General features: G+C 42.1%; 98 protein-coding genes, 2 tRNA genes and 3 pseudogenes. 51 read left to right on the top strand and 52 right to left on the bottom strand.

Annotated features, from left to right (window positions below; translation table 11 throughout):
- From F8R90_RS10450 to F8R90_RS10440, 3 genes and pseudogenes are all read right to left on the bottom strand, one after another.
- A pseudogene (locus tag F8R90_RS10450) lies at positions 1 to 556 on the bottom strand (hypothetical protein); the annotation flags it as partial.
- Between the two features lie 410 nt (positions 557 to 966).
- Positions 967 to 1,809 carry a sulfotransferase family protein gene (locus F8R90_RS10445; RefSeq protein WP_196510689.1) on the bottom strand — a complete coding sequence of 281 codons (843 nt, stop codon included), beginning with the start codon at positions 1,807 to 1,809 and terminating at the stop codon, positions 967 to 969.
- A 307-nt stretch (positions 1,810 to 2,116) separates the two neighbouring features.
- Positions 2,117 to 2,698, bottom strand: coding sequence for a CAP family protein (locus F8R90_RS10440; RefSeq protein ID WP_196510688.1), 582 nt, complete (start codon positions 2,696 to 2,698; stop codon positions 2,117 to 2,119).
- A gap of 46 nt (positions 2,699 to 2,744) precedes the next feature.
- Here F8R90_RS10440 and F8R90_RS10435 point away from each other — a divergent pair, with 46 nt between their 5' ends.
- A complete protein-coding gene (locus F8R90_RS10435; protein ID WP_196510687.1) occupies positions 2,745 to 2,903 on the top strand; it encodes a hypothetical protein in 159 nt (52 codons plus the stop codon).
- Between the two features lie 552 nt (positions 2,904 to 3,455).
- Here F8R90_RS10435 and F8R90_RS10430 read toward each other — a convergent pair.
- Complete coding sequence (locus F8R90_RS10430; protein ID WP_196510686.1) at positions 3,456 to 3,998, bottom strand: hypothetical protein; 543 nt, start codon at positions 3,996 to 3,998, stop codon at positions 3,456 to 3,458.
- A 419-nt stretch (positions 3,999 to 4,417) separates the two neighbouring features.
- Between F8R90_RS10430 and F8R90_RS10425 the strand changes: the two genes are divergently transcribed.
- The 3 genes from F8R90_RS10425 to F8R90_RS10415 all read left to right on the top strand — a co-directional run bounded on the left by F8R90_RS10425 (position 4,418) and on the right by F8R90_RS10415 (position 7,155).
- Positions 4,418 to 5,797 carry a sensor histidine kinase gene (locus tag F8R90_RS10425; protein ID WP_196510685.1) on the top strand — a complete coding sequence of 460 codons (1,380 nt, stop codon included), beginning with the start codon at positions 4,418 to 4,420 and terminating at the stop codon, positions 5,795 to 5,797.
- A 294-nt stretch (positions 5,798 to 6,091) separates the two neighbouring features.
- Positions 6,092 to 6,739, top strand: a complete 648-nt coding sequence (locus tag F8R90_RS10420) for a response regulator (RefSeq protein ID WP_196510684.1) — start codon at positions 6,092 to 6,094, stop codon at positions 6,737 to 6,739.
- Positions 6,740 to 6,924: 185 nt separating this feature from the next.
- Positions 6,925 to 7,155 carry a hypothetical protein gene (locus F8R90_RS10415; protein ID WP_196510683.1) on the top strand — a complete coding sequence of 77 codons (231 nt, stop codon included), beginning with the start codon at positions 6,925 to 6,927 and terminating at the stop codon, positions 7,153 to 7,155.
- A gap of 33 nt (positions 7,156 to 7,188) precedes the next feature.
- On the opposite strand, the gene F8R90_RS10410 is transcribed toward F8R90_RS10415, so the two are convergent.
- The 7 genes from F8R90_RS10410 to F8R90_RS10380 form a co-directional block, all read right to left on the bottom strand.
- The gene (locus tag F8R90_RS10410; RefSeq protein WP_196510682.1) at positions 7,189 to 8,466 is read right to left on the bottom strand and encodes a glycosyltransferase; all 1,278 of its coding nucleotides are present in this window, start codon (positions 8,464 to 8,466) and stop codon (positions 7,189 to 7,191) included.
- A gap of 410 nt (positions 8,467 to 8,876) precedes the next feature.
- On the bottom strand, positions 8,877 to 10,136 hold the full coding sequence (locus tag F8R90_RS10405; protein WP_196510681.1) for a glycosyltransferase: 1,260 nt from the start codon (positions 10,134 to 10,136) through the stop codon (positions 8,877 to 8,879).
- 142 nt (positions 10,137 to 10,278) lie between these two features.
- Positions 10,279 to 10,746 (bottom strand): DUF2141 domain-containing protein, encoded by a 468-nt coding sequence (locus F8R90_RS10400; RefSeq protein ID WP_196510680.1) that lies wholly within the window; start codon positions 10,744 to 10,746, stop codon positions 10,279 to 10,281.
- Between the two features lie 79 nt (positions 10,747 to 10,825).
- A complete protein-coding gene (locus F8R90_RS10395) occupies positions 10,826 to 11,809 on the bottom strand; it encodes a glycosyltransferase family 2 protein (RefSeq protein ID WP_196510679.1) in 984 nt (327 codons plus the stop codon).
- Between the two features lie 237 nt (positions 11,810 to 12,046).
- The gene (locus tag F8R90_RS10390; RefSeq protein ID WP_196510678.1) at positions 12,047 to 13,051 is read right to left on the bottom strand and encodes an NAD-dependent epimerase/dehydratase family protein; all 1,005 of its coding nucleotides are present in this window, start codon (positions 13,049 to 13,051) and stop codon (positions 12,047 to 12,049) included.
- Between the two features lie 208 nt (positions 13,052 to 13,259).
- Positions 13,260 to 14,438 carry an ABC transporter permease DevC gene (devC, locus tag F8R90_RS10385; protein WP_196510677.1) on the bottom strand — a complete coding sequence of 393 codons (1,179 nt, stop codon included), beginning with the start codon at positions 14,436 to 14,438 and terminating at the stop codon, positions 13,260 to 13,262.
- A 60-nt stretch (positions 14,439 to 14,498) separates the two neighbouring features.
- Positions 14,499 to 15,707 carry an ABC exporter membrane fusion protein gene (locus F8R90_RS10380; protein ID WP_196510676.1) on the bottom strand — a complete coding sequence of 403 codons (1,209 nt, stop codon included), beginning with the start codon at positions 15,705 to 15,707 and terminating at the stop codon, positions 14,499 to 14,501.
- A 1,530-nt stretch (positions 15,708 to 17,237) separates the two neighbouring features.
- Here F8R90_RS10380 and F8R90_RS10375 point away from each other — a divergent pair.
- The 7 genes from F8R90_RS10375 (at position 17,238) to F8R90_RS10345 (ending at position 34,854) form a co-directional block, all read left to right on the top strand.
- Positions 17,238 to 17,516, top strand: a complete 279-nt coding sequence (locus F8R90_RS10375; protein WP_196510675.1) for a hypothetical protein — start codon at positions 17,238 to 17,240, stop codon at positions 17,514 to 17,516.
- Positions 17,517 to 17,738: 222 nt separating this feature from the next.
- The gene (locus F8R90_RS10370; RefSeq protein WP_196510674.1) at positions 17,739 to 23,162 is read left to right on the top strand and encodes a type I polyketide synthase; all 5,424 of its coding nucleotides are present in this window, start codon (positions 17,739 to 17,741) and stop codon (positions 23,160 to 23,162) included.
- A gap of 142 nt (positions 23,163 to 23,304) precedes the next feature.
- On the top strand, positions 23,305 to 25,032 hold the full coding sequence (locus F8R90_RS10365; protein ID WP_196510673.1) for an SDR family NAD(P)-dependent oxidoreductase: 1,728 nt from the start codon (positions 23,305 to 23,307) through the stop codon (positions 25,030 to 25,032).
- A gap of 304 nt (positions 25,033 to 25,336) precedes the next feature.
- Positions 25,337 to 30,085 carry a PfaB family protein gene (locus F8R90_RS10360; protein WP_196510672.1) on the top strand — a complete coding sequence of 1,583 codons (4,749 nt, stop codon included), beginning with the start codon at positions 25,337 to 25,339 and terminating at the stop codon, positions 30,083 to 30,085.
- Between the two features lie 222 nt (positions 30,086 to 30,307).
- A complete protein-coding gene (locus F8R90_RS10355) occupies positions 30,308 to 31,984 on the top strand; it encodes a PfaD family polyunsaturated fatty acid/polyketide biosynthesis protein (RefSeq protein ID WP_196510671.1) in 1,677 nt (558 codons plus the stop codon).
- A gap of 2 nt (positions 31,985 to 31,986) precedes the next feature.
- Entirely contained in the window at positions 31,987 to 33,501 is a 1,515-nt protein-coding gene (locus F8R90_RS10350) for a thioester reductase domain-containing protein (RefSeq protein ID WP_196510670.1), read from the top strand.
- Between the two features lie 549 nt (positions 33,502 to 34,050).
- A complete protein-coding gene (locus F8R90_RS10345) occupies positions 34,051 to 34,854 on the top strand; it encodes an SDR family NAD(P)-dependent oxidoreductase (protein WP_196510669.1) in 804 nt (267 codons plus the stop codon).
- A 97-nt stretch (positions 34,855 to 34,951) separates the two neighbouring features.
- On the opposite strand, the gene hetI is transcribed toward F8R90_RS10345, so the two are convergent.
- Positions 34,952 to 35,671 (bottom strand): 4'-phosphopantetheinyl transferase HetI, encoded by a 720-nt coding sequence (gene hetI, locus F8R90_RS10340; protein ID WP_196510668.1) that lies wholly within the window; start codon positions 35,669 to 35,671, stop codon positions 34,952 to 34,954.
- Positions 35,672 to 36,268: 597 nt separating this feature from the next.
- Between hetI and F8R90_RS10335 the strand changes: the two genes are divergently transcribed.
- Positions 36,269 to 36,436 carry a hypothetical protein gene (locus F8R90_RS10335; protein ID WP_181929464.1) on the top strand — a complete coding sequence of 56 codons (168 nt, stop codon included), beginning with the start codon at positions 36,269 to 36,271 and terminating at the stop codon, positions 36,434 to 36,436.
- A 94-nt stretch (positions 36,437 to 36,530) separates the two neighbouring features.
- Here the strand turns inward: F8R90_RS10335 and F8R90_RS10330 are convergent, their stop codons facing one another.
- Complete coding sequence (locus tag F8R90_RS10330) at positions 36,531 to 37,595, bottom strand: YheT family hydrolase (protein WP_196510667.1); 1,065 nt, start codon at positions 37,593 to 37,595, stop codon at positions 36,531 to 36,533.
- Between the two features lie 157 nt (positions 37,596 to 37,752).
- On the opposite strand from F8R90_RS10330, the gene F8R90_RS10325 reads away from it, so the two are divergent.
- The 11 genes from F8R90_RS10325 (at position 37,753) to F8R90_RS10275 (ending at position 47,574) form a co-directional block, all read left to right on the top strand.
- Positions 37,753 to 38,496, top strand: coding sequence for a response regulator transcription factor (locus F8R90_RS10325; protein WP_190893187.1), 744 nt, complete (start codon positions 37,753 to 37,755; stop codon positions 38,494 to 38,496).
- A gap of 1,152 nt (positions 38,497 to 39,648) precedes the next feature.
- Positions 39,649 to 41,346 (top strand): bicarbonate transporter BicA, encoded by a 1,698-nt coding sequence (gene bicA / locus F8R90_RS10320; protein ID WP_196510666.1) that lies wholly within the window; start codon positions 39,649 to 39,651, stop codon positions 41,344 to 41,346.
- A gap of 100 nt (positions 41,347 to 41,446) precedes the next feature.
- The gene (locus F8R90_RS10315) at positions 41,447 to 42,862 is read left to right on the top strand and encodes a cation:proton antiporter (protein WP_196510665.1); all 1,416 of its coding nucleotides are present in this window, start codon (positions 41,447 to 41,449) and stop codon (positions 42,860 to 42,862) included.
- Positions 42,863 to 43,121: 259 nt separating this feature from the next.
- Complete coding sequence (locus F8R90_RS10310) at positions 43,122 to 43,457, top strand: cation:proton antiporter subunit C (protein ID WP_196510694.1); 336 nt, start codon at positions 43,122 to 43,124, stop codon at positions 43,455 to 43,457.
- Entirely contained in the window at positions 43,454 to 44,893 is a 1,440-nt protein-coding gene (locus F8R90_RS10305) for a cation:proton antiporter (protein ID WP_196510664.1), read from the top strand. Before F8R90_RS10310 ends, F8R90_RS10305 begins: the two co-directional genes overlap by 4 nt.
- Positions 44,878 to 45,267 (top strand): Na+/H+ antiporter subunit E, encoded by a 390-nt coding sequence (locus F8R90_RS10300; protein WP_196510663.1) that lies wholly within the window; start codon positions 44,878 to 44,880, stop codon positions 45,265 to 45,267. The genes F8R90_RS10305 and F8R90_RS10300 overlap by 16 nt, the downstream gene beginning before the upstream one ends.
- Positions 45,264 to 45,530 (top strand): hypothetical protein, encoded by a 267-nt coding sequence (locus F8R90_RS10295; protein WP_181928936.1) that lies wholly within the window; start codon positions 45,264 to 45,266, stop codon positions 45,528 to 45,530. Before F8R90_RS10300 ends, F8R90_RS10295 begins: the two co-directional genes overlap by 4 nt.
- A gap of 3 nt (positions 45,531 to 45,533) precedes the next feature.
- Positions 45,534 to 45,812: a monovalent cation/H(+) antiporter subunit G gene (locus F8R90_RS10290; protein WP_196510662.1), complete on the top strand. Its 279-nt coding sequence runs from the start codon at positions 45,534 to 45,536 to the stop codon at positions 45,810 to 45,812.
- Positions 45,805 to 46,365: a DUF4040 domain-containing protein gene (locus F8R90_RS10285; RefSeq protein WP_196510661.1), complete on the top strand. Its 561-nt coding sequence runs from the start codon at positions 45,805 to 45,807 to the stop codon at positions 46,363 to 46,365. Before F8R90_RS10290 ends, F8R90_RS10285 begins: the two co-directional genes overlap by 8 nt.
- Complete coding sequence (locus F8R90_RS10280) at positions 46,362 to 47,024, top strand: Na(+)/H(+) antiporter subunit B (RefSeq protein ID WP_196510660.1); 663 nt, start codon at positions 46,362 to 46,364, stop codon at positions 47,022 to 47,024. The genes F8R90_RS10285 and F8R90_RS10280 overlap by 4 nt, the downstream gene beginning before the upstream one ends.
- Before the next feature lie 226 nt (positions 47,025 to 47,250).
- The gene (locus F8R90_RS10275) at positions 47,251 to 47,574 is read left to right on the top strand and encodes a thioredoxin family protein (RefSeq protein ID WP_190893174.1); all 324 of its coding nucleotides are present in this window, start codon (positions 47,251 to 47,253) and stop codon (positions 47,572 to 47,574) included.
- Here F8R90_RS10275 and F8R90_RS10270 read toward each other — a convergent pair.
- Together F8R90_RS10270 and F8R90_RS10265 are read right to left on the bottom strand one after the other, a co-directional pair.
- Complete coding sequence (locus F8R90_RS10270; RefSeq protein ID WP_190893172.1) at positions 47,561 to 47,794, bottom strand: hypothetical protein; 234 nt, start codon at positions 47,792 to 47,794, stop codon at positions 47,561 to 47,563. The genes F8R90_RS10275 and F8R90_RS10270 overlap by 14 nt on opposite strands.
- 83 nt (positions 47,795 to 47,877) lie before the next feature.
- Positions 47,878 to 49,728 carry a S8 family peptidase gene (locus tag F8R90_RS10265; RefSeq protein ID WP_196510659.1) on the bottom strand — a complete coding sequence of 617 codons (1,851 nt, stop codon included), beginning with the start codon at positions 49,726 to 49,728 and terminating at the stop codon, positions 47,878 to 47,880.
- A gap of 113 nt (positions 49,729 to 49,841) precedes the next feature.
- Here F8R90_RS10265 and F8R90_RS10260 point away from each other — a divergent pair, with 113 nt between their 5' ends.
- The gene (locus F8R90_RS10260) at positions 49,842 to 50,276 is read left to right on the top strand and encodes a hypothetical protein (RefSeq protein WP_196510658.1); all 435 of its coding nucleotides are present in this window, start codon (positions 49,842 to 49,844) and stop codon (positions 50,274 to 50,276) included.
- A 15-nt stretch (positions 50,277 to 50,291) separates the two neighbouring features.
- On the opposite strand, the gene F8R90_RS10255 is transcribed toward F8R90_RS10260, so the two are convergent.
- From F8R90_RS10255 to F8R90_RS33410, 3 genes are all read right to left on the bottom strand, one after another.
- The gene (locus F8R90_RS10255; RefSeq protein WP_196510657.1) at positions 50,292 to 50,516 is read right to left on the bottom strand and encodes a hypothetical protein; all 225 of its coding nucleotides are present in this window, start codon (positions 50,514 to 50,516) and stop codon (positions 50,292 to 50,294) included.
- Between the two features lie 145 nt (positions 50,517 to 50,661).
- The gene (locus tag F8R90_RS10250) at positions 50,662 to 53,505 is read right to left on the bottom strand and encodes a choice-of-anchor D domain-containing protein (RefSeq protein ID WP_196510656.1); all 2,844 of its coding nucleotides are present in this window, start codon (positions 53,503 to 53,505) and stop codon (positions 50,662 to 50,664) included.
- 345 nt (positions 53,506 to 53,850) lie between these two features.
- Complete coding sequence (locus F8R90_RS33410) at positions 53,851 to 53,976, bottom strand: hypothetical protein (RefSeq protein ID WP_269141752.1); 126 nt, start codon at positions 53,974 to 53,976, stop codon at positions 53,851 to 53,853.
- A gap of 623 nt (positions 53,977 to 54,599) precedes the next feature.
- Here F8R90_RS33410 and thiD point away from each other — a divergent pair.
- From thiD to F8R90_RS10235, 3 genes are all read left to right on the top strand, one after another.
- Complete coding sequence (thiD, locus tag F8R90_RS10245; protein ID WP_196510655.1) at positions 54,600 to 55,421, top strand: bifunctional hydroxymethylpyrimidine kinase/phosphomethylpyrimidine kinase; 822 nt, start codon at positions 54,600 to 54,602, stop codon at positions 55,419 to 55,421.
- Positions 55,422 to 55,612: 191 nt separating this feature from the next.
- A complete protein-coding gene (locus F8R90_RS10240) occupies positions 55,613 to 56,221 on the top strand; it encodes a hypothetical protein (RefSeq protein WP_196510654.1) in 609 nt (202 codons plus the stop codon).
- Positions 56,222 to 56,557: 336 nt separating this feature from the next.
- Positions 56,558 to 56,896, top strand: a complete 339-nt coding sequence (locus tag F8R90_RS10235) for a P-II family nitrogen regulator (RefSeq protein WP_012410794.1) — start codon at positions 56,558 to 56,560, stop codon at positions 56,894 to 56,896.
- Between the two features lie 94 nt (positions 56,897 to 56,990).
- On the opposite strand, the gene rdgB is transcribed toward F8R90_RS10235, so the two are convergent.
- Both rdgB and F8R90_RS10225 read right to left on the bottom strand, forming a co-directional pair.
- Positions 56,991 to 57,566 carry an RdgB/HAM1 family non-canonical purine NTP pyrophosphatase gene (gene rdgB, locus F8R90_RS10230; protein ID WP_196510653.1) on the bottom strand — a complete coding sequence of 192 codons (576 nt, stop codon included), beginning with the start codon at positions 57,564 to 57,566 and terminating at the stop codon, positions 56,991 to 56,993.
- An 84-nt stretch (positions 57,567 to 57,650) separates the two neighbouring features.
- Complete coding sequence (locus F8R90_RS10225) at positions 57,651 to 59,087, bottom strand: phosphoglucomutase/phosphomannomutase family protein (protein ID WP_196510652.1); 1,437 nt, start codon at positions 59,085 to 59,087, stop codon at positions 57,651 to 57,653.
- A 522-nt stretch (positions 59,088 to 59,609) separates the two neighbouring features.
- On the opposite strand from F8R90_RS10225, the gene F8R90_RS10220 reads away from it, so the two are divergent.
- From F8R90_RS10220 to F8R90_RS10210, 3 genes and pseudogenes are all read left to right on the top strand, one after another.
- Positions 59,610 to 60,062 carry a pyridoxamine 5'-phosphate oxidase family protein gene (locus tag F8R90_RS10220; protein ID WP_196510651.1) on the top strand — a complete coding sequence of 151 codons (453 nt, stop codon included), beginning with the start codon at positions 59,610 to 59,612 and terminating at the stop codon, positions 60,060 to 60,062.
- A 63-nt stretch (positions 60,063 to 60,125) separates the two neighbouring features.
- Positions 60,126 to 60,452, top strand: a complete 327-nt coding sequence (locus F8R90_RS10215; RefSeq protein ID WP_196510650.1) for a hypothetical protein — start codon at positions 60,126 to 60,128, stop codon at positions 60,450 to 60,452.
- A gap of 20 nt (positions 60,453 to 60,472) precedes the next feature.
- Positions 60,473 to 60,882: pseudogene (locus tag F8R90_RS10210) on the top strand (transposase); the annotation flags it as partial.
- Positions 60,883 to 61,121: 239 nt separating this feature from the next.
- Here F8R90_RS10210 and F8R90_RS10205 read toward each other — a convergent pair.
- The 4 genes from F8R90_RS10205 to F8R90_RS10190 form a co-directional block, all read right to left on the bottom strand.
- Complete coding sequence (locus F8R90_RS10205) at positions 61,122 to 61,601, bottom strand: plasmid segregation centromere-binding protein ParR (RefSeq protein WP_196510649.1); 480 nt, start codon at positions 61,599 to 61,601, stop codon at positions 61,122 to 61,124.
- A gap of 5 nt (positions 61,602 to 61,606) precedes the next feature.
- Complete coding sequence (locus F8R90_RS10200) at positions 61,607 to 62,758, bottom strand: ParM/StbA family protein (RefSeq protein ID WP_190893146.1); 1,152 nt, start codon at positions 62,756 to 62,758, stop codon at positions 61,607 to 61,609.
- A 239-nt stretch (positions 62,759 to 62,997) separates the two neighbouring features.
- On the bottom strand, positions 62,998 to 63,621 hold the full coding sequence (locus F8R90_RS10195; RefSeq protein WP_190893144.1) for a DedA family protein: 624 nt from the start codon (positions 63,619 to 63,621) through the stop codon (positions 62,998 to 63,000).
- Positions 63,622 to 64,109: 488 nt separating this feature from the next.
- Positions 64,110 to 65,192, bottom strand: coding sequence for a Gfo/Idh/MocA family oxidoreductase (locus tag F8R90_RS10190; protein WP_196510648.1), 1,083 nt, complete (start codon positions 65,190 to 65,192; stop codon positions 64,110 to 64,112).
- 747 nt (positions 65,193 to 65,939) lie between these two features.
- On the opposite strand from F8R90_RS10190, the gene queC reads away from it, so the two are divergent.
- Positions 65,940 to 66,617, top strand: a complete 678-nt coding sequence (gene queC, locus F8R90_RS10185) for a 7-cyano-7-deazaguanine synthase QueC (protein WP_196510647.1) — start codon at positions 65,940 to 65,942, stop codon at positions 66,615 to 66,617.
- Between the two features lie 53 nt (positions 66,618 to 66,670).
- On the opposite strand, the gene F8R90_RS10180 is transcribed toward queC, so the two are convergent.
- Positions 66,671 to 68,065: a hemolysin family protein gene (locus tag F8R90_RS10180; RefSeq protein WP_196510646.1), complete on the bottom strand. Its 1,395-nt coding sequence runs from the start codon at positions 68,063 to 68,065 to the stop codon at positions 66,671 to 66,673.
- Positions 68,066 to 68,105: 40 nt separating this feature from the next.
- Positions 68,106 to 68,807: a hypothetical protein gene (locus F8R90_RS10175; RefSeq protein ID WP_190893135.1), complete on the bottom strand. Its 702-nt coding sequence runs from the start codon at positions 68,805 to 68,807 to the stop codon at positions 68,106 to 68,108.
- Positions 68,808 to 69,102: 295 nt separating this feature from the next.
- Between F8R90_RS10175 and F8R90_RS10170 the strand changes: the two genes are divergently transcribed.
- Positions 69,103 to 69,175: transfer RNA gene (locus tag F8R90_RS10170), tRNA-Ile, on the top strand.
- Positions 69,176 to 69,373: 198 nt separating this feature from the next.
- On the opposite strand, the gene F8R90_RS10165 is transcribed toward F8R90_RS10170, so the two are convergent.
- Positions 69,374 to 69,808: a hypothetical protein gene (locus F8R90_RS10165; protein WP_196510645.1), complete on the bottom strand. Its 435-nt coding sequence runs from the start codon at positions 69,806 to 69,808 to the stop codon at positions 69,374 to 69,376.
- Between the two features lie 100 nt (positions 69,809 to 69,908).
- Between F8R90_RS10165 and pyrE the strand changes: the two genes are divergently transcribed.
- Both pyrE and F8R90_RS10155 read left to right on the top strand, forming a co-directional pair.
- Positions 69,909 to 70,532 (top strand): orotate phosphoribosyltransferase, encoded by a 624-nt coding sequence (gene pyrE, locus F8R90_RS10160; protein WP_196510644.1) that lies wholly within the window; start codon positions 69,909 to 69,911, stop codon positions 70,530 to 70,532.
- A gap of 294 nt (positions 70,533 to 70,826) precedes the next feature.
- Positions 70,827 to 71,540 carry a hypothetical protein gene (locus F8R90_RS10155; RefSeq protein WP_196510643.1) on the top strand — a complete coding sequence of 238 codons (714 nt, stop codon included), beginning with the start codon at positions 70,827 to 70,829 and terminating at the stop codon, positions 71,538 to 71,540.
- 124 nt (positions 71,541 to 71,664) lie between these two features.
- Here the strand turns inward: F8R90_RS10155 and hpsP are convergent, their stop codons facing one another.
- The 7 genes from hpsP to glmM form a co-directional block, all read right to left on the bottom strand.
- On the bottom strand, positions 71,665 to 72,843 hold the full coding sequence (gene hpsP / locus F8R90_RS10150; RefSeq protein ID WP_196510693.1) for a hormogonium polysaccharide biosynthesis glycosyltransferase HpsP: 1,179 nt from the start codon (positions 72,841 to 72,843) through the stop codon (positions 71,665 to 71,667).
- Between the two features lie 94 nt (positions 72,844 to 72,937).
- Positions 72,938 to 74,113: a hormogonium polysaccharide biosynthesis glycosyltransferase HpsO gene (gene hpsO, locus F8R90_RS10145; RefSeq protein ID WP_196510642.1), complete on the bottom strand. Its 1,176-nt coding sequence runs from the start codon at positions 74,111 to 74,113 to the stop codon at positions 72,938 to 72,940.
- Between the two features lie 45 nt (positions 74,114 to 74,158).
- Positions 74,159 to 75,139 carry a hormogonium polysaccharide biosynthesis glycosyltransferase HpsN gene (gene hpsN, locus F8R90_RS10140; RefSeq protein WP_196510641.1) on the bottom strand — a complete coding sequence of 327 codons (981 nt, stop codon included), beginning with the start codon at positions 75,137 to 75,139 and terminating at the stop codon, positions 74,159 to 74,161.
- Between the two features lie 193 nt (positions 75,140 to 75,332).
- Positions 75,333 to 76,484 (bottom strand): glycosyltransferase family 4 protein, encoded by a 1,152-nt coding sequence (locus tag F8R90_RS10135; RefSeq protein WP_196510640.1) that lies wholly within the window; start codon positions 76,482 to 76,484, stop codon positions 75,333 to 75,335.
- An 11-nt stretch (positions 76,485 to 76,495) separates the two neighbouring features.
- A complete protein-coding gene (hpsL, locus tag F8R90_RS10130) occupies positions 76,496 to 78,151 on the bottom strand; it encodes a hormogonium polysaccharide biosynthesis protein HpsL (protein ID WP_196510639.1) in 1,656 nt (551 codons plus the stop codon).
- A gap of 36 nt (positions 78,152 to 78,187) precedes the next feature.
- Positions 78,188 to 78,955, bottom strand: coding sequence for a glycosyltransferase family 2 protein (locus F8R90_RS10125; protein WP_196510638.1), 768 nt, complete (start codon positions 78,953 to 78,955; stop codon positions 78,188 to 78,190).
- A gap of 234 nt (positions 78,956 to 79,189) precedes the next feature.
- The gene (gene glmM, locus F8R90_RS10120) at positions 79,190 to 80,662 is read right to left on the bottom strand and encodes a phosphoglucosamine mutase (protein ID WP_196510637.1); all 1,473 of its coding nucleotides are present in this window, start codon (positions 80,660 to 80,662) and stop codon (positions 79,190 to 79,192) included.
- 567 nt (positions 80,663 to 81,229) lie between these two features.
- Between glmM and F8R90_RS10115 the strand changes: the two genes are divergently transcribed.
- Positions 81,230 to 81,946 carry a biliverdin-producing heme oxygenase gene (locus F8R90_RS10115; protein WP_196510636.1) on the top strand — a complete coding sequence of 239 codons (717 nt, stop codon included), beginning with the start codon at positions 81,230 to 81,232 and terminating at the stop codon, positions 81,944 to 81,946.
- 99 nt (positions 81,947 to 82,045) lie between these two features.
- On the opposite strand, the gene F8R90_RS10110 is transcribed toward F8R90_RS10115, so the two are convergent.
- A complete protein-coding gene (locus tag F8R90_RS10110) occupies positions 82,046 to 82,741 on the bottom strand; it encodes a tetratricopeptide repeat protein (RefSeq protein WP_196510635.1) in 696 nt (231 codons plus the stop codon).
- Positions 82,742 to 82,843: 102 nt separating this feature from the next.
- On the opposite strand from F8R90_RS10110, the gene cobW reads away from it, so the two are divergent.
- Positions 82,844 to 83,884 carry a cobalamin biosynthesis protein CobW gene (gene cobW, locus F8R90_RS10105; RefSeq protein WP_196510634.1) on the top strand — a complete coding sequence of 347 codons (1,041 nt, stop codon included), beginning with the start codon at positions 82,844 to 82,846 and terminating at the stop codon, positions 83,882 to 83,884.
- A gap of 127 nt (positions 83,885 to 84,011) precedes the next feature.
- Positions 84,012 to 84,494, top strand: a complete 483-nt coding sequence (locus F8R90_RS10100; RefSeq protein ID WP_196510633.1) for an ABA4-like family protein — start codon at positions 84,012 to 84,014, stop codon at positions 84,492 to 84,494.
- 108 nt (positions 84,495 to 84,602) lie between these two features.
- Here the strand turns inward: F8R90_RS10100 and F8R90_RS10095 are convergent, their stop codons facing one another.
- The 3 genes from F8R90_RS10095 to F8R90_RS10085 all read right to left on the bottom strand — a co-directional run bounded on the left by F8R90_RS10095 (position 84,603) and on the right by F8R90_RS10085 (position 85,783).
- Positions 84,603 to 84,818: an acetyltransferase gene (locus tag F8R90_RS10095; protein ID WP_190893112.1), complete on the bottom strand. Its 216-nt coding sequence runs from the start codon at positions 84,816 to 84,818 to the stop codon at positions 84,603 to 84,605.
- Positions 84,819 to 85,097: 279 nt separating this feature from the next.
- Positions 85,098 to 85,406: a DUF3181 family protein gene (locus F8R90_RS10090; RefSeq protein WP_190893111.1), complete on the bottom strand. Its 309-nt coding sequence runs from the start codon at positions 85,404 to 85,406 to the stop codon at positions 85,098 to 85,100.
- Positions 85,407 to 85,525: 119 nt separating this feature from the next.
- Positions 85,526 to 85,783 (bottom strand): hypothetical protein, encoded by a 258-nt coding sequence (locus F8R90_RS10085; protein WP_190893110.1) that lies wholly within the window; start codon positions 85,781 to 85,783, stop codon positions 85,526 to 85,528.
- A gap of 227 nt (positions 85,784 to 86,010) precedes the next feature.
- Between F8R90_RS10085 and F8R90_RS10080 the strand changes: the two genes are divergently transcribed.
- Positions 86,011 to 86,208, top strand: a complete 198-nt coding sequence (locus F8R90_RS10080; RefSeq protein WP_190893109.1) for a DUF2795 domain-containing protein — start codon at positions 86,011 to 86,013, stop codon at positions 86,206 to 86,208.
- A 1-nt stretch (position 86,209) separates the two neighbouring features.
- Here F8R90_RS10080 and moaC read toward each other — a convergent pair whose 3' ends face one another.
- Positions 86,210 to 86,719, bottom strand: a complete 510-nt coding sequence (gene moaC, locus F8R90_RS10075; protein ID WP_196510632.1) for a cyclic pyranopterin monophosphate synthase MoaC — start codon at positions 86,717 to 86,719, stop codon at positions 86,210 to 86,212.
- A 33-nt stretch (positions 86,720 to 86,752) separates the two neighbouring features.
- Between moaC and F8R90_RS10070 the strand changes: the two genes are divergently transcribed.
- A tRNA-Arg gene (locus F8R90_RS10070) sits at positions 86,753 to 86,826 on the top strand.
- 38 nt (positions 86,827 to 86,864) lie between these two features.
- On the opposite strand, the gene F8R90_RS10065 is transcribed toward F8R90_RS10070, so the two are convergent.
- The 3 genes from F8R90_RS10065 to F8R90_RS10055 all read right to left on the bottom strand — a co-directional run bounded on the left by F8R90_RS10065 (position 86,865) and on the right by F8R90_RS10055 (position 90,015).
- Positions 86,865 to 88,139, bottom strand: coding sequence for an MFS transporter (locus tag F8R90_RS10065; RefSeq protein ID WP_196510631.1), 1,275 nt, complete (start codon positions 88,137 to 88,139; stop codon positions 86,865 to 86,867).
- A 119-nt stretch (positions 88,140 to 88,258) separates the two neighbouring features.
- Positions 88,259 to 89,272, bottom strand: a complete 1,014-nt coding sequence (locus tag F8R90_RS10060; RefSeq protein ID WP_196510630.1) for a glycosyltransferase family 2 protein — start codon at positions 89,270 to 89,272, stop codon at positions 88,259 to 88,261.
- Positions 89,273 to 89,286: 14 nt separating this feature from the next.
- The gene (locus tag F8R90_RS10055; protein ID WP_196510629.1) at positions 89,287 to 90,015 is read right to left on the bottom strand and encodes a C40 family peptidase; all 729 of its coding nucleotides are present in this window, start codon (positions 90,013 to 90,015) and stop codon (positions 89,287 to 89,289) included.
- Positions 90,016 to 90,025: 10 nt separating this feature from the next.
- Between F8R90_RS10055 and F8R90_RS10050 the strand changes: the two genes are divergently transcribed.
- Both F8R90_RS10050 and F8R90_RS33820 read left to right on the top strand, forming a co-directional pair.
- Positions 90,026 to 90,958, top strand: a complete 933-nt coding sequence (locus F8R90_RS10050; RefSeq protein ID WP_196510628.1) for a serine hydrolase — start codon at positions 90,026 to 90,028, stop codon at positions 90,956 to 90,958.
- 87 nt (positions 90,959 to 91,045) lie between these two features.
- A complete protein-coding gene (locus F8R90_RS33820) occupies positions 91,046 to 91,318 on the top strand; it encodes a pentapeptide repeat-containing protein (protein WP_196510627.1) in 273 nt (90 codons plus the stop codon).
- Positions 91,319 to 91,466: 148 nt separating this feature from the next.
- Here the strand turns inward: F8R90_RS33820 and F8R90_RS10040 are convergent, their stop codons facing one another.
- Positions 91,467 to 91,856 (bottom strand): hypothetical protein, encoded by a 390-nt coding sequence (locus F8R90_RS10040; RefSeq protein ID WP_196510626.1) that lies wholly within the window; start codon positions 91,854 to 91,856, stop codon positions 91,467 to 91,469.
- A gap of 1,130 nt (positions 91,857 to 92,986) precedes the next feature.
- Here F8R90_RS10040 and F8R90_RS10035 point away from each other — a divergent pair.
- Positions 92,987 to 93,787, top strand: coding sequence for a superoxide dismutase (locus tag F8R90_RS10035; protein WP_331000633.1), 801 nt, complete (start codon positions 92,987 to 92,989; stop codon positions 93,785 to 93,787).
- A gap of 209 nt (positions 93,788 to 93,996) precedes the next feature.
- Here the strand turns inward: F8R90_RS10035 and F8R90_RS10030 are convergent, their stop codons facing one another.
- Positions 93,997 to 95,328, bottom strand: a complete 1,332-nt coding sequence (locus F8R90_RS10030) for a hypothetical protein (protein ID WP_230966229.1) — start codon at positions 95,326 to 95,328, stop codon at positions 93,997 to 93,999.
- A 397-nt stretch (positions 95,329 to 95,725) separates the two neighbouring features.
- Entirely contained in the window at positions 95,726 to 96,367 is a 642-nt protein-coding gene (locus tag F8R90_RS10025) for a hypothetical protein (RefSeq protein ID WP_196510625.1), read from the bottom strand.
- Between the two features lie 1,094 nt (positions 96,368 to 97,461).
- Between F8R90_RS10025 and F8R90_RS10020 the strand changes: the two genes are divergently transcribed.
- Complete coding sequence (locus tag F8R90_RS10020) at positions 97,462 to 97,890, top strand: hypothetical protein (RefSeq protein ID WP_196510624.1); 429 nt, start codon at positions 97,462 to 97,464, stop codon at positions 97,888 to 97,890.
- 395 nt (positions 97,891 to 98,285) lie between these two features.
- Here the strand turns inward: F8R90_RS10020 and F8R90_RS10015 are convergent, their stop codons facing one another.
- Positions 98,286 to 98,510, bottom strand: coding sequence for a hypothetical protein (locus tag F8R90_RS10015; protein WP_196510623.1), 225 nt, complete (start codon positions 98,508 to 98,510; stop codon positions 98,286 to 98,288).
- A gap of 105 nt (positions 98,511 to 98,615) precedes the next feature.
- Between F8R90_RS10015 and F8R90_RS10010 the strand changes: the two genes are divergently transcribed.
- The 6 genes from F8R90_RS10010 (at position 98,616) to F8R90_RS09985 (ending at position 104,726) form a co-directional block, all read left to right on the top strand.
- Positions 98,616 to 99,980, top strand: a complete 1,365-nt coding sequence (locus F8R90_RS10010) for an APC family permease (RefSeq protein WP_196510622.1) — start codon at positions 98,616 to 98,618, stop codon at positions 99,978 to 99,980.
- 108 nt (positions 99,981 to 100,088) lie between these two features.
- Complete coding sequence (locus F8R90_RS10005) at positions 100,089 to 100,748, top strand: class I SAM-dependent methyltransferase (protein WP_196510621.1); 660 nt, start codon at positions 100,089 to 100,091, stop codon at positions 100,746 to 100,748.
- 441 nt (positions 100,749 to 101,189) lie between these two features.
- Entirely contained in the window at positions 101,190 to 101,999 is an 810-nt protein-coding gene (locus tag F8R90_RS10000) for a glucose 1-dehydrogenase (protein ID WP_196510620.1), read from the top strand.
- Between the two features lie 197 nt (positions 102,000 to 102,196).
- The gene (locus F8R90_RS09995; RefSeq protein WP_196510619.1) at positions 102,197 to 103,600 is read left to right on the top strand and encodes a glycoside hydrolase 100 family protein; all 1,404 of its coding nucleotides are present in this window, start codon (positions 102,197 to 102,199) and stop codon (positions 103,598 to 103,600) included.
- Positions 103,601 to 103,845: 245 nt separating this feature from the next.
- Entirely contained in the window at positions 103,846 to 104,148 is a 303-nt protein-coding gene (locus F8R90_RS09990) for a hypothetical protein (protein WP_190893083.1), read from the top strand.
- Between the two features lie 104 nt (positions 104,149 to 104,252).
- Positions 104,253 to 104,726, top strand: a complete 474-nt coding sequence (locus tag F8R90_RS09985) for a hypothetical protein (protein WP_196510618.1) — start codon at positions 104,253 to 104,255, stop codon at positions 104,724 to 104,726.
- 57 nt (positions 104,727 to 104,783) lie between these two features.
- On the opposite strand, the gene F8R90_RS09980 is transcribed toward F8R90_RS09985, so the two are convergent.
- The 4 genes from F8R90_RS09980 to F8R90_RS09965 all read right to left on the bottom strand — a co-directional run bounded on the left by F8R90_RS09980 (position 104,784) and on the right by F8R90_RS09965 (position 108,688).
- On the bottom strand, positions 104,784 to 104,966 hold the full coding sequence (locus F8R90_RS09980; protein WP_190893081.1) for a hypothetical protein: 183 nt from the start codon (positions 104,964 to 104,966) through the stop codon (positions 104,784 to 104,786).
- Positions 104,967 to 105,098: 132 nt separating this feature from the next.
- Positions 105,099 to 108,107, bottom strand: coding sequence for a UPF0182 family protein (locus tag F8R90_RS09975; RefSeq protein ID WP_196510617.1), 3,009 nt, complete (start codon positions 108,105 to 108,107; stop codon positions 105,099 to 105,101).
- A gap of 137 nt (positions 108,108 to 108,244) precedes the next feature.
- A complete protein-coding gene (locus F8R90_RS09970) occupies positions 108,245 to 108,442 on the bottom strand; it encodes a type II toxin-antitoxin system HicA family toxin (RefSeq protein WP_196510616.1) in 198 nt (65 codons plus the stop codon).
- The gene (locus F8R90_RS09965) at positions 108,443 to 108,688 is read right to left on the bottom strand and encodes a DUF1902 domain-containing protein (RefSeq protein WP_118166520.1); all 246 of its coding nucleotides are present in this window, start codon (positions 108,686 to 108,688) and stop codon (positions 108,443 to 108,445) included.
- A 173-nt stretch (positions 108,689 to 108,861) separates the two neighbouring features.
- On the opposite strand from F8R90_RS09965, the gene F8R90_RS09960 reads away from it, so the two are divergent.
- Positions 108,862 to 109,107: a type II toxin-antitoxin system Phd/YefM family antitoxin gene (locus F8R90_RS09960; RefSeq protein ID WP_225892282.1), complete on the top strand. Its 246-nt coding sequence runs from the start codon at positions 108,862 to 108,864 to the stop codon at positions 109,105 to 109,107.
- On the top strand, positions 109,104 to 109,412 hold the full coding sequence (locus F8R90_RS09955; protein ID WP_331000632.1) for a Txe/YoeB family addiction module toxin: 309 nt from the start codon (positions 109,104 to 109,106) through the stop codon (positions 109,410 to 109,412). The genes F8R90_RS09960 and F8R90_RS09955 overlap by 4 nt, the downstream gene beginning before the upstream one ends.
- Positions 109,413 to 109,507: 95 nt before the next feature.
- Here F8R90_RS09955 and F8R90_RS09950 read toward each other — a convergent pair whose 3' ends face one another.
- Complete coding sequence (locus tag F8R90_RS09950; protein WP_196510615.1) at positions 109,508 to 109,786, bottom strand: hypothetical protein; 279 nt, start codon at positions 109,784 to 109,786, stop codon at positions 109,508 to 109,510.
- Positions 109,787 to 109,812: 26 nt separating this feature from the next.
- Positions 109,813 to 111,708, bottom strand: a pseudogene (locus F8R90_RS09945) (hypothetical protein); the annotation flags it as partial.

Genomic DNA, 111,708 nt, shown 5'->3' with positions numbered 1-111,708 from the left:
TCAAGAAGTAGCCGCCGCCGTAGCCGCCGCCGCCGCCAAAGTCTCCGTTGCCGCCAGCACCACCAGCACCGTCAGCACCACCAGCACCACCAGAACTGCCAGCACCGCCAGCACCAGCGCCGAAGCTACCCTTGCCGCCTTGGGCTGTGTTATTACTAAAAGCGACATTAGTTAAGGAGACACTGCCATCATAGATAAACAAGCCGCCGCCCATTCCAGCGCCGCCGCCGCTACCATCGCCGCCTTTAGCCCTTCCGTTGGTGATGGTCAGGTCAGAAATCCCGACGGTTCCCGACTGGATGAATAGGGGGCGCACGTCGCCATTGTCGTTGATGCCGTTGTTATTGGCATCGCCGCTGATGCTGTGGCTGTTGCCCACAATAGTAATGTTGCTATTAATTTGGGTTTGCATTACCCCAGTTACACGCACATCATTATTAATGGTAATGGTGTCATCCCCTGCTAGTTGGTTCGCTTGAAGGATTGCATAACTGAAGGTGCCTGCGGTTAAGCCAGTGCCGTCATCAGTGGTTTGATTAACGATGAAGTTTGTCATTTGATTTTTTTCCTTTGTTTTAAGTCGTAGATAAGCAGTTATTTGTAGGACGCGTTATGCTTCTGGCTAATGCACTGTGACAAATGAGATTAAGATGGTGCTGTATCTCCGTAACGCACCCTACAAATTCAGATGTTTTAAAGGTTTGTAGTAAGCACTTTAGTGCTTAGAAAATAAGGACTTTAGTCCTTACTACAAACTTGCTTGTTGCAAGTCGATGCAATAAAGTTGCGGGTCGATGCAATAAAGTTGTAAGCCAATGCATTAAAGGTGCGGGTCGATGCAACTAAGGTGCAGGTTAATGCAACAAAGGTGCAAGCCAGTACAACAAGGGTGTAAGTCAATGCATCAAAAGTGCAGGTCGATGCAAGAACATTGCAGTCTGGTAGGGAAGGGGAAAATTCAAAGCTTCATTTACTCACCGCTTCCATCGGCTGGGCGACAATCACATTCGCTAGACTATTGCTAGGGTTTTTCCAAAAAGACAACCCATCATATTGAGTAAATAAATCTGGCGGTAAAATTGTCAGTCGCGGTTGAAACTCGACTTTGCGACGCACCTGATGTAATCCTTTGGTATTGAGGCGATTATCAAATTCCTCAGCTTCGTATTCCACATTGGCAAAATCATGCTCAAAGGGTTCTTCTGCTAAAAATTGATAAATCAGCGATAGGGTTTTATCAGGTGCTTGGGTTAATAAGTCATAGTCCACCAAAAGCAAAGAGGCGCTGTATTCGCTATAAAATGCTTCCTTAAGGGCGTTATAAGCAAACCCAACTAACCGTCCCCCTTGACTTAAGGCTTCGGTGCGGGTGTAAACTGTCGAGCGTTCGCCAGCATTATTAAACATCCGTGACACATCAAAAGCATTTTTTCTAATCAGCCGTTCGATGCTATCCATAATCCAAGCGACATTCCGCACGCAGCAAATCACCTTTGAGCCAGGAAATAGCTCTTGAATTAAGGACAATTTGCTACACCACAAGCGGTTAGTATCGAAGATGACTTCTTTATCAGCTTGCGGCTGGTAAAATGTGGAAAAGATAGTTAAGGTTAATGCCCGTTTTTGCTCAGGGGTGATAAAGACAGAATATTCGTTGTCTTCGCTCATCGCTTCTAGCATTCGGTTCACCAGACTACCAACAGGGCTAGTCATGCTGGCGTGAAACCGGGGATTTTGCCGCAGTAACGCTCCGAGTAAGGTGGAACCAGAACGAGGTAAGCCGGAGATAAATTGGATTTTGGCAGTCATGACGATTAATTGGCTTTAATTTATTGCTTTGATATAAAAGTTTTTGCACCTGTGTGTTTTGCTCCCACAGGCTTGGCAGTTGTTAAAACTTTGTTGTGGTGAAATGGATTATATAGCGATCGCTTTAATTGCCGCATCGAACAAAGATCCAAGTTTTGACTAGGATCTTTGTCCTATATAATTAATACTTATGTTGAATGATGAGAGTAGCGATACCTACGGTAGGCTACGCCAACGCCTCTACTCCATGAAGACTGAGCAAATATTTGCCCACCTTATTTAGACAAGTTGAGCAAACAGCAGACAACTAGGGTTTCAGCACGTTATCAGGAAACTTCCCTTCCCCATTACCTGCGGGACTATACTGACAAACCACATAGAAAGCGTTATATTTATTACCTTCAATTGTTGCAGTGCCTTGTGCTGCACCACAGCCTAATTTGGTACTGCCCTTCCAGACCACCTGAGTAAAATGCCCGGTGTCGCTAGAAAACCCTGGAGTCTCGTACTTGTAATCTTTAATTTCGCTGTACCAGTCTTCAACTGCTCCATTGCCAAGGGTGGTTGGGTCTACAGTGCTTGCCGAACTGTAAGAGGCGTATATGTTCTCTCCCACATTAGGAGTGTTACTGTGTTCAAAGTTTCCACTACTGGCAATCTTCTCAGCCCAAGCTTGAGCGCTGGTGTTTAAAGAATTATCGCTGGTAATGTTAGGGCTATGATGCGTGGCTCGATAAGTGTTGTGTTTAGACACAGCAGCGCTACGTAGAGCGGCTAAGTCAATAGATGTCTCTCCTAAAACGGAGTTACCGATCATCGCTCCTCCAGTGATTGCAATAGTTAAAGCTGTAGCTGTTGTTAGGGTTAGAGTTGAAAAGAATTTCTTCATGGTTTTGTATCTCTTGAGTTAACTTTTGTAGGTCGATGCAACTAAGGTGCAGGTTGATGCAACTAAGGTGCAGGTTGATGCAACTAAGGTGCAGGTTGATGCAACTAAGGTGCAAGTTGATGCAACTAAGGTGCAGGTTGATGCAACTAAGGTGCAGGTTGATGCATCAAAGGTGCAGGTCGAGACAACTAAGATGCACCTTTGATGCATCAAAGGTGCAGATTGATGCAACAACATTGGAGCCTGGTAGGGAAGGGGAAAAATTCAAAGCTTCATTAGCTCACCGCTTCTATCGGCTGGGCGACAATCTCACTTCCTTAAAAGCTACGGTGTACACACAAGTCTGAAATAGCTGAGAAATAACAGTTTTACCCCACCCTAACCCTCCCCTTGGAAAGGGGAGGGAACTAGATTTTCTTGTTTCCCCCCAATACATCGGGGGGATTAAGGGGGGTAATTCGACTTGTGTGTACGCCGTAGCCCTTAAAAGAGGAGGCTTTGAATTTTCCCTTTTCTAAAAGGATGCCTGAGAAGTATCAAATATTTCTTGATCCCCCCTAACCCCCCTTAAAAAGGGGGGAATAAGAGTTTTAAAGTCCCCCTTTTTTAGGGGGATTTAGGGGGATCTCCAAGGGTTAGGTGTATACAAAAAAACTTTTCAGACATTCTTTAAGAAGAGAGCGTTAGAAAGAGGTGAGAAACTTAGAAGGTTAGGTTTCGCGTTGGATTTTGTACGCAGCTAAAACCCATGCCAAAGTTAATTGGCTTTGATTTGTTGCCCTGAAAAATTGAATGTTCCTACAGGTGAGACATTATCTAATAACGGATTAGCATTGAGGTTGAACAAACGCAGTGTGATAGTCCCTTGTACTGTCTGCGTTTGGGGATTAAAGCTGGCTTGATAGTCAGCTCGGCCAATGCTACCAGTAGATCCTGCGCTTCCTGGATAAGCAAAGGTAATTGATTTGGCGCTGACCCCAGTTTTGCCATCACATTTCCAAGCACCTTGTCCACTGCTAAAGGGATTGAAGACGTTGGTAACACCACCTTGATTAGAATCAATGACAAAAAAGTTACCATCTGCGGTAAGTGTTATGACTCCACGAGATCCGATTGTGCCATCTGAGTTAAAGATTTTTGTCAGATAAGAACCAGTGACATTTAGGCGACAACGTGCTGTATTAGCATTAGTTTCTGGTACGGAGAAGTCGTTACCCCTAACGACATTAGGAGTCGCAAGCAATGTACAAGCCAAAACAGAACTAAACAACAAAGTGTTGCCAGAGCAGATTTTGTTCATTTCGTTTGTTAATTGATTACACAGATTTAGTTAATTTCTAAGTATTATCAACCAAACATTGTGTAGAGATATTGCGATACAACATCTTTACGCAATGCAACGTTTCTACTGAACCGTATTGGCGCATAAACTTCTGCACCTGTGCGCTTTGATCGCAAAGGCAAGGCGATCACCTAAATATTGCTTAAATCTTTGACGTAATGGATTGTACAGCGATCGCCTTGATCAATGCATCGGATACTTGTCCTATTTTTGACTAGGATCAATGACCTATAATGCACTAGGTCATTGATCCTATATATCTATAATTTTGTTCTGTTTTCTGATTTGCAGAATCAACATTCATCTGCGTGAGTAGCAGTAAACTACGGTGAAATTACTGCGTTATCTATAAAACAAGTTTCTTATGAAATCAGGTAATGACTATTATTTCAAGCCTTTTGGGTATATTTGCTGGCATTTGCCTGTATGTTGGTTTATTACACCTGCTAATTGCTTCTGCGCGATTAAAATCTGCGCTGCACTTCTGGTTTGGGTTAACCTGCTTGCTGTGTGCTAGCTATATCTTGGCTCTTATAGCCAAATATAAAGTCACTGATGTAGAAGATTATATAAATGCCAGAAAATTGGCATCTTCCTTAGGTTTTTTTTTCACAATTGCTTGTGTCTGGTTTGTGGCTTTATATACTAAATTTAAGCCAGTACGCCTACTGTTGGCACTGAATAGCCTCTACCTCATCTGCATCTTAATTAACGAAGCTTCACCAACTGGGATTCTCTACTCCCATATCAGCAGACTATCAAGCATCTCTTTGCCTTGGGGCGAACCGATTACCCACCCAGAAGGTACACTCAATCCTCTATTCGGGTTCCAATTCTTAGGTATTATCAGTAATGTAGTTTTCGCTTTTTACGCCTGTTACCGTCAATATCAACGTGGCGAAAAGCAAGCTGCACTGATTTTGGGTTTGAGTTTGGCGATTTTTGTCGGAACTATTCAATACGATCGCCTAATGGATTTGGGAGTGTTCAAATCTCTATACCTCAGCGAATATGGATTTCTGTCCTTCGTGGTGATTATGAGTCTACGCCTGGTCAAAGACTTGATGCAAACGGTGAAGCTACGCGAACAATTGATAGAGAGCGAACGACTACGCAAGATTGCTGTGGAACTGGAGCGAAATCGCCTCGCCCGTGACTTACACGATTCAGTATCGCAGACATTGTTTACTGTGGCGACAATTGCCGAAGCTTTGCCTAGAGTCTGGAAACGCAACCCAGAGACAGCCCAACAGGGATTAGAAGAACTCGCCCAATTGACACAAGGGGCGTTAGCAGAAATGCGGAATTTACTAGTCGAGTTGCGTCCTAATGGTTTGGTAGAAAAACCTTTAGGTGAATTGCTACACCAGTTAACCAAGGGAGTTCAAGGACGGGCAAGTTTACAGGTAATAACAACGGTGTCAGGGGAAGGCGATCGCTCTCTGTCTAATGAGGTGAAACTTGTCTTCTACCGGATTACTCAAGAGGCACTGAATAATATTATTAAATATGCCCAAGCAACGCTTGTATCAGTCAGCCTCCACGGCGATTCACAAAAGATGGTTTTGCGTATCAGCGATAATGGCTGTGGTTTTGACTCCAACAAAATACCATCTGGTCATTTGGGCATAGCAATTATGAAAGAACGGGCTGATTCGATTGGTGCTACTTTCCATTTGTCAAGCTATCCAGGGAAGGGGACTGAGATTGTCCTGAGTTGGTTAACCACTCTAAATAAAATAGGGAGTGGGGAGTAGGGAATTGGGTATTGAGCATTAAGCATAAATAAAGTTAACTACCAAAGGCGTGATTTGTTCTTTTTGATTGATGATTGGTAAAGTTTTTAGGCGTATTTACTTTTTGTAAGATAGTTATGTTTATTTCCATCCACTTACTTATAAAAGACAGGTTTAAATACTATGTTGTCGGATTTTGCGTGATTGACTGGCGGGAAATAACAAATTAAAGATTAAGAATCTGACGTATAAATACTGAAAATGGAACATTAATGTAAATGTATTAACAATAGTTTTAATATCCCGGATTTATATATGGAAAAAGATAAATCATTGAAACCGATTCGGGTGATTACTGTTGACGATCATGAAATCCTGCGGGGAGGTATTAAATTTCTCTTGCTGGCGTTTGATGACATGGAATTAGTGGGTGAAGCGCGTAATGCAGATGAAGCATTACATTTGTGCGAACAGTTGCAGCCAGATGTGGTGCTAATGGATTTGATGATGGTGGGGACGAATGGGGCAGAAGCAACAAAGGCTATTCGCAAAAAATACCCAGAAATTCAAGTTTTAATTTTGACAAGTTTTTTTGCGAATGACTTGGTACAGCAAGCAATGCAAGCCGGAGCTATTGGCTACCTGCTCAAAGGTATCTCGATTGATGAGTTGGCGGATGCCATCCGAGCTGCTGCGATCGGTCGTTCTATGTTGGCAGCAGAGATTATTCAGGCTTTGCTGCAACCGAGCAAACCATCATCTCAACCTGTTTACGAACTGAGCAAGCGACAGGAAGAGGTTTTAGCACTGCTGGCTTTAGGATTAAGTAATGACGCGATCGCTCAACACATGAAACTTAGTCCTTCTACAATTAGGCATCATGTCAGCCAGGTACTAAATAAGTTAGGAGTAAGGAACCGCACTGAGGCTGCAACTACAGCAGTGCGAGTCGGATGTCTTTAGTATTGGTGAATCAACTTAGTTACTTTTGGATATTTGATATTGCAAAGTTTTAAGATAATTGATTTTAACAAGAGTAGTAGCGATACCTACAGTGGGCTACGCCAACGCTACTACTCTTGTCACGCCAATAAGCTGTTTAATTTTTGCAGGTCGATGCATCTAAGTTGTAAGTCGATGCAACTTAGTTGCAGGTCAATGTATCTAAGGTGCAGGTCGATGTATCTAAGTTGCAGACCGATGCAACTAAGGTACAAGTCGATACATCTAAGGTGCAGGTCAATGCATCTAAGTTGCAGGTTGATGCAACTAGGTTGCAGCTTGGTAGAGAAGAGAAAAATTCAAAGTTTTATCAATTCACGGCTTTTGCTAATCCTAAAACCGTTGGTGCAAAAAGTTGCAGTGCTAGCGATCGCTAGTATCTATAGTACTAGCGATCGCGTTTGTTATCGTTATCGTCTTATACTGCCTGTACTTGCCTCCACCTTCTGTGATCCTTCAACGATTTGGTAAAGTTTGTCTTCAAATTTTTGCATACATGCCGACCAATCAAATTCGAGTATAGAAGGGCGAGCGTGTCTAGTCATATCTGCTTTCAAATCGGGATTTTCCAGAATCGTAATTACCCTTTGGGCGAAGTCAATGGGGTTGTTGGGTTGGGCAAGAAAGCCATTACGACCAGGAAACACCTGTTCTGAGGTTGAGGGTGCAATAACGGCAACTAAAGGGGTTCCAGAGGCTAACGCTTCGTTATTTGTAGTGCAGAAGTTTTCGGTCACGGAGGGGTTGACAAAAACATCCGCTCTGGCAAACCAACCTAAAAGTTCTGTACCATGAGACTCACCCCATACAGTAACACCCGATCCAAACTTTTTAGCACGCTCCCGAATTTCCTCATCTAGCGGGCCACTACCAACAATCACCAGATGGACATCAGGGATTTTGGCAGCTATGACTGGAAATATATCAAGCAATTGATTGACATTCTTTTCGGGGGTGATGCGTCCGACAAACAGGAGAGTTGGTCGGTTGTCGTTAGGAATGGGGTTGTAACAAATGTTTCGCGGGTGAAATTTTTCGCAATCGATGCCTTGATAAGCGACGTATTCGGCGCGTTGGCATTTCAGTTCTTCGTATTTAGTGAGTTGTTCTTTAGAAGAAAAGTAATTGAAGTCATAAGACTCACTAAATTGCTTAACTAAAGCAGGAATTATCGGACGAACTAAGCTAAAGAATTTATCCCCAAAGTAATATTTGATATATGCAACGATATCTGTATGGAAGAGTGATATTGTTGGGGTACCTGTTCGTCTTCCGTATTCGGTGCCAATCGGACGACCATAACCTTGCAAGAAAAATGAGTATAAACCTCTCATTTGGGCTGCTTCTTCAACCACGATAATGTCAGGCTGGAATTTCTCCAGCAACTTGGTATCACTCCAATGACGATAGCTCAATGGTTGAGGAAGAGACTTGTAGAATAACAGTGGTTGTGTGGGGAATGCGTAAGCAGAGAAATTAGGGAAAGACTGAATTTCCTCTAAACCGAGCATGGGGCGATCGCCTACATTTTTGGGATAGCGATCGTTAATTTGCGGATGGATTAAAAAAACCTCATGTCCCTGCTCTAGCAACCAGCGAACCCGTTGGTGAACTGCAACAGAAACTCCAGTCAAGAAAGGAGCATACAACCCTGTAAATAATGCAATGCGAAGTGCTTTCTTAGTCATAATAAAGGGGAATATTTCACGAAAATGCTGGTTTTGAATTTAGGATTTACGCAGCAAATGTTTCATGAACATCCTGATTATTTCGCTCAGAAATTCCCATTAATACAGTTAGACTAAGGATTTACGCATTTTCAGCTAGCCGAAATTGTCGATTGTGAAGCGGATGTTTATAAACCGAGATTGAAACTATCAAAACATCCAAAATACTAAGTCAAAATTCCCCTTAATATACTTGTCTAAACCCTTGCCATTAATGCAAATACATTTTGATAATCAACAAGAAAAAGCGTGTATTCTGGCAAGGGTTATAGCTAATATATTTCTACTAAATATAAGATAATATAATTTGAAGACTAGGGAATGTTTAGTGTAATAACTTTCATGCCCTAGTTCATATCTAGCGATTCATTTCAAAGAGAAACCTTGCTATCAATAGGCTGATCTAACCATTGATAAGGGCGATATTCCACTAACCGGACATTCCATGGCCCTTGAACCCGATAGGCGACACCGCGCCAGGTGACTGTTGATATCCACAAGGATGATAGCATCGCTAACCCATAAACCCACTGAGTTAGCGGAATCGCAATCAACATTTTGATGATTGTAGCAGCTGATAATTTTGCGATTGCTTGGTCATTAGAGCGAACCACTCGCTGTATCTCTAATTCCAACACGAGCATTATCAAAAGTAATCCGACAGTATAGACTCCATAGCAGCCTAACAACAGAGCCGCAGCTTCCCATTTTGCCTCTAACAACGACTCAAGAACTAAGATGATGACTGTAGTAGGAAACAAAATGCTAGAAACAGCTTCACTAACTAAAGCTAACCAACGCGGGTGATACAGTCGAGAAAAAAGAATGAGGCGCTTGAGATAGTCTATTAAGTTGAATAAATCAGTCTCTTCACGATTTACTATCAGCAGCGAAGGCACAAACTTTACCTGCAACCCATGTTTTTTGAGGATGTCGTGCATCATAAAATCTTCACCTAAAGCTTGTCCCCACTTATCTAGCAGTTCTGTTTGGCGAAGCACTTCTGTTTTCACAGCTAAAGTCCCACCCCAAGGAATTTGGAAGAGAAACATTTGCACTACTGTGGATACATTACCGGCGTAGCGTACTAACGATCCCCAATACTTACCTGTCGGTACGTACCAACGATTACCTGTTGTCGCCCCCACTTTGGCATCCCTTAGAGGACTGACTAATTCTCGTAGCCAATTCACATGGACTATAGTATCAGCATCTACTAAGGCAACCACCTTGTAAGAATCATCCAACTCACGAACAGCTTGGATTAAAGAACTGCATTTGAGACTACAATTGTTGCGTACTATTCTCAAAGGGCTGATTTGAACATTGGTCGTTTCTTGCTCTGTGATGGTTTCACTGGCAATTTTCCAAGCGGGATCTTCGTGACTATCAACGATCAACTTTAAATCATACTGTGGATAGTTTTGATTTAGGAGCGATCGCAAACATCTAGGCAAAAACGGATCGGCTCCGCGTAGGCAAAGAATCACTGCGGTTTTGGGCAACTGGTCATCTGGCAATAAGTTTTTTTTGGATGAGCGCAGATACCATATAAAAACAAGCGTTAAACACACCTGAATAACCAGCCAACCCATCAAAGACTTAGACAGAAATATCGCCAAATCTTCCATTAAATTTTTAGTCTCCGGTAGAATATTGGCTTGTTTATATGTAGGTGTGATCTAAACCGTAATTCAGAAGAATTGGTCATTAGGGGAGAGGTGACAGGGAACAGGTGACAGGGAATAGTCTGTTACCTGTTCCCTATTTCCTTTACGAATCCAGCGAATATTTCATGATAATGTTGACTGTTGTATTTTTGTTTACAACAAAACTGGCATCACGAAACTTTGGTGTACCTGTTTGTATAGACACAGTTGGATTTTTGGAAACCCCAAAACCTTCTTGAGGAATACCGAAAAAGTCTTTATTGAGTTTGCGATCGCCATTTTGATCGTCAACTACGGCGACAGCATAAGTTCCAGGCTTCAAACCGGAAAATTCTTTTTTTACAGAATTGCCAGTAATCTTAGCACAGCCACTTTGAGCTTCACTAGTATTACTCATCGGAAATCCTTTTTCACTTGCGTAAACTCTGAAGCAAATCTCACCTTTTTGGTGTTGTATTCCATTTACCACAACACTAAGTGTTGCACTTGGCTCTGCATTAACTGTTTTAGCAAAGCTGATGCTTACTAAAGTAGCAAGCAAAACATGAGATATTTGAGAAAGTTTCAGCATAATTTTGTAGTGAAAAATAAGTGATTTTGGGATTGAGAAGAAGCTGGAAAACACAGCTTCTATTTCTGAAGTGATTCGTTCAAAGTGTGAATTGCTGTTTTTTAACTAATGCAACTTGCCAACTTTTCCAAATTAATTGCAGCACTCTCAGCAAATCTTTCAGTAAAAGATATTCTGTCCCTTTTAGCTGCTGTTGGAGACTTATATGGCAACAAAAACGCTCATACAGACTTAGATGACTACGCCATATAGAAAGTAAATACTCCCAGATTATTCTCCAATGTGGTAACAAGATTTGTCCTTTCTTTGCTGAATCAAACCACACTGCATATGCATAAAAATCAGGGAGCATACTCAATAATGGTTTTTGATTTTTGTCAGAAAACAACAAGTAATTTGGAAAGAACATACTCATTGATTGTTGCGGATGACTTCTGGCAAAAAATAGGTATTCAGGGATTTCATAAAACCTACCAAGAAGACCAAGCCTTAACAAGAGAATTCCATCTGCATTACCGTAACCACCCATAGGCGGTACCATTCTCAGGGCACTGGCGCGAATTACTCCGTAACATTGATAACACAAATGTTTGGTCAGCAATTCGTGAAAACGTTTGTGTGGTTTTAGTGCATCTGCCTTGAGTTTGATATCGTAGTTTTGGAGGAAATTCCCCTGTTCATCAATGAAATATGTATGGGAGTGACACAAGATTATGCTAGGGTCTTGATCAAGCACCTCAACACACTTCTTGATAAAATCTGGAGCATGTAGATCATCATAGGCTGCCCACTTAAAGTACTCACCCGAAGACAATTTAAAGACGCGATTAAAGTTACGGGCGCAACCGATATTCTTGTCATTGCGGTAGTAACAGATACGTTGGTCTTGTTCGGCGTATGCTCTACAAATTTCTTCAGTTTTATCTGTAGATGCATTATCTGAAATAATTAGCTCAAAATCTTCAAAGGTCTGAGCCAAGAGTGAATCTATGGCTTCTTTGATAAATTTTTCACCATTATATACAGGTAATCCGATGCTCAATCGTGGCTGATTGCTACTCATATAAAACAAGTACTCGGAAAATCTGTGGATTATTTTATGCTTAATTGCAGATAATTGTTAGGCAGATGCAACGTAATAATTCAGAATCCAGAAGTCAGAATACTTTGATACTTCATATCTAACTCCTAACTCCTAACTCCTAACTCCTAACTCCTAACTCCTAACTCCCAACTCCCAACTCCCAACTCCTAACTCCCAACTCCCAACTCCTAACAATGATTCTAAAAAATCTGTGGACTATTTCATCAAGCTTTGAATATCTGTTTTTTGCAGCCATTCATGTGTTCGCTGCATTCCTTCTTCTAGGTCAATTGTTGGTTTATAATTTAACAGGCTTTGTGCTTTGGCAATGGAACAAGCGTAGGGACGAGTCATAAAATCTATAGACTCTGGTAAAATATCAACTTTTTTCCGAAAAAGTTTTTGTCCCTGAACGCGTAGCTTTAGAAACAACTTGATTTCATCTTTCGATAATGAAAGGGGTGCTTGTAAATCTTCCATTGCTGCTAAACGCATAAAATACTCTCTCCACGAAGTTTCTTGTCCGTCGGTGATATTAAATATTTCACCGGAGGTTTCTTTTTCTATCGCGAGAAAGATGCCATCAATCAGGTTATCTATATATACGTGATTAATCACTCCTTTAGCATCATTGGCACAGGCAAATAATTTTTGACGCATCATCAGAATTGGTCTGACTATCCAGGGCATACTTCCTGGGCCGTAAATATCTCCGGCTCGAATTACGATGATACCAAAATCTGGGGGATTATTCAGTTCTAAAACTGCTGTTTCGGCTTCTATTTTAGTTTGACAGTAGGGATTATTTTCGCCAGAAAGTGGCCCGGATTCTGTAACACCATCAGGATAGTTGAAACCGTAAACCATCACACTGGATAGATGCACAAATGTTTTGACACCAGCTTGTTTAGCAGCTTTAGCCATGTTGACAGTACCGCCAACATTGATATCACGAAAATGCTTAATTGCACCAGCTTCTTCGGCAATTTGCTCTGTATGTAAAACGATATCTACTCCCTGACAAGCCTTTTGAGCAATAGTAGAATCGGTAATACTACCAATAATTACTTCAACACCTAAATTCTGTAATTGTTTGTTCTTTTCCGTAGAACTTTGCAATCCACGAACATTCATTCCTTGAGCTATAGCTAATTCGGCTGTACGCAAACCGACAAGTTGATCAATCCCAGTAATTAGGAGGGTTTTGTTTTTGAGGTTCATAAATTTTGGTTTATTGTTAAATAGGTGAATTTGAGTTGTTAGATCAAAGATTTCAAAGTTATACCAAATTGGAATTTTGGTAAAGACTTTTAATCTAAATCTAAAATGGGTATAAAGAGCAATTTTTCTGTAGAGAGGCTGCACCAATGCTTAGTTATGAATCTATATCAGGGCAAAATAATTTGATTATTTTGCTGGTAAGATATAGCTAGAAAATATCTCCTGGATCTGCGGAGCGGAGTTTGTTAATAGCAAGCGCTCCTGATGTTATACACATTAATACTGTTGAGGTTAAAACAATTAGTGCATTATTAGTGGTCATAACTATTGGTAATTTAGTTGCTTCTGCTGCAAAACTATACAACAAAACAGAAGTTATAAATCCTGGGATATAACCTAAGATTGCTAAAATCAAAGCTTGTTGAAATACCACATTTAACAAATAGCTATTGGCATAACCAATGGCTTTTAAGGTGGCGTAAGCAACGAACTGTGTAGCAATATTGCTGTAAAGAATTTGATAAACAATAACTACTCCAACAACCGCAGCCATTGTCAACATCAAGTTAAGAATAAAACCAATGGGTGTTCTGACAGCCCAGTATTGTTTCTCAAAATCAATAAAGCCTTGGCGGGTAAAAACTTGGACATCATTAGGCAAACTTGCTTGCAAATTTTTCAGTACTGTTTCTGCATCAGTACCAGGTTTGAGGGAAATCAAACCGACATCAATCATATCTGCCGGACGAGTATTAGGATTTATCCTCAAGAAAGTTGAGTCACTGACAAGTAAATTTCCATCTACACCAAAGGAAGGCCCTAATGTGAATAATCCACCGATTCTAACCCGATAACCAATTAATGAATTGAAGGGAAATATTTCAATTGTCTGTGCAGTCTCTCCCGCATTAAATTTTTCAGCTATTGGGCCAAATTCTGGGCGAGAACCCCGGTCAAAAAGCATGACATCGGGAGTTTTGAGTTTATCTAAATTTTTCTCAACTTCTGGGAGATTTATCACAGGTCTGCCTGGATCAAAACCAATAACGTATATTGAATATTTCTCACCAGTTGCCGGATTTTTCAATTTGGCAAATTGCAAATACATGGGGCTAACTGACTCTACGCCATCAAACCCCAGGGATTGGTACAAACGAGTCCGCGAAAAACTTTGATTTGAAGTCAAAGATTTATATTGCGAACTAACTAAAAATAAATCTCCTTTGAGATTTTGATGTACTGCCGTTGCACTTGAATAGAGAGCATCTTGAAAACCAAGTTGCACAAACATTAGCAGCACAATAAAACCAATCCCGGCTACAGCTACTAGTAAACGAACTTTTTGCTGGGCTAGCTGTAGCCATGCTAAAGGAATTTTGAAAATCATGAATTTATTTGTTAGTTGTTATTTGTCATTTGTCATTCACAAATGACTAATGACCAATTACTAAATCTGAATGGCAACATCCACCTGTAAGTTAGTTAAACGAGCCACCCGTTGACTATCTGCGGGATTATCGATGGAGATTTTCACTTCAATTATTCGGCGGTCTGTATCTGAACCAGGGTTGAGGCTGAAGATGCTTTGCTTGTCAACTTGCCAACCAATCTCTTTGACAGTTCCCTGTAATGTTCCAGTAAATGCAGTGCTGTTAATTGTGGCTTTTTGTCCTACACGCACTTTTTGAACATCGGTTTGATACACCTCTGCAATCACATACATTTGAGATGTCTTACCTATCTCAGCAAATCCTGTGCTGGTGCTGATTACTTCTCCGGTTTTGGCATGAATTTTCAAAATTTTGCCATTTATGGGAGATTTGATGTAACTTAAATCTAAATCGGCTTTTGCTTGTTGAACAGAAGTTGTTGCACTGTTGACTTCGGTTTGTGCTACCTGAACATCTACACTACGCACTTCGCTAATACTGGTGAGTTGTGCTTGTGCTTGCTTGCGTTGTTCTTGGAATGTGTCTTGAGTCCGCTTGAGAGTCGCTTGGGCTTCTGTAAGTTGCTGTTGTGTAGTCTTTAGTTGTAAAGCTTTGGTATCTGCTACAGAAGCCGCGATCGCACCTTGTTTATATAATTGCTGATAGCGATCATTTTCGGCTTGAGCATTGTCTACCTCAGCCTGGATGCGGGCTATTGTCGCCTCTTGTGTAGCAACATCCCCTTTATATTGTGGCTCTAAACGTGCGATCGCAGCTTTTTGAGCATCGATATCTCCGGTTTTAGCTCCAGATTTAACCTGCGCTAGTTTAGCTTTGGCAACTTGCAGTTGGTCTAAAGCCTGTTGTAAAGCTGTTCTAGAACGACCATAATTTTCTAGATACGCCAGTAATTGCCCTGCTTTTACCGCATCGCCTTCTTTCACCAACAGTCTTTCTACTCGCACCCCATTATTTGAATTAGGAGCATTCAATGAAGTAACTTCACCTTCTGGCTGCAAACGTCCTAAGGCAGTCACAGCAACTTTCGCAGGAGCGACAGCCTTGGGAGCATTTGCTGGCGGTGTCTCAACTTTAGGTTTAGACCAAAGTGGTACCAAACTATAAAAAGCTATTAATCCCGCCGCCAAAGTGAGAGAAGCTGCTAAAATTACTTGCGATCGCCCTACGGGTTTTGTGAATAATCGGCTTTCTTTATTTACTGCCATATTTTCATTCCAATTCTGTTTTCTAGGGGATAGCCTGGTTATTATTTAGTCGATTAGATATAGACTCATCCGCAAATTACCAAGAGGACTTGCCCTCTTGGGTTTCTACCTTAATAAAGTGGATGCGTCTAAATTGGTTTTATATGAATTGTTGTACGCTTTTGCCGCCCAAACTCACTATTGTGGCGTGAAAATTAATGGTGGTGTTACTTCAAAGCTTCCTAAGTTATATCCTATGTTTACATTTAATCCAGTAGCGTAAAATACAATAGCACTAACCGAAAAACTTAACTTTCAAGAACTATGAAGCGCTAGTAAAAAATAAATCAAACTTGGAAGAAACTTGTTATTAACAATGCCATTAAAATTGATTTTTGTCAACGGATTAACTTTGCATAAGTTCTGATTCTATTACTACAATATTTCATCAAAGTAAGATTAGAGACTGAATAAATTTACTCATCACTAATCACTCATCCGCTAATTAAATTCCAATAGATGGTTAATTATCAAGCAGATTTGATATTACTAACAGATTGTTGCTATTAAGGTTGTGTAGTATAAGACATTCTTATCAGCTTTCTTCATAGTAATTAAAGGGCGGTTAGAAACCACGTTTATACGAGGCTTTACGACCTGCGTCAGACACTTCACTTTAAAAGGCTACCGTGTACATACAAGTCACCAGTTTTATCCCAAGCGTATTGGGATAAGCCAGAAAGCCCTCATGTAGAGACGCGATTTATCGCGTCTAAAAAACTGACACGTTAGAGAGACGTGATAAATCGCCGTCTCTACAAAGAATGGACTCGTCAATTATTCCTTGACAGACTACTATTTCCGACTTGTGTGCCCGTAAACTCCGCGAATTCCATTGCCCTAGCGTACCTAAACGCTCTTTGAAATGATGTAATCATGATTATGTTTATCAAGCAACATACTAAAAATTAATATTTGCTTTATAAATAACCACTTTGCGTTTTAACTTGACTTATATTGAAAAATAACCACAAACTTTGACTCAATTATCATGTTTCTCTGAGAAAACATACTTATGGTTATTCAATTTATTTATGTATTCATGGAATTGTTACTTACTAGACAACACATTTGCATTGATAACTTAATCCAGCACAAATTTTTGGCTAACCCGTAGATAACAAAATATCTCACATATTTATATAGTCATAAATTATACTTTTATGCTGAATTTTATTCAAAATTCACAACAGGAAGAATGGAAGTTTATTTATAAAATAACTTTAAAGGAATGATTTAGTTTCTATAAAGTGTGCTATTGTTTTTATTAATTCAATGCTTAAAAGCAGTTAAGCAACCTAGTTATTTAATTTGAATTTTAAAATTAAAAATAACTAAAGATAACTGCTTATTCCTCACCTTATGATCGTTTAATTACTTTTTAAACTTGCATAAACTCGGATTAAAGGTGGTGTCTCTTCTGTAACGAACTTATCAACTTTCCTGGGTCAAATCCCATAAGATATATTATCCCGGACGTTGAAACTGGCTATGACATTTATCAAGATACATAATTTTGTCATTAACAACAGGTATGTTGCTGTGATCAGGCTAGATAATCAAACGGTTCCGGGTGATAAAAGCGTTTCTGTTCCTTTAGCTACTCCTCAATTTTCATTGTTCCAGTGGGATACCATTGCTCAAAATCTCTACTATTACAAATGCATTGAATTCACTGGTCAAGCAGCTATTACACTCCAAGACTATTTTACCAGTTTTAACAACGTCATCGACCTATTGCCACAATATCAAGAGTCTAGCGTTAGATAACATTTTTTCGCGATGTCTACGACGGGCTACACCTACGCAGTGTGCCGAAGCCGCCTGGAAACATCAGGCTTTACCTTGGCAGTATGTGTCGTGTGGTGTCGATTTGGAAACAAGCATTTAGCGGAGATAGGATAGCTAACTGCTTACAAAACCAGAGTTTTTCATTATTAGTAGGCAACAGAATTACTGTAGCTACACAATTCACAGTACTAACTATGCCCTATGTCTGCTTATTCAATTGATACTGCCTTAGCGGAGTTAGAAAGCCTTGTCAATAATTGTGAACAGGCTGTGATTAAGTCTATCGAGGGAAAAAAAATGAAATCGGATAAATCAGTGTCAATCAACAAAATTAACAGACAATTACAACACAATCCTATCGCCATCGTTGGGATGGCTTCTCTATTGCCTCAAGCCAGAAACCTGCGGGAATATTGGCAAAATATAGTAAACAAAATTGACTGTATTACTGATGTTCCTTCCACACATTGGAGTGTTGAAGATTATTACGATCCAAATCCCAGAACTACTGAAGATAAAACCTATTGTAAAAGAGGTGGGTTTCTTCCAGAAGTAGATTTTAACCCGATGGAATTCGGCATACCACCCAGCATTTTAGAAGTCACAGATGTATCGCAACTATTAAGTTTAGTGGTTGCGAAAGAGGCGATGGAAGATGCAGGTTATGGCGAAAAACGTGATTTTAACCGCGAAATGGTTGGGGTAATCTTAGGCGTGGCTATGGCCAAGCAATTAGGAATGCCACTTTCTGCCAGGTTGGAATATCCGATTTGGGAAAAAGCACTTAAAAGTAGTGGTTTATCCGATGAAGATACCAAAAAAATCGTCGATAAAATCAAAAGCGCTTACGTGAAATGGGATGAGAACGCTTTCCCTGGAATGTTAGCTAACGTAGTCGCGGGTAGAATTGCCAATCGCCTAAATTTTGGCGGGATGAATTGTGTAGTTGATGCTGCTTGCGCTAGTTCCTTTGGTGCTTTAAAGATGGCAATTAGCGAACTAGTTGAGCATCGTTCTGACATGATGCTGACTGGTGGTGTTGATACCGACAACACCATCATGGCTTACATATCCTTCAGCAAAACACCTGCGGTTTCTCCTAGTGAAAATGTCAAACCTTTCGATGCTAAATCTGATGGGATGATGCTGGGTGAAGGTATCGGGATGATTGTCCTCAAACGGTTAGAAGATGCTGAACGGGATAACGATAAAATATATGCCGTAATTAAAGGTATTGGTACTTCCAGCGATGGGCGTTACAAGAGTATTTATGCTCCCCGCAAAGAAGGTCAAGTCAAAGCCTTAGAACGTGCTTATGAAGATGCTGGTTTCTCTCCCGCTACTGTTGGTTTGATGGAAGCACATGGCACTGGCACAATGGCTGGAGATCCGACAGAATTCGGTTCTTTAAAAGACTTCTTTGATGTACATGATGACAAAAAGCAGCACATCGCTTTGGGTAGTGTGAAATCACAAATCGGACACACAAAAGCGGCTGCGGGTGCGGCGAGTTTAATTAAAACTGCTTTGGCTTTACATCACAAGGTATTACCACCGACAATTAACATCACCGAGCCAAACCCCAAACTCAACATTAAAAATTCATCCTTTTATTTGAATACCCAAACCAGACCTTGGATTCGTCCAGAAGGAGAAGCACCAAGACGCGCAGGTGTAAGTTCCTTTGGATTTGGTGGAACCAACTATCACGTCGTTTTAGAAGAATATGAAGCTGACCAAAACGCCGCTTACCGCTTACACAGTGATGCTAGTGAAGTGCTGTTGTTTGCTCCTACAGTAGACCAATTGTTGAGCAAATCGGAAGAGATTTTAGGTAAGTTGCGATCGCCTGAAGGAAAAACACATTACGCACAATTAGTCAATGAGTGCAAATCACAACAAATTCCCCTTTCTGCTGCCAGATTTGGATTTGTAGCTGAGAATCTGGAAGAAGCTTGCAAGTTCTTGCAAACTAGCATTGACTGGCTGAAACACAAAGGAACAGCAGCATCTTGGGAGCATCCCCAAGGGATTTATTACCGCGCCTCTGGTATGGAGTTGGGTGGAAAAGTTGTCTCTCTATTTTCTGGTCAAGGTTCGCAATACTTGGAGATGGGCCGCGAACTGGTAATGAATTTTCCTTTGATGCGCCGTCTTCATGGTTATATGGATAGCCTGTTGCTCAAAGATAATTTGCAGCCGTTGTCAGAAATCGTTTTCCCTCATCCTGTGTTTGGAGAGGCAGAAAAAAATGTCCAAATTGCTGCCTTACAACGCACAGAATACGCTCAACCAGCCATCGGGGTGTTGAGTGCAGGGATGTACAGCATCCTGCAACAAGCTGGATTTAAGTCAGATTTTGTTGCTGGTCATAGCTTTGGTGAATTAACCGCACTATGGGCTGCGGGAGTTTTAAGTACTGAAGATTACTTGTTCTTAGTGAAAGCTAGGGGTCAAGCAATGGCTGCACCCGAAGATCCGGATCATGATGCGGGTAGTATGCTGGCTGTCAAAGAAGATATCAGCAAAGTGGAAGCAGTGCTGAGACATTTTCCGCAAGTTGCGATCGCTAATCAAAATTCTCCGACTCAATTTGTCTTAGCTGGGCCTACCGCAGAAATAGCGAGAATCAAAGAGGCTTTACACGAGAAAGGATATACAGCTGTATTGCTACCTGTATCCGCAGCGTTCCATACACCGTTAATCGCCTTTGCTCAGAAATCATTTGCGATCGCTACGAAGTCTGTCAAATTCCAAAGTCCCAAAATCCCTGTTTACAGCAACGTTACCAGTAAGCAGTATCCCAAGGAAGCTCAAGGTATTCAAAAGATTCTGGAAACGCACCTTTCTAATTCAGTGCTGTTTAAACAGGAAATTGAAAATATCTATGCGGCGGGTGGTACTTGCTTTGTGGAATTTGGGCCGAGGAGAATTCTTAGTAACTTGGTGAAAGAGATTCTTGGCGATCGCCCTCACATCACCGTATCTTTGAACCCTAGCGTTCAAAAGAATAGCGATCGCTCTTTGCGAGAAGCAGTTGTGCAGTTGCGGGTAATTGGTATGGCTTTGAATAACCTCGATCCTTACCAACTTCCCCAAACTATCCCCCCAATTGAGACGAAGAAGACATTAAATGTCCGTTTAAACGGCATCAACTACAGATCCGAAAAAACGAAAAACGCCTTCGCTCTAGCTTTGCAGGATGGGCATAAAGTCACATTACCCACTCCCGAATCTTCTGAAACTGTGGCTCCTTTATTTAGCAGCCCAGGTGTTACTCCACCTGTAGCAGTGATAGAAACTAACGGACATAAAAAACTTACCCCAGCAATGAACGGTGTGACTGCTAGTATCATCACCCAGCCAGAGCAACAGATGAATCCTGTTACCCTGTCACAACCAGTCCAGGAATCTAAGATGCAACCAACACCAGAAAAACTTACAAATTACGAACAACTTTTAGCAAGTTTAGAATATCTCCTGACACAGTTCCAGGAAAATCAAGCCGAGAATTTACAAGTTCACGGTACTTATCTCAACCATCAAATGGAATACGCTAAGGCATTTTTCCAACTGATGCAGCAGCAGAATTCCTTGTTGAGTGAAAGTAAATCAACAGCCGAAACTGCCAAAATGAAGCTAGTTGTCATGGAAAGCTTAGAGCGTAGCATGATGCAGTTTCATTCCCAACAAGGTGAAACTCTACGCATCCATGAGCAATATCTCCAAGAGCAACTGGAATATACTAAGAGCTTTTTCCAACTCATTCAGCAAGAGTATTCTCAAATCATCTCAGGTGAGGGAGCAACTCAACTAACAGAGAAACTCAGCAATTTCACTCCGTTCACCACAGAAGCACCAGTACCCGCCACTACCAAGATAGTAGAAAGCCAGCCTTTGCCTGTAACTGAGCCTGTAGCTAAAAATGGCTTAAATGTTACCCAAGCACCTCTGCCGGCTGCTGTAGAGCCTGTAGTTGAAACTTCTGTATCCCCAGAGACACGAGCGATCGCGTCTCTACTTCCCACTCCCCATTTCGCCACTGTCGAGACAGTAGAGCCTGTAGTCGCGCCACCTGCCCCAGTTGTAGAACCTCAAACCGAGGTTGTAGTTAAAATTAGCTCACCTCCAGTCAAGGAAGTTGTTGCAGAACCAGCACCCACAACTGCTGCACCTGTATCTAACGCAACCATCGATATTGTTGACTTGGATAAAAACTTGTTAGCCATCACCAGCGACAAGACCGGCTACCCAGTCGAGATGCTGGAAATGGACATGGACATGGAGGCTGATTTAGGGATTGACTCTATCAAACGGGTGGAAATCTTAGGGGCGCTACAAGAAATGTACCCCAACCTACCCAAGCCCAATTTAGAAGAACTGTCAGAAAAACGCACCATTGGTCAAGTTGTAGAGTATCTGCAATCCCACGCTTCCAAAGGTGTTTCGGTAGAAATTGCAGTTCACGAAATACAACCAGCAACTGAGATTGCAGTAGAGACTGCACCAGTAGTTGAGGTAGTCGCTGCACCGGAACCCAGCTTAGTTGTCGCATTCACCCCAGAACCAGAAGCCGCTCCCGCTACAAGTGATGAATTTGCAAACTTAGGTGAAACCCTGTTAGCCATCACCAGCGATAAAACCGGTTATCCAGTAGAGATGCTGGAACTGGAAATGGACATGGAAGCCGACTTGGGTATTGACTCCATCAAACGGGTAGAAATCTTAGGGGCGATGCAAGAAACGTACCCCAACTTACCCAAACCAAATATCGAAGAACTCGGAGACCTCCGCACCATCGGTCAAATAGTTGATTACCTACAGCAGTTGGCTGGAGGTGAAAAAAAAAAGTCTGAACCTGAGTTTGTCCAACAGCAGCCACCGGAATTAGAACATGAACTAGAGCATAATATCCAGCGCCATCTCGTCAAACTCAGAAGTCTACCACAGCCCGATTACTTGGATTTCACATTACCAGAGGGACACATCGGTTTAATCACCGATGATGGTTCCCTCACCACCTATAAATTAACCGAATCCCTAATCGAGAAAGGCTGGAAAGTAGTAGTTATCAGCTTCCCCCAATCGCTCATCGCCCAACAAGCGCCCTTACCCACAGGAGTAACCCGCGTCACCTTAGCAAACTTAAGTGAAGAACATCTTCAACAACAATTGCAAGCGATCGCATCTCACTGCGGAGCGATCGGGGCCTTCATCCATCTACATCCAATGTTTGTAGGAAATCACACCGGGAGTATTTCTTATAACGAATCAGAAAAGGCGATCGTCAAGCACGTATTTTTGATGGCGAAACACCTCAAACCCTCCCTAAACGAAGCTGCAAAGCATGGACGTAGTTGTTTCTGCACAGTTGCTCACCTTGATGGAGCCTTCGGTTTAGAGTACAAAGTCAACTTCGGTGCGATCGGCGCTGGTTTGTTCGGATTAACCAAAACTCTGAGATGGGAATGGCCAAAGGTGTTTACTCGTGCGATCGACCTAAGCCCCAGACTTGACGCTAAACAGTCAGTACAAAACATCATCGCCGAACTTCACGACCCCAACCTTTATATAAGTGAAGTTGGGTATGGCTCACAAGGACGAGTCACCATTATCGCCGATTAATCTCCTCCCTCTGCGCTCTCCGCGTCTCTGTGGTTCGTTAAAAAAAACCGCAGAGGCGCAGAGGACACAGAGGAAGAGATAAGAGAGCATCTTTTAATTACAAATTACGAATTACGAATTACGAATTAATCCCAGAGGATTTATGACACAAACAGCCCAGCTTAGTCCATCATCTGTCTTTGTCGTGAGCGGCGGTGCAAAAGGGATTACGGCTGAGTGTACTATCAGATTAGCCCAACAGCAACCCTGTAAATTCATCCTCCTCGGTCGCTCCGAACTATTAGAAACCGAGCCAGATTATGCTCAAAATTCTGATGAATCCGCATTGAAAAAATGCATCATGGAAAACCTTCTTTCTCAAGGAGAGAAGCCCACACCCATGAATGTGCAAAAAATATATAACAAAATTACCTCCAGCCGCGAAATTAAAAAGACTCTAGCAGCAATTGAAAAAACCGGAGCTAAAGCAGAATATATCAGCGTCGATGTTACAGATACGCCAGCTTTACAAGAAAAACTTGCCACTGCTGTGCAACATCTCGGCCCAATTACCGGAATCATCCACGGCGCTGGAAACTTAGCTGATAAGTTAATTGAAAAGAAAACAGAAGAGGATTTTGAAAAAGTTTACACCGCCAAAGTTCAAGGTTTAGAAAACCTGCTAACTTGCGTTAACCCTAATCAACTTCAGCATTTAGTTTTGTTTTCTTCAGTCACAGGCTTTTACGGAAATCCCGGACAATCTGATTATGCGATCGCAAATGAAATTCTGAACAAATCAGCCCATATATTTAAGCAAAGTTATCCCTCATGTCATGTAGTCGCTATCAACTGGGGCGCTTGGGACAGTGGCATGGTGACAGCAGAATTAAAGAAGATTTTTCAAGAGCGGAAAATTGATATAATTCCCATTGCAGTTGGGGCACAAATGCTGGTTAAGGAAATGGATAATGCCAATCATGCAACCTCACAAGTTGTTATTGGTAGTCCATTAGTTCCCCTGGCGGCAGAGTTAGATTCAGAACTACGAACTTATCGTATTCGTCGCCAAATGACATTGGAGGCTAATCCATTTTTGCACGATCATACGATTGCTGGTTCTCCAGTTTTACCAGCAACTTGTGCAATGACCTGGATTATCAATGCTTCTGAACAATTATATCCAGGCTACAGATTGTTTAATTACCAAGATTTTAAAGTTTTGAAGGGGATTACTTTCAATGAGACATTAGCAAAGGAACATCTTTTAGAAATAGAAGAAATTTCTAAAGTTAATCTTGAAAGAATCGAACTTAAAGCCAAAATTTCGAGTAAAAACCCACAAGGTAGAATCCAGTTTCATTTTAGCGCTCAACTCAATCTCCAGCGAGAAATCCCAGATGTACCCACTTATGAATCTCTCAATCTCGAAGAAGATAATATCATCACCGCTACAGGAAAAGCATTTTACCAAAATGGTGGGGCTACATTATTTCACGGCCCCGGTTTTCAAGAAATTAAAAGAGTTTTAAACATCAGTCCTGAAAAAATCACTACAGAATGTCTGTGGCCAGAACTCACTGCACAGGAACAAGGACAATTCCCTGTCCAATGGGTAAATCCTTACACCACTGACTTGAGTATGCACGCCTTATGGGTTTGGACACAACACTTTCATGAAGAAGGTTGTTTACCTGGAAAAGTAGAAAAATTTGAACAATTTGCGATGATACCACATAACGAAACATTTTACGTTTCTTGTGAAGTACTAGCTAAGACACCAAGTAGTGCGATCGCAAACTTCATCATACACGACCGCCAAGGTAAAATCTATTCACGAATGCTCGGCGCTCATGCCATTATTTGGTCAATGAAAATGCTCAGAAGCTAGTAATCTGTGAAATTCAAAGTTTGTAGTAAGGACTTTAGTCCTTGTTTTATAAGTACAGATTTGTGTGAACTTGTGGCGAATTGAGGGTTAAATTTTAAACGCAAAGGGGCGCAAAGGGAAACGCAAAGGTTCGCAGAGAATTCATGAAATGTTGTGCTAAGTACGAAAGTCTTTACTACAAACTATCAAAGCTAGCTTAATCTTAGGATTGCTATAACTTGCCTCGTTTAAAGTTTGGGGAACAGCGTAAATCCTGCCTGTTAATTATCTCTTGCTAAATACCCAAACTCGGAGCATATAAATCGTGGAAAAAATAGCCATCATCGCATTATCATGCCTATTCCCCGATGCAAAGAATCCTGAAGAATACTGGCAAAATATCGTTAATCAAAAAGATTCGACATCCTCTGCAACCGTCGAAGAAATCGGAGTAGATCCGACAATATTTCACAATCCCGTTAAAGGTACACCAGACAAAACCTATTCTCTCAAAGGCGGTTACATTCGTAACTTCCAGTTTAATCCATCTGAATACAATCTACCATCAGAATTTGTTGACAGTTTAGATAATACTTTCAAATGGTCATTGTATGCCGCTAAACAAGCAATTGTACAGAGTGGTTATTGGGGTAATCAAAATGTCCTGGCAAAATGCGGCGTAATTTTAGGTAATTTGTCATTCCCAACAAAATTATCTAATCAGTTATTCTCTCCAATTTACCAGCAAGCTATTACTCCTGCTGTCAGAGAACTTTTGCAGTATGAAGACTTTGATTTAGCTGTACCAAGTGCAACTAAAGCATCTTTATACAATGCGATGATATCTGGTTTACCAGCATCTATCGTTGCTCAAGCTCTCTCTCTATCCCAGATTAATTTATGTCTGGATGCTGCTTGTTCTTCATCATTTTATGCGATTAAATTAGCATCTCATTACTTATGGTCACACAAAGCTGATGTCATGTTAGCTGGAGCCATCAGTTGTGCAGATTCCCTATTCGTGCGGATGTTATTTTCCGGTGTTCAAGGGTATGCAGAAAACGGCATCAGCCGTCCTTTAGATAAGTCCTCTAGAGGGCTAATTCCCGCCGACGGTGTTGGGATGGTGATGCTGAAGAGATATTCTGATGCTGTCAGAGATGGTGATAATATTCTTGCCACTATCTGCGGTAATGGACTATCGAATGATGGCAAAGGTAAACATTTATTGAGTCCGAATCCTAAAGGACAAGTCCTAGCTTTTGAACGAGCCTATAATGAGGCGAATTTTAGTCCCAAAACCATCGATTATCTAGAGTGTCACGCCACTGGCACATTACTAGGAGATACAACCGAATTTAACTCCATAGAAACATTCTTTGGTCAAAATCAAGCTGCACCTCTGGTAGGTTCTGCTAAGGCAAATACTGGTCACTTGTTAACTGCTGCCGGCATGGTTGGCTTGACTAAAGTGATTTTGAGTATGTCGCATGGTGTAATTCCAGCAACCATGAATGTTTCTGAACCTTTAACATCAGAAAAAGCTACAATTTCTGCCGACAAAATCGTTAGAACAGCTACGACATGGCCGAATAATAATTCATCAATTAAACGGGCAGCCATTAGCGCTTTCGGTTTTGGCGGCACTAATTCTCATCTGATTTTAGAACAAGGAAATACAGCAGAATCAGTTGAATCAACTCCACCTGCTCCACCTACCAAAGTCGCCATCGTCGGCATGGATGCCTTTTTTGGTAACTGCAATGGCTTAGATGCTTTTGAACGCAGTATTTATGATGGAACACAGCATTTTACTTCTCTACCGCCTCAAAGATGGCATGGTATAGAAAATCAAGAAAGTGTTTTGAAAGAGTACGGTTTAACAGACGGTAAAGCACCAGTAGGGGCATATATCAAGGATTTTGAAATCGATACTTTATCGTGCAAAATCCCACCGAATGAAATAGACAAATTAAACCCACAACAATTGTTGCTCCTCAAGGTTAGCGATCGCGCCGTCAAAGATGCGAAACTACAGGAGGGTGGCAATGTGGCTGTGATTGTTGCCGCCGAGACAGAATTCTCTGTGCATCAGCTACAGCAAAGATGGAATTTATCTTCGCAAGTTAAGGATGGCTTACTCAACCAAGGAATTTCTCTACCTGCTGAACAACTGGCGCAACTGGAAACCATCGTCAAAGATAGCATTCACCAACCAGTAGAAATCGGCGAATATGTAAGTCACATCGCCAACATCATGGCGAGTCGGATTTCTGCTTTGTGGAATTTCACTGGCCCTGCATTCACCGTTAGCGCTGGCGAAAATTCTGCCCTCAAAGCGTTGGAAATTGCCCAAATGCTACTTGCTACGGGAGAAGTTGATGCAGTGGTTGTTGGTGCGGTAGATTTAGCCGGTGGTGTGGAAAACGTCTTATTCCGCAGCCAATTTGCCCCAATTAATACAGGTGTGAATACCTTGGGTTATGACCAACAAGCAAATGGCTGGATGGTTGGCGAAGGTGCGGGTGCTGTCGTTCTCAAGCGCTACGAAGCTGCTAAAGAAGATAATGAACGCATCTATGCAGTAATTGATGCTATGAGTTTTGCACAAGGTAATTCTACTTTGAGTGACGCTTTGGTAAAACCTGATGCTTCAGCTATCGGCAATGTCTGCAAACAAGCTTTCGAGATGGCGGAGATTCAACCCACAGAGGTTAACTATGTGGAAGTCTTCGGTAGTGGCGTTCCCCAGGAGGATGAAGCCGAAATCACAGGTTTACTCCAAGCTTATCCGAAAGTGGGCAATGGTTTGCACTGTGCATTAGGTAGTGTCAAATCCAATATCGGACACACCTATACAGCATCAGGAATTGCTAGCTTAATCAAAACCGCTCTCTGTCTCTATTACAGGTATATTCCCGCCACCCCAAAATGGTCTGGTGTCAAAACACCGCAAGTATGGGAAGGTAGCCCTTTCTATGTGGCAATGGAATCAAGACCTTGGTTTGTCGATAAAGGCGGCACACGCAGAATAGCAGCAATTAATAGTATGGGTATAGATGGGAGTTACGCCCATTTAATCTTGTCGGAGGAACCCAGCCAAGAGGAGCGCGACAACAGATATTTGCAACAAATGCCTTTTCATCTGTTTCCTATCGCAGTTAGCGATCGCTCCACTATACCCGATATCCTAAACCATCTTCAAAAATGCATTGAAGCTAGTTCTTCTTTATCAGCTACCGCCAGCCAAACATTCGCTACCTTTGAGCAGCAATCTGATGCAAAATACGTCTTATCAATCGCAGGACGTAACACAAAAGAACTACTCAAAGAAATTGAATCTGCTCGTAAAGGTGTAAATAATGCCTTTGAAAATGGTACAGATTGGCAAACACCAATAGGAAGTTATTTCACTGCGAAACCATTGGGTAAAACTGGAGCGGTTGCTTATGTTTACCCCGCAGCAGTCAATTCTTATATTGGCATTGGTCGCACCGTCTTCCGGTTATTTCCTAAAGTCTTCGAGGATTTAAAAAGTAACAATCTCTACAATCGGGCTGCCGATGTTGAAAAGTTAGTTTATCCCAGAAGCTTGCCTAAATTGACAACCAGGCAACTAGAAACACTCGAAAAGCAATTGTTAGATGATTCACTGGCAATGTTTGAAAGTGAAATCGCCTTTGCTAGATACATGACGGCAATTTTCCGAGATGATTTTAAAGTCAAGCCGCAATCTGTATTTGGGTATAGCTTGGGTGAAACTAGTATGATGGTTGCCCAAGGTGTTTGGAGTAATTTTGAGGGTGGAAGTAACACCTTGAACTCATCACCTCTATTTGGTGATAAGTTATCTGGGCCGAAAAATGCTGTACGTGAATATTGGGGATTAACAGATTCACCAAACAACAATTTTTGGAATACCTATGTTCTCATGGCTACTCCATCTCAAGTTAGAGAATGCCTGAAACATGAAAATCACGTCTACTTAACTCAAATAAACACACCAGAAGAAGTATTAATTGCTGGTGAAGATGCAGCCTGTAAGCGAGTGATAGCAACTTTAGGTTGTAATTCTTTCCCCGCTCCCTTCGACCATGTGATACATTGTGAGGCGATGCGATCGCAGTTCGAGGAAATCAAGAAGGTAAACACCTTACCATCACAAAATCTGCCCGGTATTGTGTTTTATTCTGCCGCCGACTATCAACCAATTACACTTGATAGCGATACCATTGCCCACAACATCGCCAAAGGATTGTGCCAAGAACTTGATTTTCCCCAATTAGTTAATCGTGTCTACGGCGATGGAGTCAAAATATTTTTAGAAGCAGGTGCCGGTAGTGTTTGTTCACGATGGATTGATAAAATTCTCGGCAACCAAGAACATATCACAGTTTCTCTAAATCGTAGAGGAATGGATGACCATGCTGCAATGGTCAAAGCATTAGCAAAATTACTCAGTCATCAAGTGAACGTGGATTTATCACCACTGTACAACAAAGCTCAAGGAACCGCTAATCAAAATAAAGCAACATTGAGAACAGTTACCTTGGGTGGAAAAGCAATTGCTGCTACAATTTTGAGCGATGAAAATCGCAAACTTGTTGAAAATTTGGTTGAGGATATTAAGTGCGATCGCTTTAAAATACAGCATCCAACTATACCTAATGTCCAACAATCTGAAATCACAGATTATCTTAACACTTCCAACCAAATAACCCAAGAAGAAAATTACTCCCCTAACATCTTGCCTCAGCCAGAAGAAGTAAAACCGAAAAATATCATTGATAACGTTTTTGAACCGAGAGAACAATTACAATCTTCTGAGTCAAGCGCAATTAGACAGCCAATTCCTGTTTCTTTCCCACCCGTCAGAACTCAAAAAATTAGTAGCATCATCAGCATGTTCGATTTAAATAAGACCCAGTATCAAAAGCTCAATGCTAATAATTCAAAGATAACTAAAACACACACAGCCTTCTTACAAGCTAGACAAGATTACAGTCAACAAATGAGCGAAATCATTCAATTGCAACTAGCTTGCGCCCAAAACTTGCTTAACGAAGAATCTTAATATCTCATACCAATTCTCTCTCAACTTGCACCGCTTAATTCTTAACTTATCTCTTCCTTCGCGCCCTTTGCGTCCTTTGCGGTTCGTTTAAAAATTATTAAGTGCATCTCCGAGAGAATTGGTATTACTCTCTTACTCTGTGCCCTCTGCGCCTCTGCGGTTCGTTAACAGAGTCCACACCCTTCATATCATCCATTGTTTGTAATCCGAGGGATAACTACCGTGACAACCGTAGATACGGTACTAAGTAAACACGATAATGGTCTTAACTTCTCCACTTGGTCGCATAACAAAAACCAGGTTTGGAAAGGTTCTTTAGAAACTGTATCTTTCGAGAAACAAACCATCAAAGATAAATTGATGGTGTTAAATAAACCCTGCTACATCGTGAAAGTTGCCGGAAAAATCGGTGTCACAAATGAGGGGTATTTATGCCCTGGTGATAATGGCACAACAGCACAAGTAGAACTGCTAACATTTGCAGCCCCAATCCGCATTCAACAGTTTGGAGATCCCAATTTCCTCTCCTCTCATGGAGTAAAATATGCTTATGTTACCGGCGCAATGGCTGGCGGAATTGCTTCTGAAGAAATGGTCATTGCACTCGGAAAAGAGCAAATTTTGAGTTCCTTTGGTGCAGGTGGTTTAACTCCAGAACGTTTGGAAGCAGCCATAAATCGCATTCAACAAGCTTTACCTCAAGGGCCTTACGCATTTAATTTAATTCACAGCCCCAATGAACCTGCGATTGAACGCCGCGCTGTAGATTTATACCTCAAATATCAAGTGAGAACAGTAGAAGCATCTGCATTTCTCGACTTAACCCCCAACATTGTTTATTACCGTGTTGCTGGATTGGGGTTGAATAGCGCCAATCAAATTGAAATCAAAAATAAAGTCATTGCCAAAATTTCTCGTCGAGAAGTTGCTACTAAATTTCTGCAACCAGCACCAGCGAGAATACTCAAAGAACTTCTTCAACAAGGATTAATTACTGAGTTACAAGTAACTCTTGCAACTAAAGTTCCGATGGCTGATGATATTACCGTCGAAGCTGATTCTGGAGGTCATACAGATAACCGTCCTCTGGTTTGTTTGCTGCCTTCTATTATTGCCTTGCGGGATGAAATTCAAGCACAATATCATTACCAAACACCAATAAGAATTGGCGTAGCAGGGGGAATTGGGACACCACAATCAGCATTAGCAGCCTTTATGATGGGCGCTGCTTATGTAATGACTGGTTCCATTAATCAATCATGTGTTGAATCTGGGGCTTGTGAACATACCAAAAAGTTATTAGCCCAAGCAGAAATGGCTGATATGATTATGGCGCCAGCAGCAGATATGTTTGAAATGGGAGTCAAATTGCAAGTTCTCAAACGGGGTACAATGTTCCCCATGCGAGCGCAGAAATTATTTGAACTCTATCGCGCTTATGATTCCATTGAAAGCATCCCTCTTGCAGAAAGAGAGAAATTAGAAAAACAAGTTTTTCGTAAAACTATTGCCGAAGTATGGGAAGGAACTGCGGCTTATTTGTCCCAAAAGAATCCTGAAAAACTTGGGAAAGCAGTCAATAATCCTAAACTGAAAATGGCGTTGATTTTCCGATGGTATCTAGGATTATCTTCTCGCTGGTCTAGTTCTGGCGAAAAAGGTAGAGAAGTCGATTATCAAATTTGGTGTGGCCCGGCAATGGGCGGTTTCAATGACTGGGTACGCGGTTCTTACCTTTCTGAACCAAATAATCGTCAGGTAGTTGATGTTGCTAATCAAATTATGACTGGTGCAGCCTTTTTGTATCGTGTCCAAAATTTGAAAATTCAAGGGCTGCAAACTTCCGATTATTACAGTCAATATCACCCTGTTCGTTCTACATCATTGTTGGAGATTTAAAAATGACTATAAAACAGTCTTTCACAGCAGACGATATTCAAGTATTTTTGGTATCTAACTTAGCTAAGTTGTTAGGAGTAGCAACTGATGAAATAGATGTCACAGAACATTTAGAAAACTATGGTTTGGATTCAGCCCAAGCAATGATTCTAGTCAGTAACTTAGAAAAGTTGCTCGGATTTCAACCATCTCCGTTGCTGCTGTGGCATTACCCAAATATTGAGGCTCTTTCACAGCGTTTAGCTGAAGAAGTGCAAGATGGTTCACCGATTCAAGATACAAAGGTAGTAGCCTCTAATGCCAATGCTGCACCCACTGTTCTAGATTTAGGTGCTGAGGCTGTTCTTGACCCTACTATCCATCCTGGTGCTGCATCTAATGTAGCTATAGATGAACCCAAGAACATCTTTTTAACTGGTGGAACTGGCTTTTTAGGAGCCTTTATTATCCGGGAATTGCTACAGGAAACCAATGCGGATATCTATTGCTTAGTCCGTGCTGCTAATGCCGAAGAAGGCAAAAGCAAACTCCAAAAAAATCTGGAACAGTATGCCATTTGGCAGGAAGAATTTAACTCCAGAATTATTCCGATTGTCGGCGATTTATCTCAACCATTGTTAGGTATTGGTTCGGAACAGTTTCAAATTTTAGCTGCCAATATTGATACTATATATCATAGTGCTGCTTTGTTGAATTATGTTTTCCCATACTCTGCACTGAAAGCAGCCAATGTTTTAGGAACTCAAGAAGTTTTGAGATTGGCTTGTCAAATAAAAGTCAAGCCTGTACATTACGTTTCTAGTGTGGCTGTTTTTGAATCGACTGCTTATGCTGGTAAGGTTGTTAAAGAACAGGATGAATTCAATCATTGGGAAGGCATTTATCTTGGTTACTCACAAACTAAATGGGTAGCTGAAAAGTTAGTTAAAATTGCTCGTGATCGTGGGCTTCCTGTAACTATTCACAGACCCCCACTGATTTCAGGTGATAGCAAAACAGGTATTTGTAACACACATGACTTTATCAATTTGATGACCAAGGGCTGTCTACAAATGGGATATTTCCCTGATGTAGATTATATGTTGGATATGTCACCTGTAGACTATGTAAGTAAAGCGATCGTTTATCTATCACGCCAAAAAGAATCCATAGGTAAGGCTTTCAATTTACAACATCCCCAACCCGCAGCGTTGAAAATGCTAGTTGAGTGGATACGCTCTTTTGGTTATTCAGTTGAGATGATTCCTTACGAAAAATGGCAATCAGAGTTAATCAATAATGTGACTTCTGCTGACAATCCTTTGTACACTCTGCGACCATTTTTACTGGAACGTTGGTCTGATGAACAACTGACTATTCCTGATTTGTATTTGCAAGCTAGAAGACCCCATATTAGCTGCCAAGATACTCTCCATGCACTAGCAGGAAGTTCTATTGCTTGTCCTCCCATTGACTCTCAATTGTTTATGACTTATACCGCCTACTTGATTCAAAGCGGCTTCTTGAATCTCGCTTAGGAATTCACAAATTGCGTAGGATGTGTTAGGAACGTAACGCACTATCCCGAACACTTTCGGTGCGTTACGAACCTAAAAAATAAGTTTATTTAGTCCAAGCTTTTTAAAACTCAGTACTGCTAAATAGCCAATATTTCAGATGCCAGCAACAACTAATACACTAACAGCGGCAATATAATTGCCCTGTTTTTTTATGCTCAATCATGTAAATTTTTAGTATTCACCCCTTGACAGAAGCAATTGAGGATAGAATGGTTAATGTCGGGCATAAAAGGTTGATTTTACTCGCTGGCTTTTGTGAGTGATCAAAAGCCAAATGCTAGCAGTCTGAAATAACCGAACTCCTTTAAGGCCTAACTTCTTCGATGCATAAGTCCTAAATTTGCGTTTGGACTGCTACATCTATCCAATGCATCACATAAGCATTTGAAAGGGTAATAACTCAAGATATTTCTTGTAGGTTCAGATATTACGCGTACTTAATTGTAGAACAAGAACCACTGTAAATGCAACGCAGCTTCATCAAATTGAATTCACCAATATTCTTACATGAACACAACACATCAAAGACAGAGCAAAAAAACTGCTCTTATTACTGGGGCAGCCGGTGGAATTGGCTACGAATTAGCATGTATTTTTGCTGCTCATGATTACAATTTGGTATTAGTAGACAGAAATGGTCCAACGCTAGTAGAAATTGCAGCTAAATTCCAAGAAAAATTTGGAATTTTTGTCAAAACTATTGTTAAGGATTTATCTATATCAACGGCTCCTGAAGAAATTTTCACGGAGTTGCAAAAAGCCGATATTAATGTTGATGTGCTGGTAAATAATGCCGGATTTGGTATCTATGGATTATTTCACGAAACAGACCTAGCTACTGAATTGGAAATGCTACAGGTAAATTTGGTGTGTCTCACCCATTTAACTAAGCTATTTGTAAAGCACATGGTCAAGCAAGGTGAAGGTAAAATATTAAACGTCTCCTCGGCTGCTGCTTTTCAACCAGGGCCTTTGATGGCAGTTTATTTTGCTACTAAAGCTTATATCTTATCTTTTTCTGAAGCGATCGCTAATGAATTAGAAGGTACTGGTGTCACTGTGACAGTTCTTTGCCCAGGCTCAACCGCATCTGCCTTTCATGAAAGAACCGGAATGGCTGACTCTAAGTTGCTCAAGGGTAAGAGGATGATGGATGCACGAACAGTAGCTGAAGTTGGTTTTCGTGCCTTAATGAAGGGTCAAACCATTGTCATTCCTGGTTTACTCAATACAATACTTGCAAAAAGCGTCAGATTTGTACCTAGAAACCTGGTAACAAAAATTGTGAGACATATGCAGGAGGATAAGTAAGCTGGTTGTCATTTGTCATTGGTCATTTGTCATTGGTCATTTGTCATTTGTCCACAATATCTCTCTTGTTTCACCCAGGAGATGAGCTTAGTCAACATCAGTATTGCCAACACTTCAAATCCCAGCCAAAATTCTCTACCGCAACAGCAGCAACATAATTGTTTGCAGGTACTAGTTCAAAAAGACTCCAGTCTTCTAATATCTGTAACTTGGCTGGTTCTGTAGGAGTCAACGATACTTCAATTTGCTCTAACTGGGATAGTCCGTCTCCAGTTGCTTTTAAATAAGCTTCCTTACAAGTCCAATAACGGAAAAATATCTCTTGCTGTTGGTTGGGAGATAGCGATCGCAACATATCATATTCTCTCGGCAAAAAGAACCGTTTGGCAAGAGCTTCCAGATCAGACATCGGGCGAATATATTCTAGGTCTACACCAATAGGGCGAGTGCAATTCACCGCACACAAACCCAAACCTTGGGAATGAGACAAGTTAAACGCCAGTCCACTATCGGCAAATTTATCTGCTAATACTGGTTTGCCACGCTGCTGATAATTAAACTGCACTTGTAAAGGCTGGATACCCAAATAGCTACCTAATATAGTTCGCAGAATACCACGACCAGCAATGAAACGCTGTCGATGTTCCTGAAAATAGAACCGTTCAGCACGAGCCGTTTCGTCACTGGAAAGGGTCGCTGCTAAATTTTGTAGTTGTGGTTCCGGTTGCTCAAGATCTATGCGCCAGACATGAATCTCATCCGGTAGCAAAGTGAAATCCGTGGGTGCAGGTAGCCAAATATCATTAGAAGCGGTCATTGAGTCAAAAAGTCAAGGAAGTTGTACTTTAATAGTTTGTTTAATTACGACGATTATTATGGGTGGATCTGATTTGATCTTTAGCATTACTATATACAACTACGCGTGTTTTTCCTAGAATCTGCCATAGGTGTTGTTAGATATTAAGTCTAGCTGTAAACCTAAATATAGGTAGCCGCGATTGCTTTTGCTAGCTAAATATTATAATTTATACCAATTCAATTAATGATTGCAACACATCCTTGGGTAAAGACGCGATGAATCGCGTCTCTACAGATGGTCTATTTGTCACATTCTTTTTTCAAATTGGTATTATTACTCAAGATATACGCTCCTCAACTCCACGTTAAATCCCCTGAGAGAGAATACTTTAAAACTCTTGACAGAGAATCGCAAATTTTATTTTGGCTACAACATTAGCTATTACAGTTTTACTCAAAGGAACTACGAACAATGTCTGCAAGTGTTCTGAAGTAGATATCTCTTCAGTAATAAATAGTTTTTCTCAGAAAATGTTAAATCTGGAACAAAAAAACCTTGCCAAAGCTTGTTAAAAACCTATTACAACTACTTTTTTGTAGAACATAGTGAGGATGAATGATTATAAATTTGGAGTACTTTGCCTTCTTTATACTGCTACTAGCAGCGCTGCTATTAGCAATTAGGCAAATGAGCGTTGCTTTGGATGAGTTAGATATTGCGCGTTTTACTCTTTGGACAGGTATTGCTTCTGTTATTGCTGGTTTACCAATGATATTGTGGTAGCTTTTGGGTCAATGCCATCCTCTCTATTTTGGGCTTCCAAGCAATACGACTCCATCTGTCGAGTGATCCTACAACTAGAATATTATCTTGCCTACTACTCTGTTCGTTGTTGCTCTAACCATTGTAAAACCCGATTCCATGCCCACCAAAGATCAGAATCGTTTACTTGCCGCTGGCACTCTTTGCTACTCAAATAGCCAACATGCCCGCCGTATTGAGTAAGTAACAAATCTATTGCAGAATTGCGATCGCAGGCTTCTTCTAATTCTGGTATGATGGCTGGGTCAAAAAGTGGGTCATCAGCAGCGTATAAAATCAAAGTCGGTTTCGAGATTTGCGGCAATATTTGTAAAGCACTACTAGCTTGGTAATATGCTTCCACAGAAGAAAAACCTAGTCGGTTAATTACCAGTTCATTATCAAAACCCCAAATACTGTTTGCCCGTTCAATCGCTTCTGGGTCAATGCTTCCAGGATGAGCATCATGAATCCGCCATGCCAGTTTTTTTAAATTTTGGGCAATCCCTGCTTCTAAATATCTGCCGAAGGGCTTTGTAACTAGATAAGATAGCGATCGCTCCGAATCCAAACTCGGACAAATCACCATACCACCGCCAATATCGCTATCTTCTAATCCCAAATCTTCATACTCCCTAATCACCTCACCAGCCACCTTCACCGCCCATAGCGCCAATTGCCCACCCAAAGAAAAACCTGTAAACCAAAATTTCCCCGGGCATCCCATTGCCTTAGCAGCGGCGGCGATGCGAACAAAATCTTCCCCCTCATACAAACCATCAGAAGTCAGAGTCGGCGATAATTCGGCAGTTTTCCCGTGGGCCCGCCAATCAAATAACACCACAGCGTATCCTTGAGCATAGGCTTTACGCCCTAGTACTCTCAAAAACCATTCCGTTTTTAACTCTCCAGTAATGCCATAAGTACCGATAATCGTGCTATGAGCATTTTCCGGGATGGCAACCAAGCCAAAAATTGGCACACCTTGGCCACCAACAAAGATTTTCTCGTGATAAGACGGTTCTGGGTCTTGAATAGTACTTTGCCAGTGACGTTTTCCCCACAGAGCGGTGTATACAGTCATTATCACACCGTTTTGTAAAAACCAAGACGGATTGTAGGGGGGAGCATAACACATCATAGACTATAAGATTTCGTGTAATTGAGTCTTGATTTCACAGTCATTTAATCTTAATATTTATGTAAGATTTAAAACCTTTTTCATAATCGATTCAAAAATCTTTGTATCTATCAAAGGTTGTTAATTATCCTTAATAAGTAGTAATAATTTTTTAAGAATGCCGAGGATTCTTGTCATAGACGATGACCCAGCGATTTCAGAACTAGTTGCCGTCAACTTGGAAATGGCTGGCTACGATGTTAGTCAAGCTGAAGACGGCATCAAAGGTCAAGCGCTGGCTCTCCAGCTACAACCAGACTTGATCATGCTCGATTTAATGTTGCCCAGAGTAGATGGGTTCACCGTTTGCCAACGCCTGCGCCGTGACGATCGCACCTCTGAGATTCCCGTGTTAATGTTGACGGCTTTGAGCCAAACTCAGGACAAGGTGGAAGGCTTCAATGCTGGCGCAGATGACTACCTCACCAAGCCTTTTGAAGTTGAAGAACTGCTGGCGCGGGTGCGGGCACTTTTGCGGCGTACTGACCGCATTCCCCAAGCAGCAAAGCATAGTGAAATTTTGAACTATGGCTCACTTACCCTAGTTCCCGAGAGATTTGAGGCAATATGGTTCAATGAGACGGTGAAATTGACTCACTTGGAATTTGAGCTACTTCACTGCTTACTACAACGCCACGGTCAAACAGTTTCTCCCAGCGAAATCCTCAGAGAAGTTTGGGGCTACGATCCTGATGACGACATTGAAACGATTCGAGTCCATATTCGCCACTTGAGAACCAAGCTAGAACCAGATCCCCGCCACCCCCGCTATATCAAAACAGTGTATGGTGCTGGATACTGTCTTGAGTTACCCGGTATCCCTCCAGCAAGTGAGGGAGTTTCCACAACACTGGTTGAATAAAATCACGCTAAATTCCCTTAAACTTTGCCATGACTTAGGCAATAACTCCAGAAACTCTTATTCCTTACCGTTTAGTTAAGGTTATTTGTGGAATTTACTGGTGTGTAGAGATGTTGCAATGCAACGTCTCTACAAAAGTAATCGACAGGAAAATTATTTTAAGGGTTTTAAACTAGGGTCTATTCTCAACAGTCTAAAATTAATGACAAAAAGTGATGAGAGAATAGGGTTTTAAGATAGGGATATAGTAAGCGATCGCAGGCGGGCAGGTAGTTGAACACTAAATATGCAGATTTAGTGGGGGTACAAAACGCTCTTGATTCAGACGTTCGCGGACTTGCTTTCTCGTGTCTCTATCCGCCATTCAGACTCCAATTCATGCCCAATTCTAACTTCTGAATTCTTTCTGATAAAGGATTTCAAGGAATTAACAAGCTACATAGTAATAGTCACACCCCAAAAAAGAAACCTCGTGGTGACTCCTGGATTCTGGCGTATTTATTTATCTAATTCACTCAATGACTATTACAAATATATACTCTGCGTCTGTTTTCTCTGCTGCTACTAACTTTCTCAACCTAAATTTGGAACTTGATTAAGCTAATCACCATTCAAGATAAATCCTTTTATGAGTAAGGGTTTTACCCATATTTATAGGGAATTTGAATAGTAATTAGCTTACTTTTTACTTGTATATTGTGGTCAAAAAGCTTTTGAAATAAAAATTAATATAAAATTTACATATTTTATTGATTATTGCAATCAAAGTCAGTCAACAAGTATAGCCTTTTATCTATGAAAGCAATTTAATATTTATTTAATCTTTAGGGTTGTGAATAAGCAAAATTGACAGATAACACTGTAAGCTATTGTTAATCTCATTAAACTTGGCAATCAATAAAACTTGCAATTTATGTAAGTTTTTCCAGTCAAATTTTGAACTGTCTTTGACCTAAGCCTTATCTATTGGGGATTTGTATTCAGCAAATTGCCATATGGAAAGGCACTATAGTCTGTTGCTTTGCAAAGAATTAAAGTTTTCTTAGCCTAATTTTTCATGGCAAGACAACATAAAACTTACTCAAAGTAGCTGGCAATTTTTACAACCCAAATTTATTTTGCTGTTTTTGTAACCAAAACCAAAAATCCAGTATGTCATTGACTAATACTATCCATTTTAGAAACTTACGAGGCGATTTATTCGGTGGTTTAACTGCTGCGATCGTTTCGTTGCCTCTAGCACTAGCATTCGGTGTTGCTTCCGGTGCTGGGCCTGTAGCCGGTCTTTATGGTGCAGTTTGCGTCGGTTTTTTCGCAGCCTTATTTGGTGGTACACCAACTCTAATTTCTGAGCCAACCGGGCCAATGACCGTAGTCATGACTGCAATTGTCGGCTCCATGACCGCAGCTAACCCCGAAAACGGCTTGGCAATGGCATTTACCGTAGTCATGCTAGCGGGAATATTTCAAATCTTCTTTGGGATATTTAAGTTGGGTAAATACATTACCCTCATGCCTTACAGCGTGATTTCTGGGTTTATGTCTGGGATTGGCGTTATTCTGATTATTTTGCAGATTGCTCCTTTTGTCGGACAGCCAAATCCTAAAGGTGGCGTACTGGGGATGGTGCAAAATCTGCCTCAGTTATTGACTCAGATTAATCCTGCTGAAACAGCTTTGGGCTTGCTGACGCTGGCAATTATTTTCTTCATGCCATCCAAAATCAAGCGCTTTGCTCCTCCGCAGCTAGTAGCATTAATTATCGGAACTATAGTTTCTTTAACCATCTTCGGCGGTACGGATATCAGACGAATTGGGGAAATTCCTGTAGGACTGCCCACATTACAAATGCCTACCTTCACTGCATCCCAAATGACAATCATGATTGTTGATGGGGCAATGTTGGGGATGTTGGGTTGTATTGATACTCTACTAACGGCAGTAATTGCAGATAGTTTGACCCGCACTGAACACAAATCTGACAAAGAATTGATTGGTCAAGGTATCGGTAACTTAGTATCTGGCTTGTGTGGTGGGCTACCTGGTGCTGGTGCCACGATGGGAACGGTAGTTAATATCCAAACTGGTGCTAGAACAGCTGTCTCTGGTTTAACTCGCGCATTAATTTTGTTAGTTGTAGTTTTGTGGGCTGCGAGTATCACTCAACCTATCCCAATGGCAGTGTTGGCTGGTATTGCTCTGAAGGTCGGGGTTGACATTCTGGACTGGAGCTTCTTGAAACGCGCTCATAAGGTGTCGCTGAAAGGCACAATCATCATGTACGGTGTGTTGTTTTTAACCGTATTTGTTGACTTAATTGTTGCCGTTGGCGTGGGAGTGTTTATTGCTAATATCTTAACTATCGATCGCCTCTCTGAATTACAATCTCAGGAAGTGAAGACAATTAGCGATGCCGATGATGCAATTGTCTTGAATGACGAAGAGAAAAAATGGCTTGATCTAGCTAATGGACGTGTCCTGCTATTTTACCTGAGCGGGCCGATGATTTTTGGAGTATCCAAAGCGATCGCTCGTGAACATTCAGCAATGGCAGACTCTGATGTGTTGATTATGGATTTGACCGATGTACCAATGTTGGGTGTGACTGCTTCTTTGGCAATTGAAAACGCTATCAAAGATGCTAGTGAACAAGGTCGTAATGTGTTAATTGTTGGTGCAACCAGCAAAGTCAAAAAGCGCTTAGACAAGTTTGGGATTTCGAGGTTTGTACCAGAGCATCACATGTTTGTAGATCGTATAGATGCACTTAAACAAGCCGTTGCTTTAGTTAATCCTCATGCAACTTCTGCTAATACTTCTGGCGTTAGTAACTACACTGACACCTATTAATAATTCGTAATTCGTAATTCGTCACTCGTAGTTTAATTACGAGTGACGAACTAGAAAGCAGGAATTATTTTGGAATTAATCAGCAACACAAATAGAAAACATGATTATTTCAGAACCAATAGTTAATTCATTTGCCTGGTTGAATTTTTTCCCTGCGGGTTTACCATCCTTTTTACTAGCAACAACTAACGAGGCGGAATATGCTCCTATTGTGCTGACTGGAGTATTGCTAAGTTTAGTAGTAATTTATCTGGCTAGTAAAATTGGTGGCGAATTATTTAGAATGATGGACTTGCCCCCTGTATTAGGAGAATTAGTTGGTGGGGTGCTTGTGGGTGCTTCTGCTCTCCATTTGGTAGTGTTTCCCGACAGTGGAGCAACTGGTAGCGACTCCATTATCATGACTATCCTGCAATTCATTAACAACCTCAGTCCTGATGCAGTCACATCAATCTTTCAAAGCCAGAGCGAAGTTGTTTCTGTGCTTGCCGAACTAGGTGTGATCATTCTATTATTTGAAATTGGTCTAGAATCAGACTTAAAAGAATTACAGAAAGTCGGTTATCAAGCAACAGTTGTTGCTTGTGTTGGGGTAGCTGTTCCTTTTGCGGCTGGGACAGCAGGGCTGATTTTATTGTTTAATGCGCCAGTAATTCCGGCAATTTTTGCAGGTGCAGCGCTGACAGCTACTAGTATTGGGATTACCTCAAAAGTTTTGTCAGAAATTGGCCAGTTAAAATCTCGTGAAGGCCAGATTATTGTCGGTGCTGCTGTCATTGATGACATTTTAGGTATCATCGTGTTGGCAGTAGTGGCGAGTCTTGCCAAAACTGGCGAGGTTGATATTTTCAACGTCATTTATCTGATTGTCAGCGCTACAGTCTTTCTCATCGGCTCGATTTTATTAGGTAAATATTTCAATCAGAGTTTTGTTGCGATCGCTAATAAATTGCAAACGCGAGGCAACTTAATTATCCCAGCATTTATCTTTGCCTTTTTCATGGCTTTTTTGGGTAGTGCCATTCATTTAGAAGCTATCTTAGGCGCATTTGCGGCTGGCTTAGTTTTGGATGAAACGGATAAACGCAAAGAGCTAGATGAGCAGGTTAAACCGGTTGCTGATATCTTAGTACCAGTTTTCTTTGTGACAGTTGGCGCGAAAGTTGATTTAGGAGTTCTTAATCCTTTAGTTCCAGGAAATCGAGAAGGATTAATTATTGCTACCTTTTTAATTGCGATCGCAATTATCGGTAAAGTTGTCACAGGCTGGTCGGTTTTTGGTCAACCTGGAATTAATCGGTTAGCGGTTGGTGTGGGGATGATTCCCCGTGGCGAAGTTGGGTTAGTGTTTGCCGCGATTGGTGCAGCTAGTGGTACTCTTGATAAACCATTGCAAGCTGCGATCGTTATTATGGTGATTTTGACAACCTTCTTAGCACCACCTTTATTGCGGTTTGCATTTAAACAATCGCCAGCAGAAAAAGAATCTTTAGAAGAAGCCAATTTAATAGGCTAGTGCCGCAAATGAAGAGGCAGGGGGCAGGGAGCAGGGAGCAGGGGGAAATGACCCCTTCCGTGGGATGAAGGGATAAATACGGGTTTGAGTCCCCCATCCACGAGTGGTTCTCGTACCCCTGTGGGAAAGCAAGCTACAGGGGTCACTGAGCGCAGCCTCTCCAAGAGTTGTATCGAATCCCAATCCTGTTTTATCCCCCCTGCTCCCTGCCCCCTGCCCCTTTTCCTCTTTTTCAAACTTTATCCAACAGGCAATTCCCGTGTTAGAAGCGTGCATATTCGCAACAGTATTGTGCGGATTTTTCGGCATCATTCTTAAAAAGAACCTTGTGATGAAAATCATCTCTATGGATGTCATGAGTACAGGGGTTATCGCCTATTACGTGCTGATTGCATCACGAGGTGGCTTGTTCACACCAATTGTTTCCAACGTCAAAAATGTTAGATACGCCGATCCGGTTCCGCAGGCGGTTATATTGACGGCGATTGTGATCGGATTTTCGATTCAGGCGTTAATGCTAGTCGGCGTTATGAAGTTGGCACGAGATAATCCGACTTTGGAAAGCAACGAAATCGAGAAAAATAACACGCCATGAATAGCATTACTATCGCATGGATTGCACTACCATTTTTTGTGGGGTTCGTCATTTATCTGCTCCCCAAGCTTGACAAATACCTTGCACTGTTTATAGCTTTGGCTTCCGCAGGATATGCCTTGCAGCTATTTGTTACTCAATCGCCACTGACACTACAGTTACTAGATAATTTTGGCGTTATTTTAACAGTCGATCAATTAAGCGGCTACTTTATCTTAACTAATGCGCTGGTGACGGCAGCAGTCATCCTCTACTGTTGGCACAGCGATAAAACAGCTTTTTTTTACGCACAACTGATCATTTTGCATGGTAGTGTCAATGCCGCGTTTGTTTGTTCAGATTTAATCAGTTTATACGTGGCGTTAGAGGTAAGTGGTATTGCCGCGTTTCTCTTAATTGCCTATCCTCGAACTGACCGCTCGATTTGGGTTGGCTTACGTTATCTGTTTATCAGCAACGTGGCAATGCTTTTTTATCTGGTTGGTGCGGTGTTGGTCTATCAGGCGGATCATTCCTTTAGTTTTGCAGGTTTGCGCGTAGCACCTCCAGAGGCGCTTGCCCTGATTTTTTTAGGACTCTTGACAAAAGGAGGAATTTTTGTATCGGGATTATGGTTGCCGTTGACTCACTCTGAATCGGAAACGCCAGTATCGGCGATGCTGTCGGGAGTTGTAGTAAAAGCAGGTGTCTATCCATTAGTGCGGTGTGCGCTGATGGTGGAAGAGGTTGACCCAATAGTAAGAATTTTCGGAGTTGGCACGGCGCTTTTGGGAGTTTTCTATGCAGTCTTTGAAAAAGATACCAAGCGGATGCTGGCGTTTCACACAGTTTCGCAGTTGGGCTTTATCCTCGCCGCGCCGTCCGTGGGTGGTTTTTATGCGCTGACACACGGACTGGTCAAATCAGCGCTTTTTCTAATCGCCGGGGCTTTACCGAGTCGCAATTTCAAGGAACTGCAACATCAGCCGATCGCTACCCCAATCTGGATCGCCTTGGTGATAGCCAGCTTTTCGATCTCTGGGTTCCCGTTGTTATCCGGTTTTGGCGCGAAGGTGTTGACAACAAAGAATTTACTGCCTTGGCAAGCGATCGCTATGAATATTGCAGCCCTCGGAACAGCAATATCCTTTGCTAAATTTATATTTCTACCGCGTGGGGGAAAAGCCGATGTAAAGCCTGGTTTCTGGGCAGCTATGATTCTGTTAATCGGTGGGCTGTTCCTAGCTAATATTGCCTATTACGAGGCGTACACCGTTGCGAATATCATCAAACCCCTCGCAACCATCGGCGTTGGATGGTTAGCATACTTGCTAATTTTTAAACACTCAATACTCAAGCTACCGCGTGTTCTTGAAGAATTTGATCATCTGATCGGTGTAATGAGTCTGATTTTAATCCTGCTGTTCTGGAAGGGATTTGCATGGTTGGGCATCTAAATTTTATATTGCGACTGACTATCTGGTTTTTGCTCACTGCCGATTTCAGTGTGGCAAATATCATCATTGGCGTAAGCATCGCACTCCTATTACCTGGTGGTCGTACAGCTAGGCAATCATTAAAAGATTGGCTACGTGTGCTGGGTGAGATTATAGTGGCGATTCCGCAGGCGTATATTGAGGCATTTGAAATCATCCTCCGCCCGCATAACCACGAAGAGATAACGATGGAACAAGTCAAACCACGACGGACACCAGGGCTGATATTCCTGGATATATTCTTGATCACCTTTACACCAAAAACCATTGTTTTGAAATATCACGAAGCAGGCTGGTATGAAGTCCATCGAGTGCGACAGAGGAAAAAGACATGATCCTGAATCTGGCATTGATTGCAATGATTCTGACACTGCTCATCCCCATGTATGAGGCATGGCAAGATGATGATATTTGGCAAAAAATGCTGGCATTTGCCAGTGCTGCAACCAAATGTTCAATCATGATCCTGGTTGTATCTGTCTTGCGCGACGATTGGATGATTGGTGTTGTCGGAGTAATCATCTTGAGCGTGGGCAATGCCGGATTGATGTTGTTGGCACATGTCCTCAAAAGAATGAATGATTTAGCAAATGAGTAATATATGATTAACGTGCTTAGTTATACCTGCATAGGTTTAGGAATCTTCTTTTGGTTTTGGGGAACCTTTCCCTTGCTTGGCGATCGCTCAGTGTTATTCAAACTGCATAGTCTTTCGGTTGCAGATACGCTCGGATCGATGAGTATTATCGTCGGGCTGCTCCTGAAGATACCCAGTGAATGGCCGTTGCTCGTCCTTGCCATCATCTCTTTGGCCATCTGGAATACAGTGCTGGGGTATGTGTTGGCTTACTGTTCTAGTAGCGAGGGTAGCCATGAATGATAGCTATATATATGTGATCATTGCCCTGCTGCCGCTGGCTGCTTGTATGCTGGTATTTCAAGTCAATCCATACCATGCGCTGGTAATTCGCGGCATCTTGGGAGCGATCGCAGCATTGGTATATACGGTTTTGGGGGCACCGGATGTTGCTTTGACCGAAGCCTTAGTGGGTACTATGCTGGCAATTACTCTCAATGCGATCGCGGTGCGCTCATCCCTGGTGATGCGTCTTGGCGTACTCAAAGAAGAGGCAGATGACAATCACCATTTTGTGAAACTGATGGACGAGTTCCGCACAATTTTTGACAAACGCTATATGCGTCTTGAACTAGTGACCTACACGAATACCCAGTCTTTGCACCGGGCGCTGATGGAAAAAGAAGTCCATGCGATCTGTGCCCGACCGAAACAAAGCGATCAAGACGAAAAGCAACCTTATCACACCAAAACTAGAATCCAACGCATCTACGACATCATGCAAACCGAACTTTCGTCACCAGAAACAATCTTGGACTATGTAAATACACTAAATTCAAGGGAGGAGCATAGATGAAATGGGCCTACATTGCGGCGGGCATAGCGCTGTACATCAAATTCCTGATCATGCCCAATTCAGCACCAGAAATACCAGATTTCTCTATCGTAGATTCGATTGTCAAAGATGGTGGCATACCCAATGCGGTTACAGTGATCATTCTCAGGAATCGTTTGTATGACACTATCTTCGAGGTAGTGGTATTTACGATCGCGATCATGGGAGCTAGTTTTCTGCTGGCAAATGAAAGACCGTCTTGCACAATCTATCATTTCACCGATCAACCATCTATTGTGCTGGCGCGTCTGGGTGCAACCATTGCCTCGTTGGTAAGTATCGAACTAGCTATTCGGGGACATCTCAGCCCGGGCGGTGGTTTTGCAGCCGGGGTGTCGGGTGGAACGGCGATCGGTCTGATTGCAATTACCTCTTCACCGGAGTGGATGCAAGGAATCTACCAACGCTGGCACGCCGCTACATGGGAGAAAGTTTCGGTTTTGGTTTTCATTGTACTGGCAGTTATAACTCTGGCTGGAATAGAGTTACCGCATGGTGAGTTGGGCGCACTTGTCAGTGGGGGCGTTATCCCCTTGCTCAATATTTTAGTTGCAGTCAAAGTCGCGTTAGGTTCGTGGGCGGTGATTTTAGTTTTTATTCGTTATCGGGGATTGTTGTGAGAGAGGAAGACTCTGCGTACCTCTGCGCTTACCTCAGGGGGAACGCATTTCATTTCTTCCTATTAATTGATAACCGTTCTAAAATTATCTCGTCCCAAAGTGCATCCCTGCTAAAAAACCTTAGAGAAAAAATATTAAATCAGGGTTTCAGCCTTAAGTTCTATATGGTAGTATTTCATGGCATTATGTTAATAAACTTTATCTAAAAGCAAAGAGTCTCCAACCCATGAGTTTAGCTGTAATTAAATTCTCTTCAGAAGAATGCGGCATCTGTCACAAAATGTCTTTTTATGACAAAAAGGTGGCAGAAGAACTGGGTTTAGAATTTATCGATGTAAAAATGCAGGATACGGCTGCTTACCGTAAGTATCGCAAGATTTTATTAACCCAGTATCCCGATAAATCAGAAATGGGATGGCCTACTTACATCATCTGCAATTCTCCAGAAGGGGAATTTCAGATTGTGGGTGAGGTAAAAGGAGGTCATCCCAAAGGGGAGTTTAGAACCCGTCTTCAAGAGGTTCTGGATTCCACAGCTAATCAGAACTAATTACCTCAAAAGATTTGACCTCTAGGGCAGGGCCAATCATGGCAGTTGTCATGATATCTTCACGCACCTGTCCTTTAACTTTTGCTTTTTGTCCGGCTTTGAGTAAGTCTTTGTCAGCCCCTCTGAGGATTTCGTAAGTAACGCCCTCTTCTGTGACTAACGCCCATGCGCCTGTGCCAATATCACGATGTTGGATTGTACCTGTAATTGTAATGCTCATAAACAGTGCTGAGTGCTGAGTTGGGAGTTGGGAGTTGGGAGTTAGGGGTTATAAAAATTCATTCCCCATGCCCCACTACCCATTTATGCTGTTTTTTCTTCGTTTTTTAATGCTAAACGAGCAAGTCCATAACAGATTATGGCATTCGCGATCAGGAAGAGGCGTGCTAAGTTACCACTTCCCAAACCCCAAACTGCTGGGTCGTAAAGCGCACTCACCGTCAAGCATGCTGCTACACCTAAGGTTGAACCAATGGCAAACCATTTCCAACTAGGATGTCCTAGCAGCAATGCCATTAAAACAATGGGAATCAGTACGCTAGCAAACAAGGGATTCAACGCATCAGTTCCCTGGAGGGTATTGCCTAGTTCGGGAATTGAACTGCCCAAAACCCGGAAAGGCCATTGAGGAAGATCAAAAATATAGATTCCCTTGAGGAAGAATAACCCAGAACTGCCGGCAATTAGTCCACTGGATAAAGACCAACTCCAAGCAAAGGGGAAGTAAACCCGTAAAAACCAAGCCAGCAGATAGGAACCAACTACCATTAAAATCTTGGGTAACAGTGCTACTGCACCACCATCAATCCAAAAGCCGGGGTTGAGATAGCCGTTATCTCTTAACCAGCGGAAGAAATCTGGAAAACTGATTTGCCCTCCAAAGGCTAGTTTGACTGCTGCTTCTGCATTGAGTTGTCCAGCGCCATAATAGTTCAAACCATCATCTTGGATAACTCGCGCCGATTGCTTGAGGACTTTTAAAACTTCATCTGGTTCTTTGATGCCAGCAGCTTTGATTAATGCCGCAACACCAGCAACGTGGGGAGAAGCCATACTTGTACCCTGGAAGCCCAGAAATACCCCTTCGCCCTTTTCGTCGATAGTTTCTTGGAGAATCTTACCAGCTTCACTACCACCAGGAGCAGAGATATCTACCCCAGCACCAAAGTTAGAATAGGGTGCTCTTTCGCCATCTGGGCCAATTGCCGAAACGCCGATTACGTTGGGATAGCGGGCTGGATAGCCTGCCCCATTGGCGTTTTCATTTCCTGCTGCGGCAATGATAACTACGCCTTTTCTATGAGCATAGTCGATCGCTTCTTTCATCAACTTGCTTTCACCGCTACCACCCAAGCTCATATTAATCACATCTGCACCTTTATCAGCAGCAAATTTAATTGCTTCGGCAATATCGGCAACAGTACCGCCACCATATGAACTGAGTACCTTCAGGGGCATCAAACTGGCTTCGTAGGCAATTCCAGCTACGCCATATTTATTATTTGTGGCTTGGGCAATAGTTCCGGCAACATGGGTACCGTGACCATTATCGTCTTTGGCTTCTTCTCGGTCGTTTACAAAATCATAGCCTTTGACGAATTTTGTCTCATACAAATCCCGAACTTTAGTAATCCCGGTGTCAATTACTGCAACTGTAATGCCACTGCCTTTGGTTTGACTCCATGCGCCTTCAATACCGATTTTGTGCAAGTTCCACTGCTTGCTGTAATATTGATCATTGGGGCCAGTTAATGAGGGGCTTGTCTCATCATCATCTTGGGGTCTTAAAAATTCACCTAACCAAGCTGCTTCACCGGGTTGTGGAATCTTCCTATAGATATAATTGGGTTCAATGAATTCTGTAGCTTGGACAAACTGAGATTTTTTCAGTTCTTGAAGTCGCTGGCGATCGCCTTTGACAATATAAACATTATCTTTTTTGGAAAACTTGTTGTCTAATTGGGGTGTAACGTTGTATTGTTTGGCGATCGCTTGCAAATTCTGTTCCACCACAATTGATGGAATATCTTCCCGAAAATCAAGCAAAATCGTCTCAAACTCTCCTTTAGCTGCCAATCCCTGGAAATTCAGGAAACCAAATATGGCAGATCCTAGCCCAATGACAAACAAGCACAATAATATAAGCTTTCTCATATTAACTCATCACCGCTTTTTGCCAGTTTGCTCACTACCATAACTTATCTCCATCCTTTAGTGGTGGATTTTGCACTTTTAGTTACAAGTTTCACTCAGGACTTTTTTAAACGATGGAACGTGGTCTTTTGTGGTTGCCCCTATTAGTAATGTTTTTCTGGTTGGCTTGGCAAGGCTCGAAGGAGTATCAAAAAGTTGAAGCCTATCGCGCTTGGGCAGAGCAATTTGAACGGGCTAAGTACGATATTTATTCAGTATTGGGTCAAAAAGGCAACAATTTAACTTGGGGAAAACCCACACCTAAAGGGCCTGTTAAACTAGAAACATTCTCTTTGCTTGATGTTAGAAAAATATATCTTTTAGTAGATGAAAAAAAAGTAGATTTAGAAAATATACCGGAGAAAGGTCGTTCTATAGAGTTAGAATTTCTATTTTCCGAATCTAGTGGTTCAGTGCGAGTTCCGTTTACAGAAATCCCTTTGGCAGCAGAATGGGGTAAGTTTTTGCAGGGGGCTTTAGAAAGCTTGCGATCGCAAGCGAATCAGTAGTTATATTAAGTCTGGCTAATTATCTATGGCAGTAGATATCATAATCAAAATATTTAATTGAAGATAGCGGAAAGTCAAAGATGTCATCAGCACATTAGCTGTGCGATCGTCGAGACCAGTTAAAGTATGAATTAAGAGCGATCGCGTAGTGAAGTTGAGCAACACTGGCGGTGAAGTCTGTTTTTTGGTGATTCTCCTTTTTTGTACTTTTACCAGACTAATGCCAGTTTTTGAACGCAACCCCTTGACAGGGATAGGGTGTAGAGAACGCTATCAAAGAATTTAGTTGCTCAAGATTAAATCTTTTTTGTCTATTTATTCCTCTACACCTTCTCCGTTAGCGCAGCCTCTCTTAGAGAAGAGACAGGGTTATCAAAAGACACAACTAAATAGTGATAAAAGTGGAAGGTTGAGCCGAAAGTATACTTGCAGTGACATTATCCAACATTGCCAACACTTGATTGTCAGAACTATTCATAATGAAGGCTTGACTTCCTTGTTGCTGTATCAACAATTGACCGAACTTGAGACCACCTGACAACGCAAACTTGTCAGTGCCTACTGCAAAGTCAGTAATGGAGTCCGTGCCCTGACCTAAAGCCAATACAAAGGTGTCAGCACCATAACCCCCTGTAAGTACATCTTTGCCTGCGCCCCCATAAAGCCAGTCATTGCCTGCGCCCCCTAATAGTTGATCATCACCGATACCACCAAATAGGGTATCGTTACCGTTATCACCCGAAAGCTTGTCATTGCCGCTATCACCATAGAGCAAGTCATTCCCATCATTTGCCCAGAGAGTATCGTTTCCGTCGCCTCCGAAAAGTTGGTCATTTCCTAGATTACCTATGATGGTATCTGCACCCCCAAAGCCATAAATCTTATTGGCTGGGGCATTGCCTTTTAAGTACTCAGAATTTGCAGTGCCATTGAGAAGATAAATTTCGGTAGCAAGAGGGGCTTTAACTGTCCCACTAATGGCAAAGTCAAAGGGGCTTTCGTCACTATCGTTGTTGGTCAAACTGAAACTGCCAGCATAGGTTCCAGGCGTAGGTGTATTCGTATTGAGTGCCACCGTTATACTTTTTGAAGTGTTGGCAGCCACGGTATATGGAAGAGTTCCTACCAAACTAAAGCCGTCGGGGAGTTTGAGATTACTCAGGTTGAGTGCAGCTGTACCAATGTTCTTGATGGTGAAAGTTTTGGTTACGGTACTGCCGAAAGCGACATTACCAAAGTTAATCGCAGTAGTGCTGCCATCTGCAATGTTAACTGTGCCATTGAGAACTTGAATTTCGGGAGCAGGAGCGGGCTTAACTGTACCGCTAATGGCAAAGTCAAAGGGGCTTTCGTCACTATCGTTGTTAGTCAGACTGAAACTGCCAGCATAGGTTCCAGGTGTTTTCGTATTGAGTGCCACTTTTATACTCGTCGAAGCCTTAGTAGCCAAGGTAGTTGGAAGAGTTCCTACCAAACTAAAGCCGTCAGGGAGTTTGAGATTACTCAGGTTGAGTGCAGCTGTACCAATATTCTTGATGGTGAAAGTTTTGGTTACGGTACTGCCGAAAGCGACATTACCAAAGTTAATCGCAGTAGTGCTGCCATCTACAATGTCAACTGTGCCATTGAGAACTTGAATTTCGGGAGCAGTAACTCTACCACTAATAGCAAAGTCAAAGGGGCTTTCGTTACTATCGTTGTTGCTTAAACTGAAGTTGCCAGTGTAGGTTCCAGGTGTATTCGTATTGAGTGCCACCGTTATACTGGTCGAAGTCTTGGCAGCCAAGGTAGCTGGAAAAGTTCCTACCAAACTAAAGCCATCGGGGAGTTTGAGATTACTCAGGTTGAGTGCAGCTATACCAGTATTCTTAATAGTAAAAGTTTTGGTCAGGGTGCTGCCAACAATGCTGTCGCCAAAGTTAATAGCGGTGGTACTGTTATCTGCAATATCAACCGTGCCATCAAGAACTTGAATTTCGGGGGTAGGAGTATTATTGGTGGGGGCTTCGTATGCGCCAATGTCAATTAATACACTGCCGTTGCCATCGCCATCTAGGGGAATATTTTTAGTGATGCTATTGAAGGCATTAGAACCAGCATCGATTGCAGGACTTCCAGGTTTGAGCCTAAAGTCACCATTCGCTGCATCAACAAACAACGGGTCTTTGTTTAAAATATTTCCTGATCCTGTGCCTTGAAAAACTCCGTTGTAAGCAAGGTTATTGTCAAATGAAACATTACTAGAATTAACGAGCAAAGTCACAGACTCCCCGTTGCTTGCATACATAATATTGTTAGAGGCTCGAACATTTTTAGCACTGTTAACAAAAATTTCTCCGTCTGGGAGTGTTTGTGAGTTTTGGTAAGTTGTATTATTAATAATGTCTACAGGATTTTCTCCTTTGAAAATTTGGATTCCAGCCCCTCCATTGTTGTAAACTAAGTTATTACTGATTAAGGCTTTACCAGTATACGCAACACCTCCAATATAAGAAGTGTCAAGCATTATTCCATGACCCTCTGTTATTTTTCCTGCATTAATCCAAGGAACTAATTGGTTATTATCAAAAGAGGTGTTACCCCGAAGAATTACTTTATAATCTGTTACGTTATTATCAGAGTTCCAAAGATTAAGCATTGTAATTCCTTGGTTCCCATAAGGTGAATACCAAGCATTTCCAGAAACGACATTGTTTTCTACTGTAATGTAGTCTACTTCTGTTCCTGCAATCCCGCCTCCTGGAAACTTAGAAACATTGTTATTTTTAATTGTGATGTGATGTGAACGTTGCTTTTGGCTGCCATTAGTGAATGTAATATTAATACCATTTCCAGATGTTGCTGGGTTATTTAGATTGTCTCTTTGCTGAAGTGCATATTCTAATGTAATTTCATCTCGTGCTCCCACCAGCGTTAGCCCTTCAACTACTACGTATGAAGAGCCTGAAATTGATATAGCATTCCAATTATTTTTGTGTGCTTCTAAAACAGGTGTGTGCCCGGGATATGCAGTAAATGTGATCGGTGCATCAGCCTTACCCTGCTTATTTGTAATACTTAGGATATTAGCAGAGGCTGTGTTTGTGTAAGTACCATTCATGACGTAGACCGTATCACCTGCCTGCACCAAGTTAGCAGCTTTTTGGAGCGTGCGAAATGCGGCTCCCTCATTCAAGCCATTACTTTTATCATTACCTGTTCCAGAAACGTAATATGTTTTGCCAGCCATAGGTTTACTCCGAATGTGTGTAAGGGGAATTAGTAGTACACTCTCAGCAACTTTCTTTAGTTGCTAAATAGTTATTTGAATGAGTCATCTGTCTGGACTGTTCAAGACAGTCACAGTTGTCCGATGACGTACTCGCCCGCCGTAGGCGATCGCGACTTGAAATCGCGTCGTTTGTAGAAACACTGTTGTAAAACTGAAAATTTTTCTCCTGTCAACCGTTGATAGTTAAACCAGGGGTATCGATACCGTCAATCGTCAGTGTTTTATTGAGGGTGATCGGACGATTAGCACGTAGATAAGGCAGCGCAAAGCCGGAGACGTTTCCTGTCTTCTCTGGGCTTGTTGTTAAAACCTGGAATCGAATAGAATCGTATCTTCATCTGTGGCAGCCGCGTAGGCGTAGCCCGTCGCAGACATCGCTGCTCTTTGCAAACCAGCTTTGCTATCTGCTATATTTGATACGATAACCATAAATTGGCATAGTAATTCCTCAGAGCTTTGTCCGTTGTTTTAGGTCAGGAGGTTGCCAAATCGTCATGGTAAAATGCACCCCTTGCTAATAACTGAGGACTTAAAGTTGCAGTGGTTAAAGTTAAATTGGTTGAAACTTTAGTAGGTTGACCCCTTAACTTAAGGGAACTAATGTAACAACTTAGTCGAACCTGTTGTAATCGGTGTAACTGAGTCTTGTGAACTTAGTTAAAAGTAACCTTTACAAACAGCAATTGATATCAGTAAATACCCAGAATATAGTTCGTTTTTTTACAACAGAACAGGAAAAACTATGGAGTGCCGTGGTTGAGTCCTGTTAATTTCCAGAGTGATATGGGAATGGAAAGCGCTTTGTGCGAGGATTTAATGAAGTTGCTCTAAAGATTTTTTGGAAGCGATGCTTTCTGGTACTTCCGCTACCCGTAGCTTGCTTCCCCTTAGGGTCTGGTGGGCTACGCCTACGCCAAGCCGCAACCATCTTGCCAATAAGTAGATTGCCGTAAATCTTTGTTGTTGCAAGAAGGGATGAGGATGTTAGCCTAGTTCATCACTCTTTGAGATAGTTTGGTTTGATTGCGCCAACAACTCCAATCTTCATAATTATGAACGCTGAAATAAACTCCAGAATACCCGTTGCTTTAACCATTGCTGGTTCAGATAGCGGTGGCGGTGCAGGAATTCAAGCTGATTTACGCACCTTTGCTTTTCACTGTGTCCACGGTACTAGCGCTATAACCTGCGTCACGGCACAAAACACTCTAGGAGTCAGGAGGGTTGATGCCATGCTAAAAGAGGCTGTGGTGGCGCAAATTCAGGCAGTAGTTGAGGATATTGGCGTACAAGCTGCTAAAACAGGAATGTTGCTCAACCAGGAAATTATCTTTGCTGTTGCCCAGCAGGTGGAAGCTTTACAAATTGATAATTTAGTAGTTGATCCAGTAATGGTGTCACGTATGGGGGCACAATTGATTGATGATGATGCCGTGAAGGCTCTGTGCCATGTCCTGATTCCCAAGGCGGTTATAATTACGCCGAATCGCTACGAAGCCCAGATTTTAAGCGGTTTACAAATTAATTCCTTGGAGGATATGCAAGCCGCAGCTGAAATTATTCATAAGGCTTTACGCACAAAGGCTGTTTTAGTCAAGGGTGGAGGTATGCAGGGAGATTTGCGTGGCGTTGATATTTGGTTTGATGGCGATAAGTTGGAAGTTTTGACTTGCCAGCAAGTAGAGACAAAAAATACCCACGGTACTGGTTGTACACTATCGGCTGCGATCGCTGCTAATCTGGCTAAGGGAAAAGACTTGTGGCAGGCAGTGCAACAGGCAAAGGTGTATGTGACTACTGCACTCACTTACGCCCTAGATATTGGCGAAGGGCAAGGCCCTGTAGGACACTTCTTCCCATTGTTACGAGATTAAACTCGTGGTCAGTTATTAAGCTGTTGAATGACCATTGACTACTGACTACTGAACTATATCCAAAATGTAAATAAGAAATCTTTGCCCTTTCGGCATTTTTCTATTATTCTTGGGCATAGTTTCAGGGCTGACTATCTTTGTTAGCATCTCTGTACGATCTACTTACCTTGATTTTTAATACCAAGCCCCCGATGCGAACAACCATAGGTTCTGTTCACAGGAATTCGCCAACACCGACTACTCAAGCCTACCCTCCCTCTGTACCACTATCTGTATATCGGGAATTGTCAACAGAGTTGCAAGCAGCACAGGCGAAGCTACATACACTCACCACCAAAAATCAGCAATTAGCACAAGAAAATCAACTTCTACGCCAAGAAATTACCAAAGTTGTTGAGTCTTTTTCCCATTTACAAAAGTTTGTGGATTCCCATACTACGTCTAGTTATTACCAAGCCCCCGAAACTCCTGGCTATGTGAAAAATGCCGCTAAACAGCCAGTAACGCAAGCGCGTCCACCTCAACAGGTTTCTCGCCCAAGTCCACCTGTTGTGCCTAAAGCCCCACCCGAAAAAAGCCGTCGCCAAGCCTATTCTCCACCTGTAATGGAAATGAATTTTCCGATACCAGAACCAGTTTTTATAGAAGAGCAACAAGTAAGTTATTATTCCACTACTGAGCCAGATCCCAAGGGACTCAATGGCTGGTGGTTAATTATCACCATATTGTTAATCATGCTTACTGCCTTTAGTGCTGGATATTTCGTTGTGCGTCCCTTGTTTGAACATCAGAAACGTTAGTTGACACTCCCACAGTCGGCAGCAGAAGGCTTTCGGGCTACCGAGCAATTTCTCTGCAATTACTTTCTAAATGGCGTAATTTATCTATTTTTAGGTTATAAAAGTTACATAAAATGCTAACTTGACAGCAGCTTCTTTATGTTAGAACCTCAAAGATTATCCAATTAATAAATCCTTGCAGCTTCTCATGTCCCAAACCCTCAGGCAAAGCATCTACACTTTAAAAAAGTGGTAATTATTACATATGTTTTAGGAAAAGCACTGCTAGTTACAGCTTCAGACAGCGGATCTGGTTAGATATATAAACGAAGCTAGTAGAAGTCAGGAGTCAAAAAGATGAAAAAAGTAGAAGCTATTATTCGCCCATTCAAGCTAGACGAGGTAAAAATTGCCTTGGTTAACGCTGGTATTGTCGGCATGACTGTTTCTGAAGTCCGGGGGTTCGGACGGCAGAAAGGCCAAACTGAACGGTATCGCGGTTCTGAGTACACCGTTGAGTTTCTGCAAAAACTCAAAGTGGAAATCGTAGTTGACGACAATCAAGTTGATATGGTGGTGGACAAAATTATTGCTGCTGCCCGCACTGGTGAAATCGGCGATGGTAAAATTTTCATCTCGCCTGTTGAGCAAGTGATTCGGATTCGCACCGGCGAAAAGAACACAGAAGCAGTTTAAATAAGTTATGAGTTAAGAGTTAAAAGTTATGAGTTGTGAGTTAGGACTAATGAATGAAGATTTAGCAGAATTCATAACTCCTAACTCCTAACTCCTAACTCCTAACTCTTTCCAGTTGCGGAAGTAAAGCTGTAAAAGCTTTGCCTCGATGGCTAATTGACCTTTTCAACTCCCGTGTCATCTCAGCAAAGGTCAACTGCAACTCTTGCACGTAAAAAATTGGGTCGTAGCCGAAACCACCATCACCACGTGGTGCATGGAGAATTTCGCCATGACAAACACCTTCAGATTCTAATACGATCGCACCATCAGGACGAGCGATCGCTACTGCACAAACAAATTGAGCTTGCCGATTTACTTCGTTGCCTAATTCGCTCAATATCCTAGCAATGCGTTCTGAGTCGGTTTTAGCGTAACGTGCAGAATACACCCCTGGTGCGCCATTTAGGGCATCTACTTGCAAGCCCGAATCATCAGCAATTGCCCAGTTTCCTGTAGCTTTAGCAATTTGTGACGCTTTTAGACAAGCGTTGGCGGCAAAGGTTTCGCCCGTTTCTTCAATGTCTAATTCTTCAGGTTTGAGGGTTAATTCCCAACCAGAATTTTCCAGGTAAGCTTGCATTTCCCGCAACTTACCGGGATTTCCTGTGGCTACTACAAGTAATGTCATGAATTTTAAATATCAGTTAGGAGTTGGAGTGATAAGTTATGAGTTATTAATTCTTAACTCCTAACTCTCAACTCCTCACTAATTTTACTCTGCCCACTGTTTCGCCCAAGCAAGAGTTTGATGCACTTGTTCAATTGTCGAGGCTTCGCAGTACAGGCGTAAAACTGGCTCAGTACCGCTAAATCGAATCATTAACCAGCTTTTATCAGCTAGGCGATATTTGTAGCCGTCAATTGTTTGGCAATCAATCACTGCTTTACCTGCAATTTCCGTCAATGGTTGGGTTTGCAGTTGTTGCAAAAGACGCGATCGCACTTCCATACTTGCTAAGGGTAAATCAATGCGATCATAAGCTGAGGTAAACCCTGTTTGTTTCTGTAAGTGCCGATAATACTCACCTAAATCCAAACCAGATTCTACAATCGCCTCTAGAACGTACAATGCTGACAGCAGTGCATCCCGTTCGGGAATATGGCTACCATAGCCAATTCCTCCTGATTCTTCGCCGCCCAGCAACACTTCTGCTGCTAACATTCTGTCAGCAATATATTTATAACCAACTGCTGTCTCAAATACTGAGAGGTTATGTAGTGCCGCTACAAGGGGCATCAAGTCGGAACCACTAACAGTTTTGACTATTTCACCCTTAAAGCCGCGCCGCAGGGTTAAATGGTCGATTAATATCGGGATTAATACTTGGGAACTTAGGAAGTTTGCTTCTCCATCGACAGCTGCAATGCGATCGCAGTCTCCATCAAATACCAACCCCACCGTTAAACCTGATTTATCGGTTTCTCGGTGAGTCCTGATGACTTCAAATAGCTTTGAAAGGTATTTAGGCAAGGGTTCCGGCGCACCACCACCAAATAGAGGGTCACGATCGCTGTTGATTTCTTTGACCTGATTGCCTAGTAGTCTCGCCAATCCACCAGCCGCAGCACCATGCATGACATCGGCAAATAACGTTAATTTACCAGATGCGATCGCCTGCCGAAGTTTGGCAATATCAACTTTACCTTCTAGCGCTTGGGTATAACTGGGCCAAGGATCGAATTTCTCTTGCTTGCCTGGGGTAGCTGCTAGTGGTACTCCAACCGACAACTGCGCTTCTATCTCTTTTGTGACTTCTGGCGGCACTGATCCACCAAAACAACCCTTGACTTTTAATCCCAAATATGCACCAGGATTATGGCTGGCTGTAATTACCAGCGCTCCTAAAGCATTGAGTTGTTTTGCTGCCCAACTATAAGCTGGGGTTGGGGCGTATGTTTCGCTCAGTAGTACATCAAATCCGACAGCAGTGACAGTATCGGCAACAGCACGAGCAAAGTCTTCGGCCATGAATCGGCGATCGTAACCGACAATTATTGTCCGGCTACCCACCGTAGAAAAATATGTATCATATAATACTTTTGCGGCGACTGGCGCGACCAGGGCTAGGCGTTCAAAGGTGAACTCGTCACCAATAACGCCCCGCCAGCCGTCTGTACCAAACTTGATTGAGTTAGCTACAACTGGCATCTAAGTATCCTAACTGTCTACTTGAGGATTCTAGCATTTATACAGTGTATAAAGTAAAAAAAGAATCTAGTAAAAATATGTACTAATATTAGGCTGTTTCAACACAAAAATTAGCAAATTTGTGCAATGGAGATGCCGCAGCTACGCCCATCGTAGACATCGCTTTGATCGTTGAGAAATAAATCAAAGGATAAATCTGGTTTTCTCCTTCACACATTAACTAAGGTTTTTGTCAAAACTGTTTTTAGAGGATGTCTGAAAAGTATAAAGTTTAGCTCGTGCACTAGAGTGAACACATGAGCCGAAAACGGTATTGAGCCGAGATGCGCGACGTGAAAGTTGTGCGTAGGGGCAGTAGCCTATTTTAGCCAAATTATGGGAATCAGGAAAGTTCAAAAATTTTATTTGCTCTTTCTTCTCTCTCGGTTGGTGTATCTCTTGTTGAGGATTGAAATCCTATCCTAATCGATTTGTATAGAAGCAGAACCAGTCGAAATATTGTAGTTGCAAGGAAGAAAGACTGTGTTAGATATTGATGAAATGGGAGCCAAGGAAATACATAACCTTCTACAGAAGATAGAGTATGGACACTTAGGCTGTACATCACAAGGACATCCATACGTAGTGCCGATGCACTATTATTTCGAGAATCCCAATCTGTACATCTTTACAACCGAAGGAATGAAGACAAAGTACATTGATGCGAATCCGGAGGTGTGTTTACAGGTCGAAGAGATTCACGACTTATCCCATTGGCGCAGCGTAATTGTTATGGGTCGAGCTTACCGCCTAACTGAGCAGCAAGAATTGACTCATGCAATGCAATTAATCAAAGCAAAGAATCCACAACTTTCTCCTGCTCTGAATCGAACATGGATAGATGCTTGGGGACGAGCAAATGTTATTGTTATCTATCGGATTGATCCCAGCGAGATGACCGGGCGAACCACTCAAGGAGTCAGCAGTCAGTCATGATGGAGTTGTCAAGTATGGATGTAATTTGATTTCTCGTAACGATTGGAACAAAGGAGTTCAACCATGATTGGCAACTCGTTGCAGTGTGAATATATCGGTTGGGGAAACTTAGAGGATTTTCGCTCGCGGGCTGCTGCCGAAAATGAAGAGTTAATTTTTACACTCCCTGCGGACAACGCTCCAATTTTAATTCACGGATTTTTGGATTGTCTGCGAACGCCAGAAGTACAAGCTAAAATCCCGCAACAGTTTTCAGAAAACGATGTAGCAGGAGTTATGGTGGAAATGGTGAGAACGCTACCGGAAACTCTTTTGAAAGAGTGGAGAAATCAATCCCACAGCACAGAGCAAACAGCAGTTTGTGCAATGCTGCGTTGGTCAACGAGTTAAATCATTGAAAATTTGCATGGCGCAAGCGATTTATGACAGTCGATACTTTGGGGTTAGTTTTGCGGGTCTTGGTGACGGCTGCTAATGTCCCAGAACGAGAAGGCGGCAAACAAGTGCTCAAGAAAGTTAAACAGATGAACCAAAATATCTCCCGCCTAACCTAACTACTATATGGGTAGATAGTGGCTTTGATGGGATAACCTTTATGCAGTGGGTAATGGATTTCTATCGTTGGGTTGTCCAAGTGGTATTGCGTCCCAAAGAGCACAAAGGTTTTGTTTTGCTACTTAAACGTTGGGTAGTATAACGCACATTCGGTTGGCTAATGGGTTGTCGGCGATTAGTCAGAGACTATGAGTTACTACCAGAAACTTCAGAGACGTTTATTTACCTTGCCATAATCCGGATTATGGTGAGGCGATTGGCATAAAATTTGACCCCTCAAAACTCTTCAAACACCCTCTTAGATTCACTTACAAAGAAAGGCAGAAGGCAGAAGGAAAGAAGTATTAATAAAAACTAAAGAAAGTATCCGGTAAAAAAGGGTATCCAAGATTTCAAAAAGATAACCCTTTGGTTGAATATAAAAGCAGTGGTTATAATCCTTAATAGTATTAACTATTAAGGATTGTTAACATGAGCAAAACTGCTCAAAAACGTGATTGTTCCTTAAAAATCATCGAGAAACTGACTAAGGCGACTGATTACGGGGTCAACCTCTTGAGGAGGGGTAGCAACAGAATAAGAAGTATTATTTACTACTTCTAATTGAGTTGGAGACGGAATGAACGATCGATCATTGACTATGAGCGCCAGTTGTGCAACTTGTTGAGAAAGTTGCAGTAGATGGTGTTCCATCGCCTCCAAACGATTAGATCCCTTGGCAAAAAAACGTTCCTCAAGTCCAGCCACTTGACGTTGCAGTTCACCAATTTGTTGTTCAATCGGTGTTGTTGCTGCTGTTTGTGGAGCAGGTTGTACAGATTCCGGTACACATAAAGATTGCCACAAGGCTTCTTTACAGAGATCGCTGAAAGTCTTGTCTGGTTGTTTTTCCAAATAACTTTCTACTTGCGCTAACAAGCTTTCATCAGCAAGCTCTGGGTTGAACGTGACGGATTTAACTACCTTTTTTGACCATTGGAACATCAGCTTTATGCCCTAGCAGCGCGATTGGAGGATAATTGTGCCTCTCCATAAATATACTGCCCCAAAGCATTCGCCTGTCGGGAAGGTGCTGCTAAATGAGCATTAATCTTTGCTTCCTTCAGGAGACGTTGAACGTCGTCCCAGAAGAACTCACCACCCCCGCCAGTAAGAATCACATCGGTGACGCGTTCTGGCAACCAGGCTAGCACACGGCTACAGATTTCGCGAGAAAACATCTCCGTGAGGTTGGGAAGAAAATCGTCCAGGTTGGTGGGCTTGCTAGCGCCTTTAGGACGGTAATAGCGTTCTCCCCTGGGTTTGTTAACAGCAGAAATCAACGCTAGAGATTGACTATCTGCTCCCTCGATTTCGGCGGACACCAATTCATAAAACTTATTCATCCCGAAGTCTTCGCTCTTAGAAGCACCTCTGGCAAAACGGAAGTTATCTACCATCAAAAGATCGACGGTTTGATGTCCAATATCAACGATCGCCACCGATATTTTTGTAAAATCGGGACTGCCAGGACTTTTCTTAGGTTGAGCTTCAGACCACAGCAAGCTGCCGTAACCTTCTGGCATTACCCATACTTTATTGACGTTCAGCGATACAGATTCGCCTCGGAAGTTCAACACATGAGGCCCACCGACTTGGCTAATCAACTGTGCTTTTTCCTTTTCAAATTGCTCTAAGGAAAGAAAAGGTAGACCCAGTACGACTGAGATATCGTCTCTGAGTTTGAAGTAGCCAGCGCTTGCTAAAACTTTTACCAGTGCAGCTTCTACCTTAGATTGTCCGACTCCTAGATTCGCCCCAAAATCGGCTGCTAGTTGACCAACAGCATATCCATTTCCCTGATACTCCAGCCACAAATCCATTAAGGGGTCAGTAGCCCTGGCTTCAAAAACACCACCGCGTACTTGTTCTATAGACATCTGCTTGACGTTGGCAGGTACGAACACCACATTGCCTGGTTCACGACTCACACAAGTTTTTGTGGAAGTTCTGCCTAAATCAACACTGAGAATGGTTTTCCCGGAACCACCGCCTGGCTTGGGAGTATTATTAACAGCATTGATGGGAGTCGATGCTGACACTCTATTCATGGGTATAGCAGCGGCATTGATTGGGGTAGCGGCGGAAGGTTGGTCTGTCATGAAAGCTCCTAGTTCAAACTTAACTGTAAAAAGTTGTCATGCTCATCTTACAAAAATGCGAGCAACCAGAAATTCTAGGTTGCGTCAAGTGTAGCTAGAAATACGCCAAAAATTAATTCAGGCAATACCTCCGATAAGCTCTGCCAACACACATCTAGTATTATTTGGCATAGTGTAGGCGAATTTTGGCCAGATGTAACCCCTGCTTTCACTGCTTTCAAACCAAAAGCCTCCGTGTTTCATCTTCTAGTACGTCTTAACTGGCGCTTGAATATCCAGAAAACAAATGCTAGAACCAAACCCCCAAGTACGATTTTGGATACAGGAGCGAGGTACTTGTCCACAAGTTCATACTGACTACCCAATATGTATCCTGAGTATGTTAGCAAACCCACCCAAGCAGCGCTACCTAAGGTTGTGTAAACCAAAAATGGTAGCAAGGGCATATTGCTAATACCTGCGGGAACAGAAATCAAAGTGCGGATTCCCGGCACAAGGCGACCGATTAATACTGCTGTTCTACCTCGTCGGTCAAACCAATGTTTGGCCTTGGTGATATCTTTACTGGATATGCCCAGCCATTTGCCATATTTGTCAGCCCAAGCTTTCAAACGGGTTTCGCCCAAAAACTGACCTGGATAGTACCAAATAAGTGCGCCCAATACAGAACCCAAAAGTCCTGCGAAAAACACACCAATGATATTCAGCTTTGCCCCTCCTGGTTGATATGGACTTGCTGTAAATCCAGCCAGTGGCATGATCAATTCTGAAGGAATCGGGGGAAAAAGGTTCTCTAGGAACATTAGTAGGGCGATTCCCCAATAACCAAAATAGTTGATAGTATTAGTTATCCATTCAAGCATTGAGTCAATTCCTGAAATTGCTGGGCTAGTCTTGTTACTAAATTCAGCCTTAGCTTTTTTAAAAGCTAATTATCCGCGCTTTTTAAAGTCAAGGTAACTTAACTCCACTAAAGCATCAGAACTGAGAAACAGAGTAAGACAAGTGGAAGCTAGGGGTCTGTTTTATTAATTTCAAGGGTTATAAAAGTTCGTAAGTATTTCTAGCCCTTGAGATTGAGCGATTTATCGCTCAATACGAACCTGAAAAAATTAATGAAACAAACCACTAGGTTTTATTTTCTAATTTTTTAGATCCCCCTTAGTCAGTTTTTTAAAATAACTAGGGAGGATCTAAAGATTTGATGGCAAATTTAAAAACACACTTTAGGATTTTTTCTGAGGTTGGGACTGTGGAGGAGATGAGGGAGGTAGGAGTGCAGAGGAAGACTAGGGAGAAAATTTTACCTTATCCCCTTTGTTTCTCCTTGTCCCCCTCTGCCTCCTTTCTTCTAGGCTGTCGGGGTCAATGATTGTACTCTTGGTTCCGATTGCCAGTCTAAGGGATTCCAAACTCGATCTTCCAGCGCCATCTGCTCAATCAAACTTGCTAGTCTCAGGGCTTTGAGAGCTTGTTCACCACCTACTGAGGGTTGATTCCCACCGTGTACACAGTTGACAAAATGTTCCAATTCTGCACTTAAAGGTTGAATATTGCTGGTGTAGACTTTTTCAATCACACCATCTTGCCTATAAAGTACTTGTCGGTGGTCGGTGAGAGAATTGGCAGTCGTTTGTCGGTGAATCAAAATTTCATTCTTAAGAAAATCTGCCTCAGTAAATGAATTTTTACAATGGGCGACAATCCGGCGAATTTTTCGGTGGGTGACTTTACTGGCAGTCAGAGTAGCAACAATACCATTAGCAAACCCCAAGGTGGCGGTTACGTAATCTAAATAACCAGAGTCTAGGGCGCGAGTCCCGCTAGCAGTCAATTTTGTTACTGGGGAAGCAGCTAATTCCAAAAGTAGGTCGATGTCATGGATCATTAAATCCAGCACAACTGAAACATCGTTTGCTCGATCTGAGTAAGGACTCATTCTGTGGGCTTCTAGCGCCAGTAATTCCTCTGTTTTTAGAACTTGGCTCAGTTCTTTAAAAGCTGGGTTAAAACGCTCAATATGACCTACTTGCAGGATACACCCAGACTCAGCCGCGGCATTTACTAAAGACTCTGCCTCAGAAATACTGGCTGCGATCGGTTTTTCAATCAAAACATGAATTCCCGCTAACAGACAGTTGATGCCCACGGCATAGTGCAGACGGGTGGGAACAGCTACACAAACTGCTTCCACAAGGGGTAGCAGATCGCAGTAATCTTCAAAAAAACGCACCTTGTAGTTGCTGGCAGTTTCTAACCCCCGCTCGACGTTAATATCTGCCACTCCGACTAGTTCAACATCTTTCATTGAACTCAGCACGCGAGCATGGTGTTGTCCCATGTTACCCACTCCAATCACGCCTATGCGGATTGGTCGTGGCTGGTTGCGCTGTGTATATGGATTCGGTTCTGCCACTGACATGCTATCTTGCACTATTATTCTCTCCTCAACCACCAAATTTAGAGACGCTACGGCCGTTGGCGTTTATACTCGAAAGCCAGTTACGATCCGTCTAAAACCATCCAGATGGTAACATAGAGCCTATGTTTATGAAGAATTTCAAAGTTTGTGTTCGGTTCCCGTAATCCAGATATCTTTTGTATAGATAGTTCGGGTTTGTTTTGGATTTTACACTTTCTACAATAAATATGTGTCTTTTTATTAACTTTAAAACATTCAGTAAGACTTAAGTGTAAATTCTTCAAATTTATAAGGATCGCCTTCCTTTGCTCCGACTTAACTGGAGGTTGTATTTAGGCAATTAATTACCGAGATCGATATCTAATTGATACTACTCAAATTACAAAGTCATGAAAAAGTAACATGTGTACTTTTTTCCAGAAAAATGCTGTTGGAAATTATCGCCGCTAAATTACTTGAAAAGATTTTTGTATGATTATTTGCAGCACCCGTTGTAGAAACGTACTCCTGTAAAGAAGCAAGCCACGCATAGCATCTGTCTGCGACACGCTGCGCGTTTACGTAGCATCCCGCAGGGAACGTAGAGAAGATATCGCACCGCTTTTTGAGAGAAACTAGTGTAAATTGTTTTTTTGGAATATCTAAAGGTGCGGCGTTGTTTGCCATCACTCACAGGGTTTAGGAGTCGCTTTGGCATTACTCTGTGACATCTTGTTAAGGTGTGATTTGGCAATTTGAAATCCAAAATTTGCAACTGAGATGAAAGCTGTAATTCTGTTATCTGGGGGATTAGACTCTTCCACAATTCTGTACAAAGCTAAGGCTGATGGCTGTGAATGTCATGCTATTTCCTTTGATTACCAGCAGCGACACCGACGAGAGTTACAGTCAGCCCTCACCGTTGCTCAAAAAGCTGCGATCGCAAAACATCAGGTGGTTAATTTTGACTTACGGCAATGGGGCGGTTCCGCACTTACCGATGATGCCATTGATTTACCCCAGGAGCGATCGCTGGATGAAATGTCTCAAAATATTCCTGTCACCTATGTTCCGGCTCGTAATACCATCTTCTTAAGCTTTGCTCTTAGTTACGCCGAAGCGATCGCATCTGAACGTGTTTATATCGGTGTCAACGCCTTAGATTACTCAGGATATCCTGACTGTCGCCCCGACTATATCCAAGCAATGCAGGAAGTTTTTCGCCTGGGAACCAAACAAGGGCGTGAGGGACAACCCATTAACATTGTTGCACCCCTAATAAATTTGAAAAAAACTGAAATCATTCAACTGGGTAACCAATTGGGAGTTCCTTGGGAGCTAACTTGGTCTTGCTATGCCGGTGGAGATGTCGCCTGCGGCGTGTGTGATTCTTGTCGCTTGCGGCTAGCAGCTTTTGCCGAATTGGGACTCGTTGATCCACTGGCGTATGCTTCTTGAGTGAAGAGTTAAAATTTATAACTCCTGTACAGACGCGATTAATCGCGTCTCTCTTAACTCTCAACTCCTAACTCTTCTAAACGTCGCAGTTGAATTTGATGCAGGCGTGGGCCAACAATTGATACCACAGTGAATTCAAGATTTTCATAACAGAAGGTTTCGCCTTTGCTAGGAATTTTCTGTAACTGATACAGCAAAAAGCCCCCTAGTGTCTGATACTCTCTTGTCAAGGGCAAATTTAGATGTAAAACTTCATTGAGGTCTTCGAGGTTGATCTGCGCCTGCACCAGAAATTTTTGATCATCTAACATCTGAATCAGTAAGTCATCACTGCTTTCAGGTTCGCTAGCATCGCCGATAATTTCGGCAATGACATCTTTGATTGTCACGAGTCCCACAATACCGCCAAATTCATTTACAACCATGACCATAGCGGGTTTCTCTTGCTGCATCATTGGCAAAAGTTCACTCAATGGCGTGTGTTCTGGAACAAACCGGGCGGGACGCATCCAAGGTTGGATTTGTGTCTCTAAACTAAGCTTTCCTACAGCCAAAGGTTGTGCCAAATCTTTAAAATAAACAATCCCCCGAACATCGTCTAAAGATTCACCAATCACAGGATAGCGAGAGTAACCAGTAGAAGCCATTTCCTTAAGTAATATCTGGAAGGTAGCATCTTTTGGAAGCGCGATAATACTGGTGCGCGGGATCATCACATCTTGGGCCATGACATCCCCAAATTCAAATACATTATTGAGCAATTCTCGCTCTGCACGCTGTAAACCAGTAGACCCCCATTCTGTAGAGATAATTAGTTGCAATTCTTCGGGAGTAACAGGCGGTCTCCAGCCTTGACCTGTGTATTGGATGCCAAAAATCCGCAATAAAAAACGAGTTGATTGGTTCAGAATCCAAATAAAGGGGCCGAAAAAACGCACGATCGCTTTTACCGAAGGCCCCAAAAACCTAGCTAGCTGTTCTGAGTACAGCATAGCTAAGGATTTGGGACATAATTCTCCGATCACAATTTGCAAATAGGCAATCAAGAAAAAGGCAATGGGAATTGATAGAGAATGCGCCAGGAAGGTAGTCATCCCACTGGGTAAAGGCCAGGATTTAAACCATGCATTCACCAGTACAACAATCGTACTTTCGCCAATCCATCCCAATGCCAAGCTAGAGAGAGTAATGCCTAACTGAGTGGTAGATAGAAGTCGGTCAATACTACGTTGTAGCATTTCGACGGCGATCGCTGGAATATCTCCAGCCTTAACTAGCTGGTGAATCCGCGATCGCCGCACGCTCACCATCGAAAATTCCGCCGTCACAAAAAAGGCATTTATGGCAATCAGCAGTAGCACTGACAACAACCGTAGCGCCACGTCTGTCCAAATTAAATTAGGAAAACCACTTACCACCAAAGCTCGTGTAAAACTCACGCCCTCCATTTAGGGGAATAGGGAATAGTAAAAAATGCCAATGCCCAATCTACCTTTCTACAGGAATATTCGATGCTTCCAGCTTTAATTCTTGAGCGGGGTAATCAGTGAGAGCAAGTGATATCTTCTTGACATCATCAAGTAAAGCTGTGGGAATGCTCACTGTACCTGTAAATGCTGGCCCATTTACAGGCAATTCTGTTGGTAAACCCTCTGTACTAGCGCTCAAGGTTCGTCCTTTATCATCGGTAACATCTAAAAAACTATACAGGAAACGCACAGAATCCTTACCTTTGTTCTGCATTTTCACCTTCAGTAGCAAATCACCACCAGAGTAACGGACAGATTGCACAGTCATGGTTACACCCTGACTCTGGGCAATAACTGGAAAACCTGGCTGGGGTTTTTCTTCAACCACTACTGGGGGTTTTTCCTCTGGCTTCTGCTTGCTGCTATTGGTTTCTTCATCATCTTCCTCTAGCTTTTCCGATTTAGCAGCTTTGGTCTTACCCTCAATTCGCGCCTTGACAATTTTCAGAATTTCTTCCTCTTTTAATAGCACTAGCCCTGTCTGTTGGGAGTTATTTGCCTTATTGCTGGCGAATTTGGTTGTGGGACGCCCATCTGGTGTGGTAACACCTTTAAGTGCTGAACTCCCCAGTTCAAAACCCAAAAAGGCGCTCACAGAACCTGCTCCCATCATCAGGATTAACAAAATCAAAGTAAGAAGTACAGTAGAATTTATTTTCATCGCTGACAAGCTATCACATAAGAATGCTGGTCTATTTAAGAATAGTGAAGCTTTTGACCTCAATCCTTAAAGGAACTTAATCAATATTAGTTTGCACTATTTCATGATCAAATTATGTAGTATAAAAATCTGGTAAACTATTGTCGAGTATTCAAAGGTGGTAAATTTGTGCTATAATTACGCAATTGGGTAAACTTAATGCAATGAGGGATTTGCCTCACTTTAAAATTAGCAAATAAGGTTTACCTAAGAGTTAAATTAATTGACTCATAGGAACCCAAAACCCAAAAAACAAGCGCCTTTGGCCGATTGGGGAGGCAGCGAACTCATAATTCGCCTTCAGGCTGGTTCGATTCCAGCAGGGCGCACTGAACGATCAAAAACCAATAATGTGTTGTGTTACCAGACCCTCAAAGATGATTGGGACATGAGTAATACTAGATTATCTTGAGTATTGCCATCCTGGTTCAACTCCTACAGCTATGATTTGGTAATTTAGCCATTAGTCAATAGTTGCTGACAAATTACAAGGAACTAAGGACTAATGACCCCACAGGCTAGGACTGTTACCGAGGTGGTAAAGTTTCAAACCTGAATTCAGTTCCCACTTTGAGTTTGCTGCTATTCAACCGAGGAGACATCATCAGCGATGTGTCATAAGGATTTGGTAAGTCAGGAGTGCGAATATAAGGATCGTTGCCAACTTGCTGAGTCAGGACATCATGATATAAAGTGTTAACCAACTCAGCATCGCGAGCAATTTCATTTTCTGGGAAGGAACCACCAAAACCGGAACCAGATCCTAGAAATGAGTCTAGCTGACGCTTGAGGCTGCTATTTTCGTAGAAATTGCGATCGTGACGAAAATAAGCTCGTTCAAATACATCATTCGTAGTTTCATAATTGGGTGTTTCCGTTTGAGCAGATGCAACAGAGGGAAAAGCAATACCAGCAGCAAGCAGCACCAATACACCACCAAAGGTTTTTAATTTTATACGCACGTTTCTGACTCCTCAGTTTTTGGGCAATCTTAATTTATGCTTAAGTTCAGAACTCTGATGAGTTCAACCTTTGGTGTAGCACAACTTTTAATGTTTTGTAATGACGTATCCTACTGAAACTCTTACCCACTCAGATATTTGGGCAACCACTCCTGATTTGACCACTTTGCGTCATAAGCTACTAGATTTATTTTGCCAACTTGCTTATCAAGAAGGTGATTTTCTCCTCTCCTCTGGGCTACGTAGTTCTTATTACGTCAATAAAACACAGGTAACACTTCATCCTCAAGGTGCTTTGGCAGTTGGACGGTTGATATTTCCTTTATTACCCGTAGATACACAGGCTGTGGGTGGTTTAACATTGGGGGCTGACCCAATTGTGACAGCAGTGAGTCTAGTTTCTGTTTATGAAAACCGACCGATACCAGCGCTGATTATTCGCAAGGAAGCCAAGGGTTATGGGACAAGAGCTTATATAGAAGGCCCCAGTTTACCAGAAAGTGCAAAAGTAGTAGTCTTGGAAGATGTGGTCACAACTGGGCAATCTGCTCTGAAAGCTGTTGAGCGCCTTAAAGATGCAGGTTATACCGTAAATCAAGTAATTTCACTGGTAGACCGCGAACAAGGGGGAGGTGAGTTGTACCAGTCAGTTGGGTTGAAGTTTGAAACTTTGTTTTCGATTCAAGAAGTTCAAGAACGCTACCGACAACTTGCAAATTCATGAACATTTGATGTACTCCCCGTGAAGGTATGGAGATTCTGGAGTCAACCAGCGATTACAATTTCATACCGCATAACATCACCTAACCCAACAATCTTCGCCGCGTTGCCGTCCAGGTCGTTTTTAGACCTACAAGACGGACAACGCCATTTTCGCTCGGAGATTTCTAACTTTTCAAGGAGATGACTACATTGCTGGAGGGGTACCACGGGTCGATGTAGACTTTCTTTGTCGCCACCCACTCTCAGATGCTTAGAAAGTCGCGGAATGCCAAATCACTAACCTTTCGCCCCCATTATGATAATAGTAATATTTTTCGTTATTGGTGTTATCCTCAGCACAACTGCCAGTTTTGTTTTTGGAGTTCCCTGGCTGATGCCGATTTTCGGTGCTGCTGTTCCCTATCCCATTTTCTTTTTACAAGTACGTCGTCAACAATATAAAAGTGCTTTTTGGTGGATGTTGCTGTGGGGAGTGTTACAGAGTATTGCCGTAATTGTAGCAACAGCGATCGCACCACAAACAGCAGCAAAAGTCATCCTCCGTGGACAGTCATACACTACTGAGATGTTGCACTGGATTCGCACGGGAGAAGGTATGGAAGGAACACTCCGTTTATTTTTACCAGACCATTTATTGCACTACGGAATTTTTTGTATTCTCTGCGTTGTCACCTTAAGTAGCATGGCATTGATATTCGGCACGTGGATGCTGAACTACATGAATTTTTATGTTGCAGAATTGGTGAGAGTTAGCGCTAAACCCTGGTTAGCAGCTATTTTAGGATGGTATCCTTGGTCAATTTTGCGGATAATCGGGTTTATTGCCACTGGGGTAGCTTTAGCTGCTTTAGGATTAAATTTAGTAACTCGCATTAGAGGCGAAGTTCCGAAATCTTCCTTTCCCAAAACTTATATGTTGATTGGGATTGGTTTTGTGATTGCGGATATCGTTGTCAAAGCAGTTCTAGCGCCTATTTGGCAAAAACTGCTGTTGTCTGCGTTGGGTTAAATTAATTCGTAATTCGTAATTCGTAATTCGTAGTTCGTAATTAAGTTTTGCAACGGAGATTTAGACCCCCACCACAAAAATTACTGCTTGTTAGTTGCTATGCAACTTAAACCCCTAGAATTTGTTAAATTAATTTGTTTGCCAGAATTTCCTGGTAGGCTTGGATTGTTTGCCTTGCGATCGCATCCCAGCTAAAATTTTTCAATGCATATTGTTGGGCGTTTAATCCTCGTCGTTGGCGTTCTGCGGGATTTTGCAAAGCTTCTTGCAGTAACTCTAGCAGTGCTTGGACATCTGTTGCACCCACCCAACCCGACTCACTATCACGTATCTGTTGACAAATATGCACTTGGTCAGAAATGACTACGGGTATACCTGCTACCATCGCTTCAGCTACAGCAATCCCAAAATTTTCGTAGTAGGAAGGCAAGACAAATAAATCAGCAGCTTGTAGTAAACTAACTTTGAGTTCACCAGTGACAAAACCTGTAATTGTAGTGTGCGATCGCAGTGGTGAATTTTGAATTTGGGATATTATCTTTTGTTCGTAATCTGGATCTTGAGGATTTGTTCCAGCTAAGACAAAATGAAACTTATAACCAACAGCTAAAAGCTTCTCTAGCGCTGGAATCAACAAATTCAACCCCTTTTTCGGGTCAATTCGTGACATAAACAGCACTAAAGGCACATCCTTTGGTATTTCTAACTGACTAGATACATTTTTAAGGGGGGATTGAGGGGGAATCACACCCAAGGGAATTACCAAATCGGGCGTAGATACTCCAAATCGTTCTGATATTTTAGCTTCTTGATCGCTGGTAAAATGAATTGCTGCGGCACTAGCTAAATTTTGACGTTCTATAATTGCGACATAAAGCTGCTTTAAACGTTTTTTCTTCCGTAAATCAGCCGGATCGAGAGTACCCAAAGGGCGGAAAATATAAGGTAGCTTTTGCTGACGACAGACAATAGCAGCAGCACTACTTATGGGAGAGAATAGAGCATGAATATGTGCTATGTCAAACTCGTGAGCATGACGTTTTAGCCAGTTTAATAAATCTAGGGAAAATTTGTAGCGACGAAACGGGGCACAACGAAAGTAAATTATTTCATAGCCATCTTGTTTAATTGGGCGATTTAAAGGAATATCCAGAGGTGTTTGACCATTATCACCATTACTATCAGTTGTGAGAATTGTAACTTCCACTCCCTCTTTTACCAAAGCTGGAGCTAATCCTAGCACCATTTGACTGGGTCCACCGTAAATCAGAGAAATTGAAGGGACAATTTGTAATATTTTCATTTTTTTATCATTTGCCATTTGTCATACCCTGCGGGTTCGCTGAAAGCGTTCTCGTAAGAGTAGCCGCTGGCGCGTCTACGTCGTTTGTTATTCACTAATGACTAATGACTAACTCTCGATAAAACTCTAATTGCTGTTTAGCTAAAGCTTTATTTGTATATTTAATCATTGCTTTTTGATAACCCATTTCACCCAGAGTATGAGCAAAATCTGGTTTATCCATTACCTGAACTAAGCAATTAGCAAGGGCTTGAGCATCACCTTCAGGAAATACTAAACCAGCTTCGCCAATTACATAGGGAATTTCACCAGAATCGGAACCAATCACAGGTACTTGGCAAGCCATTGCCTCAATTATCACATGGCCAAATTGTTCTTTCCAGCCAACAGAAGTTAAAGTTTTAAACTTGTGTGTTGTTTCTGAAGGCAGTACTAAAGTACTCATTAAATTGATATAATTTGCAACCTCGTTATGGGGGACACTTTCTACTAAAATTAACCGTTCTTTAATATTGTTTTCTGCCGCAATTTTGGTTAATTCAGTTTGCAACTCTCCTCGTCCCAGCAGCAGTAATTTCCAAGGTTTATTTTTCAAACTTACTAAGGCTTGTAAAAGCGTCAATAAACCTTTTTCTTGCACAAATCTCCCAACAAAACCTACTACAAAATCTTCTTTTTCAATTCCTAACTTAGCTGCTAATTGTGGTTGGATTTTGGGGGTAAATAAACTTTCATCTACACCCAGTTGCGGCATGACTTTAATTGCCCCTTTGTATCCCTGTTGTCGCAAAACTTCTGCCCCATCTTGATTCCCAGAAATGATGCCGTGGCTGTGATTGAGGTTATATTTTTCTAATAAAGCAACTGGTAATTTCAGTTCATAGGGTAAATTCCACCAAGTAAAAAATAGATTTTTTGCTTTGAGTCCTAATAGGTGATTTAAAGCAATCATCTGAGTATAAGCTAGCCCCCTAGACCCTTGTTCTACTTGGATTATTTGGGGACGAAATTGTTTTAATAAAGATATCAAATCAGCACCAAAGGTAAGAAGTCCCTGATGATTTTGACTAAAATTAGAAACTGGAACTATTCTAAATGTGCCTTCATCACGGTATTCAGTTTCAATAATTCTATTTTGCACGCCACCTGGTTTCCAGCGCTTTGGTACTACAACTGTCACTTCAACTCCCGGTTCTAGTTGAGATAAAGCGCGTAATTTTTCACAGTTGAGGTCTACGATATAAGTATGGCTAGCAACTAAAATTCTCATTTTTCATTTATTCTTTATTATTCACTAATGACCAATGACTAATAACTAAACTTGTTCATCCAATCGGCTGTAAATTTGGCCATCGTTCCATAGTGATTGGATGACAGTACCCAAGGCTTTGAAAAAACCCAAAGTGTAGAAAATAGCGCGAGTGGCGATTTTGATGGGGGAACCGCTTTTGTTACAAGGTGCGTGTCCGAGAACGTGACAGTCAAATAAACGGGCGTATAGGCGTAAAGCTTGAGTAGCAGTGAGGTTTTTCAGCCCTAGTAGGAAATGGTTGTGGTAAAAGGTGAGTTGATATTTTAGCGATCGCATACTAATATCATGACAACCCCCTGTTTCTTCTCCTAAATGCACCAAATGGGCCTCTGGGTCGTACCAAATCTTATATCCGGTCTGTCGCACCCGCAAACAAAAATCTGACTCTTCGCGCACTGCACTACCGCGAAACCTCTCATCAAACCTTAGTCCATACTTAGTAAAGATTTCGCTGCGAAATGACATGTTACAACCCCTCGCTGTTAGCACTTGCTGGGGTTTGATGGTATGTACTAAATCAATATGATACCAAGCAATTCCTGGATCCATAGCTTGGGGAGGCAGATATTCAATCTCTAAATCTCCTCCAGAATCACCCAATTTCATTCTGTCAAATACCCGTCCGGCGACAGCCCCCACTTCTGGATTTTGCAGATAATTTTTCGCATGGGCTGCTAACAATTCTGGGGTTAGCTGAACATCATCATCAATAAATAATATTATTTCACCAGATGACCGCCGCACAGCATAATTTCGCGCCCCTGGCAAACTTGCCCAATCTAAGCGCAACCATTTGATTTTACCTGCTACCGCCATCTCTTCTAGGTAGGCTTGAATTTCTGGTTGGTGTTTTGGGGTTTGGTCTACTACTAAAACTTCAAAATTTGGATATTCCTGTTTTAGGACATCTACAATGCTATCCCGTAGTGCTTCTTCTCGACCATAGGTCGGAATAACTACGCTAATTAATGGCCAATCATTCATAAGTTTTGTTAAGCAATTTTTCTACTTTGATAATAACCTTATAAAACTTAATTTTTCTGAAATTAAGTAAGCTTCTATTGCCTTGAATTTTCTTCTTTACCTACTAGGTAAGCTTGCTTCTTGCTTCTTGCTTAGGTATTTGTTGGTTTTGCTGCATGACCTGAAAAGTCAGAATTCACATTCAGTCAAATTGTTACACTGCTGCTGCATACAGATTATCAAAGAACTCATTTTGCTTTTCGGAGTTATGCACGATTTGCGCTTGAGCTAATGCTCCTGCACTTAAAAATTCGTAATGTTCTCGTTTATCACTTCTATCAAGAAATTGAATGATTTGTTGCAATGCTTGATCTGCCAAATAGTCATAGGTACTATTTACAATTTCCCAATATTCATCAGTTTTAGTTTTCTCTCCATGCAACCAATTGCTCCAGTGCCTAATCTCATTAATTGGTAAGTCTAAAATATAGCCATTTTCGCCATGACGAATAAACTCTGGTAAGGCACATACGTTAGTCGTAATTGCTGGCGTGGCAACTGAAAACCCTTCGATGATGCTAAAGCCATAAGTATCGTGTAACGTAGCCATTAATTGAAAATGGCTTTGTGATAGTAACTCAATAACTTTTTCATTAGGGATATATTTGTGAAAAACAACGTTATTTAAATTCAGTAACTTTAAATCTTCCAGATATTTGGTAGTATCGGGAAAATCTGTAGGTACTCCTGAACCATGTCCCAGTCCCGATATGATATGAATCTTCAGAGGTAAACCTAATTTTTCAGCTTTCTTTGCTAGTCTTAAAGCAACAACTCCGCCTTTTCTAGCAATGTGATGTCCTACAAAAATAAGCTGTAAATTTTGGTTTGGTTGATAAGTTTTAGCTTGATCAACTCTGGCAGTAAAATTTGGATGAATTACATCTAATTTATTGCTTAATTTTGCTTCTGTTTTCCAGCCTTCTATCCGCTTAATAAATCTCAACTTGGCATAATCTGACATAGCTATAAGTTTTTGACAATTGTCTAGTGCTAAACGATTGTTTAATATTTCATAAATTACTGTTTCTCGTTTATTTTGAGGATTTCTATATAAAACCCGATGATCTTCAAATGTGAGAAACCAAGGTTTATTTGTATATAAAATTCTGTTGAAAGAATGAACAGCCTGGTAGTTTTTCCATAAAGGTTGCCAAGCAAGAAAGCTTCCTAAAGGATACCAAAGTTTTTCTATAGGATATCTACCTGTAGGAAAAGACTTGAGGTGGATTAGTGTATGCCTAGAATTACGTGGTAGGTTAGGAATTCTAATGTGATTCTGACCGCATATAATAACTTTTGTCATGTTTATCTGATTTAAATTGTTTTGAGACGTTTTTTCTTGTTTTTTTGCTGAGGGTTGGCATCTTCTTTATCTTGTTTCTCCAGTTCTGGCAATTTAAAAAGAACTCCCGCAAAAAACCAGTAATAGACAGCAACTGGATCAACATCCAGAGGATAGTAGTAGGTGTTGTAGCTAATAAACAATATAAACACCCACAAAGCTGCTCCGTAACTGCGGAAATTACGGTTCTTTATGGAGCGATAGGTTTTAAAGCCAATAATTGTTAAACTAGTGACCAAACCCAGAAAAGCTAGTACTCCAAGAATTCCAACTTCATAAAGTACTTTGGGATAGTAGGTTTCCACCAGCTTAGTTTTACCCATTACGCGGGCAGAGTTAGTTGCTCGACCTAAGCCACTTCCCAAGGGCCCGTCTACGTTTTTCCAATTCTCTTCAAATTGCTGGACGATAAAATCTTGAGGTGGTGAAGCCTCCCACCGACTGGTAAAACTTGCGGTTCTCTCTTGCACGACAGCAGGGTTAGTCACCATTGCAATTCCCAGAACTAGGGCAAGTCCTATCCCTATGGGAATAAACCGTTTGAGGTTACCAATTTGACCAGTAAGCAATAGTAAAATGCCGAAGCAGGTTGGTACTAAAGCTAAGGCGATTCTCTGTCCAGAAATTACAGCATTGATAAAGACTGTCACTAAAGAACCTAAACCAACCAGCCGCCATATTGGGGAGGGATCGGTGAAGCCGGTGGCAAAGGTAAAAAAGGTGCTGGCAATTAAGAACCATGCCCACTGCCAAGGGGCTACAAATGTCCCTGGTAGGCGAATAACCCCTTCATCGGGACTATATACTAGCGCTCCACCAAAATAACATCTAGCTTCGAGTGTTGCTCTAAATAAGGCATCTCCTTCAAGACCTCTGGTGCCTTCACATGCCCCAGTTAGTAATAACATGTATTGGATGAATCCCAGCACACAACAAATCAGTGTGAGGACAATTTGGAGGCGTGATAAAAATAGAAAATCCCGCTTATCACGAATTAAATAGTAAGCACAACCAAGCAGGGGGACATAGCCTAAAAATACTTTCAGTCCCAGAATTCCCATACCTAAGGGTATTTCTTTCTCTACTTTTTCTAATAATCCCACGCTAGGCGGGTTAAACTGCTGGCCACCATTGACAAACAACAGTGTTAGTACACTGCAACCCAAGACAATATAAAGTGGGATTTTAATGCCTTGAGGAATAATTAGAGGTAACCCCTGTTTACGGCAAGTCTGCCAAAGTCCAATTAGCGCTGGAACATAAAAGGCATCTTTAGCTAATTGGAGTATGGGACTATTACCCAAGTAGTAGGTGATAGTACCTCCAATAGGTACGTAAATGATGAAGGCATATAGTGCTTGTCGGGGGTATTTGTAAGAAAGGGACATGATTATTATCCCCAAGACACCAGGGACTGCTGCTTTAATTCCAGCTACAAAAAAAAGCACAATGCCAAAGAAGACACCGCCAAAGATGGCGGTGGTGAGTATGCTGATGAGTTCTTTACGTGCTTGGGCTGCTTTGCGTTTTTGGGCTAACTGTTCTTTGAGGCTAAGGGTAGAATTTTCCTTTTTAGCCTGCTTTTTCGATTTTTTAGATGGTCGGGATTTTGATTTTATTTTCGGCATAATTGTGATGTAGCCTATCAGCTTCAGGGAAATATATTACAGTTGACAAATTTCTCTGGATTGCTGTAAGTCGTACAATCCGAATTCATCTATAACTGATTGATTTAATAATTTGCGATTAAAAATGCTAAATTTTAATCTTTTTGAATTATCAAAAAGATTTTCTCCTGTATCCAAAATATAAACTGCACCTGGAAATGGTAATAATTTAATGGCTTTTGCTTTGTTTTTTAAAATATCTCTGACTTTGGCATGATCTATATAATATCGATAGTATCCATAGCCGCGATCATATTCTGCGGTTTCGGGCAAATCATTCAAATCATATCGAATAATATTACAACTGCCGCACATCTTATAAAAATTGCTTCTTTTAATATATATATATTTACTGCCTTCCTGATATTTATAACCTTTATTGATAACCCAGCCATCAGAATCAGGATGTTGTTGAATAAACTTGGCTAAATTTTTACTCACACAATCGTCGGCATCAACTGTCATAGTATGAGTGGGAGAAAATTGACGAGCATAAACCAATCCTTTTAATATTTTACGCCCTTTATCTGTGTCTCCTTTAGCTACAGGGTTAGTCTCATTTGGAGGAGAAAAATCGACTGTAATGTATGTTATATGAGGATTAGTAAATTCTATTTTTGGCTTTTCGTGACAAACAACAATAACGTGAAAGTTAGGTGAGGTTTGATTGCAAACTGATTTAATACATCTTTCAAATAATTGTGTAACACGTTCCCAAGAATTGGAAACTTTTGCACTTTTGAGTGGGATAACAAAAACAAGCATTATATTATCTTAGAATAAATAGCTAAGAGAATCTTGAAGTAAATAATAGCACGTTAAGCTGATGCCAGTACTAATCATACTGACGCGGTGAGTTTTGTTAACAAGGAATTAGTCGAACACGATCTAACAATACAAAGACAAATGTCACAGCTTCTACAGATAACTAAGGCTAGTTAATTTGTAGAAGCTGTGACGTAAAATTGGCACTTGTAAAAAGCTGAGATAATAGCTAATTTAATCCATCAAATGCTGTTGGACTTTTGAAACTAATTCATTTGTCCAGTAGTTGGTAAGTTCGGCGTTGGCGGCTTCTACCATTACTCTAATTACTGGTTCTGTACCAGAGGCGCGAACCAAAATTCTGCCGGAATCACCCATTGCAGCTTCAGCAAGAGCGATCGCTTGTTGCACAGGTTGGCAATCTTGCCATCCCAAACGGCGATCGCGATCTACAACTCGCACGTTCCGCAACAGTTGCGGGTAGGTCTGGAAGCTTTGATCTACTAATTCACCCAGGGAAACACCCGCCTCTTTCACCAAAGCTGCTATATGTAATGCTGTTAACAAGCCATCTCCAGTAACAGCATAATGACGGCAAAGAATATGACCTGATTGTTCGCCGCCTAACATTCCCCCAGTCCGCAACATTTCGGCTTGCACGTATTGGTCGCCGACTGCGGTGCGAATCAATTTACCCCCAATTTGTTGCCAAGCTTTCTCAAAGCCTAAGTTAGCCATGACTGTAGATACAATCAGGTTGTCTGGCAATTGTTGGTTTTGCTGTAAATGCCGTCCCCACAGGTAGAGAATGTAATCGCCGTTAACTTGCCTTCCTGTATTGTCTACTGCTAAGACGCGATCGGCATCGCCATCGAAGGCAAAGCCGATGTCGGCGTTGTGTTCTTGTACTGTGGCTGCAAGAATATCTAGGTGGGTGGAACCGCAGTTAACATTAATGCGATCGCCATCTGCTTCGTTATGCAAGCAGATTACCTCTGCCCCCATTTCTGTAAATACTGATGGTGCTAACCCAACTGCTGCACCCCACGCCAAGTCTAAAACAATCTTCATTCCCTGAAGATTTAGGGTACCATTCAAGGGTTTTTTCAACGCCTCGCTATAATGCCCCACTAACTCAAAACGTGAGTGATGCCGTCCACAATTACTGACTCTAGCAATAGGTGATATCTTGCCACGCAGTCCGGCTTCAATTTCTGCCTGCAATATTTGCGGTAACTTCCCACCATTCGCACCAAAAACCTTAATTCCATTGTCTTCTGGGGGATTGTGGCTGGCAGAAATCATCACTCCGCCGATGGCATCACTGATGCTGGTGAGATAGGCAACGCAAGGAGTGGGACATAATCCCAAATACCAAACCTCTAATCCTGCTGCTGTTAACCCTGCACTCAAAGCCATTGCTAGCATATCACTAGAGTTTCTGGAGTCCTGTCCAAGAATGACTGGCCCTATTTGAGTAGCATGGTTACGTAAAATAATCCCCGTCCAAAAACCAACTTGCAATGCTAGGGGCGCACTCAGTAATTCTCCGACTCGTCCGCGAATCCCATCTGTGCCAAATAAGGCATTTGCTGGTAGTGGGATTAAATTCAGCCCAAAACTGCTTTCAATCCCTTTGCCCAATGCATCAACTTCAGAAGCAGAACCCCCAGGAATTCCCGGTGTCCGAGTTATAGATGAAACCATATGTTTAAACACTCCACACAATCACACTGAAAAATAACACTTAAGACTTTATTCAGCAATTTCGACATGCTTTTTCTCTTGAGAAATTCATTCTAGATCAAGCCATGTTTACGTAATAATACTGAACTTACGCCTCTTTAATTGTAAATATTTCATGAAGTCAATATTGGTTTTTACGTTATTAGTAAAGTGTCCACATTTTAGCTAATTATTCCTTTTATGCCCTCAACCTTAGTCTTGATTATCTGTATTACTTCACACTTTGCAATGTTACTCACCAAGAATAATCTGTAATAAATATTACCTTTGTTTTATAAAAAATGTTTTCAGTAAAGCTGAGAAGGAAGGCGAAATTTAGCTAATAACAACGAAAAATCAAAATACCGGAATGTAAAGTTATATTCCATGAGCCTCGTTACTGTGTAAAAAACTACAAAATCCTCGCAACTTAAAAAATTTTAATATAAATTCTCATCAAATAGTTTTAAGGTAACGTTTTAATGGCTTTTTTAGCCGTTAGTGAATTAAAACTCCGGCAGTTAACTTTTTAAAGTTGAGAAATTTAGCATGAGCAGCAATTTAGCAACCAAATTACGTGTAGGCACTAAGAAAGCCCACACAATGGCAGAAAATGTAGGTTTTGTCAAGTGCTTTTTAAGAGGAGTAGTCGAGAAAAACTCTTACCGGAAACTAGTTGCTAACTTCTACTTCGTCTACTCAGCGATGGAAGAGGAAATGGAAAAGCATAGCCAGCATCCAATTCTTTCTAAAATTAACTTTCCCCAGCTAAATCGTAAGTATACCTTAGAGCAAGATTTGGGTTATTACTTTGGTGCTAACTGGAGAGAGCAAATCAAACTATCTCCCGCAGGCGAAGCTTACGTAAAGCGCATCCGAGAAATATCTGCCACAGAACCGGAACTGTTAATCGCTCATTCATATACTCGTTACTTGGGTGACTTATCCGGGGGACAAATTCTCAAAAACATTGCTGTAACGGCGATGAATTTGTCTGATGGGCAAGGAACAGCTTTTTATGAGTTTCCAGAAATTCCTGATGATAAGGCATTCAAAGCGAAATATCGGCAAAATTTGGATGAATTACCCCTTGATGATGCTACAACCGATCGCATCGTTGAGGAAGCTAACGCCGCCTTTGGCACGAACATGAAGATGTTCCAGGAATTGGAAGGCAATTTGATCAAGGCAATTGGTGTAATGCTTTACAATAGCCTCACACGGCGTCGTACACGCGGCAGTACTGAACTCGTCACAGCTGAGTAAACTTTATTAAGTAAAATTTTGTAAATCTAGGGGCAACCTCCCTGGGTTCACCTGAATAAAATCAGGCGATCGCGGGGATGTTGCCCCTACTGCTGTTTATTAGCGATCATGGCTATTATGTTGTAGCTTGTTAATAGCTTGTGCTGCGTATTGATGACCAGGATTCAGTCTAAGTGCTTCTTGAAAAGCAGCGATCGCTTCATCGTTTCTATCGCTGTAGTGAAATAATATATAATTACCTAGTCTGTAGTAAAGACCAGATATCGGCTTTGGCTGAACTTTAGCAGCGAATTGGCGAAAAACAGCCATAACAGAGGATAATCCCTGCTTGTCATATATTGCTTCACCAGTAATTAAACAGGTTTGAAGGTGATAATTAAGTTCAATTACTTGATGGCAAATAGCTAAAGCTTCATCTAGTTTCCCCTGCTGTATGAGTGCTGTAGCTAACATTCTGTATATATATTCATTATACCCATTGGGTTCAAGAGCAATTACTTGACGAAATGCAGCGATCGCTTCTTCTAGTTTTTGTATATCTAACAACCACACTCCTAAATCAGAGTATATCTGAACGCTAGGCTCGATTTTGAGGGCTTGTTCATAAAATGTCAACGCCGCTTCTGTTTTATTCTGATAAGATAATAGTTTTGCTAATCTCACATAAGCTAGAACATCATTAGGTTTTTGTTTGATTACCGATCGCCAAAGGATTTCTGCCTCCTGGTAGTTTCTTATGTTTTCAGCATATTTTGCTTGTTTTATCAATAGCTTAATAGTTTTAGTAGAATTCATTTGCGGTAATCTTATTAATTTCTATCTACAGAATATATAAACCCTGATTCCTAATCTAGTCAGCGATCAGGGAAAATATAAACAGGCACAATTAATTAAATAATGGCAACAAAAATTCCTGTCACAGTGATCACAGGCTTCTTAGGTAGTGGAAAAACCAGCCTAATTCGCCACTTGCTACAAAACAACCAAGGACGCCGCATTGCCGTTTTAGTCAATGAATTTGGCGAACTCGGTATTGATGGCGAATTGTTAAAATCCTGTCAAATTTGCCCAGAAGATGGTGAGGGCGACACTAATATCTTTGAATTAACCAACGGCTGCTTATGCTGCACCGTGCAGGAAGAGTTTTACCCAACAATGCAAGAGTTAATCAAGCGGCGAGATAGCATCGACTGCATTTTGATTGAAACCTCTGGTTTAGCCTTACCAAAACCACTGATAAAGGCTTTTCGCTGGCAAGAAATTCGCAACGCCGCCACTGTGGATGCTGTAATTACCGTGGTAGATTGTGCGGCGGTAGCAGCGGGGACATTTGCTAGTGATCCAGAAGCGATCGCAGCCCAGCGACAAGCAGATGATAATCTAGAACATGAAACACCTTTGCAAGAACTGTTTGAAGACCAACTTGCTTGTGCAGACTTGGTGGTGTTGAATAAAATTGACTTGGTAGATGCCGAGACAAAAGCCAGAGTTGAGGAATTGATTAAGCAAGAGTTGCCCAGAGTGGTGAAGATTGTCGAGAGCGATCTTTCTCAACTAGACGCATCTATATTATTAGGATTTCAAGCCGCAGTGGAAGACAATTTAGATTCTCGTCCCAGTCATCACGATACCGAAGAAGACCACAATCACGATGAAGAGATTACCTCAACTCATGTAATTTTGGATCGTACCTTCGACCCAGAAAAGCTGCAACAGCAGTTAGAAAAATTAGCACAACAACAAGAAATTTACCGGATTAAAGGCTTTGTGGCAGTGCCAAATAAATCCATGCGCCTAGTGATGCAAGGCGTTGGAACCCGATTTGATAAATTTTACGATCGCCCTTGGAAACCAGAAGAGGCTAGGCAAACGCGCTTAGTTTTCATCGGTCGTGATTTAAAGTCTTCAGAAATTGAATCACAACTTGTAGCTTTATAAGTATACCCAGAACCCCGACTTTTTTAAGAAGTTGGGAATCTATATGCTGAAAGTTACGAGTTATGAATAACTAGTTAATTCAAAGCAGAAAACAACAATAACTGAAAATCTTTCAATTGACAAAATTATGACGATATCTCAACTATTTAACGTCGCAAATCTTTTCGTTTTACCTTTTTGGGCATTGATGATTTTATTGCCAAATTGGAAAGTTACACGGCAGATAATGTCATCATATTTGCCTTTTGTGGTGTTAGCTGGGGCGTATTTGTATTTGTTTGTCAATAGCATTACACCAGAAAATGCCCAAGCTTTATCGAATCCACAATTAGCTGATATTGCGCGATTTTTTGCAGATGAAACGGCTGCTGCAACGGGTTGGATTCATTTTTTGGTGATGGATTTGTTCGTTGGCCGCTGGATTTATTGGGAAGGGCAAAAAACAGGTATTTGGACAATTCATTCCCTGTCTTTGTGTTTGTTTGCTGGGCCTTTAGGATTACTATCTCACGTCTTGACTGACTGGATTGCTAAGGCATTTTTCCCGAAGTCTCAGCAGAATGAAACGGCGACGGTAGGAGAAAACGCTGCATCATCATCTGGAACATAATAGTAGGGGCGCACAGCAATGCGCCCTACCACTTATTGCTCTTGTTAGGTAAATTGATTATGGATAATTAGTTTACTTCCATTACCAATTACCTGATTCTAAAATCAATTAAGCGTTGTCGTGTCTATAGTCAGCATCTAACCAACAGCGTGGTAGAACTTCACCTGAAGGAAAAACGAGATTTTCTTTTTTAAAAGTATCCGATTGCTGTTCTTCTTGACCTTCTTGGTCTTTTGCATGAACAACATCAGTATTCGGGTCAAGTAATTCCTGAATTTCAACAATTTTTACCAATTCGCCACTATCTTTGACTTGTAAAAGCATGTAAATTGCTCCAATAAGTTTGCATGAAAGTTCTGAGAAAGTCTCAAGATAAACTCACTCATATCTCAACCGATTTATAAGGCTGAGATTCCTTAATTGTTAAAGGAAATTTTTACCGCTGATGCACACATAAATTGCAAGAGATTCATCTGTGTGTATCTGTGGTTTTATTTTTATAAAATTGAAACAGCGAACAAACTCTCAATTCAGCATCTCAAATCGAATTAGGCAATGCTGACCGAGAAAATTGTTTAATTCAAATAATCTTGCTTTTAGCGATTAGATTTCGCGTTGATATTTCTCCAAAATATCTACTAAGGTGACCTGGCATTGCAGGGGTAGTAAATCGATTAAAGGAACTTCACGTCTACCGCCGCCAATTTTTACTGGAATCGATCCCAATACTTCTAAAACTCGGTCTTCATTTACAGCATTGGAAGTAATTAGGGGATACAGTTGCTCGGCAACAACTGTATGGAGTTTGGCATTAGATAAATAAAGATGCCATTTGGCAACGTCTATGTAGACGCTTTCGCCAATTTCAGCTGCTAGGGCTTCTAGTAGTTCTGTGGTGTTAGTCTTAGCCATAAAAATAACCCTATATTAAGAAAGAGCGCAAAATCTCAGGCTTTTTTACATTATCGCTCACTTAACAGGCTGATTCTACTACCACAGGTTACAATCGCCCCAGCATCAGCAGTCCGTCTTCAGGTGGATTTTGGTGGAGTTTCGGTATAGTTGGCGATCGCACTAATATAAATTAGATGCACCAACACTATTCCTGTCCAACTTGCAGTTACCCACGGCAGCCACTCCCAGGTAGTGCCTTTCAAAATGTGGAAAAACCACAAGCCAGAATTAATAGTAGCAGCGATCGCCACATGCACAGCAAAATTCATCCGGTCATCGATCTTGCGGTAATCAGGGTCTTTGCGATCGGGTTTGCGAGGCCAACGAGGAGGCATAAATATTTGTTACAGATTTAAATACACCCTATTCATTCTAAGGTTTTTGGAGCAGCGGTTGCTATTAGACTACTAGAACTTCCCCAATGTCCCATTCCCCAAAGATAATTCATCAACCTGGTGGATGACCTTTTGATCTTTCTCAGTTAAAAATGATTCATCTTTTTGATAGAGGGAGCAAATACATCCACTTGTGAAGATGGAAAGAACCTTTAGAGGGGATGAAAATGGCTAAGGCAAACCCAGTTGAAATACAAAAACACTTGAAAGGTGTTGACTATCCCGCGAATAAGCAAGATTTGATCAAGCACGCTAAAAAGCAAGGAGCAGATAAGGGGATTATATCTCTGTTAGAGAAACTGCCAGAAGATGAAGAGTTTGAAAGCCCAACCGATCTCAACAAAGCTATAGGTGGGATACAGTAGCTTATTGCTCTGGCGGGGAATAATCTCCTGATTTCCCGCCACTCTTACTGATTAAACGAATTGATTCAATTTGAATCGACTTTTCTAAAGCCTTTGCCATATCGTATAAAGTTAGGGCAGCCACAGAAACGGCAGTTAAGGCTTCCATCTCTACACCAGTTTCAGCTTTGGTTTTGACTGTGGCTTGAATTTGATAACCAGGTAGTTGCGGAGCGGGTATAATCTCGACTGCAATTTTTTGCAAAGGCAAGGGATGACACAGAGGAATTAAACTGGCTGTTTGCTTGGCTGCCATAATCCCAGCCAATCTTGCAGTTGCCAACACATCCCCCTTTGGCACGTTTCCGGCTTGAATGGCAGCGAAGGTAGCTGGCAACATCCGCACATTGGCAGCGGCTACTGCTTGGCGGATGGTGGGTGCTTTATCAGACACATCTACCATCTGCGCCTGTCCTTGGTGATCTAAATGGGTTAAGTTGGCAAAATTAGATGGAAAATTCTCTTGCGTCATTTAATTAGAAGTGTTAATATAGATTGTCGATGAGGGCGTGTAGCTCAGTGGACTAGAGCACGTGGCTACGGACCACGGTGTCGGGGGTTCGAATCCCTCCTCGCCCGTTTTACAAGGCTAAGAGTTAAAAGTTAGGAGTGAGGAATTAAATTTCCTCACTCCTAACTTTTAAGTTGTTCAAGGCATAAGCATCAGGAGCGCGACCTAATGCAAAGCGCAGGGAGTTGGATAGGTCTTTGCTCGACTGGGTGAGGAAGATGACAAGTGCAACAGAAGTGATCGCAGCACCATAGCCAAACATATCGCGGTAGCCTACAAGTTCTGCGATGGTACCCAGAAGAGGAGCAGCGATCGCAATTCCTAGGTCAAGTCCAGCTATACATATAGCAAAAATTTGACCCCGTTCTTGTGGCAGTGAGCGGTCTGCCATCATCGTGACCATCATGGAGATGAGTGTACCACCACCAGCACCTTCAGCGATCGCAGCCAGTAAGAAAAACATCGCACTGTGAGCTTGCCACAGCAGTATTAAGGCTAAAACGTAGCAAAAAATACCAAATGTGATAAATAAACCACGACCAAAGCGATCGCTTGCCTTACCAGCAAACACCCTGATACTAAAACTAGAAATTGCCGCAGCTGTAAAAAACAGTCCACCATTGAAGTCCACATCAGTGGATTTGAGGAATAACGACACAAAAGTATGTACAGCACCGAGGGACAAACCAACCAACAACATAACTATCGTTGGAACTCTCACCCCTGGACTGCCCAAAATTTGCCAAAAGTTGCGTAGGCGTAGCCCGTCGTAGACATCGTTTTCTTTATTTTGCTGTTGTGTCTGCACTGGCGGATTCGTGACTTGTACAATCCCCAACAGAGCGACAAAACCCAATTCTGCACACAAGAGAAATAATATCCCGTAACCACTTGTAGCTTCCAAATACCCACCCAAGGCAGGGCCAATTGCTAAACCAAGGGGAGTTGCTAGGGTCATGTAACCAATGATTTCGCCACGAGTTTCAGTGGGAGCTAAATCTGCGACTAAAGCACTGTAGCCAGTGGTAAAAGCGGCAACACTAACGCCGTGAAAAATCCGCACCAAGATTAATAGCCCAAGAGATTGGGTTGCCAAATAACCAAAGGGTGCGATCGCAGCTACTATCGTACCAATCAACAAGACAATTTTTCGACCACGTTCATCGGCTAACCGTCCCAGCATCGGGCGAGTTAGCAATAACCCAATGGCAAAACTGCCCATCACAATCCCAATTTCTTGCTTACTTGCGCCTACATCATCGATATAAAGCGGTAGCGTTGGTAAAAGCGAAGACATGCTTGACCAGAATAATAAACCTGCTGTAAATAAAATCAGCAGGTTGCGCCGCAGTTCGGTATCAAAGGTATTAAATGCTTTCAAGGTAGATGCAACTTAATGAGTTTTTTGTCATTTGTATAGAGTCAACCAAGTATTTACTCTTAACTATTTACTAATGACCAATGACCAATGACTAATAACTAATCATTACTATTGTTACGTTACTTAACCTTTTTTGCTACTACTTCTCGCACGCGATAGATAGGCCGCCCTTGGGATTCATGGTATGTACGCATTAGTAATTCTGCCAAAAGACCGAAGCAAAACAACTGCACACCAGTTACTAGCAGGAGAACGGCCAAAATTAGCAAAGGGCGATTGCCAATCATCTCACCTAAAGCCAATTTGACGAAAGTCAAGTAAATTCCAATCCCTGTTCCCGAAACCATTGAAATCAATCCCAACAGCCCAAAAACGTGCATTGGACGGGTGAGGAATTTTTTCATAAACAGAATTGTTAACAAATCCATCAACACCCGGAATGTCCGCCAAATCCCATATTTACTACGGCCAAAGCGACGGGCATGATGACGCACAGGTATTTCGGTAATTCTAGCTCCTTCGATGTACGCCAAAGCTGGTAAAAAACGGTGTAGTTCGCCGTACAGGTTCATATCTGCCAACAATTCTGTACGATAGGCTTTCAACGAACAGCCATAGTCATGAATATTCACGCTAGTAGTGCGGCGAATTAGCCAATTGGCAATTTTGGAAGGGAGTAACCGATTGACGGCACCATCTTGGCGTTTTTGCCGCCAACCGCTCACTAAATCGTAACCCTCATCCAGCTTTGCTAATAACATGGGGATATCAGCCGGGTCATTCTGGAGATCAGCATCTAAAGTAACAATCGCTTTACCGACTGCATAGTAAAACCCAGCAGCCATCGCCGCAGTTTGTCCGTAGTTGCGACGCAAAATCACCGCCTTTAAATCAGTGCGGATTTGCGCCTCTTTCTTGAGAAAATCCCCGGAACCATCTGTAGAACCATCATCTACACAGATGATTTCATAATTTACCTGACTAGAGGATAAAGTAGATGCGATCGCTTCTAGTAAAAGCGGCAAACTTTCCACCTCGTCATGTATCGGCACCACCACCGAAACATCTGGGACAATAGCTGAAATCGCCCCATTCTCTTCACTCAACCCTTGATAAACCTTCCCACTCCTCATATACCTGTGCGCCCTCAGCGTCTCTGTGGTTCGTAACTCTTGATAACTCTACCAGCACCCCGCAGCTGCTGATAGTAGGACTGACTAACAGCATCTCCCTGTTCCGAGAGAATATCAATCCCAATCCCATCCCGTCCCTGATCTTTGCCAGAACTATGAATGTAATAACCATCCGCCAAATAAAGCGCGACATGAGTTGCTTTTTGGCTAGTTCCAAAAAATACTAGATCCCCGGCTGTTAATTCTGCAATAGTAACTGGTTGAGTGAATCCTTCTTGTTGATAGGCATCTCTAGGTAACCAAATACCCACAGAAGCAAATGCCGCCTGCATCAACCCCGAACAGTCATAATTTGGCCCAACCGTACCACCCCAAAGGTAATAATTGGATTGTTGCATCGCTTTTTGGGTAAAGGCGATGACCTCTGCTAGCAATTTTTGAATCTCAGATTTAGAAAATGTTGCAGCCTGATAATGTACAGTAGCAGATTGTAATGAATCAAAATCTGAAAAGGATACCCATCCCGGATAGTCATCTTCACATAAATACACCTCAACCGCTGAAGTTTGATGATTTGATGTTACCCACAAATGCCGCCCAGATGCGGCTTGAGTTGCCAAGCGTGTACATTCAGGAGAATCATATACATTCAGGTCAGCTAAACACTCATACTCCCCTGATTTTGGATTTTGGACTTCGGCTTCGCTCAGTCGAACCATTTTGGATTTTAGATTAAAGGACATTATTTAGAGAATGATTTTTTTTAATAAAGACGAACAACTCGAAAATCTTGGTAATGGCATTTTAGATGCAACTTGGGCAGCATTTCCGACTTTAGCCCGAAATCAAATTGCCCTGACTTGGGTGGTTTACGATCCACCAGTGCTAGTAAATACTGGTGGGGCGTTGACTCCCAAGGCTTTTTGGGATCACCCAGTCCGTGGTTTTACTTATCGCGGTGTTGAGCGGATTTATCCCGCCAGTGTAGTCAAGCTATTTTACTTGGTGGCGGTGAATGAATGGCTAGAAAAAGGCATGAGTCAAACCTCCAAGGAGTTGGAGCGAGCCTTGCGAGATATGATTGTTGATTCTAGTAATGATGCTACCAGCTTGGTTGTGGATATTTTGAGCGGTACCACCTCAGGGCCAGAATTACCAACCGGGCCCTTTGAAACTTGGAAATATCAGCGTAATATTGTTAACCGCTATTACCAATCTTTAGGTTGGGAAGAAATGGAGACGATTAACGTCTGCCAGAAAACTTGGGGTGATGGCCCCTATGGACGGGAACGGGCGTTTGTGGGAGAGTTACTGGAAAATCGTAATATGGTAACAACAAATGCGATCGCTAGGTTACTGCATAGTATTGTAGGTGGAGTGGCGGTTTCCAGTGGGCGATCGCAAGCAATGATGGCTTTGCTCAAACGGACTCTCAACGATTTGCCCACTGACACTGAGGAAAATCAGGTGACAGGTTTTTTAGGTGGTGGACTGACTGAAAATGCTCAAATTTGGTCAAAGGCAGGTTGGACAAGTCAAGTTCGTCATGATGCCGCATATATTGAGTTACCAGAACAGCGTCCTTACCTCTTAGTGGTATTTACTGAAGGCAAAGCCCAGGCTAAGAGTCAGGCTATTTTGCCCTTTGTTTCTAAGCTAGTTGCCGAAGCGATCGCTAGTCTATGATCTACTCTTATCGCATTGCAAGAATACCTATTTCTTCCTTTGGGGTTTGCTAAACAAGTAATTTTTACGGAGTTCAACCACTCATTAATGAGGGTTCGAGCCAACTTAACCTTAAAAAAGGCGGTTAGAAACCGCGTCTACACAGGCAAAACCCGCCTATCGCGCTTGCGCTGTGCTTCTCTGCGAGAGGCTTCTCTACGAGAGGCTTCTCTACGAGAGGCTTCTCTACGAGAGGCTTCGCCAACGCCAACGCCAACGCGCACCACGCGGGTTACAAAAGCTTTATTTTCTCTTAGCTTACGGAGGTGTAGCTCCTGTTTGTGTAGCCGCGAATTTTATGAGACTGTTGGCAAATTCTAAAGAGGATGAAACCAAACATCTCAGAATAATGGCAGAAAAATTATGATCCAGCAGAGGTAAAAAGAGCGGCAAAACGAGAAACGCGACCACCAAGTCCACATACAGGAGAGTACAAAACTTTAGGGCATCAGATTGATAATTATTATTCCTAGTCAAAGGAACTTTTTGAGGGAAAATTTTTCTTGCCAGGTGAGTATTCAGAGCAATTAACTGCTTCTTCGGTAAGAACAATAGAAGGGTTTACAGCACATTTTAGATAATGGTTATTGGAATAAAAACGACAGTTTTTACAGGGAAGTTTCTGTATACCTTTAATGGAAAACACCATTTTATCATCTAAAAACGCCCGGATTTTTCGCAAGATTACGAAAAAGACTATCCAACTAATTATAAAACCAACAGGAGATAAAGATATTGCTATATCAGTAATAGTTAATTCATGTGTTTGTGATTGATCCTTTTGTGCCTCACTCACAATTACTTGATGTAAATTACTATTGGCTGCTACAGTTTTTGGCAACATTTGATCGTGATACATATTATTTACCTTTTGCTATATATCTTTAGTGTCTTCATTTGTGATAGTGGGGTAACTAACTAGATATTTGAAAAAAGATCCGACCTATTAGTGTTTCATACAATTTAGGTTGATAGTACTCTTGACTTTGGAATATATAGACATTTTTAAAAAAGTAAATTTAGCAAAATTTTAGAAATAAGACTTGACTTTACATTAATTATGACAAATCTAAAAATCGTCCATATTATAGATGTAGATATCAACAATTATTGGAAAATAATGATACTGATGGATTGGGTTGCTCCATAAATAATTCCTGATTCAGGAGCCTAAATTAGGCATGAATCCAAATTTGAATAAAGGTAGCGAGTCTGCGAGCACCTGAACACAAAACTATTTTCACACCTCTACTAAATCAAAGATTTAGTATTCTTCAAGACACCCCTACCAAAGGCTCTTGATAGCTAACTTTCCGCTAGCTAGGGGGCGTAGATTCGTTTTCTCCTATCGCTATCATTGGTAGGTTTGAATCCTCCACTGATAGTACAGTGGTAGCGAGTCCGCCTACTCTTGCAGAGAAGCAAGCTAGCAAGAGCCTCTCGTAGAGAACGTATTGATTATGACTTTTTCAATGTTCTGTATTTTAATCAGTTCAAAATCACTACACATTTGTCAGTAATTCAAATTTTAATGTTCACAAGGTTTTAATTATAGGTTTAGCAGAATAAAACTTCAGCTATATCTGTCAAGAGTTTTGCTTGTCATTTTAAGTTATATACCCTAGGGAATAAATTAGATATTGTCCTTAAAACTAGATACTTTTATGTTAGAATATATAGAAAAATATTATTAAAAACTTTTAGACATTAAAGCTATATTACTTTTAAGTTATATTTATTACAAAAATTTTAAATGAATTATTTTTGCATTGGAAGCTTATCTAGTAGAGGGTTTTCACTGAACATAGGGCTTTTGAAGTGCGTGTAAATGACCCCAAGCATTGGCAGTAATTAATTCTCTTATATTGAGTATTTTTGCTCGAATTACTTGACAGCTAAGGTAAAATATATTTGGCTTAATTGGGCTGCAAAACAACAGTCCATGAACAAATTACAAGCCAAATATTATTGATTTAGAGGATAGAATTTATGATACGGTTTTGGCGAGAAAGGATAGTTTTTTTCTTCACAACAATTGTGCTAACAATTCTGGTAATTTCTTATGAACCAGTACTAATAGCTGAGGCACAATCTTCTACACCAACACCAACAGCTGCTAGGTCATTTCCCCCTGTAGCTTATCCTAATAGGTCACTAAGTGCTTCTCCCGCACAGCTACCACCATTGCCTTATGCTTATGGAGCGCTAGGAAAAGCTATTGATGCTGAAACGATGAAATTGCATCATGATGCACACCACGCTAGCTACGTCAATAACTTAAATGATGCATTGAAGCAGTATCCAGATTTACAAAAAAGAAGTGTTGAAGCTTTACTAGTGGATTTGAACAGCGTACCTGAAAATATTCGGACAAAGGTACGTAATAACGGTGGTGGTCACCTCAACCACACAATTTTTTGGCAACTTATGAGTCCCGAAGGTGGTGGACAACCATCCGGAGCGATCGCTCAAGAAATTAACCAAACTTTTGGCAGTTTTGATGCCTTTAAAAAACAGTTTAACGCAGCAGGTGCCGCTCGTTTCGGTAGTGGCTGGGTTTGGCTAGTACGCAATCCTCAAAATCAACTCCAGATCGTGACCACAGCAAATCAGGATAACCCGATTACCGACGGTTTATATCCGATTATGGGTAATGATCTATGGGAACATGCTTATTACCTAAAATATCGCAACCGTCGGGCTGAGTATTTAAATAATTGGTGGAATGTAGTGAATTGGCCGCAGATTAACAGGCGAAACCTTTCCTTAGGAACGCTACGCGAACGGTAAGCTTCTCTACGAGACGCTCCGCGAACGCTAACGCAACTTTCATCACAACAGCCTCGTTAACAATACTAAGACTTACACAAGCGTCATATTTATTTCTTAGTAAAGGTTGTCCAGAGCGGAGCGTCTCCGGCTCCGTTCTTGGTTCCCATAACAGAAAATATATGTGCCAGTTGTGTAAGCCCTGAAATAAATGAAAGCTACTGTAAGAATTACGTTAGCGTAGCGTTAGCGACTATTCGAGCGTCATTACGAATTTTTAAAGACCGATGTTTGTAACGAACTATACATAATAGAACAATTAGCAATACAAGCGCTTTGATCATTGATGGCTCCACTACCTTCTTTACTTCCGTAGGAGTTTTAGGAGTAAGATTACACGGAATCTCAATGATCTGTGTGTGATCAGAACCATTACCACTAGGAGTCAAATCGCATTCGCCTTTGCTGGTGAGAGACAAAGGTGTAGGTGTAGGTGTATCTGTCGGAGGAACAGATGCTTGAGATGAAGAACTATCGCCATCCAGTAGTAGAAGCAGAACTAAACCAAGAACCCCAACTCCGACTATTGGCCAGAGTGGAAAATCAGGACTGTCTTGTACCAAAACATCTCCTACAGAGCCAGGAAAAGTATCGAGACTTATTGCTTCTGCGTCCAACGCTACCGGATTACCACTCAGCAACATATCTCCTGGGACATCTTCTCCCAAGAGCTGACTAAATTCTTGTGGAATTGCGTTATTGGGGCGTCCGAGTTCCCCACCATCTTCGGAGTATGGAAAGGATAGTACTTCAAAAATCCTCTGTTGGAGTTGGTTCCGATCTCCAGAACTCAACGCATCCAGGCCTGTTGAGATTTTATCTAAATAAAAATTTGTCATCTCTGGCGACAAACCTAGAGACTTAATCTGCTCCTGAATGTTGGAAATTTTTGAGGCTTCCTCAAAGAGCAGTCGTCCATATGACAATTTCAAGTCTAGTAATCCATTACGCAGACTGACCGATTTATTGGCCTCTGAGTATGGTGACCAGTAGAACTGCTTAGTTACAAGTCCGAGTCCTTCTACTGGGTTGCGACCAAAACGTTGTCCAAGAAGGTATTGAGATTCATCCATGATTGCAGGCGATCCGTTTCTCCAAAATGAGGCGAAAGGCACCGCAGAGAGATTGGGATTGTTACCGTAAAAGCTAGCGAAATTCTGGAAGTTTTTCTCCCCACCAGCTGCTCGTATCAGGAGGTTTTGATAGCTAGCCCCACCGTTTAAATCTAGTAATCGCTGGATTACCGATCCAGTTTTATTGCAGGTCAGACCAAATCCCACATCACATGCAGGAATAACTCGCATCTGGCTCAGATTCTGGTTATTGATTTGGTACTGGAGATATTCATACTCCAGTCCTTGTTGGATACCATAGCGTCCAATATTGAGCTGTGCAAAAGCAGATTGACATGTAGTGATTACTACTGCAACAGATGAGAATAAGATGGTCGCAAAGCGAACCCCTTTCGGCATCGCAATTCTTTGAACGATTGATTTAGGCAAGATGCACCTCCACTAAATGACAGCGATTTCATTAGTCACGTCCCTGTTTCAGTCCGTAGGGTCGATATTAATAGCTCTATAAATTCAACAAGTCGCAACGATAGGGCAGACTCATCGAGTCTGTAAACAGCGTTCCTCTGCTTGGTCAACATGGATTGGGGATTGGCAGAAAATTCATTCCCAACTCTCCAGTCACCGAAGAGGCAGAGGGGAAGGGGGCAGGAAGCAGGGGGAACAAGCCCTTCCCCTCTGCGCCAAGTGTTGCGGAGCATGGGTACGTTCGCGGAGCGTCTCCAAGAGTTGCCCCGCCCTTCTAGGGCGTTCTTACTGGGGCGGAGTACAAGCTCTGTCTCAGTTTTCCCCCTTCCTCCCTGCTCCCCTGCCTCTTTTGACAAGTTCAACTCTTAGGTAAATAAATGTTGATCGTGATTCCGGTACCTTTGAGATTTCCTGATGAGAGTGTGTGATATAAGACCAATGCCCGGTTTGGTTGGTCGAAAAGAAACCCACGACGTGTGGGTTTGATCTTCCCTTCCTTTACTAAGGAAACAAAGGCTTCTAAATACCTACGTATACCTTGACGGTTCTCTTGACTAGTATTCATATGACGCTTAATCAGCATCATAAAGAAGTCCAAACTACGATTTTCCTGTCCCTGAATCAGATTGCCCTCATCTAGGAAAGAACTTGCTATGAGCCTGCCATCAACTTGTTTAACCTTAAAGAGGGTAAAGTAACGCCCTTCTTTTTTAGGATCGTTCGCATAACACACCCAAGAGCCTTCTTGATTCTGTGTAAAACCCTGTTCAGCAAGGTAAGAAAGCAAAGTATTACTTGCCTTGGTTTGTGGTGGAGGTAATAAATCCTCAATCGGATCTAAAGAGCAAATCCTCTGTGTTGTTTTCCGTTCAGAAACAGCAGGAGTTTCCTGGGTATAGACACGTAAGGGCTTGTCGTCAGACATTGCCATACTAGACATCGCAGCGAACGCAGATATTTGAAGAACGATCGCTCCAAACAAACGAACAATGATATTCATGTTTTTCCTGTTACTCCTGCTTACGTTGTTAATAATCGAGTCGTTACTAAATCAGGATTGATTTAGCAGTATTAAATCGTTTGTTCAATTTAAGTGTTTGCCTCATTTGGTCGAAAGTAGCTTAAGTTTTCACCCATCAAATAGGACTTTTATATATGGGTAACTAAGTACAAAGACTATCAATATCTAAATAAAACACACAATTTCAATTTTTTATTGGCAACAAAAATTGGGCTTTTTGATCTTTTTACATATACAAAAAGCAATTGACATTGCGTCAAAAATTGTCTATTTACTCTTGTCTAATTTTTTGCCATTTTATGAGGGTTTTATGCCTTCTTAGCTGGCTGTAATGGTTCCTAAAAAAGGGCTTTTTTAGCTCTTTAGTATCTTATATAAGCAGACTTTCAAAAGCTCTGTGCCTTGTACATTGGCGCTTTTGTTGATTTTCTGGGTGGGTTGAATAAGTTTTTGTTTTTTGGAGGTAGCACACCTAACTAGCTGTTTCCGCATGGGTACAATTTAATGTATAAAATAATATCTCCTGACAGTAAAATAATATTACCATGAGCTTGAGACGTGCAACAGTATTGTGGACAGTTGTCAAAGTTGTACACAGTGAATTGTAACCACCTCTTTATTAAATTTCATGGCAAATAGCTGAGAGTCAAAATCAATTTGCTTATACATCCTAGTATTTTCAAATCTAGTACCCTTGTTCTTAAAATAGCAATACTCTGTTTTAAATGTAACTATTTTTTGAACCAATATACGTATAACTAATATATTCTGATTGCGGGATAAGCTTAATTGTCTGATCTTTAAGCTACAAGCGATCGCATCAAACCAAGTAAAATTAGATTACTATGTATAAATTTTACAATTTAACAAGCTGTTGTTGCTATAGACCTTATAGGCATCTAAGGCTCAGATTCCCGAAGAAATATATTGTCACGACGAAAGAGGATGTCCTTAAATCTGTTCTGTAGATAGAGGAATATCCTGAGCAAAGTTAGTATATTTAGAAATTGGGGTGTTAACAACTTTGACTATAATTAAGATATCAACTCGGTATTTTTATAAGCTCTGGCAGTATGAATGTGGAATTTTTTAATAGGATTCCTTTGATGCCTTTAGTACTACTATGGTTGGCTTACACTCTCCTGGGATGGTATCTTGCTGCTCATCATATTATTTGGTTGGTAGGAGCTTTTGTAGCTGCTATGGTTATAGCTGTAGTGCGGAAAAGTATTTCTTGGTTAGAGCGTTTAGTTGAATTTGGCTCTCAAACCTTAGTTGTTATATTATTTTTAAGTATATCAATTGCTTTAGTAGCAACTTGGTCGTTATTATTAAGGCTTTTTCTCATACCCCTAGCAACTACACTTTTAGCTGATTTGGAAATGCGTTTTGCTGGTTTCAATAAGCTAGATTCATTTTGGATTTTAACAGTACTAGCCGTATTGGGTTTGATCATGGGCGAATTAATAGATATTCTACTTTTTCCCAGCAGCAGATATTAAAGCATTAAGACTAACAAAAGATTTTTATCAATAAATAACTCAGGATTTATAAGCCATAATCCAGAATGTTTTTGAACGAAAAAGCTCATGAATCAAGGGGTTTAAGTCCTCAATTAACATGTATTTAGCGGCCAATAAGAAAGTGGTGATAAGTGAATCTCCCCACCAAAAGGTTGATCAATTCTGAATTATTCTTCATTATCTAGTAGGGGCGCACAGATGTGCACCCTTACTAGATAATGAAGTTTTAAGCGATCGCTGTCTCTAGCTGCTTGATAAAGCAAAGCACGATTACCCGCTATTAGTCAATCATTCTTTAGATTACTATAAATACCACTCACGGAAGACGTTTTATTTAGTAATATTTTCTAGCCTATTACCAGAATTCATACAAACTAACAATGTAAATACTTCTGATAAAAATCGGAGGTAGAAGGTGGACATTCGGGAATTAACAGGGAACTGGGACATGGTTCCTTGTTCCAGATTAAATTGCCATTGTTCTGACAAGCATAGATGTTGTCTAGCAAGAGAAATTGAAGCGATCGCTCTAGGGAGATTGATCTGAATGTGGCGAGATGGATATTACCGTTTGAAGACATATCACTGATGATTGTCATTTTTGAGTCACATTTGTTTTGAACTATAGAGATATTAGGTAAAACAGTGCAAAAAAAGATGAAACAAAGCGGCAAGTCCCCACTCAACACTAATAAGGGAGTAATGTGAGTAGACGTAAAGACTACAGTTTGCTTCAGCAGACAGCAACAGATCAAGTAGCAGCACCCAAGCCATCGCTGACATTACCAGATGCAGTAGCTCTGATTGTCGGAATTGTCATCGGAGCGGGGATTTTTCAAACCCCGGCTTTAGTGGCAAATCAAGCAGGTAGTGATTTTGCTGTACTGCTTTTTTGGCTAATTGGTGGTGTGGTATCTCTGGTAGGAGCGCTTTGCTATGCAGAGTTGGCGACTGTCTATCCCGACGTTGGAGGTGTTTACTATTATTTGAAGCGTGCATTCGGGCGGGGAGTCGCCTTTTTATTTGCCTGGGCGCGAATGACAGTAATTCAAACTGGTTCTATTGCCCTGTTGGCATTTGTTTTTGGCGATTATGTTTCTCAGATATGGCGGCTAGGAACGTTTTCGTCTTCTATTTATGCAGCCATAGCGATCGCACTTTTAACTGCTTTGAACATCATCGGTTTACAACAGGGTAAGTGGACGCAAAATTTGCTGAGTGCTGCGAAAGTTCTGGGTTTGTTGCTGGTAGTAATTCTTGGGCTTACCGCCATTCCTAATTCTGCTACTGCCGCCCCTGTAGAATCTGCATCATCAGGAACGTGGGGGCTAGCGATGGTGTTTGTGTTGCTTTCCTACGGCGGTTGGAATGAAGCGGCTTACATCTCGGCAGAAATTCAAGATGGACGACGTAATATAGTGCGATCGCTAATGTGGAGTATTGGCATCATCACTGCCATTTACTTACTGATCAATCTGGCTTACCTGCGGGGACTGGGATTAACAAACATGGCCCAGTCAGAAGCAGTAGCCGCAGATTTAATGCGCTCTCTTTGGGGCGAACCGGGAGCCTTGTTCATTAGTGTATTGATTGCGATCGCTACTTTGGGAGCAACCAACGCCACAATCTTTACCGGAGCACGGACTAATTTCGCTCTGGGACAGGATTTTTCGCTATTTGGTTTTATGGGACGCTGGCAACAACGTCCAAGCAGTCCTACTCATGCCTTATTGTTGCAAGCTGCGATCGCCTTAGCACTGGTTTTTTTAGGCACGCTCACCCGCAAAGGCTTTGAAACAATGGTGGATTACACCGCCCCGATATTTTGGTTTTTCTTCTTGCTTTCCGGCATATCACTGCTGGTATTGCGAATTCGCGAACCCCACATAGTGCGCCCATTCCGCGTGCCATTTTACCCTTTCACACCATTACTCTTTTGTGCGGTCTGCGGTTACCTGCTTTATTCCAGTTTGGTTTATACAGGTGTGGGAGCAGTCGCAGGTGTTTTCGCTGTAGCAGCAGGTATCCCCGTGTTGTTCTGGAATAACTATCGCCAACGTAGGACTTAATCCAATTTTGGATTTTGGATTGTGCAACTCAAAGCAATTCAAAATTTCATGACTATCAGTTGTTTTACTAACTACTGACCACAAGCTACTCAATCAAGGAGAAAATTCATGAACTTCAAAAAAATTCTATTTCTAATGGTTACAGGGGTTAGTATTACCGGCTTGGGAATTGCTGGGTGTACACCGCAAGGGACAGACTTAGAAGCCGGGACACAACCTTCTACTTTGACGGGTCAGACCGAAACCGAAACACCAGCTGCTACAACTCCCACAACTCAACCACAAGAACGCCCTGGCGATGTTCCCTATGTACCTACACCACAGCCAGTGGTAGATGCAATGTTGCAAGTGGCAAAAGTGGGTAAGAATGATGTGCTTTACGACCTTGGTAGTGGTGATGGGAGAATTGTCAATACTGCGGCACAAAAGTTTGGTACGCGCGGTGTCGGCATAGATATTAATCCCGAACGCATCCAAGAAGCTAATGAGAATGCCCAAAAGGCAGGGGTAACCGATCGCGTGAAGTTTGTCCAGCAAGATTTGTTCACCACTGACTTTAGTGAAGCAACAGTAGTTACACTTTACTTACTGCCAGAGGTCAACGCCAAACTTCGTCCCAAGCTATTGAGTGAACTCAAACCTGGGACTCGCATTGTCTCCCACGCCTTCGATATGGGCGATTGGAAACCACAGCAAACGCTGAATGTAGAGGGCAAAACTATTTATTACTGGGTAGTTCCTGAAAATGTGCCAGCGAATTTGCGCTAGGGACTAATACCATTTTCAACTGTAGGGGCTTACATTTGTACATTGGTGTCAACTCTAAGCTAAACCTCGTTTCCAGCAAGAGTCTGGAAATGTTACTCCTAGCGGCTCTGCCGCCAGCAAGAGAGGCGGCAGCCCTAACGACAAGCATTCCCAATCTCCGACTGGGAACGAGGTAAGAGATAATTTTTAAAAGCTTTTTTTAGACTGGCTTTCACGTTAAGTTGACACCAATGAAATCTGTACGCCCCTACTAATTTATCTGTAGCAGAGATTTCGTCAAATACTATCAGAAATTCAAAATCAGGAAAGACTTATTTTTAATTTTGAATTCCATCTTTAGGGGGTTGACAGTGCCAACTTGGGATGTTGAAAAGAATAATTTAAAATCCAAAATTGTTTGACTGAATGCAAATTCAAGCAAGGGCAGCTTAGGGAGGAAATATGATAGGCTTAAAAGGAAAGAATGCTTTAATTACAGGTGCAACTTCAGGTATTGGTCAAGCGATCGCTATCAGACTCGCTCAACAAGGGTGCAACATCGCTATCAACTACCGCAAAAGCCCTGAAGCTGCGGCAGATACAGAAGAGATGGCATTGCAAAAAGCCTGCGGAAATATCGAAAATTGTGGTGTGAAGTCCCTACTGATTCAGGGAGATGTCTCCCAAGAATCAGACATTGTTGAGATGGTCAACACCGTAGTAAAGGAATTTGGCAGTTTAGATATTCTAGTCAACAATGCTGGCATTCAAACAGAAAGTCCATCCCACGAAGTTACTACAGCAGAATTTGACCGGGTAATTGCAGTCAATCTCCGGGGTGCTTATCTCTGCGCCCGTGAAACTATTAAACACCTCCTGTCTCTTAATCGTCCGGGGGTGATTATTAATATTTCCAGCGTTCACGAAATTATTCCGCGACCGATGTATATCAGTTATTCCATTAGCAAAGGCGGTATGGAAAACCTGACCAAAAGCTTGGCATTGGAATATGCCAGCCGAGGTATTCGTGTCAACGCCATTGGCCCCGGAGCAACAGTCACGCCAATAAATCAAGCCTGGATAGATGACCCCGAAAAAAAGGCGATCGTGGAAAGTCACATCCCAATGGGGCGTGCTGGCTCCTCAGAGGAGATGGCAGCCGCAGTAGCTTTTTTAGCTTCGGATGAAGCCGCCTACATCACCGGACAAACCCTATTTGTAGATGGTGGATTGACTCTCTATGCTGACTTCCGAGAAAGCTGGTCAGCTTGAAAAAGAGTCAAGGGAGCAGGGAGCAGGGAGCAAGGGGGAGGGAAAAGAGGAATTGGGGCAGGGTGCGCTTTGCTGGGGAGAAAGTTTCTCCTTTTCCCCCTGCTCCCTGCCCCCTTCCCCCTGCCTCTTCGTTGAGGTAAGGCTTGCGTACTTTCCACAATTGAGCCGATACATACCATTAGTGGAATTAAACGCCCATGACTAGCGCGATCGATAAGAACAGTCTGCTGGAAGCAGAAGCCTGGGAATTGTTGGAAGAGTCGATAATTTATTACCAGGGAAAACCCATTGGGACTGTAGCCGCCCACGATCCGGAGTCAGATGCACTCAATTATGACCAGTGCTTCCTCCGCGATTTTGTCCCCTCTGCATTGGTGTTTTTGATGTATGGCAAAGCAGAGATTGTGCGTAACTTCTTAGTAGAAACACTGAAATTACAAAGTCATGAAAAGCAGATAGATTGCTTTGAACCAGGAGCGGGATTAATGCCTGCAAGTTTCAAGGTACATTGTAATGGGAATGAGGAATTTTTGGTCGCTGATTTTGGTGAACTGGCGATCGCTCGTGTTCCCCCAATTGATTCTTGTATGTGGTGGATTCTCTTGCTACGGGCTTATGAAAAAGCTACAGGCGATTTGACTCTAGCGCGTCAGCCAGATTTTCAAGCAGGAATCAAGTTAATTTTGGATCTTTGCTTGGTACATCGCTTTTCCATGTATCCAACAATGTTAGTTCCCGATGGCGCGTTTATGATTGACCGTCGCATGGGAGTCTACGAACATCCTCTAGAAATTCAGGTGTTATTCTATGCGTCTCTCAGGGCTGCTAGTGAATTGCTTTTACCAGATGGGGATGGCGATAGCTACCTTGGCAAAGTCAATAGGCGATTGGGATCTTTGAAATATCATATCCGCAACTATTACTGGCTAGACCTGAAGCGATTGGGGGAAATTTATCGTTACAAAGATAACGAATTTGGTAAAGAAATTGTTAATAAATTCAACATCAACTCAGAATCAATTCCCAGTTGGTTGACCGAGTGGTTGCCCGAAACTGGAGGATATCTAGCGGGAAATTTGGGGCCGGGACGAATAGATTTTCGCTTTTTTGCTCTGGGAAATCTGATGTCAATCTTAGCTTCCTTAGCCAGTGAAAAAGAATCTCAAAGCATTATGAATTTATTTGCCCAACGGTGGCAAGACTTGATCGGCTATATGCCTGTTAAAATCTGCTTTCCAGCTTTGGAAGGTTTAGAGTGGAGAATTGTTACAGGATGTGACTCTAAGAACAGGGCTTGGTCTTATCACAACGGTGGTAACTGGCCCGTTTTACTGTGGTTATTTACCGCTGCGGCAATGAAAGCAGGTCGAACAGAACTTGCTCAAGCAGCTATAGCCATTGCCGAAAGGCGTTTATTTAAGGATCAATTTCCGGAATACTACGATGGCAACAATGGTCGTTTGATTGGCAAAGAAGCTAGAATTTATCAAACTTGGAGCATTGCCGGATTGCTAGCAGCCAAAAAATTGCTGGAAAATCCAGATTACTTGGAATTAATCAGCTTTGCAGAAGGTCTTGAAGTCCCAGGCTGTAGCCTGTAGGTACTGAATGCCCCCAAAGCTATGATTTAGCGGTTGTACTTAACTTATACAGGATGCTAGTACCGCAACTCTTAAAGACGCTACGCACATAGCAAAATCACCAAAGGAGTACGCAAAGATAAACTTGAAATCCTCAAATACCGGATAACTGATACACTATATTGTAAGAGGTATCTGAAGTGTCATACTCAGTAGTATCACAAGATAGTCTTTGCATCATTAACACGTTTTAACGTGTATAAACCATGAAAACTACTTCAGATTTAATTTCAGAATTTGAACAACTATTCAGACAAAAATTGCAACTAAATAATTGTAAGCTCAGAAAGAAAAGACAAGAGAATAATTATGAAATTATTACTCCAGCTAAAGACATTTTTTTGATGTATTGGTCTGAATTCCCAGATGTTAACTTAATATATCAGGCTGTAGGGGTACGCACTCAGCAGACTAGTGTTTATGAACGAGCTATCCGCTCCCACATCAGTTCTAGTCTGAGTAGTATCCAGGAGAATCCTCACTCGGAAACACCATTATTGGTGAAATAACGAATACTCAGATAACACAGAAAATATTTACTGAACTCTCGCCAGCTTTTGTAATAGAACTGACGAGAGTTTTTCACCGAAAATCTGTTGATCAAGAGATAAAAATGCAATCCGAAAAAAATCAAGATCAAGATCAGCTAGATTATAAAGCCTTGTTAGCGAATGCAAAGCAAGCCTTAAAACTTGAATACCAGAAATCAGCCGCTTTAGCGTCCCAACTACAAGCTATAAAAACTCAGTTAGCGCAAGTTCAGGCTGAAAACAAAACTCTCAGAGAGAGTGCTTACGAAGATGTAATTAAGCACTTTGAGGCGCGGACTCAAGCAGCGGAAGCACTAGCACTAAAAACAGAAGTACACCAAAGATTCCTTGAAGCCAATGGTTGCAAGGATGATGAGAGCTTCGATACTCTATGGGATAGTATTAAAAATAAGATTCAGATCCAAGATGGTGAAGTGAGAATCGTTGCTCCAAATGGCACTCCTAAGTTCACCTTAACGGGCAGCATGATGACTTTGAGGGATTTTATTCAATCCCTCAAACAAGATCCAATCTCTAGAAAGTTTTTCTACAACTAAAGAGCCAAATTCATGAAAGCCTATCGCTAGAAGCGGACTAAAGATTGTAGCAGAAAGTTATTCATCTTCGTCTCCTGGCGGTCGCTCGCTCTCGCTTTGTTGGGCGTTCCACTCCAAAACAATGCGTTCCAACATCTCAGGTTGCGTACAGTTATTAACATCGGCGTACATTTGAATCAACTGCCTCACTTTAGGACTAATGTGGCGAATCTCTAGTTGGTTACTTTGCACCATGTTCATTAACTTTTAGTGTCTATTACATATGTTGAACTATTAAACTATGTCTGTTGCAATAAATTTTGTTAATGGCGATGTTTTACGACAAGCCGCTGCGCGTCTACGCTAACTGTCGCCCTATGTAACTATTTAGGCTTAACCTGGTGGGGCTGCTTCTTCAAAGGGACGAATAATCGCAGGGGCTGGTGTGACTTCTGGTTTAAAAATTCCCTGCAATGCTTGTTCTAAGGTTTGTGCCATGACAATCCGGTTTTCGTAAGCCACGACTACCCGCACCAACGTTGGTAAGCTATTCTGTGTGGCTTCTAGATAGATTGGCTCGACATACAGCAGCGATTCTTCAATGGGAATTACTAGTAGATTGCCCTGAATTGCTCTCGAACCCTGGCGATTCCACAGGGAAATTTGCTGAGAAATCACTGGGTCTTGGTTAATCCGCGCCTCAATTTGCTCTGGGCCGTAGACCAGTCTTTCTTTAGGAAAAGTATATAGTAATAGCCTACCGTAATTATCGCCATCCGATCGCGCCGCTAACCAAGCGATTAAATTAGTCCGTTGTCGGGGAGTATAAGGTAGAAGCAGAATAAATTCTTCAAACGGTACAGTGGGTAGACTAGTAATCAAATAATAAGGCTCTACCGGACGGGTTTCACTGCCATAGATTTCGTTAGGAATCTGCCACTGGTCTTCCCGATTGTAAAATACCTGTGGGTCGGTCATGTGGTAGGTCATCAACCGCTGAGATTGAATTTTGAAAAAGTCCACAGGATAGCGGATATGACTGCGGAGAGTAACTGGCATAGCACTGAGCGGTTTGAAGGTGTTGGGAAATATCCTTGACCAAGTAGCAATGATCGGATCGCTTGGATCGGCAATATAAAAATTCACACTGCCGTTGTAAGCATCTATTACTACCTTGATTGAGTTACGTATATAATTAATACTTTCACTACCAGTGTCTGAGTAAGGATAGCGATCGCTTGTTGTGTAAGCATCAACAATCCAGTAAAGATAACTGGGATTACTTGGGAAATCTTGATTAGCAGCAGCGGCTACTAAATAAGGGTCGCTGTCAAATTTGAGAAAAGGTGCGATCGCTCGAATTCTTTGCTTGACATTTCGCCGCAGTAGCACCTTTGTCTCTGGCAAAAAGTCCCGCGTCAGCACCATCTGCCAATCTTTCAAATACATGGCGAATAACCACCGTCGCCATGCTGAACCGATTTCAACGCCACCCAGACCATCGTAAGAGTTGTAAACATTATCACTACCACTTGGGTAGTCTAACTCTCTAACTCTTGTGCCAGTCATCACATAAGTATTGGCTATTTCACCGTAATAAATTCGGGGTTGCCCAATGGGAATACTTTCACGAATGGCTTCACTGGAAGTTGTCAGAGCGCTACTATCACCGCTAATATCTTTGACAAAATATTCTGGTAGCCCACCCGGCCCAACTGTATTAACTGGGCTAACAGTAAACCCGAAACCGTGGGTATAAATTAAATGGCGGTTAACCCATGTTTGAGCTTCCTGTGGTACGCCAGTGTAGTCTAATTCTCGTGCAGCAATCAGTACCTGCCGCCTTTCTGTTGATTCAATTGCTTCCTGCTGAGGTTCTGGTGGTTTTCGAGGGGCAGATGGTGGGCGGGAAGTGACATCTGTTTTCAGAGTATACCGATCAATATCGGCATCGGGAAACCGATAATATGGCCGAATTTGTTGCAGCTGACGGTTAGTTTCTAACAGTGGTCGCTGATCCCAAAGGCGAATATTCCGAATTGTCAAGTCATTAGTTCGAATATCAGCTTCAGTCAGTGTTCCTTGAGGGTTAAAGCCTCTGGAATCGATCGCCTCTAAATCGAATGCTTGGCGAGTCAAGGCGATAGTCCGCTGAATGTAGGGTTGCTCCCGTTGCAACTCATTAGGTAAAACAATTAAATATTGCACCACAGTAGGTACAACAACATCAGCTAATACAACTAGTACTAGATAAACCCCTAATCCGTAAAATACCAAGCGACGATACTGGGATTTGGGTTTCCAGAAAAACGTTCGCCAAAGTAGGTAAATTGCGATCGCAACTGCCACGATGCACAAAACGGTATAAGCTGGCAACTGGGCTGTCACATCCGTGTAGCTGGCACCATAACTAACACCACGGTTAGAATACACGAGTTCATAACGACTCAGCCAGTAACTCAGAGCCACTACCAGCATCAACAAGCCACCCATACCGGATAAATGACGCTGCTGCTGGGGTGAAAAACCAGGGAAAATCCCCTGACTCAAACTGTCAGCCGACAAGAGATAAGTGAGGGTAACGGCGACGAAGCCATACAAACATAATCCCATTAGCCAGAGTTCTAGCAGTTCCCAAAAGGGTAAGGAAAATACGTAAAAGCTGATATCTCGACCAAATAAAGGCTCAGTGCTGTTGAAAAGGGTGGGGTGAAAATATTGCAGCACCTTTGCCCAGTTTTGGAATACGATCAACCCAAAAATGGGACTGAAGAGAATTGCGATCGCAGTTAATAAAAATTGGGGATAAATTAAGATTGCGATCGCTATTCCCCCAATTAAGCCGAAATACCATACTTGAGAGACAATCTGCCTCAACAGTTGCCAAATTGTCTCTGGTCGAAATAGGGCAAGAATGGGTTGACTAGCTTTATTAACTGGAGGATGCCAGTAAGAAAGAGCAATTTGACCATAGTGAGCCAAGATTAACCCGATCAACAAGCTCAGTACGAAAGCTAGGGGTAATAACCAGCGCAATCTGAATGGTTTAAGGCGTTGTGGCGTAAGTGTTCGGGTTTCGTTGCGTCTTGAATAATGAGGACTGAGAAAGTTTTTTAATTCACTGCTCAGTTCTGCTTCCTCACGCCTAACTTCTTCAATCTTCAAAGACTGGGGATATTTTAGCCGTTGTGCGAGAGCCAGGTTTAGCAGTAGATAAGCAGCTGTTATTCCAGCCACGACTACCCACAAAACACCACGAGTTACCACCCTCAACAGAAATACTTGGAGATAGCCGACTTCCTGAAACCAAAAAATCTCTGCTCCCATGCGAGAACCCAGATCCAGGAGTAGCCACAGCCCGAAGAATCCGATTAATAGTCTAAAGCCCCATTTCCAATACATTTGATTTACCATCATTGATCCTTAGAACTCGGATATTGCAGTTCAAAGCACGAAGTTCCGAGTTCCCAGCCTCAAGCTTGCTGATTAGAAGTCTATTTTTTCTGTTCTACCGTCCTTACTTGCTACTTGCTACCTCCCTAAAAGGCTTTGGGAATTCCAGCTTGTTTCAAAACTCCGTTAGCGGTATGGCGTGACTTGATGGTTCCGTCTACAACAAACCGACGATCTGTAATTGGACTGTACCAGATTTCATGATCTCCTTTGCCTTGCCGTTCAAAATAGCACCCAACTTCTGAAAGCATCTTTTTCAACTCAGGAGTAAACGACGCACCCATCTATGAAGCCACCTTAATCAACTCTTGTCGATGGCTGGTTAACTCAAAGGTGATAGAACCCACATAGTCAGGAGGGACAATTTTGTTGATAACGATCAGTTCTGGAATTATTTCTCGCAGCTTTTGCGTCAGAACCTCAATCGTAGAAGCTTCTGTTACTAATCCAGGTACATCATCACTAGTTGCTACCCAAACTTCTGCGTCTGAATCCCAAAATGCTTCAACCTTAAATGTGATTTGTGCCATCATTATTGAGTGCTTACAACGTAGTTCCAGTTTAGAACATCCGAGTTCTCAGGGTAAGCGTAGACTCACCATTAAACGACAAGCGATGTCTATGACGGGACGGACTACACCAACGCATTTTTGCTCTAAGTTCGTAGATAAACTAAAGTAAAGTTATCGTGAGCTACAAAAGCATGATGTCTTCGCTTCCCGTCAACGATGCTCAAAATAATTTACAAGAGCTGATAGACCAAGTTGCAGAGCAGGGTAAGCCTGTGATCATTCAGGGCGAACGTGGTAATGCCATTCTGCTGGCGGAAAAAGACTGGTCTGCAATTCAGGAAACTCTTTACTTGTTATCTATACCTGGAATGGGAGAATCTATAAAAGAAGGGCTAGCAACTCCCATCCAAGAATGCGATGAGGAGTTAGATTGGTGAGTCAGCGCAGTAATGGAGAGCCACTTCCGAATTCTGAAGAAGTGAGTTGGAGGTTGGTTTACACAAAACAAGCGCAAAAGGATGCCAAAAAGTTAGCTTCTAGTAATTTAAAGGAAAAAGCTGAGGAGTTGCTTGTAGTTCTTAAAAAAAATCCCTTTCAAAATCCTCCACCTTATGAAAAGCTGGTTGGTGATTTATCAGGTGCGTATTCTCGCAGAATAAACATACAGCATCGGTTGGTATATGAAGTCATCGAATCCGAACAATTAGTCAAGATAATTCGGATGTGGACGCATTACGAGTAATTTTTAGGTAGTTGATGACAAGATTTAATTTTAGGGTTGACCCGAACTTGATATTAATTGTGGTTGACTCTTAACTAATCGCCTTTCACTCACCATTATTGAGCCTTGGATCTCGGATGTTGCGGTTCCAAGCACGAAGTTCCGAGTTCAGAGGTCGAAGTTTCGAGTTCAGAGGTTGAAGTTTCGGGTTCAAAGGTCGAAGTTTCGGGTTCAAAGGTCGGAGTTCCGAGTTCAAAGGTCGAAGTTCCGAGTTCAGAAGTTGAAGTTTTGAGTTCAAAGGTCGAAGTTCCGAGTTCAGGGGTCGAAGTTTCGAGTTCTGAAGGTGAAAACTGGAGTTCTGAGCCTAAATGGTGGAGATAATAAGTACAGACCATTGTAAGGGCACGGCATTGCCGTGCCCCTACCCATGTTCTTCACTCCAAACATATTTTTGGCAGACTTCGCAAGCGGCTTTTGTTTCCTCGGTTTGCGGATTGGTGAAGATGGGATGGTAACGCAACCTGTCGCAACAGACTTGCAACCATCCACGCCAACCACCCCGCCACAAGCGCACAGTGCCGTCATCACCGCCACTGACAATCGTCTGCCCATCGGCGCTGATGGCGACAGACGTGACATTACCTTTATGACCACGCAAAGGTTCAGCTAAGGTCTGACCTTGCAGATTCCACAACCGCACAGTGCCGTCATCACCGCCACTGACAATCGTCTGCCCATCGGCGCTGATGGCGACAGAATAGACATAATCTTCATGACCACGCAAAGGTTCAGCTAAGGTCTGACCTTGGAGGTTCCACAACCGCACAGTGCCGTCATCACCGCCACTGACAATGGTCTGCCCATCGGCGCTGATGGCGACAGACCTAACATAATCTTCATGACCACGCAAAGGTTCAGCTAAGGTCTGACCTTGGAGGTTCCACAACCGCACAGTGCCGTCTTCACCGCCACTGACAATGGTCTGCCCATCGGCGCTGATGGCGACAGACCAGACAATACCCTGATGACCACCCAAAGGTTCAGCTAATGTCTGACCTTGGAGGTTCCACAACCGCACAGTGCCGTCATTACCGCCACTGACAATCGTCTGCCCATCGCTGATGGCGACAGAAAAGACATAACCTTTATCACCACCCAAAGGTTCAGCTAATGTCTGACCTTGGAGGTTCCACAACCGCACAGTGCCGTCATTACCGCCACTGACAATGGTCTGCCCATTGGCGCTGATGGCGACAGAATAGACACCACCCTCATGACCACGCAAAGGTTCAGCTAAGGTCTGATCTTGCAGGTTCCACAACCGCACTGTGCCGTCATTACCGCCACTGACAATCGTCTGCCCATTGGCGCTGATGGCGACAGAATAGACAATACCCTGATGACCACGCAAAGGTTCAGCCAAGGTCTGACCTTGGAGGTTCCACAACCGCACTGTGCCGTCATTACCGCCACTGACAATCGTCTGCCCATCGGCGCTGATGGCGACAGAATGGACCCAATCTTTATCACCACGCAAAGGTTCAGCTAAGGTCTGACCTTGCAGGTTCCACAACCGCACAGTGCCGTCACCACCGCCACTAACAATGGTCTGCCCATCGGCGCTGATGGCGACAGACCAGACATAATCTTGATGACCAGACAAAGGTTCAGTTAAGGGCAGACCTTGGAGGTTCCACAACCGCACCGTGCCATCATCACCGCCACTGACAATCGTCTGCCCATCGGCGCTAATGGCAACAGAAAAGACATAACTTTCATGACCACGCAAAGGTTCAGCTAAGGTCTGACCTTGCAGGTTCCACAACCGCACAGTGCCGTCACCACCGCCACTAACAATGGTCTGCCCATCGGCGCTGATGGCGACAGACCAGACATAATCTTGATGACCAGACAAAGGTTCAGTTAAGGGCAGACCTTGGAGGTTCCACAACCGCACCGTGCCATCATCACCGCCACTGACAATCGTCTGCCCATCGGCGCTAATGGCAACAGAAAAGACATAACTTTCATGACCACGCAAAGGTTCAGCTAAGGTCTGACCTTGCAGGTTCCACAACCCCACTGTGCCGTCACCACCGCCACTGACAATCGTCTGCCCATCGGCGCTGATGGCGACAGAATAGACATTACCTTCATGACCACGCAAAGGTTCAGCTAAGGTCTGACCTTGCAGGTTCCACAACCGTACTGTGCCGTCATCACCGCCACTGACAATCGTCTGCCCATCGGCGCTGATGGCGACAGAAGAGACAGAACCTTCATGACCACGCAAAGGTTCAGCTAAGGTCTGACCTTG

This window comes from Nostoc sp. NZL (assembly GCF_015714705.1).
GTDB classification, from domain to species: domain Bacteria; phylum Cyanobacteriota; class Cyanobacteriia; order Cyanobacteriales; family Nostocaceae; genus Nostoc; species Nostoc foliaceum_A.
The sequence above is the reverse complement of the archived record's forward strand: the minus strand, read 5'-3'. Positions and strand labels throughout refer to the sequence as shown.

What these genes read in the sequence shown, in the direction of transcription:
- F8R90_RS10445 (WP_196510689.1), bottom strand. Translation starts at nt 1,809, where the DNA reads ATGACTGCCAAAATCCAATTTATCTCCGGCTTACCTCGTTCTGGTTCC.
- F8R90_RS10440 (WP_196510688.1), bottom strand. Translation starts at nt 2,698, where the DNA reads ATGAAGAAATTCTTTTCAACTCTAACCCTAACAACAGCTACAGCTTTA.
- F8R90_RS10430 (WP_196510686.1), bottom strand. Translation starts at nt 3,998, where the DNA reads ATGAACAAAATCTGCTCTGGCAACACTTTGTTGTTTAGTTCTGTTTTG.
- F8R90_RS10425 (WP_196510685.1), top strand. Translation starts at nt 4,418, where the DNA reads ATGACTATTATTTCAAGCCTTTTGGGTATATTTGCTGGCATTTGCCTG.
- F8R90_RS10420 (WP_196510684.1), top strand. Translation starts at nt 6,092, where the DNA reads ATGGAAAAAGATAAATCATTGAAACCGATTCGGGTGATTACTGTTGAC.
- F8R90_RS10410 (WP_196510682.1), bottom strand. Translation starts at nt 8,466, where the DNA reads ATGACTAAGAAAGCACTTCGCATTGCATTATTTACAGGGTTGTATGCT.
- F8R90_RS10405 (WP_196510681.1), bottom strand. Translation starts at nt 10,136, where the DNA reads ATGGAAGATTTGGCGATATTTCTGTCTAAGTCTTTGATGGGTTGGCTG.
- F8R90_RS10400 (WP_196510680.1), bottom strand. Translation starts at nt 10,746, where the DNA reads ATGCTGAAACTTTCTCAAATATCTCATGTTTTGCTTGCTACTTTAGTA.
- F8R90_RS10395 (WP_196510679.1), bottom strand. Translation starts at nt 11,809, where the DNA reads ATGAGTAGCAATCAGCCACGATTGAGCATCGGATTACCTGTATATAAT.
- F8R90_RS10390 (WP_196510678.1), bottom strand. Translation starts at nt 13,051, where the DNA reads ATGAACCTCAAAAACAAAACCCTCCTAATTACTGGGATTGATCAACTT.
- devC (WP_196510677.1), bottom strand. Translation starts at nt 14,438, where the DNA reads ATGATTTTCAAAATTCCTTTAGCATGGCTACAGCTAGCCCAGCAAAAA.
- F8R90_RS10380 (WP_196510676.1), bottom strand. Translation starts at nt 15,707, where the DNA reads ATGGCAGTAAATAAAGAAAGCCGATTATTCACAAAACCCGTAGGGCGA.
- F8R90_RS10375 (WP_196510675.1), top strand. Translation starts at nt 17,238, where the DNA reads ATGACATTTATCAAGATACATAATTTTGTCATTAACAACAGGTATGTT.
- F8R90_RS10370 (WP_196510674.1), top strand. Translation starts at nt 17,739, where the DNA reads ATGTCTGCTTATTCAATTGATACTGCCTTAGCGGAGTTAGAAAGCCTT.
- F8R90_RS10365 (WP_196510673.1), top strand. Translation starts at nt 23,305, where the DNA reads ATGACACAAACAGCCCAGCTTAGTCCATCATCTGTCTTTGTCGTGAGC.
- F8R90_RS10350 (WP_196510670.1), top strand. Translation starts at nt 31,987, where the DNA reads ATGACTATAAAACAGTCTTTCACAGCAGACGATATTCAAGTATTTTTG.
- F8R90_RS10345 (WP_196510669.1), top strand. Translation starts at nt 34,051, where the DNA reads ATGAACACAACACATCAAAGACAGAGCAAAAAAACTGCTCTTATTACT.
- hetI (WP_196510668.1), bottom strand. Translation starts at nt 35,671, where the DNA reads ATGACCGCTTCTAATGATATTTGGCTACCTGCACCCACGGATTTCACT.
- F8R90_RS10335 (WP_181929464.1), top strand. Translation starts at nt 36,269, where the DNA reads ATGATTATAAATTTGGAGTACTTTGCCTTCTTTATACTGCTACTAGCA.
- F8R90_RS10330 (WP_196510667.1), bottom strand. Translation starts at nt 37,595, where the DNA reads ATGATGTGTTATGCTCCCCCCTACAATCCGTCTTGGTTTTTACAAAAC.
- F8R90_RS10325 (WP_190893187.1), top strand. Translation starts at nt 37,753, where the DNA reads ATGCCGAGGATTCTTGTCATAGACGATGACCCAGCGATTTCAGAACTA.
- bicA (WP_196510666.1), top strand. Translation starts at nt 39,649, where the DNA reads ATGTCATTGACTAATACTATCCATTTTAGAAACTTACGAGGCGATTTA.
- F8R90_RS10315 (WP_196510665.1), top strand. Translation starts at nt 41,447, where the DNA reads ATGATTATTTCAGAACCAATAGTTAATTCATTTGCCTGGTTGAATTTT.
- F8R90_RS10305 (WP_196510664.1), top strand. Translation starts at nt 43,454, where the DNA reads ATGAATAGCATTACTATCGCATGGATTGCACTACCATTTTTTGTGGGG.
- F8R90_RS10300 (WP_196510663.1), top strand. Translation starts at nt 44,878, where the DNA reads ATGGTTGGGCATCTAAATTTTATATTGCGACTGACTATCTGGTTTTTG.
- F8R90_RS10295 (WP_181928936.1), top strand. Translation starts at nt 45,264, where the DNA reads ATGATCCTGAATCTGGCATTGATTGCAATGATTCTGACACTGCTCATC.
- F8R90_RS10290 (WP_196510662.1), top strand. Translation starts at nt 45,534, where the DNA reads ATGATTAACGTGCTTAGTTATACCTGCATAGGTTTAGGAATCTTCTTT.
- F8R90_RS10285 (WP_196510661.1), top strand. Translation starts at nt 45,805, where the DNA reads ATGAATGATAGCTATATATATGTGATCATTGCCCTGCTGCCGCTGGCT.
- F8R90_RS10280 (WP_196510660.1), top strand. Translation starts at nt 46,362, where the DNA reads ATGAAATGGGCCTACATTGCGGCGGGCATAGCGCTGTACATCAAATTC.
- F8R90_RS10275 (WP_190893174.1), top strand. Translation starts at nt 47,251, where the DNA reads ATGAGTTTAGCTGTAATTAAATTCTCTTCAGAAGAATGCGGCATCTGT.
- F8R90_RS10270 (WP_190893172.1), bottom strand. Translation starts at nt 47,794, where the DNA reads ATGAGCATTACAATTACAGGTACAATCCAACATCGTGATATTGGCACA.
- F8R90_RS10265 (WP_196510659.1), bottom strand. Translation starts at nt 49,728, where the DNA reads ATGAGAAAGCTTATATTATTGTGCTTGTTTGTCATTGGGCTAGGATCT.
- F8R90_RS10260 (WP_196510658.1), top strand. Translation starts at nt 49,842, where the DNA reads ATGGAACGTGGTCTTTTGTGGTTGCCCCTATTAGTAATGTTTTTCTGG.
- F8R90_RS10250 (WP_196510656.1), bottom strand. Translation starts at nt 53,505, where the DNA reads ATGGCTGGCAAAACATATTACGTTTCTGGAACAGGTAATGATAAAAGT.
- F8R90_RS33410 (WP_269141752.1), bottom strand. Translation starts at nt 53,976, where the DNA reads ATGGTTATCGTATCAAATATAGCAGATAGCAAAGCTGGTTTGCAAAGA.
- thiD (WP_196510655.1), top strand. Translation starts at nt 54,600, where the DNA reads ATGAACGCTGAAATAAACTCCAGAATACCCGTTGCTTTAACCATTGCT.
- F8R90_RS10240 (WP_196510654.1), top strand. Translation starts at nt 55,613, where the DNA reads ATGCGAACAACCATAGGTTCTGTTCACAGGAATTCGCCAACACCGACT.
- F8R90_RS10235 (WP_012410794.1), top strand. Translation starts at nt 56,558, where the DNA reads ATGAAAAAAGTAGAAGCTATTATTCGCCCATTCAAGCTAGACGAGGTA.
- rdgB (WP_196510653.1), bottom strand. Translation starts at nt 57,566, where the DNA reads ATGACATTACTTGTAGTAGCCACAGGAAATCCCGGTAAGTTGCGGGAA.
- F8R90_RS10225 (WP_196510652.1), bottom strand. Translation starts at nt 59,087, where the DNA reads ATGCCAGTTGTAGCTAACTCAATCAAGTTTGGTACAGACGGCTGGCGG.
- F8R90_RS10215 (WP_196510650.1), top strand. Translation starts at nt 60,126, where the DNA reads ATGATTGGCAACTCGTTGCAGTGTGAATATATCGGTTGGGGAAACTTA.
- F8R90_RS10205 (WP_196510649.1), bottom strand. Translation starts at nt 61,601, where the DNA reads ATGTTCCAATGGTCAAAAAAGGTAGTTAAATCCGTCACGTTCAACCCA.
- F8R90_RS10200 (WP_190893146.1), bottom strand. Translation starts at nt 62,758, where the DNA reads ATGACAGACCAACCTTCCGCCGCTACCCCAATCAATGCCGCTGCTATA.
- F8R90_RS10195 (WP_190893144.1), bottom strand. Translation starts at nt 63,621, where the DNA reads ATGCTTGAATGGATAACTAATACTATCAACTATTTTGGTTATTGGGGA.
- queC (WP_196510647.1), top strand. Translation starts at nt 65,940, where the DNA reads ATGAAAGCTGTAATTCTGTTATCTGGGGGATTAGACTCTTCCACAATT.
- F8R90_RS10180 (WP_196510646.1), bottom strand. Translation starts at nt 68,065, where the DNA reads ATGGAGGGCGTGAGTTTTACACGAGCTTTGGTGGTAAGTGGTTTTCCT.
- F8R90_RS10175 (WP_190893135.1), bottom strand. Translation starts at nt 68,807, where the DNA reads ATGAAAATAAATTCTACTGTACTTCTTACTTTGATTTTGTTAATCCTG.
- pyrE (WP_196510644.1), top strand. Translation starts at nt 69,909, where the DNA reads ATGACGTATCCTACTGAAACTCTTACCCACTCAGATATTTGGGCAACC.
- F8R90_RS10155 (WP_196510643.1), top strand. Translation starts at nt 70,827, where the DNA reads ATGATAATAGTAATATTTTTCGTTATTGGTGTTATCCTCAGCACAACT.
- hpsP (WP_196510693.1), bottom strand. Translation starts at nt 72,843, where the DNA reads ATGAAAATATTACAAATTGTCCCTTCAATTTCTCTGATTTACGGTGGA.
- hpsO (WP_196510642.1), bottom strand. Translation starts at nt 74,113, where the DNA reads ATGAGAATTTTAGTTGCTAGCCATACTTATATCGTAGACCTCAACTGT.
- hpsN (WP_196510641.1), bottom strand. Translation starts at nt 75,139, where the DNA reads ATGAATGATTGGCCATTAATTAGCGTAGTTATTCCGACCTATGGTCGA.
- F8R90_RS10135 (WP_196510640.1), bottom strand. Translation starts at nt 76,484, where the DNA reads ATGACAAAAGTTATTATATGCGGTCAGAATCACATTAGAATTCCTAAC.
- hpsL (WP_196510639.1), bottom strand. Translation starts at nt 78,151, where the DNA reads ATGCCGAAAATAAAATCAAAATCCCGACCATCTAAAAAATCGAAAAAG.
- F8R90_RS10125 (WP_196510638.1), bottom strand. Translation starts at nt 78,955, where the DNA reads ATGCTTGTTTTTGTTATCCCACTCAAAAGTGCAAAAGTTTCCAATTCT.
- glmM (WP_196510637.1), bottom strand. Translation starts at nt 80,662, where the DNA reads ATGGTTTCATCTATAACTCGGACACCGGGAATTCCTGGGGGTTCTGCT.
- F8R90_RS10115 (WP_196510636.1), top strand. Translation starts at nt 81,230, where the DNA reads ATGAGCAGCAATTTAGCAACCAAATTACGTGTAGGCACTAAGAAAGCC.
- F8R90_RS10110 (WP_196510635.1), bottom strand. Translation starts at nt 82,741, where the DNA reads ATGAATTCTACTAAAACTATTAAGCTATTGATAAAACAAGCAAAATAT.
- cobW (WP_196510634.1), top strand. Translation starts at nt 82,844, where the DNA reads ATGGCAACAAAAATTCCTGTCACAGTGATCACAGGCTTCTTAGGTAGT.
- F8R90_RS10100 (WP_196510633.1), top strand. Translation starts at nt 84,012, where the DNA reads ATGACGATATCTCAACTATTTAACGTCGCAAATCTTTTCGTTTTACCT.
- F8R90_RS10095 (WP_190893112.1), bottom strand. Translation starts at nt 84,818, where the DNA reads ATGCTTTTACAAGTCAAAGATAGTGGCGAATTGGTAAAAATTGTTGAA.
- F8R90_RS10090 (WP_190893111.1), bottom strand. Translation starts at nt 85,406, where the DNA reads ATGGCTAAGACTAACACCACAGAACTACTAGAAGCCCTAGCAGCTGAA.
- F8R90_RS10085 (WP_190893110.1), bottom strand. Translation starts at nt 85,783, where the DNA reads ATGCCTCCTCGTTGGCCTCGCAAACCCGATCGCAAAGACCCTGATTAC.
- F8R90_RS10080 (WP_190893109.1), top strand. Translation starts at nt 86,011, where the DNA reads ATGGCTAAGGCAAACCCAGTTGAAATACAAAAACACTTGAAAGGTGTT.
- moaC (WP_196510632.1), bottom strand. Translation starts at nt 86,719, where the DNA reads ATGACGCAAGAGAATTTTCCATCTAATTTTGCCAACTTAACCCATTTA.
- F8R90_RS10060 (WP_196510630.1), bottom strand. Translation starts at nt 89,272, where the DNA reads ATGAGGAGTGGGAAGGTTTATCAAGGGTTGAGTGAAGAGAATGGGGCG.
- F8R90_RS10055 (WP_196510629.1), bottom strand. Translation starts at nt 90,015, where the DNA reads ATGTCCTTTAATCTAAAATCCAAAATGGTTCGACTGAGCGAAGCCGAA.
- F8R90_RS10050 (WP_196510628.1), top strand. Translation starts at nt 90,026, where the DNA reads ATGATTTTTTTTAATAAAGACGAACAACTCGAAAATCTTGGTAATGGC.
- F8R90_RS33820 (WP_196510627.1), top strand. Translation starts at nt 91,046, where the DNA reads ATGAGGGTTCGAGCCAACTTAACCTTAAAAAAGGCGGTTAGAAACCGC.
- F8R90_RS10040 (WP_196510626.1), bottom strand. Translation starts at nt 91,856, where the DNA reads ATGTATCACGATCAAATGTTGCCAAAAACTGTAGCAGCCAATAGTAAT.
- F8R90_RS10035 (WP_331000633.1), top strand. Translation starts at nt 92,987, where the DNA reads ATGATACGGTTTTGGCGAGAAAGGATAGTTTTTTTCTTCACAACAATT.
- F8R90_RS10025 (WP_196510625.1), bottom strand. Translation starts at nt 96,367, where the DNA reads ATGAATATCATTGTTCGTTTGTTTGGAGCGATCGTTCTTCAAATATCT.
- F8R90_RS10020 (WP_196510624.1), top strand. Translation starts at nt 97,462, where the DNA reads ATGAATGTGGAATTTTTTAATAGGATTCCTTTGATGCCTTTAGTACTA.
- F8R90_RS10015 (WP_196510623.1), bottom strand. Translation starts at nt 98,510, where the DNA reads ATGACAATCATCAGTGATATGTCTTCAAACGGTAATATCCATCTCGCC.
- F8R90_RS10005 (WP_196510621.1), top strand. Translation starts at nt 100,089, where the DNA reads ATGAACTTCAAAAAAATTCTATTTCTAATGGTTACAGGGGTTAGTATT.
- F8R90_RS10000 (WP_196510620.1), top strand. Translation starts at nt 101,190, where the DNA reads ATGATAGGCTTAAAAGGAAAGAATGCTTTAATTACAGGTGCAACTTCA.
- F8R90_RS09995 (WP_196510619.1), top strand. Translation starts at nt 102,197, where the DNA reads ATGACTAGCGCGATCGATAAGAACAGTCTGCTGGAAGCAGAAGCCTGG.
- F8R90_RS09990 (WP_190893083.1), top strand. Translation starts at nt 103,846, where the DNA reads ATGAAAACTACTTCAGATTTAATTTCAGAATTTGAACAACTATTCAGA.
- F8R90_RS09985 (WP_196510618.1), top strand. Translation starts at nt 104,253, where the DNA reads ATGCAATCCGAAAAAAATCAAGATCAAGATCAGCTAGATTATAAAGCC.
- F8R90_RS09980 (WP_190893081.1), bottom strand. Translation starts at nt 104,966, where the DNA reads ATGAACATGGTGCAAAGTAACCAACTAGAGATTCGCCACATTAGTCCT.
- F8R90_RS09975 (WP_196510617.1), bottom strand. Translation starts at nt 108,107, where the DNA reads ATGTATTGGAAATGGGGCTTTAGACTATTAATCGGATTCTTCGGGCTG.
- F8R90_RS09970 (WP_196510616.1), bottom strand. Translation starts at nt 108,442, where the DNA reads ATGGGTGCGTCGTTTACTCCTGAGTTGAAAAAGATGCTTTCAGAAGTT.
- F8R90_RS09965 (WP_118166520.1), bottom strand. Translation starts at nt 108,688, where the DNA reads ATGGCACAAATCACATTTAAGGTTGAAGCATTTTGGGATTCAGACGCA.
- F8R90_RS09960 (WP_225892282.1), top strand. Translation starts at nt 108,862, where the DNA reads ATGATGTCTTCGCTTCCCGTCAACGATGCTCAAAATAATTTACAAGAG.
- F8R90_RS09950 (WP_196510615.1), bottom strand. Translation starts at nt 109,786, where the DNA reads ATGGTCTGTACTTATTATCTCCACCATTTAGGCTCAGAACTCCAGTTT.